Below are 115,343 nucleotides of genomic sequence, written 5' to 3'. Positions count from 1 at the left end.
CCCCTGACCGGCCTTGCCAACCGCCATCAGTTTGACGATCGTCTTTCAAGCGCGATTGAGCGCTGTGCCAGTGCCGGTCAGAATGTGGTTCTGATGTTGCTGGACCTTGATCATTTCAAGGAAGTCAATGATACCTTTGGTCATCCGGTTGGCGATGCGTTGCTGGTGGATGTGGCCCAGGGGTTGCAAACGCAGTTTCGCGGGGGCGATTTTATCGCCCGGCTTGGCGGCGATGAATTTGCGGTATTGCTGAGTGATGTTACCGACATTTCAATTGCCCAAAAGGCCGCCAGGCGCGTTATTCAGGAAATTGACCGGCCCCGGCAGATCGAAGGCAACATGGTTCATGTCGGGGTGAGCATCGGCATCAGCATCAGTGCCGGCATGGCCGATATTCCGCCAAAGGTTTTGTATCGAAATGCTGATCGTGCGTTGTATCAGGCCAAGGAAGACGGGCGGAATACGTATCGTACAATCGATGCCCTTTAAAGGAAACATGCTTTCGGGCAGGACCTGTTCGTATTGCCGTGCTTGAATTGCCCCGGTTCTCCTGTTTTGCGGTATATGCGGTGATTCTGATGTGGGTAGACTTTAGTCCTGCTCCTTTTGGTATTTTCCTTTGACGTTAGGTAATTCAGGCGTTTGCGCCATTGCGGTATTAAAATATCCCGTGTAAAAATAATTGGCATTCCAGTACCGAATAATGGTATTGCAATTTTGCGCCCGCATCCCGCGGGAAGCTGTTTTTATTCCGGCCGGGCCACAAACAAGGATCAGCCAGCATGCAGGAAATCATTACCAAACTCGAAGAAATGCGTGCCGACGCCGCGATGGGTGGCGGGCAAAAGCGCATCGACAAGCAGCACGAAAAAGGCAAACTTACCGCGCGTGAACGCCTTGATGTGCTGCTTGATGAAGACAGTTTCGAGGAATGGGACATGTTCGTCGAACATGATTGCGTTGATTTTGGCATGGCCGAAAGCCGCATTCCCGGTGATGGTGTTGTTACCGGCCACGGTACGATCAATGGCCGACTGGTGTTTGTGTTCAGTCAGGATTTTACCGTTTTTGGCGGCGCGTTGTCCGGGGCACATGCGCGCAAAATCGGCAAGATCATGGACCAGGCGATGAAAGTTGGCGCCCCGGTGATTGGCCTGAATGATTCGGGCGGGGCGCGCATTCAGGAAGGGGTCGAAAGCCTGGCAGGCTATGCCGATGTGTTTCAGCGTAATGTCGAGGCATCGGGCGTTATTCCGCAAATATCGCTCATTATGGGGCCGTGCGCCGGGGGGGCTGTCTATAGCCCCGCCATGACCGACTTTATTTTTATGGTCAAGGACAGTTCCTATATGTTCGTGACCGGGCCGGATGTGGTGAAAACCGTCACCCACGAAGAAGTCACCCACGAGGAACTGGGGGGCGCGATGACCCACACTGCCGTTTCCGGTGTCGCCGATCTGGCCTTTGAAAACGATGTTGATTTGCTGTTGCAAACCCGCCGTTTTATCGATTTCCTGCCGTTATCGAACAAGGAAAAGCCCCCGGCACGCCCCTGCGAAGACCCGGTTAATCGCGATGATTTCTCGCTTGATACCCTGGTGCCTGAAAACCCCAACATGCCTTATGACATGAAGGAATTAATCCATAAAACTGTGGATGAAGGCGATTTTTACGAAATTCAGCCCGATTACGCGAAAAACATCATTATCGGCATGGCCCGCATGGATGGCAGAAGTGTTGGTATTGTTGCCAACCAGCCCATGGTTTTGGCCGGGTGCCTCGATATTGCCAGTTCCAAAAAGGCCGCCCGTTTTGTGCGTTTTTGCGATGCCTATAACATCCCGATTGTCACCTTTGTTGATGTGCCGGGTTTTATGCCGGGCACCGCACAGGAGCTGGGCGGGATTATCAAACATGGGGCCAAGCTGCTTTATGCCTATGCCGAGGCAACGGTGCCCAAGGTGACCGTCATTACCCGCAAGGCTTATGGCGGGGCCTATGATGTGATGGCGTCCAAACATTTGCGCGGCGATGTGAATTATGCCTGGCCCAGTGCTGAAATTGCGGTGATGGGACCAAAGGGCGCGGTGGAAATCATTTTCCGGGCCGACATGAAAGACCCGGCCAAGATCGAAGCCCGGACCGAGGAATACCGCCAGAAATTTGCCAACCCGTTTGTCGCCGGGCGCAAGGGCTTTATCGATGATGTCATTATGCCGCACGGCACGCGCCGCCGGGTGTGCAAGTCGCTTGCGATGTTGCGCAACAAGGACATCAAGAATCCCGTTAAAAAACACGGCAATATCCCGCTGTAAGCCCGGAGCACCTCGACATGTTTAAGAAAATCCTGATTGCCAACCGCGGTGAAATTGCCTGCCGTGTGATTAAATCGGCACGGAAAATGGGCATTGCAACGGTTGCCGTTTATTCCGATGCCGATAAAAATGCCCTGCATGTGCAAATGGCCGATGAGGCCGTGCATATCGGTGCGGCCCCGTCAAATCAGTCCTATTTGCTGATTGATAAAATCATTGATGCCTGTAAGCAAACCGGGGCCGAAGCCGTGCATCCCGGTTACGGGTTTTTGTCGGAAAATCAAAACTTTGCCAAGGCGCTGGCCGAAGCCAATGTTGAATTCATTGGCCCGCCGATCGGGGCAATTGGCGCAATGGGCGATAAAATCACCTCGAAAAAAATTGCGGCCGATGCCGGGGTTTCGACCGTGCCGGGTTACATGGGCGTGATCACGGATACCGACGAAGCGGTTAAAATTGCCAACGAGGTTGGTTACCCGGTGATGCTTAAGGCATCGGCAGGCGGGGGCGGCAAAGGTATGCGCATTGCACGCAACGATGCCGAATGTCGCGAAGGGTTCGAACGTGCCACATCCGAAGCGGCATCCAGCTTTGGCGATGATCGCGTTTTTATCGAAAAATTTGTCGAGCAGCCGCGCCATATTGAAATTCAGGTGCTGGCCGATAAACACGGCAATGCGATTTATTTGGGCGAACGCGAATGTTCGATCCAGCGTCGCCACCAAAAGGTGGTTGAAGAAGCCCCGTCACCTTTTATCGACCCTAAAACCCGCAAGGCAATGGGGGAACAGGCGGTGGCATTGGCGCGCGCGGTTGATTATTGCTCGGCCGGGACGGTGGAGTTTATTGTCGATAAAGACAAAAATTTCTATTTCCTTGAAATGAATACCCGCCTTCAGGTCGAACATCCGGTGACCGAACTTGTGACCCGGCAGGATCTGGTGGAATGGATGATCCGCATTGCTTTTGGCGAGGAACTGACCCTGCGCCAGCAAGATGTGACCCTGACCGGCTGGGCGATGGAAACCCGTATCTACGCCGAAGATCCGTTTCGCGAATTTCTGCCATCAACCGGGCGTCTGGTCCGCTATCAGCCGCCGGTCGAAACCGACACTGTTCGGGTTGATACCGGCGTGTTTGAAGGCGGTGAAATTTCGATGTTCTATGATCCGATGGTGGCAAAGCTGGTCAGCTATGGGGCAGACCGTGCCGAAGCCATCCATCATATGCGAAGCGCGCTTGATGCCTATTTCATTCGGGGTATTGCACACAATATCCCGTTCCTGGCGGCGGTTATGGCCAATAAACGTTTTCAGGATGGCAATATTACCACCAATTTTATCGCCGAAGAATACCCTGACGGTTTTTCCGCCGATGATTTACCCAATGACGATCCGCAAATACTGATCACGGTGGCAGCCTATATCAATCAGCGTGTCGCAGAACGCAATGGCGGCATTACCGGCCAGGTCTGCGAGAACGCAGCACCGATCCATGAAAGCTGGGTTGCGGTAAATGGGGACGAGCATACCCCGTTTGACATCGAAATTGACGGTGTTAATGGCGATTACATTGTCGCGATTAAGGATCGCAGTTTCGGGATCGTGTCAAACTGGAAAATTGGCGATGACCTGTTTTTTGGTGAAATCGATGGCACAGCTTTATGTGTGCAGGTCGATGCCGAAGGCACGGGTTATCGTTTGTCGGCCAATGGTGTTCAACGCAGCATTAAGGTTTTGCGCCCGCGTGTCGCCGAACTTCAAACACTGATGCCGTTCAAGGCCCCGCCAGATATGTCAAACTTCCTGCTTTCCCCGATGCCAGGCCTTTTGGTCAAGCTCTCGGTCGAGGAAGGGCAAACTGTGCAGCCTGGACAAGAGCTGTGCATTCTTGAAGCCATGAAAATGGAAAATGTGCTGAAAGCTGAAAGCAAGGGGGTGGTTAAAACCATTCATGCCCGGCAGGGTGCCAATCTTTCGGTCGATGCGATTATTATCGAGTTCGAGAAAGACTGACGGCAGGGCTGCTTTCGCAACGCGGGGCGCGCGTTTCAGTCAGGTTTAGTGGGTAGGCGATAATGTGTCGGGGTAGTGGTTGTTTTGACCACTACCCCGTTTTCAATTCAGGGTTATGGGTGGGTTTTGGCGTGGTATGTCTGTAAGTTCGCGTTCACGGGCTAGTTCTTTAGTATAGTTTATGGCCGCGAAAACATTGGAGAAAAAATGAATGGTTGTTAGAAGACAAGTCAATTAGCCGGGGCGATGCGGTGCAACATTTTGAAAAAATTAACAATTAAACTTATTAGGGGAATGCTTTTTCAATATTAGATGAATTCCAATCTTTGCGGTTCCTTACCTTTGTTGATATGGGTCAATAAACACTTATACAAAAGTATGTATTTTCTATACCAAAGGGAATATGCATGGTGCCTGGACAGATCTGGTGCCGAAAGGGATTCAAAATGCCGTTTTTTGCTTTGTCACGTATACGATCCATTCAACTCAAGATTGCGCTGATCTCAGGTGCCTGCCTAGTGGTGACCGTCGCCGCACTGGTGGGATACAATCTGGTGTCGACCCGCTTAAGCAATACCTACATCACGACGGAAATGATGGGTATCGTCGACAAGCAGGTCAAAGACACTCTTTTGAATCGGGCTCAATTCGAAGCCCAGAAAATTCAGACTGAGCTGAATTTGGGTTTTGGGGCGGCCCGCAGTCTGGCCCATGTTTTTTCGGTTTTGGCCAGTAACGGCAAAGATGGAACGCTTATTGCGTCGCGGCGCGGGCAGTTTAATGCTGTGCTGGAAAACGTTTTGGAGGAAAACCCGTCATTTAATGGCACTTATTCCGCCTGGGAGCCAGATGCGCTTGATGGAAACGATGCGGCCTTTAAGGGTAATCGGGATATGGGGTCGGATGACACAGGCCGGTTCTTGCCCTATTGGACGCGTTCGGCGGATGGTAAAATCGCCATTCAACCGCTTGTTGAATATGACAGCAGTGAAAAGCATCCTAACGGGTTGGTGAAGGGCGGTTGGTATATTTCACCCTCCACAACCGGGAAGGAAAATATCCTCGGCCCGTTACCTTATATCGTGCAGGGGAAATCGGTGTTTCTGGCCACAATGTCGGTGCCGATCATGGTCAATGGCAAGTTTACCGGCGTTGCCGGTGCCGACTATAATCTTGATTTTGTGCAAACGCTTGCTGAAAAAGTAGACGCCTCCCTGTATGACGGGCTTGGCACTGTTGCCATCATGGGCAATGAGGGCCTGATTGTCGCCAACAGTCAAAATGCGGCTTCCATTGGCAAAAAAACGGATTCTGTGGACCCGGCGTGGCACTCGGGATTTGATCAGGTGCAGTCATCAGGTGCCGGAATGGTGCGTGACGACGCTGCTTCGCCCAATATTGATGTATATGCACCTGTAAACGTGGGTATTGGTCAACCGGCCTGGGCGATCCTGATTACGGTGCCGCGCGAGGTGGTGCAGGCAACCGTCAATGAACTGGCCGCTTCGATGCAGTCCCGGACATCAAGCAGTATTTTCTGGTCTGTTATGGTTGGGCTGGCCATCGCCGTGGTTGCCATGGTGTTGATTGTACTTGCCGCACGCAGCATTGCAAAACCCATTCGCAGTTGTGCAGATTTTGCCAATGGCATTGCGCGCAATGATTTTAATCAGACCTTGCATATCGAGCAGGAAGACGAAGTTGGCGTGTTGGCACAAGCCTTGCGCAAGATGCTGGAAGACCTGAAACAGAACATTTCCCAGCGTGCCGAAGATCAGGCGAAGGCCGAGGAAGAAAGGCGTTTGGCCCTTCATTCCATGGCGGATGAATTTGAAACGTCGGTTGGGGGTCTGGTTTCCGGGGTAACGATGGCGGCAACGGAATTGCAAGCGACGGCAAAATCGATGTCGCAAACCGCCAATACGACAAGCGAACGTTCTGTTGTGGTCGCCGCCGCATCCGAGGAGACAGCGAAAAATGTTCAGACGGTTGCCTCTGCGACCGAGGAATTATCGGCATCTTTCCTTGAGATCGGTGCGCAGATTGAAAAGTCCACCAACATCATCGGGGCTGCGGTTCATCAGGCGACGGATACCAATGCCAAATTTCGCGGCCTGAATGATGCGGCTCAAAAAATTGGCGAAGTCGTGCTGTTGATTAATGATATTGCCAGCAAAACCAACCTGTTGGCACTTAACGCAACCATCGAGGCCGCCCGTGCCGGTGACGCAGGCAAAGGCTTTGCTGTGGTTGCCTCCGAGGTCAAGACGCTGGCAACCCAGACCGCAAGAGCAACCGATGAAATTGCCAGTCAGGTGCGGGCCATTCAGGATGCAACCGGCAGTTCCGCCGTTGCCATCAAAGAGATCTCGGACACGATCCGCAGCGTTAACGAGATTTCGACAAGCATTGCCTCGGCCATTCAGGAACAAACAGCCGCAACGCAAGAAATTGCACGAAATGTTTCTCAGGCGGCTGAGGGCACGGCGGATGTATCTGCCAATATTGACGATGTAACCCGTGCCGCCGGAGAGACAGGCGGTGCTGCTGAAGAGGTTCTGAGTGCGGCTGCCGAACTTGGCAAAAACGGCACGATGCTTAGAGACCAGGTTGACAGGTTCCTTAAATCAGTGCGGCGTTAATTACAGGTGCCTCCGCTTGACGGCGGGGGCATTTTTTACGATCTGATTGTTGATGAGAAAAGCCACCGGAAAATACGCCGGTGGCTTTTCCTGCCCGGCGGTGTCAGAAGGCGCTTCTGGTTGGGCGAATGATAACTTCATTAACATCAACGTCATCGGGTTGGTCGATGGCATAACAAACACCACGGGCGATGGCATCGGGTGACAGGGCGATTTTCCGAAATGCGCTTAGTGCGCCTTTCGATGTTTCTTCGGTAATATCGTGGCCCAGTTCGGTCTCGACCACGCCGGGGCAAATGGTAGTGACCCGTATGGTTTCGGATTCCTGGCGCAGGCCTTCGGAAATGGCCCAAACGGCATATTTGGTTGCACAATAAACCGCGCCCGTCGGCACCACGACATGCGCCCCGATCGAGGCCGTATTGATGAAATGTCCAAATCCCTGCTGTTCAAAAACTGGCAATGCCGCAGCAATACCATTCAGAACCCCCCGGATATTGACATCAATCATGCGGTTCCATTCATCCACCTTTCGCGATGTCATCATGGAAAGCGGCATGACACCGGCGTTGGAATACAGAACATCCAGCTTGCCAAAGCTTGAGATGGCAAAATCGATAAAATCCTGAACACTGGCGGCGTTTGTTACATCAAGTTTGGTGAACACGGCCTTGCCACCGGCCCCGGTAATTTCGGCAGCCAGTTTTTCAAGGCGGTCGGTGCGCCTGGCGCCCAGGACAATCTGTGCGCCATTTTCGGCCAAAAGGCGGGCGGTTGCTTCGCCAATGCCGCTGCTGGCACCGGTAATGGCGACAACTTTGTTTTCAATATAGGACATTGATATGGCTCCTTGCGTCTGGATGGGGCTGTTCAAACCCGCCCCGTTCGGGTCTGACGCAAGCTAGGCGCAAAGCATGGTGGGGAATATACACAGTCAGCCGCACTTGTTGCACAAAGCTACAGGCTGATTGTTCCAGGCCCTGGATGGCATATTTGGAACCCTTCGTCGGGAGATGACGAAATTGCCGGTCGGTGCCTCTTTGCGAAGCCCTTCGCGCATATTAAATACAAAAGAGCAGGGCTTTACCGGTGCGGGGGGCTGGCTTATGGTCTGCCCCCATAAAAGCCGTGCCGTCGTCAGGCCCGTTTATAAGAAACGATACAAGAGAGTGTGAATGTTCAAGCTGATTGCTTTTGATGGCGATGATACCCTGTGGCACAACGAGCCACTGTTTCGCGATGCCCATATCCGCCTGCGCCAAATGCTGGAAAATTTCGGCGATGCAGACACGGTGAATGATCGGCTTTATCAGGCCGAGCTGGAAAACCTGTCGATCTATGGTTATGGTATTACCGGCTTTACCCTGTCGATGATCGAAACGGCGATCGAAATTTCGGATAAAAAAATCAGTGCTGCCGAAATTCATGAACTGGCTGAAATTGGCAAAGCAATGTTGCGCGCACCAACCCGGCTGATTGACGGGGCAAAAACGGTGCTGTGCCATTTTGCTGACCGGTCCGATTGCAAAATGATCCTGATTACCAAGGGCGACCTGATCGCCCAGCAGCTTAAAATCGAACGGTCCGGTTTGGAGAAGCTGTTTGCCGGGGTCGAAATTGTTTCGGAAAAAGATGATCTGACCTATCGCAACATTTTTGGTCGTTATGGGGTGGAGCCATCGGACGCCGTTATGATCGGCAATTCGATGAAATCTGATATTTTACCGGTGCTGGAATGCGGCGGGGCGGCCATTCATGTGCCTTATGAAATTACCTGGGTTCATGAAATGGTTGGTCAGATCGAAATTGACAATGACCTGTTTTGTGAAGCCGCCGACATTGCGCAGGTGCCCGAACTGATTACATCGTTAAGCACACAACGTGCGAACGAAAGGATGGAAAATGTCTGACTGTGCCGGATCGAATTTAAGTGACGAAGCCGCAACAGGCAGTGGTATTGCCGCAGATATCGATGCGCAAACCCGGTTAGAGCTTGAGGCCGCCGCGTTTCGCGGGTTGGTCGGGCATTTGCAAAATCGCAAGGATGTGCAAAATATTGATCTGATGAATTTGGCCGGTTTTTGCCGTAACTGCCTGGCAAAATGGTATTTATCAGCCGCGCGCGACCATAATATTTCCATGGATTATGACCAGGCCCGCGAAGTGGTCTATGGCATGAGTTATGACGCCTGGAAAAACAATCATCAGGTCCCGGCCAGCGATGAACAAAAACGTCTTTTCAAGGAAAACAGCCATTTGCATGCCAATATTCCCGGTGCCAAATAAGCTTGAATATTTGTGAATACCGGGCGGAGTGACCGGTTTTGTACATTTGCACAGCGAAAGGAAGGTTACCATGACCCGGACCGATCCTGATTTTGTGTCAGATTCTGCCCCGGATATAAAGAGTGGAACGGGCGATATTTCTGTGCTTGTTCGCATAGAAGGCCGGGTGCAGGGGGTGTGGTTTCGGGCATGGACGGTTGAGCAGGCCCGCAAACGCGGCCTGACCGGCTGGGTGCGGAACCGCCGTGATGGTACAGTCGAGGCGGTTTTTTGCGGTGCCCCAACTCTTGTGCAATCGATGCTGCAAGCCGCACAGCACGGCCCGGAAAATGCGCATGTGACACGGGTCCACGAAGAAGCCGTGCCGATTGGCGTGGAATTTTCCGGGTTCGAAAAACGTTCAACTCTCTAAATTAAACCCCTGTTTTGTTAGATCAGCGTGATTTGCATAATCGCGCCGACTTTGTTTTCGCACAGGTCGTGGCGAAAATGTCGCACTTGCGGGCGATTGTCGCATCTGTGACAAAAAGGGGGTTTCCAAGTTCGATCAACATGGCATCCTGCCAAAGATCCTGACCGGGCGGTCAACCGCCGGGCAGATAACAGGGAGCATGATTTGATGAACGTATTTATGAAACTGGTCGGTGCCACGGCACTTGCCACTTTGGTCTCGTTTGCGGCCCAGGCACAGGACGCAAAACCGAATGACGGGCTGAATGCCGCATTGTGGTATCAGACCTCGGTCGAATACAAAACCACAGCGAAATCTGTTTATGCCGGTGCACAGCGGTTGCTGGATGCGGCGATTGGCGATCATGGCTGGACAGCGGCCCTGGAGCAGGGCGACAATTACATGTCGAAATCGCCAGCGATTGTTTTGGATGTTGATGAAACCGTTCTCGACAATTCGGCTTATCAGTCATGGGTTGTAACTGCCGATACGTCATACAGTTCCAAAACCTGGGCGGAATTTGTTGCGACCGAAATGTCAACGCCGACCCCCGGTGCGCTGGAACTGACCAAGGCCGCTGCCGACAAGGGTGTGGCTGTTTATTACGTCACCAACCGCAAAGCCGGCGAAGAAGCCGCCACCATTGCCAACCTTAAAAAATATGGCTTCCCCTATGCCGATGCCGACCATGTGATGGTGCGGGGCGAAAAAAAGGAATGGGGTTCGGAAAAAAGCACGCGCCGCGAAGCGGTTGCCGCCGATCACCGCATCATCATGATGTTTGGCGATAACTTTGGTGATTTTGTTGATGATATGGGCGGCGATCTTAAAGGCCGTATCACCAAAATGGATGAATATGCCAATTATTGGGGCGAACGCTGGTTTATGTTGCCAAACCCGACCTATGGTTCATGGGAATCGGCGGCCTTTGGTGATAACTGGAAACTTTCGGTCGAAGAACGCCGCCAGATGAAAACCGACGCGCTGAATGCTTGGCAAGGCCCGAAATAATCGGTTTGATTGCTGATTTATATCTTTGATTTACAAAGGGGTGCGGCAGGGTCGCACCCCTTTACGATTTATTGCACCCAGGCGAACGCCCGTTTCAGTTCGGCAATGGCGTTTTTGTCATACCAGCGGCCATGCGCTATAATAACCCGTTGTGGCTGCCAGTCGATCATTTGTGAAACCGCACGGCGCAAGGCCGGTTTGTAGCCGATAAAGGTGGCCCGCATATCGCGCGGGGCTGCGCCGTGCGGGTCCATGGATCCAAATATCCTGATCAGAAAACGCCAAAGCGGGCTTTTGATTTTGTCGGCCTCAAAATTTTCGATCAGGTCGGTCAGGATCAATGTTTTGGATGCGCGGTGGAAAAACACGGCTTCGGTCAAATACCCGCCGCGCACCACCAGTTGGTCAATTTCACCCGACCAGCCTGGATCGGCAGCATTGCCCAGAAGGTGGTCAAATTTGATGTCCAGCCCATTGGCGCGGGCGCGTTTGTCAATGCCGGGCACCCCGAAACTTTGTGCATCGGGATAGGCCCTTTGCCATTGTGGGATACTGGCATAATGAATGGTGTTGGGTGCAATCAGGTAACGGACCGGGCCAAGGGCATCTATTGCAATTTGCAGGGCCGGGGTCAGTTTGATTGGCGAATGCAGCCATATTTCGCCGCTTGACTGGCGAATAATCGTCATGCGGGTGGGAAAGGGCAGCTTTAATCCCAGATAGCGAAATCCGATGACCGGTCCATCCACCAGCCAGATGTTTTCATCAATCTGTTTTAGAACATTTAGCGGCTGATAGGTTTCTATCTTAAACATGTTGGTCCCCGCCCGTGCCGTAAAAAGACCTGTAAGGTTATTTATCAGGAATGATCTTACCTGGATTTAAGGTGTTTTTGGGGTCAATTGCCTGTTTGATCGCGGTTAAAAGCCGTATTTTTGCCGGGTCGGCATAATGGACCAGTTCTTTTACTTTTAACTGGCCAATACCGTGCTCGGCACTGATCGACCCGCCGAGATCTGCGACGATATCGTGAATGTCGCGGTTTAAATCTTCCCACTGGGCCAGAAATGTTTCGCGCGGCATGTTTTCGGGCTGGCTGAAATTGAAATGAATATTGCCATCACCGACATGGCCAAACGGACAGGGCCGAATGCCGGGAATGCGTTTGTGCGCCTGGGCAATGCCCCGTTCAATCAGGGCCGGAACCGATGATACCGGCACGGATACATCATGCTTGATGCTGCCGCCTTCGCGGGTTTGGGCCCCGGGGATGCCTTCGCGCAGTGCCCACAGATTGGCGCGTTGTGCATCTGATCGGGCAAGGGTGGCATCCGTGATGAAACCGTTTTCAAGGGCGCGTTCGAGCAACCCTTCCATCACGCTGGTCAGATCATCATGCGGGCGCGACGAGGTGATTTCGATCATCACATACCACGGGGCAACGGTTTGCAACGGGTTGACGCAATTTTGAATGTGGCGCAGGCATAAATCATGGGCAAACCGGCTCATCAGTTCAAAGGCAGCAATGGCATCGCCGGTTTCACGCCGGGCCAGAGCCAGTAAATCAAGCGCCCCATCCACACTGCCCAGCGCGACCCACGCCGTTGCCAAATGGCGCGGATGGGGAAACAGTTTCAGGGTGCAGGCCGTGATAATGCCTAACGTCCCTTCTGATCCGATAAACAGGTCGCGTAAATCATAGCCGGTATTGTCCTTGCGCAATTTCGAAAGGCCATGCCAAACCGTGCCATCGGCCAAAACCACTTCCACACCCAAAACCAGATCGCGGGTATTGCCATAGCGTATGACGTTTAATCCACCGGCATTGGTGGCAAGGTTGCCGCCAATCTGGCAACTGCCTTGGGCGCCAAGGCTTAAGGGAAATAACAGGTCGTGATCGCTCGCCGCTTGTTGAATGCGGTGCAGGATGGTTCCGGCCTGTACCGTCATGGTGAAATCGCGGGCATCAATATCGATAATCTGGTTCATGCGGGCCAGATTGATCAGGATTTGCCCACATTTTGCCACTGCACCGCCGCAGCGCCCGGTATTGCCACCTTGCGGCACCAGGGCAATGCCCGCTATGTGGCAAAGTCTTACACAGGTGGCGACCTCGTCCGTGCTGGCAGGGAACAGTACAATCTTTGCCGCCCCGGCAAATTTGCCCCGGGCTTCGCGGTTATGGTCTTCCAGCACGCCAGCATCCATGCTCCAGCCTTTGGGGCCAAGGGTGGCTTGCAAGGTTGCCACAAGGTCGGCTGGCAGGGGCAGGGGGGGCGTGGCTGTTGTGTCAGTCGAAACCGGTGCGGACATGAAGGGTTCCATCGTAACGATGTTAACTTTGTGCTTTTGGCTTGGGCTTAGGCCTGGCTGCGCGGGGCGGCGGCCCGTTTCATTCGGTCATTAATGGCAATGCCCAGTCCGTCATCGGGGATCGGGCAAATGGCAATTCCCTTGACCCGGCATTGGTCGGCCTGATGCAACATGGCAAACAGGTTTGCAGCTGCCTCGCGGTCATCGCCGGATTTTGACAGCCATAAAACCTTGGCAAACCCGTGTGTGATGCAATCAGGGCCAAAGGCCAGCAAGACTTCGTCGCCAACTGTGTCATCGGGGGCTGTGGCATTAAGCCGCACGGGCAGGCCCGGTGCGTAATGGCTGCTGAGCATCCCGGGCGATTTTGGGGCCGCATCATCGGTTTGTGCCATGACAACATCGCTGCCGACAACCGCGCTGATTTGGGCTGCCGTGATGCCACCGGGGCGCAAGATCACCACCCGGTCGGTGGTTAAATCGACCACGGTGCTTTCAAGGCCAACACCACAGGGGCCACCATCAAGGATCATGGAAACCGCATTGCCCAGTGACGCTGCCACATGGCCCGCTGTGGTCGGGCTGATGCGGCCTGACCGGTTGGCTGACGGGGCGGCGATGGGCCGGTCGGCGGCGCGCAAAAGTGCACGGGCCAAATCATGGGCGGGTACGCGTAGGGCGATGCTGGGTAAACCTGCTGTGGTCAATTCGCAAATGGGGCTGTCGTCGCGTTTGGGCAAGACCAGTGACAGGGCACCAGGCCAAAAGGCAGCAGCCAGTTTATCGGCGCGCGCATCAAACACCGCATGGCGCGCGGCGGCGTCGCGGTCGGGGAAATGGCTGATTAGCGGGTTAAAGGACGGGCGTTGTTTGGCGGCAAAAATAGCCGCAACCGCATCTTTGTTGGTCGCATCGGCCCCCAGCCCGTAAACCGTTTCGGTCGGGAACGCGACCAGTTCACCGGCGCGCAATTTACCTGCGGCCTGGGCAAGGGCACCTTCGGAATAGGGTCGGATGGTCAGGGCGGGGGACATGGCACCACCATTGATAAAATTTCAGTCTATAGAAAGACCTAGCGATACTGGGCGCTAAAGGCAAGGCAGATTGGCAGGCGATGTTGCAGTGCAGTGGGATGCCCCGTCGGGTTTCAACAAATTCTGGCACTATGAATCTGCAATATTGAATTGTAGCGTCTGACAGCATAGGGTCAAGAACTGGCATTCTGAACAGCCTGTTCGTGCGTGGTGCGTGCAAATGTTTGCCAGCGGCTTTGTCCGGCCTGCCGGTAAACACCCACGTCAGGCCCCCCACGGTGTTTTCACCGCACGGAGGGCTGTTTATGTCTTTGCTCAGGCTGTCTGTCACCCTTCTTCCTGCGCATATCGCCATCCCGCTGGCACGGGTCAATCTGGCATCCTTTGTCTCGCAGATCATCCAGATCGGGGTGATCGACACGCTGTTGCCCCTCGCGCTGACCAATGCCGGATTGGGCGAGCGGCATGGCGGCATGATGTTGTCGCTTTACTGGGTTGCAGATTTGATCGGCGGGTTCTTTGTTGCGGCGATTTTGCGCAAGGTCCATCCCTTCATCCCGCTTTTGATCAGCGGGCTATCGTTTTGCGTCCTGATCATGGTTGTGATGTATGCGCCGCAATCGGTTTTTGTTCTTCCGGCAACCCTGTTTGCCGGGGTCGGGTTGATTTTGCGCTGGGTGGTATGTGACGGGCTGATCGTGCAGTTGGCCCCGCACGACAAAATGGGGCGTGCGGTTGGATTTCACGAAACGCTGATGGGGCTTGGCATTGTTCTGGGGCCGATCCTGATTGGCTGGTGTGGCGATGACGCTATGGCCATGTCGGGCATTGCGTTTGTTGCCGCAATTATTGCGCTGGTTTGTGGCTTTGCCCTGCCGCGTATTGAAATGACATCGATGCAAAAGGGGGCCGGGGCCGCCCTGCGTCGCTGGATCGATCATTGGGATCTGGTGTTGATTGCTTTTGTTGCGGGATTTGTTGAAATCTGTTTTTTGTCGGTTCTGCCCTTGCAGGCCCAACGCGATACCGGCCTTGCCGATGCCGGGTTGTGGCTGGCCGCCATCTTTGTGTTTGGCGGCACGATTTGCCAGCCGCTTATTGGTTATATGTCCGATAAAGGCGGCCCAATCAGGCTGTCCTGGTTATGTTTTGCTTTGCTGCTGGCGGGGGCTGTGCCGTTGGCGTTTGCCGACTATGGTTTTTTCGCTGCGATCATTCAGTTTGTATTGGGTGTTGCGGTGGCGGGGCTTTATACCGCTGCCGTCCTGATCGCGGCCTGTGGCCGGGGGCAGGGATATCAGGTTGGGGTTTTGGTGCTGGTTTCGCAAAGCTATACTTTGGGGGCTATTGTCGGTCCGTCGGCAGGAACGTCGCTTCTGGTGATGGTGGGAAGCTGGGCCTTGCCTGTACTGGTCTTGCTCTCGGCCGGGGGGGCTGTGTTGCTGCTGATGATGCGCCGGAATGTGCAACAACCCGAAATTTAACGCCAAACACCGCAGAGCCGCCAATAAATGGCGGCTCTTTTACGCTATAGTTCGGTATCGCTCCGCGGTAGTGATCCGAACCGCGTCGCCGTTTGTCCGGCGGCTATTTACGTCACCTACACGTTGTGTGGCGATGAATACATGTTGCGCCAATTTTGCATAAAAGTCAAGTTTTCTGCGGTTTTTATGCTGTTTTTTCGTGGTAGGGCGATGGTGCATCGCCAACGTGATATGTTGCTGATTATGGTGCTAAACCTTGATGCTTCGTGGCGGTGCAGCATTGTTGCGCAGGCTGTGATGGTGGTGAAATGCGTCGGGGCTGGCTGGTTAATTGTGTTACGACCAACCCCAGTATGATCATGGCAACGCCGGAAATGCGGATTAAATTTACGGGCTGTATCGGCAATCCAACCAGCCCGAAATGATCAATCAGCAGCGATGCAATCATTTGACCGGCAATAACGGCGACGATGAAGTTGGTTGCGCCGAGTTTGGGGGCAAGCAGTAATGCTGCGGTGATGTAAATAACGCCCGCAGCACCGCCCATCCATATCCACCAGGGATTTTTAGCGGTTTCTGAAAAGGTGGGGATTGAAACTTTAAAGGCCATCATCACAGGAATAATGATAGCAATGCTGATCGCCAGAGAAACCAGCGTTGCCCATAACGGATGGCCCAGCAAGCGTCCGAGCGTGGCGTTTGCCCCTGCCTGAAAGGGCACAGCGGCGCCGGCTAACATGGCAAAAACCAAAAGAAGGAAGGAACCCATATTTTGCATGATTGTATTTCCCAAAAGTGAAATGCGTATGCGTCATGGTATCTATCATTCAAATTATGAATGGAAATTCGTATTTAGAACCTTCAATATATGAATTATGAATAATTTATCGGCGATTGATCTGAACCTTCTGGTGGTGCTAGATGCGCTTTTGGCGGAGCAACATGTTTCGCGCGCGGCATTGCGCCTTAACAAAAGCCAACCGGCTGTTAGTCATGCTTTGGGTCGGTTGCGGATCCTGCTTGATGATCCTCTGCTGGTGCGCCGGGCTGGACAGTTGGAGGTAACGCCGTTTGCGCGTAATCTGGCGCCAGAACTGGCCGATATATTACGTCAACTTCAGGATTTGCTGATAACACCCGGGTTTGATCCCGCGACAGCACGCCGAACCTTCCGGCTTGCCATGTCCGATTACGGGGCCGCACTTTTGTTGCCACGCCTCATTAAAGTGCTACGCAAAGAATCCCCCCATAGTGACCTGGTTGTCAGTCAGGCGGGACGTGATGTTATGCAGTCACAAGTCATCGAAGGTGAAATTGATCTGGCTTTGGGTGTGTTTCCCGAACGTCGGCTCGATGTGTGTGATCATTTTTTGTTTTCTGAAGACTTTATCTGCGTGGCAGATAAGACCCGTTTTCCAGATATGGCAGCATGTAACCTAAGCCAGTATCTGGCAAGTCCGCATATTCTGGTGGCATTGCGCGCCGATAGTACCAGTGAAATTGATGTCGCCCTGACCCGCGTAAGGGAACACCGCCGGAACGCGGTCATTGTGCCGCATTGGCGCATTGCGGTTGATCTTGTGCGGGGAACGGATTTGATTTTGACGGTGGCGCGGCGCATCGTAGCGGGTCAAGATAAATTTGAAGGGCTTTTTATGTTTGAACCGCCAATTGATATTCCGAAATTTGCGTTCCGGCAAATATGGCATCGCAGGCGCGACGGTGATCCGGCACATATTTGGTTGCGTCAAATCGTAGCCCGCCTTCTGGAGGCTTCGTAACACCGACGTTGAAATTCTGTTTCGGTATTCGGCAAGACGTGCAATGCCCGGCCCGCCGAATACACGACAAGGGCGCGTTTTATCCTTGATACTTAACCGGCACCGACGGGCTGCGCGCGATGAAATACGGGTTGGCGAAATCACCTTTGCCATACACAAACGGGCGACCATCCATGTTTTCAACCGTGCCGCCCGCCGCGGCCAGAACGGCATGGCCCGCGCCAATATCCCATTCCATGGTGCGGCCCAGGCGCGGGTAAAGGTCGGCTTCGCCCTGCGCGATCAGGCACAGTTTCAGCGAGCTTCCCGCCGGGCGCATTTCGCGGACTTTCAAATCACCCAGAAATGCTTTCATGGCGTCGGGATCCCCGTGGGATCGCGATCCCACCACCACAATGCCATCCTCGGGCATGGGGCGCACGGTGATGGTGGTGGTTTTGGGGTCGGTATTGTTTTCAATCAGCTTGGCGCCATCGGGGCCACCAAAATACAGTTTTTCCAGTGCCGGGGCATAAACAACCCCCATAATCGGCACGCCTTTGGCAATCAGCGCAATATTTACGGTAAATTCGCCATTGCGCTTGATAAATTCCTTAGTGCCGTCCAGCGGGTCGACCAGCCAGAAAAAATCGGTTTCGTCGGAAACATCGGGCACATTGCCTGCGCCCGCACTTTCCTCGGAGACGATTTTAACATCGGGTGTCAGGGCGCGCAGGCCGGGCAGGATGATGGCCTCGGCGGCTTCGTCGGCTTCGGTGACCGGCGATGCGTCATCTTTCGTGCGCACTTCAAAATCGGTTTTATAGATTTCCATGATCGCCGCCCCCGCCTTGCGGGCAATTTCGATCAGGCCGTTTTCAAGGGCATGGGCATTTGCAGGCAAGCCGTTGGTCATGGGAAATCCTTTGTCTGGGAGAATATGTTCATAGGAATGACCTAGGCAATTTTATATCAAAGGTCCAGTCCGTATCTTAACCGGTGCTCTGGATTAGCCGGGATGCGCACGCCACAAGACGCCTTTGGCAAAGGCTTCGCGGCTTTCAATCGCGCGGGTGACAAAGCGTTGCGCTTTTATGGTGTTTGACCAGTAATCCATCGGCAACCCTGCCTTGCGTTTCAGGTGACGGACAAAATCTGTCGGGTCGGGCAGTTGATCCCAGACTTGTGGCAAAAAAAGGCCGCGTTTGTTGCCATCAGATAAAATAATACCGTCCTCAAACGGGGTCAGCCTGTCGATAAAATCGGCTTCGCTTTCAAAGGGAAACGGCTGTGGTTTTGATAATACCGAAATCGACATTTCCAGATCATCCGTCAGGTCTGCCGCCGTAATTTTGGCAAAGCGCGGGTCGCCAAAGGCCGCCTTGAAAGCGTTTTCACACACATCTTGCGCCAGAGCGCGATGTGCGATGATGGAACCAATGCACCCGCGTAAATCGCCATTTAACTTCAAGGTCACAAAACAGGCACCGGGTTGTTTCAGCTCATCTGGCAACGTGTCGATGTTCGCTTGCAGGGGGGCATCCTGCGCCAGCCCATGGCGGATGGACTGGCTGGCCAGGCTCAGCAAATCCTTGCCATGCCGGTTCAAAATATTTTGGGTGGTATCGACAAAATCTGTCTCATCGTTGATGTCGTCATTTTGCGGATCAGACGCCAGGCCATCGTAAAATGCCCACGCGCCATAGCCGACCACCCGGGATGTATCGCCGCTGGTGGCACTGGAATTTTGCAGTGAAAGCGTTTTCACTGTCATCCCACGCTTGCGTGCTACGCGCAGCAAACCGACAATCGGCAGGCACCCACAGGCATCGTCAAACCCCAGTTCCTCGGCACGGAAATTTTCAATCAGCTGGCGGGTGCGGTCATCCATTTGGCGCGCCGTGGCATCATCGTGAAAATGCGACAGGTCGGACGAAATCACGATCAGGGTTTCCGGCCCGCCCCACAGTTTTTCAACCACTTCTTCAATCTGGTGGGCGGCACAGCGGCTTACCAGCAGTGGCACAATTTGCACATCGGGCTGGCCCGCAAAAAGATGCTGAATAAACGGCAGTTCAATTTCCAGCCCGTGTTCCTGCACATGTGCTTCATTAAGCCGCTGCACCTGCGGCAGGGCCAGAGCGCTGTTAATAGCGGCCCCATCTACCGGTACGGTGCCCAAAGGGGTGGCAAAAGCGGTGGCATCGGCTGCGGCAATGCCCTGAAACGCCATGCGATGCGCCGGGCCGATAATCACCACGCGCTTGATTGTATGGATCGCTGGTACAACGGTGGCAAAGCCATCGGCGGCGATGGCACCGGAAAACACCAGCCCGGCATGAGGCACGATAATGGCCTTTGGTGCGCTTTCACGGGGGGCGTGTGTGGTGGCTGATGCCATCAGCTTTGTTATGGTTGTGCGCAATTCTTCGGCATCGGCGGGATAAAATGTTCCGGCAACGGCGGCAGGGCGAATAATAGTCATGACGCATCCCTTTTGATCTGCGATCCTTTGCAAAACATAGCGCGCAAGACCAGATTTTCAAAGGATGCTACATTTTATTAAACAGGCGGACCCCGATCATGATGACCACGCCCCCGGCCAATACCAGTGCGCAAACACCCCCAACCGACACCGTGCCAGGTCGCTATTGGCACCAGTTGGACGATGGCCGCATTCAATGTGATGTCTGCCCGCGTTATTGCAAGCTGGCAGAAGGGCAACGCGGATTGTGTTTTGTGCGTGCGCGGCAAAATGACCAGATGGTACTGACCACCTGGGGCCGGTCATCGGGGTTTTGCATTGATCCGGTTGAGAAAAAGCCGCTGAACCATTTTTTGCCCGGCAGTCCGGTTTTGTCCTTTGGCACGGCGGGCTGCAATCTGACCTGCAAATTTTGCCAGAATCACGAGATATCCAAGGCGCGGCAAATGGATGCAGTGGGCCGCCTGGCGACCCCGGATATGATCGTGCAGGCCGCCCGGCAATGGGGCTGTTCGGCGGTGGCCTTTACCTATAACGACCCGGTGATTTTTCTGGAATATGCGGTGGATGTGGCCAAGGCGTGCCGGGCGGCGGGGATTAAAACCATTGCCGTAACAGCGGGCTATATTGGCAAGGATGCGCGCGCCGAGTTTTTCCGCCATATGGATGCCGCCAATGTTGATCTGAAAGGCTTTACCGAGGCGTTTTATCATAAATTGTGTTCGGCCCATTTGAACGATGTTCTGGAAACATTGGTTTACCTGAAACGGGAAACCGGGGTGTGGTTTGAACTGACCAATCTGGTGATACCGGGCGAAAATGACAGCGAGGGCGAGTTCGATGAAATGACCCGCTGGATCATGGCCAACCTTGGCCCCGATGTGCCCCTTCATTTCAGCGCCTTTCACCCGGACTGGAAAATGATGGAGACGCCTGCCACCCCGGCAGAAACACTGATCCGGGCGCGGGACATCGCCATGCAAAACGGGCTGCGCTATGTGTATGTCGGCAATGTGCATGATCACGCGGCATCAAGCACTTATTGCCATCAGTGCAAGACAAGGCTGATTGGCCGGGACTGGTATGAATTATCGGACTGGAAGCTCGACGCACAGGGCCATTGTACCGAATGCGGCACCGCCTGTGCCGGTGTGTTTCGCCCGCAACCGGGTAACTGGGGCCGTAAACGCCAGCCGGTGCGGTTAAGTGTGGTGCAGACGAGGCCGTAACGATGATATGATCCGTGTTTTGTTATTTGCGCCGGCGTGGTGCTGCGATAAAAGGGGGGCAGGGTGGTTTGCAAGGGGCGAACCCTTGCCCTTGCATGGGACCAACTGATTTGAACATACGACCTGCCATTGCCCGCGATGTGGATGCTGTTTTTGCCATTCGTTTGAAGGTGAAAGAAAACCGCCTGACGATGGCGGAACTGGCGGCGCGCGGCATTACCAAAACGGCGTGGCATGACTGGCTTAATAACGGTACCGGGATGTGGGTGGCGGAAACAGGCGGGGCAATAACCGGCTTTGCCATTGCCCTGCCCAGGGAAGCGACCTTGTGGGCCTTGTTTATTGACCCGGAATATGATGGGCAGGGCATTGGCAGTACCCTGTTAAAAACCGCCGAGGACTGGCTGTTTGCACAGGGCTGCACTGAAATATCACTGACCACCGATAGCGACCCGAAAATTCGGGCGCATGGTTTTTACGACCGTCACGGCTGGGTTTTAACCGGTGATGCCGATGACGGGCAGGTGGAATATGTCAAGGGGGCTAATCCGGGCCTGTGGCCGGACGATTTGCTTGATATGCCGGTGTAACGGTGGGTGGCCCTATGATTTTTTCATAGGGCCACAGACCAGTATCGGGGCATAGCGCAGGATGAAGAACAGCCAGCCGCCGATCCAGCACAAGGTTGCGGTTGCCAGTATCGTCAAATAATGGCTGCCTGCAACGGGCGCGATCAGGCGCAGTGCTGTTGCCAGCCAGATTAACGAAAACCCGATGGTGAACAATTTTCCGGCAACAAGGCTTCGCCCGGTATGGCCCAGGGCCGCCCGTCCGCCAACTGCCATGATCATGCAGGCCATTGCCCCGGCTCCGCCAGCATGAACAGCGTCATTGATGGCGTAGAAATCGGGGCGCAGCAGGGCAATGCCAACCAGCATCAGACATATGGGAAGCCACAAATAGGCGATATGAAGCATCCAGATCAGCGGATCGGTTAGGGTGTGGATGCCGCGCCAGCGCGACAAGCGGGTAAAATGCAAAATCGCCGTTATCATCAGGACAATCCCGGCAACCTGCTGCCACGGGGTAAAGGCCAGAATAGCTGAAACGAGCAATGCCACCATGCATAGCGCGTCAAAACGGTTAAACGAAACAGGTTCGGCAATGTCGGGTAATTTTCCGTTCCGCATCAGCCAGTTGCGGGTGAAGCCGGGGATAATGCGCCCGCCAATCAATGCGATCAGAACCAGAAAAATGAAAATGCCCACGCGGGGGAAAATTTCGGCATCAAGGGCGATGGTATCGCGGGCCGCAAGAATAAACAGCGCATCGGTGATGGCAAGGGCGGCAATTACCGCCAGCAGTTTCAAATTGCGACGGTTTTTCGCTTCTATCAGTTCGCGGGCGGCGAACGCGATTAACACGGCAAAATAGGTCAGTTCGGCGACCAGCAAAACCACGACATTGATGTCGGCGGCAAATATCATTGCCACCCGGCCCGCCAGCCAGCAGGCGGTTAACAGCATGATAACAGGGCCGTGAAGGGCCGGTCGCCCGGTCCAGTTGGCAATGGCGGTGAGCAAAAAGCCGCCCAATGCCGCCCCGCCAAAGGCAAAAACCATTTCATGGCCATGCCAAAGTGCTGACGTGCCCAGTTGCGGTGCCCAAACGCCATGAATCAAGGACGCCATCCACCACACCACGCCAATAATGGCCTGCAAACCGGCCAGCAAAAATAACGGGCGAAAGGCCCCGCGCCAAATCGGCAGGGTATTTTTGCCTGGTGCTGAACGCGGTGCGGGATCGGTGATCAGAATGGGAATGGGGCGCGAAACCATGATGTGACCTTGCTGCTTGGATAGGATGAACCACCATGGTGCATTGCTGTGAAATCGTTGCCTTGATTTTTAGCAATTTTAGAGTGGCGATGACCGGCTAAATGAATGATTTTTTTGTTTCTATACGGGATAACCCTTTCTTTCGGCGGGCATCACGTTAAATTGGGAAGATTGGGTTTTTGACCCAGACAGGATAAGTTCAGGATATGCCCGCAGTTGGGTGGCGGGCCAAGACCCTTTAAACAGACCCAGAAAATTTCAGGAGTCCTTTCCGATATGAAGATCACTTTTTCCGATCTCGCAGTTCCGGCTTCCGGCGCGGTTGTGGCCTTTGCCACCGAGGGCGGCGATCTGATGCCCAGTGCCGTTGCGCTTGATGAAGCAACCAAAGGCGTTGTGACCCGTGCAATCAAAGCCTCAACCTTTAAGGGCAAGTTCGGCCAGAATCTGCAAATTCTTTCACCTGCAAATGTGGAACTGTCGCGCATTGTTATTTTCGGTATCGGCAGCGAAGCCGAATTTGACGTGATTGCCGCGCAAAAACTGGGCGGCCAGGTAACCCTTGCCGCACAGGCAACCGGCGAAAAAGAAGTTGTCGTCCTGTTTGACATGGATGATCTTGCGTGTGATTTTGCCACCGGCTGCGCCCTTCGCGATTACCGGTTTGATAAATATCGCACCACCGAAACCAAGGACGACAAACCGGCGCTGAAATCGGTTTCGATTGCACTCAAAGAACCGAAAGAAGCCAAAAAACAGTTCGAGAGCGCCAAAAAAGTGATCGACGGTGTGTTTTTTACCCGCGATCTGGTGTCTGAACCGGCAAACGTACTTCATCCCGAAAGCTTTGTTGCCGAAGTGCGTGCTTTGGAAAAGCTGGGTGTCGAGATTGACGTTCTTGACGAAAAGGAAATGAAAAAGCTGGGCATGGGTGCGCTTTTGGGCGTGGCACAGGGGTCGGCACAAAAGCCTTATCTGGTGGTGATGCGCTGGAACGGTGGCAAGAAAAAAGAAGCCCCGATTGCCTTTGTTGGCAAAGGGGTGACCTTTGATACCGGCGGGATTTCGATCAAACCGGCGGCGGGCATGGAAGACATGAAGTTTGACATGGGCGGTGCCGGTGTTGTGTCGGGCCTGATGAAGGCACTGGCGGGCCGTAATGCCAAATCAAACGTCATTGGTGTGATTGGCCTGGTTGAAAACATGCCGTCATCGACCGCACAGCGCCCGGGCGATGTGGTGACATCGATGTCGGGTCAGACGATTGAAGTGATCAATACCGATGCCGAAGGCCGTCTGGTTTTGTGTGATGCTCTGACCTATGTGCAGGAAAAATACGATCCGAGCCTGATTGTCGATCTGGCAACATTGACCGGGGCGATCATTATTGCACTTGGCCATGAAAATGGCGGGCTGTTTTCCAATAATGACGACCTTTCCACCCAGATCACCAATGCGGGCCTTGCGGTGAACGAGCCGGTCTGGCGGTTGCCGCTGGGCAAGGCTTATGACGATCAATTGAAATCCGACATTGCCGATATGAAAAATGTTGGCGGTCGTCCGGCAGGGTCGATCACGGCGGCACAGTTCCTTAAACGCTTTATCACCAAGGATCGCCCGTGGGCGCATCTTGATATTGCGGCTATGGCCTGGGCCGTCAAAGACAGCGACGTGGCCCCGAAAGGCGCGACCGGCTATGGTGTGCGCCTGCTCGATCGTTTCGTTGCCGATAATCACGAAGCCTGATTTTTGCTTTTCCCATATCGGGGCAGGGACAATCCTTGCCCCGATACGGGTTTGCATCGTATGACACATCTATGAGCGATATCTGGTTTTATCATTTAACCAATACCCCGTTAGATCGGGCCTTGCCGACGCTTTTGTTAAAAACACTGGAGCGCGAAAAGCGTGCTGTTGTGATGACACAGGGCGACGCCCGGCTTGATGCGCTTAATACCCTGCTTTGGACCTATGACAAGGCCAGTTGGCTGCCGCATGGCAGCGCACAGGATGGCGATGCCGACTTGCAGCCGGTCTGGCTGACCATCGTTGATGAAAACCCCAACAATGCCCAGTTTTTGTTCCTGACCGACCGTGCGGACAGCGAAAAAGTCGCCGATTATGAACGCGTGATCATGCTGTTTGACGACCGCGATTTTGATGCGGTGGCCGAAGCGCGCACGCGCTGGAAAAACTGGAAAGATGCCGGACATAAATTGTCCTACTGGCAACAAACACCCGGCGGATCGTGGGAAAAGAAAGCGGAAAGCTGACCCGCGCGGTGTGATGTGACGCCCGCCCCTTATCTTCCATCGCCTTTAAACATCTTCTGTCCGATTTTGTGGTTTGGCCGTGTTTGTCCACAGGTCGTTGTTTCGATTCTGTTTTTTTAGCCCTCTGGAAGTATGGGCTAACTATCCCCACGTATATAAAATGCTGTGTGTATTTCACGCAGAATTTAATGTCGTTTTTCGATGATACCGGACGTTTGTCGCTGCGCGTGCAGGGTTGGCCATGGTGATGCGGGGAGAGTCGCGGGAATGTTTAGTTTGAATTCGGTGAAAATTGGCAAGCGGTTGTTGCTGATTGTCGGAGGCGCCGTGCTCGCCGCGATTTTGGTCGGGGCATTTGGCCTGTCTGAATTGCGAACCCAGATGATGGATGATCGCAAGGACAAGACGCGGGCGCTGGTTAATTCGACCGTATCACTGATCGATTATTATTATCAGCAGGTGCAATCGGGTGTGCTGAGCGAAGAACAGGCAAAGGACGCTGCTGGCAAGGCCGTCGGGGCTTTGCGCTATGATGAAACCAATTATTTCTTTGTCTTTGACCAGCAGCCGGTGGTGCTGTTTCATACGGTCAAACCCGAACTGGTTGGGCGCAATATGTCGGCGTCGGTTGACGGGGCGGGAAAGCGTCATTATCAGGCCTTTGTCGACATGGTGACGGAAAACGGCCAGGGTTTTGTCGATTATACCTATCTTACGCCGGACAAATCAAAAACGCGGCCAAAGATTTCCTTTGTAAAAATGTTCAAGCCGTGGGGCTGGATCGTTGCGACGGGCATTTATGTCGATGATGTTGATGCCATTTTTCAAAAAAACCTGCTGACGATGATGACTGTGGTCATTGTGATTGCCGGGTTGGTGGTGTTTGTTTCGCTGTTGATCGGGCGCGGCATTACCAAGCCGTTACAAAATATTTCCGACAATATGTTGCGTTTGGCTGAGGGGGATCATGGTATTGACGTTGCCTATACTGATCATCGCAGCGAAATTGGCGATCTGGCGCGGGCAATGGATGTGTTTAAATCCAAGACCATTGAAATGGAAAATCTGCGTCGCCAGCGTGAAGAAGATGAAAAACTGGCCGAACGCGAAAAACGGGCGGTCCTGTTAGAAATGGCGAACAACTTCGAGGTCAATGTTGGTCATGTTGTTGAATATGTGACCAATGCCGCGACCAAGATGCAGCGCTCGGCGCGGTCGATGAATATTACGGCACACACGGCGGGCGAAAAGTCGGTGATTGTATCGTCGGCATCCCAGGAAATGTCGACAAATATCGATACTGTTGCTGCCGCCGCCGAGGAGCTTTCGGCCTCAATCAGAGAAATCAGTACACAGGTGTCGCAATCGTCGCGGGTGGCCAGTGGTGCTGTCAGCAAATCTGAAGATACCCATAAAAAAATCGAACTTCTTGCCGATGCCGCGACCCGGATCGGCGAGGTCATATCCCTGATTTCCGACATTGCCGAGCAAACCAACCTTCTGGCGCTTAATGCCACCATCGAGGCCGCGCGCGCCGGGGATGCGGGCAAGGGCTTTGCCGTGGTGGCCAACGAGGTCAAGGTTCTGGCCAGTCAGACAGCCAGAGCGACCGAGGATATCCGTTCGCAAGTGGGCGGTATTCAGAGTGCTACCGGCATAGCGGTTACCGCGATTGGTGAAATTGCCGAAACCATTCGCCAGCTTGATGGATCAACCGGTGCCATTGCCGCAGCGGTCGAAGAACAAGGGGCAGCCACCCAGGAAATTGCCCGGAATGTGGAAGAAGCGGCACATGGTGCACGCGATGTTTCGCAAAATATTAGTGATGTATCATCTTCGGTCAGTCAGACAGAAACGGTGGCGGGCGAGGTGCAGACATTGTCAGATGAACTTGAGCATCAGGCCCGTGAGTTAAAGGGCGCTGTTTCAACATTCCTTGCCGAGATCAGAGACAAGTAGTCGTTTTACAAGCACGGCTGCGAGGTGTGATGAGGCATATTGCCAGGAGGCATATGGTTTCAGGCCCCTTGCAGTCGGTTGCATGTTTGACGACCGGGGTGTAAAAATACTAAAGCATATTTCCTTTAATATGACCCATTTTGTTTGTTTTTGGCGTGTCGTTTGGCAAGGCACAGCGCGCTGCGCGATGCGGCGCATCGGGCGAGCGGTGTAACGCTGCCAAACACCGCCAAAATCAAACCCTGTGGGCCAGCGCAGTCTGCCGCCTGGCCGCGTCGAAATCCTTGTCCGTAAACCCATTACGCCCTGCGGACTTCTCCTTACCAGGCGGCAGAATGAGCTGGCAAAATGGGTCATATTAAAGGAAAAATGCTTTAGGTTAAACATTATTTTTATGTATTTAATCGGTGCTACATACAAGATATGCGTAAAATGCATGGTATGGAGCGTTGAAATACGTATTCAGGCATGTTTATATAATTGTCATCTAAAGCGCCGATTTGCTTCTCAGCTTGCGGGCGCGTAATAAATACGGCTAAAGCGAGTTGGGCGTGCGCCTTTTGCAACGACCGTCTCGGTGACGCCGCAGACGGTTTTTTTATGTTGAAAAGGAGGGCGCCATGATCCGGCTGACCGACCTGCACAAAACATATCCTGCCCGGCGGGGCAGCCCCGAACATGTCGCTTTGCGCGGTATCGACCTTGATATTGCAGCGGGCGAAATTGTCGGCGTGATTGGCCGTTCCGGGGCCGGGAAATCTACCCTTATTCGCTGCATCAATTTACTGGAAATGCCGACATCGGGCAGTGTCATAGTGGATGGCACCGATGTGACCAAATTGTCGAAACGCGATTTGCCGCTGTTTCGTCGCCAGTTGGGCATGGTGTTTCAGCATTTTAATCTGCTATCCTCGCGCACGGTTTACGACAATATCGCCTTACCCCTTGAACTGGCCGGGGCCAGCAAGGCCGAAATTGCCGCCGCGATTGACCCGTTATTGCCGCTGGTGGGCCTTGAAGACAAACGCGATCGGTATCCGGCTGAATTGTCCGGCGGGCAAAAACAGCGCGTGGGTATTGCGCGCGCATTGTCGAGCAACCCGAAAGTTGTTTTGTGCGACGAGGTAACATCGGCACTGGACCCGGAAACCACCCGGCAGATATTGGCGTTGTTGCGCGATATTAACAAACGCCTGGGCCTGACCATGGTGGTGATTACCCACGAGATGGCTGTGGTCAAACAGCTATGCGACAAGGTTGCGGTGATGGATGCGGGGGTGATTGTTGAACAGGGGGCGGTTGATGGCATTTTTGCCAACCCGCAACAGCCGACAACACAGTCGCTGCTGGCCGATGAGTTTCTTGATTTTCAGCCTGCATTCCCTCAAGCCGATGCATCGCGTGATGTCCCTTCTCTTCGAAAGGAGGGCTAATCCATGTGGTCCACCATTCTTCCCATCCTGGCGCAGGCAACGTTGCAAACCCTGTATATGGTGTTTGCCTCTTTGGCGATTGGCACGGCGATTGGCCTGCCTTTGGGGGTGTTGCTGGCAACGTCGGGCCGGGGCGAACTGTTTGAGGCACCGGTCTTTCAAAAGACCTTTGGGCCGATTGTGAATGCCACGCGCTCGGTGCCGTTTATCATTTTGGCCGTTGCCATCATTCCGTTTACCCGCTTTCTGGTTGGCACATCGATTGGCACATCGGCGGCCATTGTGCCGTTAACGGTGGCGGCGATCCCGTTTATTGCCCGCATTATCGAAGGGGCCGTGCGCGAAGTTGACAGCGGCCTGATCGAGGCCGCCCACGCCATGGGCGCGCGCCCGATGCAGGTGGTGACCAAGGTTCTGTTGCCCGAAGCCCTGCCAGCCATCATTCATGGCCTGACCTTGACCGCCGTTACCCTGATTGGCTATTCGGCCATGGTGGGGGCGGTTGGGGCCGGTGGCCTGGGCGACCTTGGTATTCGCTATGGTTATCAGCGCTTTCGCCCCGATGTGATGGGCGCGGTTGTTGTGACCCTGATTGTGGTGGTTCAGGCGATACAAATGCTGGGCGACCATCTGGCGCGCAAGGCCGACAAACGCAATATCTGACGATTTCACATATTCCCGCATTTTTACATTCAAATGCAGCTTAAAAGGAGCCTTCCCATGCGGTTTTTCAAAACCCTGAGTGCGGCTGTCATTCTGACGGCCAGCCTTGCCATCCCGGCATTTGCCCAGGATGAAATCAAAATTGGCGTCACCGCTGGCGAACATGAACAAATCATGGAACAGGTCGCCAAGGTTGCGGCACAAAAGGGCCTGAAGCTCGACATCATCACTTTCAGCGATTATGTGTTGCCCAATCAGGCGCTTGACGATGGCGATCTTGATGCCAACAGCTTCCAGCATGTGCCGTATCTTGATAACCAGATCAAGGACCGTGGCTATCATTTGTCGGTGGTTGGCTATAACTTTGTGACCCCGATGGGCATTTATTCCGACAAATACAAAAGCCTGGATAACCTGCCGGACGGGGCGAAAATTGCCATCCCCAACGATCCGACCAATGGCGGCCGTGCGCTTTTGCTGTTGCAGTCCAAGGGCCTGATCAAGGTTGACCCGGCTGCTGGCCTGGTCGTAAGCCCGCTTGACGTGACAGATAACCCCAAAGGGTTTGATTTCATCGAGCTTGATGCTGCACAGTTGCCGCGTTCGCTGGCCGATGTTGATGCCGCAGCAATCAACACCAACTATGCCAGCCAGGCCAATTTGAACCCGACCCGGGATTCGATTGCGATTGAAAGCAAGGATAGCCCCTATGCCAACGTCATCGTTACCCGCACCGTTGACAAGGACAAGCCTTGGGTGAAAATCCTGGTTGAATCCTATAATTCCGACACCATTCGCGACTTCATTAATAAAAAATATGATGGCGCTGTGGTTCCGGTATTTTAAGATACCGACCTGATATGTTTGATTAAACAAGCGGCCCCGGCAACATATGCCGGGGCCGTTTTGTTTGGTGGCGGATGGCGTGGGCTTTTACAACGCGGTGTCGGGGTGCGGCGCTTGATCTGGTGTTGGCGATGCCGGTTCCGATGCCGGTGAGCAGGCCGCTTTACGGGGGTGAAACGGCGTTTCATTAACGGTCAGCGAAAAAACATCGGGGCGGGCATAATGGCCTGCGACATCAAGGTCATATTTGCCACGAATGGCCTGGTCGGTATCAATGTCGGCCCAGATAACCGCTTCACGGTCATAAACCGGTTCAGTCAGGCAGGTGCCCATCGGGTCGATGATCACGCTGCCACCCCGGATCAGGGTGGTTTTCGGGTCGTTTCCTTGCGGGCAAGTGTAATCTTCGGGGGCATCGGCGCGGGTCAGATACTGACAGGCACTTAGGACAAAGGTACGGCCTTCATAGGCAATGTGGCGCATCGAAGTTTGCCATATTTCACGTTCATCAACAGTGGGCGCACACCAGATATTGATGCCTTTATTGTAATAGGTCTGGCGCAACGGCGGCAGATAGTTTTCCCAGCAAATGGCGGCACCAATTTTACCAATATCGGTGTTAAAAACTGGCAGGGTAGAACCATCGCCCTGACCCCAGATCAGCCTTTCGCTGGCGGTGGGCATCAATTTGCGCCGTTTGCCCAAAAGGCTTCCATCGGGTGCAAAAAACAGAACCGCGCAATAAAGTGATCCACCATCGCGTTCAATGATGCCGGTCACCAGATGCGCCTTCATTTTCGCGGCGAACGACCCAATGGTGCGGCATTCGGGGCCGGGAACCTCGATGGCGGCTTTCCAGTAACGCAAATAATCATCACGGCCTGCTTCGTTGCGCGTGCCAACACGCGCGCCAAAATCAAGGCCCTTGGGATAGCCGCCAATATAGGCCTCGGGGAAAACAGCCAGTTCAACGTTGTTGTGCCGGGCTTCTTCGCACAGGGCCGCCATGCGTTCTAACGTGTGCGGCGTATCAAAAAGGGTTGTGCCAGCCTGGATAACGGCAACGCGATGCTGGGGCATTTGGGGGCTCCTGTTGTGGGGGTTACGCGAAATGTGTGTCCTTGTTTGTGATCTTGACGACGGCTGTATCATCAGTCAAATTGCTGTTTATGGTTCAAAACATTAATTTAAATGATATTGCGCGATTTGATTTTAATCTTGTCATCGCCTTTATGGCGATATGGCAGGAAAGAAGTGTGTCAAAGGCAGCGGATCGTTTGTCGTTAAGCCAATCAGCATTGAGTGCGGCGCTGGCCCGTTTGCGTGAGGCCGCCGGGGACCCGTTATTTGTCCGCACACGCGGCGGAATGCAGCCAACCCCGCGCGCCATCGACATGGCGAAAAACATTGAACACGGTGCGCTTTTGATCCGCGGAGCCTTTCGCGCCGGGCAGGATTTTAACCCGGGGCATGATGCACATCATTTTGCGCTGGGCATGTCGGACGATTTTCAACTGGCCGTCGGCCCCGCCGTTTCGCAGCGTTTGTTGCATGACGCGCCAAATGTGTCGGTGTCATTCCATCAAAGCAACCGGCATACGGTGGAAAAAATGCTGGAAACCGGGGAACTTGACCTGGCCGTGATCGCCCGGCCACCGGAACGGTCGTGGCTGGCGCAGGAGCAGATCGCGCAATCGGGTTATGCCTGTATTTTTGATCCGGTGGCGTGCGGATGGGCCATGCCGTTATCGCTTGAGGAGTATCTGACCCTACCGCATATCCTGGTTTCCTATTCCGGGCGCGAAGGCATTGTTGACGAAAAACTCAGGCATTTGGGGCGACACCGTAAAATTCAGACCGGCTTGACCCATTTTGCCGCTGTGCCCGCATTTTTACGCGGTATCGCCGCTGTTTCGACGATTCCAACCCATGCGGCAACGGCCTTGGCCCGCATCAGTGGCTTGCAGGTGTGCGATGCGCCGCTGGATTTGGGGCGCTATCCGGTTTCGCTGGTCTGGCGCCGCGAAATGCAGGATGACCCGGCCGCGTCATGGATGCGAATGCTGGTGCGTGATGCCGTATGTAACCATGTGGGCAGTGATGTTGGGGCTGAGGTGGAGATGATCTTTTAAAACACAAATACCCGCCATATGGCGGGTATTTGACACGGTTCGTCGTGTTGGGCAACAGGCGCTTTACGCGACCATGGTTTCATATTCTTCCTGTTTTTCCAGCCACAGGCTTTCGGTCCTGGCAAGGTCAGATTTAACCTTGGCCATGTCCATTTGCAGCTTGTTCAGGCGGTCAGCATTGCCTGCATTATAAAGCGACTGGTCGGTCAGTTCGGCTTCAATCGCGGCAATTTGGGTGGTGCATTGCGCCATCTGCTTTTCGAGTTTTTCAACTTCCTTGCGCAGCGGGGCGGCAATTTTGCGTTTTTCGGCTGCGGCCTGGCGTTCTGCCTTGCGGTCGCGTTTTTGTTCCGGCGTTGCCGCAACCGAATTTTTGCCTGCCCGGCGGTCGGCGCGTGCGCGGTCCAACAAATATTGGCGATATTCGTTTACGTCGCCATCAAAATTGCTGACGGTGCCATCGGCCACCAGCAACAGGCGGTCGGCACAGGCCTCGATCAAATAGGGATCGTGGCTGATGATGATCACGGCACCTTCGTAATTGTTCAGCGCGTGGTTCAGGGCATCGCGGGCATCAATGTCTAGATGGTTGGTCGGTTCGTCAAGGATCAGCATGTGCGGGGCATCAAGCGTCATCAAGGCAAACAGCAAACGGGCCTTTTCACCCCCCGACAGGTTTTTGACCTTGGTGTTGCCCTTGTCGCCTTCAAAGGCAAAGCGGCCCAACTGGGCGCGAACCTTGCTTTCGATCACGTTGGGCATCAAGGCGGCCAAATGCTGATAGGGGGTGTTTTCCATCACCAGTTCGTCGGTCTGATGCTGGGCAAAATAGCCAATCCGCAGTTTGTTGGAAGAAACCTTTTCGCCGTTCATCAATTCAAGTTTGTCAGATAACAGCTTTGCCAGGGTTGATTTACCATTGCCGTTGGCACCGAGCAGGGCAATGCGGTCATCCATATCGATGCGCAGGTTCAGATTGCGCAAAACAGGTTTGCCGTTATAGCCGACATCGCCATTATCAATCGTGATCAGGGGCGGCGGCAGTTCCTGCGGGCTGGGGAAATCGAATGTGATGCTGCGGTCTTCGACCACGGCAATCGCCGGGCCCATTTTTTCCAGCATCTTAACCCGGCTTTGCGCCTGTTTGGCCTTGCTGGCCTTGGCGCGAAAGCGGTCGATAAAGGATTGCAGGTGTTTTTGCTGGGCAATCTGCTTTTCGTAATGCTTCGATGCCAGTTCCATCTGTTCGCGGCGGGTTTTGGCAAATTTATCGTAATTGCCGCCATACAGGGTTAGCTGCGAATTGTGCAAATGAACAATATGTTTGACCGCCCGGTTCAGCAAATCGCGGTCATGACTAACCAGAATGATCGTGCCAGGATAGTTGATCAGATATTGTTCCAGCCAGATGGTGGCTTCAAGGTCAAGGTGGTTGGTCGGTTCGTCAAGCAGCAACAGGTCGGGCTGTAAAAACAGGGTGGCTGCCAAAGCCACACGCATTCGCCAACCGCCGGAAAAATCGTCGCAGGCGCGCAATTGCGCTTCGCCATCAAAACCCAGGCCGGACAGAATGGATGCCGCGCGTGCTTCGGCGGTGTGGGCGTCAATATCGGCCAGTCGGGTATGAATTTCGGCAATGCGGTGGCCGTCGGTGGCGGTTTCGGCCTCGGCCAGCAGGTTGGCGCGCTCGGTATCGGCGGCAAGCACCGTATCAAGCAGGGAGCGCGACCCGGCGGGGGCTTCCTGGGATACCATGCCCATACGGACCCGCGCGTTGAGGGTAATCTCGCCACCATCGAGCATTAACTGCCCGGCGATCAGTTTCAGCAGCGTAGATTTCCCCGCGCCATTACTGCCAATCAGGCCGATTTTGTGTCCGGCGGGAATGGTAAGACTGGTCTGGTCAAAGATCACCCGACCGCCAATGCGGTAGATGATGTTGGAAATATTCAGCATACTGGCGCCTGTGTTAGGGAATCTGGTATTTCTCTAGCCCTTCAATAGGGCAGGGGCGCGCGTTAAGCAAGGATTCTTGAAAATGTCATCAAGGGCGTTGGGCGGGTATATAAAACAGGGCAAGGTGCTGGAACTGCCCGTTTTTTGCGGCTTTGATAACGCCATAGTGGTGAATTTGTGACGATGCGCGAAACGCAGGGCTGAAATGCAAATGGTTAACTATGTGTTGCTTTGAGCCAAAAGGCCGTTTATACAGCGCCAACCTGTTTTAGGGGTACTGAAATTTTACAAGTAGCTAGGTGAAACCAATGGCTATCGAACGTACTTTGTCCATCATTAAGCCTGACGCAACCCGTCGTAATCTGACCGGCAAGATCAATTCCGTGATCGAAGAAGCTGGTCTGCGCGTCGTTGCTCAGAAACGTGCTCGTCTCACCCGTGAACAGGCTGAAGGTTTTTATGCCGTTCACAAGGAACGTTCGTTCTTCGGCGAACTGGTGGACTTCATGGTTTCCGGGCCCGTCGTCATCCAGGTTCTGGAAGGCGAAAATGCCGTTGTGAAATACCGCGAAGTCATGGGTGCAACCAACCCGGCAAACGCCGATGAGGGCACCATTCGCAAGCTGTTTGCTGAATCGATCGAAGCAAATTCGGTCCATGGTTCAGACTCGCTTGAAAACGCCGCAATCGAAATTGCCTATTTCTTCGCCCAGACCGACATTGTTGGTTAATTAAGGCGGGCTGCGGTTTCGCAGTTGGAAATACCGAAAAACGCCCCGTGCCATTGTTGCGCGGGGCGTTTTTTGTTGGTGCGCCCGATCAGGCGTCCGTTCCGGGCAGGAGCCCCGTCCTGTCGGTCAGTTCCGCACTTTGCCTAAGAAACCGTCCACCGATGCGCGCAAGGACTGCGCATTTGCCGTAAGCTGATGGGCGGCTGCGGCCAGTTCGGTGGCAGTTTGCTGGTTTTCCGATGCTGCCGCCTGGATCGTACCGGCCTTTTGGGCCGCCTGATGGGTGCCGTCTGATGCGTTTTGCACATTCTGGGCAATATCGCGGGTGGCATCCGCCTGTTGGGTCATGGCGGTGGCGATTGCGGATGATATTTCATCCATGTTAAAAATGATCTGCGAAATTTCCTTGATTGCGATAACCGATTCGCGGGTGGCAGTTTGAATATCGCCGATCTGGCTGCTGATTTCACTGGTGGCGCGCGCAGTCTGGGTGGCCAGGTTTTTAACCTCGGAGGCCACCACGGCAAAACCCTTGCCCGCATCGCCCGCGCGGGCGGCTTCGATGGTCGCATTCAGGGCCAAAAGGTTGGTCTGGTTGGCGATATCGGAAATAAGCCCCAGAACTTCACCAATATGGGTTGCCGAATTTGCCAGCCCTGCCACCAGTTCGTTGGTATGATCGGCCTGTGATACAGCCTGACGGGCAATTTCCGATGATGTATTGGCCTGCTGGGTAATGTTGTGAATGGACTGCGTCAGTTCTTCGGCGGCGGCGGCCACGGTTTGAACGCTGCCATTGGCATTTGACGACGCATGGTTGACTTCTTGCGCCATTGCAAGGTTGGTTTTGCCGGTTTGGGTCAGTACGGTCGATGTCTGATCAATCTTGCTGGCTGCGGCTGACACGTCGCTAACCACCGAGGCGATCTCGTGGTCAAACCGGGTGATGGCATCGTTTCGTTTTTCGTTGTCGCGATTAAGCTGGTCCTGATTTTTTGTCTTTTCAATCGCAAGCTGTTCGGTTTGCACCATGTTGCGTTGAAACACCTGAACCGAACGTGCCATATCGCCGATTTCATCAATATCGTCCGTATAGGGGACGCGGGTATCGGTTTGGCCGGCGGCCAGGGTTTGCATATCGGTGGAAAGCTGTTTGATCCGCTGTGAAATATTGGTCCGGGCATAAATGGAAAACAGGGTCGCCATGATGAAGCCGACAACAATGATGACGGTCATGGTCAGAATTGATGTCTGAACACGGCGATGCATGTCCGCTATTCCGGCCTCCATGTCATCGTGGATCAGGCCCTCGGCGTCGTCGGCCAGGTTGATGAACCGCTCGAAGGATTCGTCAAATTGTTCGTCGGTATTGCTGCCCGCGCTTGAATCGCTGCCGTCATCTTGTTTTTGCCGGGCATCGTAGCGTTGACGGGCGGTCGCGGTAAATTCGGCGACAGAGGATTTTACCTGTGCCATCTTGTTTTGCACGCTGGCATTTTGACTGGCAATAAAGGTGCCTTCATCATTTTGGCCTCCCGACAGGATGGCATCGACATACCATGCGCATTCTGCCAGAAGGTCCCAGACCTCGTTGATATCTTCGCCGTCATCTCCTGCCATGATTTCTACAAAAACAAGATGGGCGCGGGTGGCTGACAGTTTGATTTCTATTGCCGCATCGCCCAACGGTGCCAGTTCCACCGCCACTTTGTCGGCTTCTTTACCCATGCCAAGGGTGAAAAACAGCCCCGAAATGCCGGTAACGGCGGTAATCATAGCCATGATAACAAAGGCGAATAGCAGGCGCTGGCTGATGTTTTTATTAAATGGCATTGTTATTGTCCCCGAATGCGATTGTCTTTAACTAGATTGGGCGGACAAATCTGCGTTCAATGACCAATAGGTGATTATTACCTGTTCCGATGATTTTTTCCGTTAAATCATCGGCTTTGCTTGTCGATGCCAGACGACAGACGATGCAGGACCCGTTCTCTGTGAACCTTGTTTTGTTAATAAACAAATACGGGCCCGGATGGTGGCGGAACTCGCCGCTTCTGTCCGGACCCGCAGGGAAATTTTGCGTCAGGCTGTTTTTATAGGAAAAAAATCATTAGCAACAGCAGGGTCGCTGCGGCGGCCAGCAGGTTGGTAAACAGAAACCAGACAAAGTTATGCCAGCCTTTTTCGCATTCTCTGACCATGTTGGTGTCGTATTCGCTGCTTTGCATGTCATCCTCCGTAAAGAATGGTGTGGCTTTCGGTCGCCTTTGATGTGACCTGTTTTTGATGGTTTTATGAAGCATCACCAGAAAGGTGAATTTGCGCCGGGAATGTAACTATTTAGTGGCGAGGAATGCGGCAAAACTAATACAAATATTGCGGTTTTGTGGCAATATGGGCAGGTGTTAATGCCGACAAAATCGGGCGCGGGAATGCGCGAAAGCACAAAAAAACCGCCCGTTGGAAAAGGGCGGTTTTGTCTTGATCAGGTATCAATTGATAGGCGATATTGATCTATACAATGGGATATATTGCTGAAATTACAGCAAAAAAAGTGCCATTAAAACCACAAGGGCAATCACGCTGCCGGTGGAATATTTAACAAAACGGGTATAGCCAGCGTAAATGTTTTTATGGGTGCTCGTCAGTTCGTAATCGTTTCCCTGCACAGGGGCCTCCATTTATCAAAAGGTTACGGCCAGAACAATGTGGCACCAAACGGCCATGGTTGGATGTAACTTTACGCCGAAACCACCAAAAGAAACGTTGGTTCGGTGGCAGATTGTTCTGGAGTCATTTCTGTTATAAACGGGCACATCATCGCGTGCAAGACGGGTTTTTGATGTCCAATTCAACCATTTGCATAAAACGTAAGGGTTGAATTGGTTTTTCTCTGCCTTTGGAAGTCAAAGCTGGCGCCACCAACGGCGCCAGCGGTGCTTTCATCCCTGCGGGTTGACAGGGTTTATTTGGGCAAAGTCCGGGCTTTGAGAACCGCGCACGGCAACCCGGCCATCGTTCCCGACAACAACACGATCTTCGGCAATCCAGCGAATGACTTGCGGATAAATCTGGTGTTCCTGGCGTAAAATGCGCTGACCAAGGCTGTGGGCATCATCATCGGCCAATACAGGCACCACGGCCTGGGCAATGATGGGGCCTGCATCCATTTCGGGCACCACAAAATGAACCGTGCAGCCGGAATATTTAACCCCGGCGGCAATGGTTTGTTCATGGGCGTGCAAGCCTTTGAAGGACGGTAACAGGGACGGATGAATATTGATCAGCCGCCCTTGCCAGCGTTTGACGAAACTTTCGCTGACCAACCGCAAATAGCCCGCCAGCACCACCAGATCGGCACCACTTTGGGCGATCAGCTCGCTGACCGCATGGTCATAGGCTTCGCGTCCGCCGGGATAGCCCTTATGGGCCAGGCTTTTGGCCTCAATCCCGGCATTGCCTGCACGCTCCAGCCCTTTGGCGTCGGGTTGGTTGGAAAAAACCAGCACGATTTCGGCGGGGTAGTCCGCACCTGCGCAGGCATCAATAATCGCCTGAAGGTTGCTGCCGCTGCCCGAAACCAGAACAGCAAGTTTTAGCCGGTTTATTTTTCCCATGCCCGGCCCATGTTTTTAATGATCACCTGCGGGCCATCGCCAGCACGCGGGCCGATCATGCCAATCTGGCTGACGGTTTCGCCATGTTCACGCAGCAGGGCTTCGGCGGCATCGGCCTTATCGGCCGCAACAACAACGCACATGCCAATGCCGCAGTTAAACGTACGCGCCATTTCAACAGATGGAATGCCGCCTTCCGCTGCCAGCCATTTGAAAATGGGCAGGAAATCCCAGCAATCGGCATCAAAAACGGCAGTGGCGTTTTCGGGCAGAACCCGCGGGACATTTTCGGTAAGGCCACCACCGGTAATGTGGGCAAAGGCTTTTACATAACCGGCCTTATGCGCGGCAAGGCAGCTTTTGACGTAAATTCTGGTGGGTTCCAGCAGGGCTTCGCCAAGTTTTTGGCCCGGGGCAAACGGGGCGGCATCGTCATAGGAAAGGCCCGCTTTTTCAACAACCTTGCGCACCAGCGAATATCCGTTGGAATGCACACCGCTAGATGCCAGACCCAAAATAACATCACCTTCGGCAACGGTGCTGCCATCAAGCAGGTTGCCGCGTTCGGCGGCACCAACGGCAAAACCGGCAAGATCATATTCGCCATCGGCATACATGCCGGGCATTTCAGCGGTTTCACCACCGATCAATGCACAACCGGCCTGTTTGCAGCCATCGGCAATACCGGCAACCACGTCGGTTGCTTTATCGACGGCCAGTTTGCCGGTGGCAAAATAATCAAGAAACAATAACGGTTCAGCACCCTGGACAACCAGATCGTTCACGCTCATGGCGACAAGGTCGATGCCGACGGTGTCGTGTTTGTCGGCCAGAAAGGCAACTTTCAGTTTGGTGCCAACGCCATCGGTGCACGAAACCAGTACCGGGTCGTTATATCCGGCGGCTTTCAAGTCGAACAGTGCGCCGAATCCACCCAGCCCGCCGGAAACACCGGAACGGCTGGTGGCCTTGGCCAAGGGTTTAATAGCATCGACAAGGGCGTTGCCAGCATCAATATCAACGCCGGAGTCCTTATAGGTGAGGCCGTTGCGGGCGGTCATGGGCGATCCTCGCACTCACTGAATTTAAAAGGGAAAGCGGGGAAGCCCGCGTTTATCATCGTCACCCCGGTCATGATAACATGGTAGCGATGATAAACGCGGACTTGATAAATTCCGCTGGCCCGAAAATACTCAAACCCGTGATGAATGCAATGATCTGCTGTGCATGGGAGACTTTTCTTTCCGTCATGCGTTACCTATGCAACAAGGTCCTTGTGAAGCCGCGCTGGTAAAAGGCACAGGCAAACCAATTTCAGGGGCCTGAACCATGACAAAACGGGCAAAGAGGCAAACGTGCTGGATCGATTAAAACCAACTCATCTGCTGGCAGGAATGATCGCCGGAATTTTTGTGCTGGCGACGGGGGCTGCGATGCCCGCCGTTGCGCAGGATTTGTATACGGTTAGTGGCGTTCATGTTGATCAACGCGCCGATAGTGCGACCCAGGCGCGGGAAGTGGCCCTGGCCAGCGGCCAGCGGGCTGCGTTTTCGCACCTGATGGATCGCCTGACGGTTTCGAATGCGGGGGCGGGGGTTGCCGTGCCCGATCAACGCACAATTACCAACATGGTGCGTGATTTTGGCGTTTCGAACGAAAAAACATCGTCGGTCCGCTATATCGCCGACATGACGGTGCGGTTCAAACCCGACCAGGTTCGGGCGTTTTTGCGCGCCCGCAATGTGCCCTTTGCCGAAACGACCGCGCGCAAAGTGCTGATTTTGCCGGTTTATTCTGATCAGGGATATACCAGCCTGTGGGATGATCCCAATCCGTGGCGCGATGCCTGGAGCACGGTTGCCAACCAAAGCGGGCTGGTGCCGGTGACACTGGCCGTGGGGGATCTGGCCGATATCGGCACTGTTTCGGTCGATCAGGCCCAAAGCGGTGACCTGGCCGCGATTGATAAAATCGGTCAGCGTTACGGCGCGAATGTTGCGGTTGTTGATGCTACCCTTACCGGAACCGGTGACGGGCAGGCTGTTGATGTATCGGTTACACGGTATGACGCGACAGGGGCGCCGCAGGTGTTTGGTGTTCATGAAAACCTTGCCGCGGGCGAGTCGGTTGCAGAGATGTTGCAACATGCCGCGCAGGATGTTCGTTCGCGACTGGAAAGTGACTGGAAACAGGCCAGCATGATTGATTATGGTGCCAGTGGCGAATTGATGGTGTTTGTGCCGATTACGAGCATGGATGACTGGGCTGGTATTGAGAATCGCCTTGAAAACCTGCCGATGATCAAGCTGATGCGGGTTGTGGCAATGTCACGGCGCGAAGTGCAGGTTTATGTTGAATTTGCCGGGACTCCGGACCAGTTTCGTGTTGCCCTGGCTCAACAGAACCTTGATTTGCAGCAAATCGATCAATTGTGGTTTATTGAACCGCTGGGAAGTGATCGTTTGACGAAATTGACGGGCAATCCCTGATTGGGGGCAAATTGCCTTTGTTGTTGATGCCGCAGGGATATGCAGTGATATAAGGCGGCATTAACCATCCGGGCCAGGCCCGGAGGCCGCTTGGAAAAATGACACGGGCGCACGACCTTATGGCGTGTGCCCGTCTGTTTGCGTTGCATCATTATGGTATGGTGAAGGTGCAAAATATCTATCGCCGCCGTCATTTTGGGGGCATTCGGGGTGGCTAACCGCCATTGAACGTCACAGGGAAGACAGGGAACTGATATGACGATCCGCGATCAGGTGCGTTTCTGGCTTATCGCCTTTGGGGTGTTCTTTTTTCTGGTGTGGCTGTTTTCCGGCATTTTATTGCCGTTTGTGGCGGGCATGGCGATTGCCTATTTTCTTGACCCGCTGGCCGATAAACTTGAGGTCCGTGGCCTCAGCCGCACGGTGGCAACGGCGATTATTACCGCGCTGTTCTTTTTGATTTTCATCTTTGTCCTGCTGTTGATCGTGCCGCTTATTGGCAGTCAACTGGCTGGTTTTCTCGAACGTCTGCCGGGTTATATTTCCGATTTGCGCACCCAGGCAGGCCCCTATATTCAGCATATTACCGATAAAATTGCCCCTGAAACGCTAAATAGTGTCGGGGAATCGATCAAGGGGCAAACTGCCACGGCCATTAAATGGGCTGGCAATATTCTGGGTAATTTGCTGACCGGAAGTCTGGCCTTGCTGAATTTTTTAAGTTTGGTTTTCATTACCCCGGTGGTGTCGTTTTATTTGCTGCGCGACTGGGACAAGATCGTTGCCAAGGTTGATAGCTGGTTGCCGCGTCGCCAGGCAGAGGATATTCGCCGGTGCGCGCACGATATTGACGTCACCCTTGCCGGGTTCGTCCGCGGGCAATCGACGGTTTGTTTGTTGCTGGGCATGTTTTATGGCCTTGGCCTGACATTGGTGGGGCTGGAATTCGGGTTTTTGATTGGCCTTATGACCGGCATTTTATCGTTCGTGCCCTATTTCGGGATGCTGGTAGGCTTTGCCGTGGGCGTGGGCGTGGCAATTGCGCAGTTTGGCATTGGCCTGGATGTGGTGTTTGTCGTCGGCGTGTTTTTGCTGGGCCAGTTAATGGAAGGCAATTTCCTGACGCCAAAGCTGGTCGGTGACAAGGTGGGATTGCATGCGGTGTGGGTGATGTTTGCCCTGTTGGCCGGGGGGGCCGTGTTTGGCCTGCTCGGCGTGATGCTGGCCGTGCCGGTGGCCGCCGCGATTGGCGTGCTGGTGCGATACGGACTGGCCCGGTATCTTGACAGCCGCCTGTATGATCCGGCCGCACACCCGTTTGCAACAAGTGCCAATGCCGGGGCTGACGGGGCGCGGGATGTCAATATTGTTGCGGCCCCTCATCGTGCGCAACAGGCATCTGGCGTGAATGACCGTGTGGAACCGTCGAAACCGGCGGGCACAGAAATGAAAAAATCCAGCGGAACGAATGATCCGCAGGTATGATGAAATTGAAACACAAACAATGACTGCAATGATGATGGAACCCCTGATGCCGCAGCAATTGCCCCTGGCGCTGGAAATGCGCCCGGCTTTGGCGCGTGCGGATTTCATGGTGACCCATTGTAACCGCGAAGCCGTTGCCTGGATTGACCGCTGGCCCGCATGGCCGGTACCGGCATTGTGCCTGTATGGTCCGGCAGGGTCGGGCAAAAGCCATCTGGCTGAAGTGTGGCGGGCGCGGTCAGGTGCCTCAAGTGTGGCCGGGGCCGACCTTATCGGGGCCGATGCCGATATATTGTTGGGCGAAGATACCGGCCTTGTTATCGAAGATGCCGATCTGGCCCTTGATGAAACGGTGTGTTTTCATCTTTACAATATGCTGAAAGAACGTAACGGGCATTTGTTGCTGACCGCCCAGCAGCCCCCATCGCGCTGGAATGTCGGGCTGGCCGATTTGCGGTCGCGTCTGGGGGCGGCGTTGGTTTGTGAAATTTCGCCGCCCGATGATGATTTGCTGGTGGGTCTTTTGATCAAACTGTTTGCCGATCGCCAAATTGCCCCATCGCCGCAAATTGTTGCCTATATTGTTCCGCGTATTGAACGGTCCTTTGCGGCCTTGACCCATCTTGTTGCCGCGATTGACCGTCGCGCGCTGGCCGAAAAACGGGCCGTGACCCTGCCGCTGGTGCGTGCCGTGATGGAAGACAGCCATTAGGGGGTGTTTTGTCGCCACCTTTTTTGGGGCAGGGCAGGGCTGCATTTTACCAAAATATGTTTTCGTTGGCGGGGTAAGCATTTCAGGCGGTGCTTGCATTAGACTGTTATCGTGCCAAAGTGAAAATGCTCTGTCTTTTGCAATAGGTGGCTGAAACTGTTGGCGTTATACAGAGAGTTCCATTAAAGCATATTTCCTTGAATATGATCCATTTTGCCCGTGCAGTCTGCCGCCTGGCAAGGAGAAGTCCGCAGAGCGTAATGGATTTACGGACAAGGATTTCGACGCGGCCAGGCGGCAGACTGCACGGGCCCGCAGGGTTCGATTTTGGCGGCGTTTGACGGCGTTACACCGCTCGACCGATGCGCCGCATCGCTCAGCGCGCTGTGCCTTGCCAAACGGCACGCCAAAGTCGAACAAAATGGGTCATATTCAAGGAAACATGCTTTAACAGGCGGGAACAGGTGTGTGATCGAAAAACGCAATGCAAGCAGGCTGTCCCTTAAAGCGCAAACCGATGCCATGGTGGCAAGCGGGCATGTGTTGGGATGGCGGGAATGGGTCGGGTTGCCTGATTTTGGCGGCCCCTTGATCAAAGCAAAGGTTGATACCGGCGCGCGGACGTCGTCGATCCATGCGACCCATATCGAGCTGATTGAAATTGATCATAAAAAGTTCGTCAAATTTGTCTTGCCCCATTATCGCGGCGACGGGCATGGTCGAATACAGTGTCAGGCCCCTTTGCTTGCCATTCGGCATATTCGCAGTTCCAACGGCAAGCAGGATGAACGCTATATTGTGGCCAGTCATATTGCCGTCGGTCGCCACCGGCTGAAGGTAGAATTATCGCTTGCCAATCGCTCCTTGATGGGATTTCCCATGTTGCTGGGACGCACGGCGATCAAAGCCGGAAGATTTTTGGTGCAACCGGCAAAATCTTATCTGGCGGGAAAGCCGGAACACGTTTATATGGCCGAACAGCCGGTCAGTGAATAGGACCAGCCTTTCAGGCCAGATCCGCCGCTTTTCCACTTAGTCATGCTCTAACGGGAGTCCATTTTATGAAAATCGCGATGCTTGCACGCAACGCCAATCTGTACTCCCACAAGCGGCTGGTGGAAGCCGCTGAGGCGCGTGGTCATCAGATCGATGTCATCAATACCTTGCGGGTGACGATGAACATCACTTCGATGAAGCCGGAAATCTATTATGGCGGTGAAAAGCTGAGCGGGTATGACGCTGTTATTCCGAGGATCGGGGTATCGATCACGTTTTTTGGTCTGGCTGTTTTGCGCCAGTTTGAAATGATGGGCGTTTATCCGCTCAATGAATCGGTCGCTATTGGCCGGTCGCGCGATAAGTTGCGCTCGTTGCAAATTCTGGCACGGCGCGGCATTGGCCTGCCGGTTACCGCCTTTGCCCATGATCCGCGTAAAACCGACGAAGTCTTGTCGATTGTTGGTGGCGCGCCCGTGGTGATCAAACTGCTGGAAGGAACCCAGGGCATTGGTGTTGTTTTGGGGGAAACCGAAAAATCTGCCAAATCCGTGATCGAGGCCTTTCGCGGTGCGAATGTTGACATTATGGTGCAGGAATTCATCAAGGAAGCAGGGAATTCCGACATTCGCTGTTTTGTGGTTGGCGGTAAAGTGGTTGCCAGCATGGAACGCACCGGCGCACCGGGTGATTTCCGCTCCAACATTCATCGCGGCGGGTCTGCTCGCCCGGTACGTATTACCCCGCAGGAACGTGCAACAGCCGTTGAAGCGGCCAAGGCAATGGGGCTTAATGTTTGTGGTGTGGATATTTTGCGTTCCAACCATGGCCCCGTTGTGATGGAGGTTAATTCCTCGCCGGGGCTGGAAGGCATTGAAGGGGCGACGGGCAAGGATATTGCCACCATGATTATCGAATTCATGGAACGCGATTATGGGCCCGGCAAGGTAAAGACCAAAGGCAAAGGATAACAAATTGCTGGAATACGACGAAACGACGGCGCAACAGCGCAGGAAAACCGCGGACTTTGAACTTGGAAACAAGAAGGTCGCGCCTGGCACCCGTCAGCTTGTCGATATTCCGATTTCGCTTTTATCCAACCATACTCCGGTTAATTTGACGGTAAATGTTGTGCATGGCAAACGGCCGGGGCCAACCCTGTTTGTCAGTGCTGCTGTGCATGGTGATGAAATTGTCGGCGTGGAAGTTATTCGCCGGATTTTGAAATCGCCGGTTTTGCGGCACTTGCGCGGCACATTGCTAGCGGTGCCGGTGGTGAATGCCTTTGGCTTTTTAAATCATACCCGCTATCTGCCCGACCGGCGCGACCTTAACCGCTGCTTTCCGGGCAGTGCGCATGGGTCGCTTGCCGGGCAGTTGGCAAATTTGTTTTTGAAAGAAATTGTCGAGCGGTCCGATTTCGGCATTGATTTGCACACAGCGGCGGCGAACCGGGTTAATTTACCCCAGGTGCGGGTGAATGAGGGCGATGACCATATCATGTCTTATGCCGAATCGTTTGGCGCCCCGATTATCCTGACATCGCCTTTGCGCGAAGGGTCCTTGCGCCAGGCGGGTAAGGATGTTGGTGTGCCGATCCTGCTTTATGAAGCGGGCGAGGGGTTGCGCTTTGATGAAATGGCCATACGGGCCGGGGTTTCGGGCGTCTTGCGTGTGATGCGCGAATTGGGCATGGTTGCGGCACGCTCTGTGCGTGCGCCGCGCCTGCCATCGTTTAAATCATCGGGCAGCCAGTGGTTGCGCGCGCCGGTCGGCGGGCTGTTGCGGACATTTAAGCTGGCGGGCGATTTTGTGCGCGAAGGTGATGTTGTTGCCGCTGTGTCCGATCCGTTTGGCCAGACCGATACCGAGGTGCTGGCCCGCCAGGACGGGTTGATCATCGGGCGGACCAATCTGCCGATTGTCAATCAGGGGGATGCGTTGTTTCATGTGGCGTCGATCAAGCGCCCGGCAGAATTGCAGGAACGCCTGGACGCCATTGAAACACATCTTCAGTCTGATCCGTTGCTGGATGAAGACGAAATTATCTAGGTCCAATGACCATTTTCCGTATGATAACGGGCAAGCCACTGGCGAACTGCGTCGGGCAATGTTATAGCAGGGTTCATGGAAACGATTACAAAAACAGAAGACCTTCGCGTGCTGTGCGACAGGTTGCGGCAATTTGATTATGTCACGGTCGATACCGAATTTATGCGTGATTCGACCTATTGGCCGCAATTGTGCCTGGTGCAGGTTTGCAGCCCCGAGTTTTCCGACACCGGTGCAGCGATTGATCCGCTGGCCGAAGGCATTGATCTAACCCCCCTTTTCGATCTGATGGGGGACGAAAGCGTGATCAAGGTTTTTCACGCTGCCCGGCAGGATATTGAAATATTTGTGCATCTGAACGGCAAGGTGCCGCATCCGGTGTTTGATACCCAGGTTGCTGCCATGGTTTTGGGCTATGGCGATCAGGTTGGCTATGAAACGCTGGTCAACAAGGTCGCGCGTAAAAACATCGATAAATCGATGCGCTTTACCGATTGGTCGCGCCGCCCGTTATCGACCAAACAGGTAAGCTATGCGATTTCGGATGTGACGCATTTGCGTACCATTTACGAAAATTTCCACGAACGTCTGGCGGCCAATGACCGCGCACCATGGCTGTTTGAAGAAATGGAACGCCTGACCGATCCCGGTATTTATACTGTGGACCCGGCACAGGCATGGCTGCGGTTAAAAACCCGGTCCAACAGCCCTAAATTTCTGGCGGTGGCCCGCGCGCTGTGCGAATGGCGCGAAATTGAGGCCCAGCGTAAAAACCTGCCGCGGAACCGGGTTTTACGCGACGATACCTTGCTTGATATAGCAGCGCGTCATCCGCTTAACGAAAACGATCTTGATAAAACCCGGGGTGTGGGGCGCAATTTTGGCGCCAGCAAACAGGGGCAGGCGATTATCGGTGCGATTAATGCGGCCCTTGCCGAACCGCAGGAAAACTGGCCCGTCCCCAAGGTTCGCACTGAACTGCCTGCGGGTATTGGCCCGACGGTGGAATTGCTTAAGGTTTTACTTAAACTGTGTAGCGAAGAAAAGGGTGTGGCCCAGCGTTTGGTGGCATCAAGTGATGATTTACAAAACATCGCTGCTGACGACAATGCCGATGTTGCTGCCCTGCATGGCTGGCGGCGCGAGCTTTTTGGTCAATATGCCTTGCGCCTCAAGCACGGGCAGATTGGTCTGAAACTTGAAAATGGCGAAGTCGCACTGGTTGAACTTGAAATGGCATTTGATGCGGAACCCAAAGCCGATGCCGAATTAGAGGCCGCGGCCAAAGAAGAAATTAAAGCAGACGCCGAAGTCTGAGCCGGTTTGTTTTACGCTAAAACATTTAAAACCCCGCCAGTTCAAGTTTGAACGGCGGGGTTTTGGTCTTTTACTGTTGACCGGCGCGGTGTGTGCCAATCGCTGTATCGATTATAAAGCACTTTTCCTGTTATCAAACAGTTGGCACGGTGCCGCCATCAATTGTGTATTCGGCCCCGTGAATGGACATCGCCCGGTCTGACACCAGGAACGCGGCAAGCTCGGCAACTTCGTCGGGGCGGCCCGGGCGGCCAATGGGAATGCCACCCAGTGACTGCATCAGGCCGTCGCGGGCGGCGTCAATTGTGATGTTTTGCTGTTTGGCAAGCCGTTCGATCAGGGCGCTGGCCGCAGTGGTTTCGATAAAGCCGGGCGACAGTGTGTTGATGCGAATGCCTTTGGGACCCATTTCTTTCGCCAGTCCTTTGCTATAGGTGCTAAGGGCGGCCTTGGCGGCGGCATAGGCCAATGTGGCTTCAAACAGGGGCATACGCCGCTGTATAGAGGATATATGCAGTATGACACCGCTTTTGCGCGCGATCATGCCGGGTAAAAAACCGCGATCCAGGCGCACGGCGGTCATTAAATTGGTGTTAAGGGTGTTCGTCCAATCCTCGTCGGACAGGCCAAGCGCCCCGCCACCTGGTGCTGTCGAGCCACCGACATTATTGATCAGAATATCCAAGCCGCCCCAGTCAGCCATAAGGGTGTCGATCACCTGACGGGTGCCTGAAACGGTTGAAACATCGGCACTGATAAACAGGCCAGGGTGATTTTCAGGTGCGCTGCGCGCCGTGCTGGCAACGGTTGCCCCGGCGTGATGCAGGCGATGCAACATGGCGTTTCCCATGCCTTTGGTGCCGCCGGTTACCAGAACCCGTTTGCCGACAAACTCTGTCGGGTCGATTTGATATGGGAGGTTGCGCATCAGCCGATCTCCAGCGCTGTAATTTTGCCATCTTGCAACGTAAACAGATAGCTCAGACTTGCGGGCGAGCCTGTGAAATTTCCCGACACATCGGCGGTGACGCGTAGCTGGCCCGTGCTGATTTCTGCCAAAGATTGCGGGTCGGTGGCCGGGTGATCGGGCAGGGCCGATGCCGAGGTTACAGCGTGAACGGCGTCGGTGCTGCTAATGGCATGTGAAATCCATTTTTCGATGGCAGCATGGCCGTCGATATTTTGTTTTTCGTCGTAAACATGGGCATCAGGGCTGAAACAGGCGCTAACACCGGCAAAGTTGCGTGCGGTGCAGTGATCAAAAAAATCGACAACGGCAGTCGGGAGGGAGATAGACATGAGGTGGCCTTTTTGTCTGTGATGCGCGGGGGCGTCCCACGCGGTTATTGTGATGCCAGCAAGCTGGCGCTAAGCTGGAAAAATCACAAGAACCGACAAAAAAGTAAGGGACTTACCTGTGAGTAAGAAATGGGGTTTTGGGGCCGAAACACCGGCTGGCGGTGTTGAAGAAATTTTGAAAATGCTCGACGGTCGCTGGAAACTGGTGATTTTGTTTCATCTTTTTGGTGGGCAGATAAAGCGATTCTCGGAGCTGGAGCGTGCCATTGACGGCATTTCGCAAAAGATGCTGATCCAGCAACTGCGCCAGATGGAAGCCGACGGCATTGTAAAACGCATTGTTTACCATCAGGTGCCGCCCAAGGTGGAATATTGCCTGACCGATTGGGGGCAGCGCCTGTGCCCGGTCCTTGATGCCTTTTTAAAATGGGCAGACTTGCGCCCGTCAGATACGGCATCAGACCAAAATGACATGGTGCGCGAAACAAATGTCGTGAAGATAGCATTGCCGCAAAAAGGCGAATGATCCGTTTGGGGACCATTCGCCTGCAGGTTTTTAACGGGTGTTCTGAACGCGGATTTATCCTTTGTTCAGGGCCTGTTTTAAAAAGTCTTCTACTGATTGGGGCGCGCGGCCAAGGATTGTTGCCGCGTCGTCAAATACATCATCATAGTCGCCATTTTTGGCCGCCAGATAGAGGCCGGAAATGGCGATGACGGCATGTTCAGGCAGACCAAAACTGCGTAAAATGCCTTCATAAACATCGTTGGGCAGGTCGGCAAAGGTAATGTCCTTGCCGGTCGCACTGGCGATGATGGCGGCAATTTCATCATGGGTGATGGCTTTGGTGCCGGTCAGGTTATAGATTTTGTTGGCGTGTGCTGCCGGGTTGGCAAGGATAATGGCGGCAATTTCGGCCAGGTCGGTGCGGGGAATGTAGGTGATGCCCGCTGTGCCGGCAGGGGCGGCATATTGGCTGGTTTCCAGGGCATGGGGAACGCCACCTAACAACAGGTCGGCATAAAAGCTGTTGCGCAGGATGGTGTAGGTTAATCCGCTTTGTTTGATGACGTTTTCGGTATCAGCATGAATGGCGGAATAGCTAAAGGCGCTATCGGAACGCGGGTCGATGACGCTGGTATAAACAACATGTTTTACACCGGCATTTTTCGCCGCCGTAATCGCCGTGCGATGCTGGCGGATGCGGGTTTCGTTATCGGCCTCGGCTGACACGATCAGGGCAATGTCAATTCCGGCAAAGGCCTGTTCCATCAAGGCCTGGTCATCAAAATCGCCTTTACGGACTTCAATCCCTTTTGCCGCAATTTCGGTGGCCTTGTCGGGGGTGCGGGCGCTGGCAACAATGTCGCTTGCCGGGATACGGCTGCTTAAATGGGTCAGGGCAAGGGTGCCAAAATTGCCGGTAGCGCCGGTGATCAGTTTTTTCATTATCTATCTCCATGTCATTGCGGTTAACCGCTTTATTGACACTGATTCTGCCTTGAATTTGGCATATGATCAATTCGATGAAATGAATGGAAACCATGCATGAATAACGATGAATTGGATCTGGATTTTCGTTTGCTGCGTCTGTTTCTGACGATTTACGATCAGGGATCGGTTACGGTAGCCGCAGTAACGCTGGGTGTTGGACAGCCTACGGTCAGTCACGGGTTAGAACGATTGCGCCAAATCGTGGGGGATCCGTTATTTGTTCGCGCCGGGCGGGGCATTACGCCCACGGCCCATGCCCACGACATGGCCCCGCGCATTCGCCGTTTGATGGAGGATATGCGCAGCCTGACGCGAATTGGTCAATTTGACCCGCACAACCCGCAACACAGTCTTCATTGCACCATCGGCGCGAATGATTATGAGGCGGCGGTGGTGCTTTCGGCGTTGTTTGCCAGGGCGCAGTCGCTGGCGGCGGATATTACTTTTAAAATCCGCCCGGTGCGCAGCAAGCAGGACATGATCGGCAAATTGCGCGACGGCAAAATGGATATGGCCATTACGGTTGATTTTGGGGGGGATGCCAGCGACATCGTGCAGCGTTCGTTATTTGACGAAAACGTGCAATGTTATTTCGACCCGCGCTTTCACCCCGAACCGCCTGATACATTGGACCGCTATTGTGCCGCATCCCATGCCCGGGTGGTATTTGATGAAGACGAAGGATCGGCGATTGATGCCGAACTGGAAAAACAGGGCCGATCGCGCCGCACGGTGTTGCAGGTGGCCACATTTGACAATTTGCCGCGCCTGATTGCCGGAACGCGCGTGATTGCGACCTTGCCAATCCGTCTGGCCGATAGCGTGATGGCGGGGTATGCTGTTTGCCACTGCCCGGTCGCGTTGCCGTCTTACCGGTTTTGTCAAAGCTGGCATGTTCGCAATGCGGCGTCCCATTCGCATCAATGGTTGCGTGACGAAATATTTCGTATTTCCCGCGCCATTGATGGGGCTAAACACAAAGTTTGACACAGGTTTCGCCGCGAATGAAGGCGTAGCGATCACTCCGGCAGGATTAAAGGAAACATACGTTAAACAACGGCCTTGCGGGCAATGTCCCAATGCGGGCAGGTGGGGGTGGCACTGATTTTTACGCCGCCAACCCAGCGTGTGCCGGTATAGGTTTCAAAAAACCGCTTGGTGCCACGCATGATCCGGGTGCCGGTTTCGGTCAGGGTCAGGGTGCGCTCGGCCCAGGGCAGGGTGGCATCGTCAATGCGAAAGGGGGGCTCGGCCCCCTCTGCCACCGTTGTCATATCGGCCAGAACATGCCAAAGCATGATGTCGCCTAAAAACGGCAAGGGTTCCTTGTCGCGCATCAGGCGGCCAAAGACGCGACCGGCACTTAGCGGACCGGCTTCTGCAAGAATTTCCAGAACCAGTTGCTGGGTCAGCGACAAATCATTGTGGCTGGCGGGAAGTTCGGCCAAATGGCGTTGCAGGGCCTTTGCCATCAAGCCAATCGGGCGGGTCGCCGAGGCCGACTTTGCAAAGACAGCCAGATCGGCCGGGGCATCAGCACGGACCGCTTTCCAAACCTTGCGGCCCAAATCGTAATGCGAATCGCCAATCGGGGCCCGGGTATTTTCCCATGCCCAGCGCAGTTGATCGGGGGTGAGTTGGCCCAGACCGGTAAATTTTTCAACATCGGGTACGGAATTTATGCAAATCAGTTCGACCTTGGCAGGTAAACGCAGGGCACCGAAAAAGTCGAGCAGGAAGGCCAGAATAAGCTGGTCGTAGCTGTCATGTTCAAACCATAAAACGATGTGGCGATAATCGCCTGCCACCATTAGTGCGCTATATTCTGCATGCTGGCGGTCCAGGGTTCGGGTCGGGTCCAGATCATAGGCACTGGCGATAAAATCGGCCCGCCGCTGCATTAAGACAGGCAAGGGGGCATCTGGCACCGGGCCCTGGCAAAACGGATCGGAAAATTCCTGAAAGTGCCCTTTGAACCCGGCCAGTTCCAGAGTGTTGCGAATGTCCGATCCGCAACGGATATGCAACGTGCCCGGGGTGTCGGGAACCGTCATCCAGCCGGTCGCAATCTGCTGCTCGGTCAGCACCATCTGGTCGACATGGGTTTTCATTTCCGGCCAACTGATAAAGCCGTTTTCGCGCGCCAGAATTTGCTGCGCATCCGATACTTTTATCTCGGCGGCCTTGCGGTTTGCGGCTTTGGGGTGGTGTTCCTGCAGGCGCTTGCGGGCATCGGCATCGTTCGCGCGCAGGGATTTTAACAAATTGCGCGATTGCGTTTTTAACGCATCGATATCGAGGACACCTCGGGAAATATTGCCATTTACCGTTTTTGTGCCAGCCATTTCGTTGCGTTCCCTTTGTGCGCCATATTCACATGCTAAATATCACCAGCCCCTGTCGGGCCGTGCGGTGGTGCTTTACCGGGTATAACACTGGGCCGATCAGGACAAGTGATGCTTTCACATATCAGCTTGCATCAACAATTTCTATTTTGCTGTCGCATTCCATCAGTTTTGCCAGTTTGGACAGCCGCTGGTCAACGACTTCGCCATTCAGATCACCGATGGAACGTTCCAGCCGCAAGATCAGGGTTTTGTCATCATGGATTAATTCGCAATGGGGCAAAATGCCTTCGACCCCGCCAGACAGCGTATGGCCGAGGCGAATGGCATGGCCAAACAGGCGACCGGTTTTGCGGGTATCTTCGTCAAGCAATCGGTCGCTGGCGGCATCACCGCGGAAATTGCCGGTATAGCGCGAACCGATGGTATAGGCTAAAAACACCCGGTCGACATGGCTAAGATCCAGATAGGGATGGCGGACAACGCGGTTATAGCTTTGTTCTGCCCGGTAATCGGGGTGGTCGTTCCAGCCGATATCGCCAATGATGCAGGCAGCCAGCCGCAAACGCCGCAAATTCGAGGGCTGTTCGCGGAAAATGGGGTCGGTCCAGCGATAAAGTTCTTCGCCGTGCTGATGAAAGCGTTCGCTGTCTTCGGCAAAACCGAGGCAGGTTTCAAGCAGCGGATCGCGATCCCGAACTTCTTGCGCCAGGGCTTCGAACATCCAGCCTTCGCGCAGGCCATGCCCGGAAAAAACCACTTCGCTGGCTTTCATGCGGGCCATTAAATGGTGCATCACAAGGGCGGCATGAGGCAGGCTGTCGGTGCGGCGTTTTGAAACACCGCCGATTTTTTCAAGCGATGCCCGGCTTTGCTGGGAGATGATGCGGGTCAGATCTGAAATTTCGCTGTTGGGCATGGTCATGTTATGGACCACGGAAATCGGGTAGTCTTCCTGGGCAATATAGAGTTTGGCAATCGAACGCCACGACCCGCCAACGGCATAAAGCGGTAGTTTTTCGTGCTGGGCCAGCCACGGAACACTGTCAAGGTGGGTTTTGACCTCGGCTTCCAGTGCCTCGCGTTTATTGCCAAACACGGCTTGAAGGCGCATGGCCCCCAGCGGCAGGCTGACGCGTTCGTGAATTTGCCCCTGATCAAGTAAAACAAGTTCGAGAGATCCGCCACCGATATCGCCCATGATACCGGTGGCGTGCGGGTCGCCTGAAATAATCCCGAGCCCCGAAAGGCGGGCTTCTTCAAGGCCATCAATGACTTTAACCTTCAGACCGGCTTCCTTAAAGACGCGTTGGCAAAAAACATCGCCGTCACTGGCAGCACGAACGGCTGCAGTTGCCAGCACATCGACGCGCGATATTTTCATGGCACGCAAAAGGGTGGCAAACCGGCGCAGGGCACCGATGGCCATTTCCACCCCTTCAGCATTCAGCTTGCCCGAACCATCGGGGTCTCGTCCAAGGCCGCACATGACTTTTTCATTGAAAATCGGGGCCGGTGCGCGGGTTTGACCGTCAAACACAACCAGTCGGACCGAGTTCGACCCGACGTCGATAATGGCAATGCGTTTGGACACCCTGTGATCGGTAAGCATATGTCTGAATGTACCTGGTTTTTCTATTCGTCGAGGACCAGAACCGGCACCGAAGACACGCTGTCTTCGTCAAGGGCACTGCCCCGCCCGGACAGGGACGGGTTGGTCATGAAATAATCGTTGGCTGAAAACGCATCCTTGCCCGCTTCACAGCGTTCATAAGAGCCGTCAGGTTGGAGATACCAGCTTTGGGCGGTGTCTTTCAAATTCGCAATCATGATTTGTTCGATGATTTGGCGATGGCAAGTGGGGTTTTCAATTGGTACCAGGCATTCGACCCGGCGATTAAGGTTGCGCGGCATCCAGTCGGCCGAGGAAATAAACGCCTTGGCTTTGCGTGAGGGCAGTTTTGCGCCATTGGCAAAAACCACAATGCGCGAATGTTCCAGGAACCGGCCAACGATGGATTTAACGCGAATATTTTCCGACAGGCCCGGCACCCCCGGACGCAAGCAGCAAATACCACGCACAACCAGATCAATCTGTACACCGGCCTGGGATGCACGGTAAAGCGCATCAATCACAACCGGGTCCACCAGGCTGTTCATTTTGGTCCAGATGCCCGACGGCTTGCCAGCCTGCGCATTTTCGATTTCTTTTTCGATATTGGCAAGAATGCTGGGGCGCATGGTGTGCGGGGCAATGGCAATTTTTTCCAGTGACCGGGGGGTGGCATAGCCGGTCATGAAGTTGAAAATGCTGCCCGCATCGCGGCCAAGGGCCGGATCACATGAAAAGAACGAAATGTCGGTATAGAATTTTGCCGTGATCGGATGATAGTTGCCGGTGCCAAAATGGCAATAGGTGCGAAGCCCGTGGGTTTCGCGGCGCACAACAAGCGATATTTTGGCGTGGGTTTTCCATTCAAGGAAACCATACACCACCTGGCAGCCTGCACGTTCAAGGTCGGCCGCCCAGCGCAGGTTGGCTTCTTCATCGAAACGGGCTTTAAGTTCGACCATCGCCGTAACCGATTTGCCGGCTTCGGCGGCGGCAATCAGGGCTTTGACGATCGGGCTGTTCTCGGAGGTGCGATACAGGGTTTGTTTGATGGCAACCACATCGGGGTCGCGCGCGGCCTGTAACAGGAACTGCACCACCACGTCGAAATCTTCAAACGGGTGATGAACCACCAGGTCTTTTTTGCCAATGGCGGCAAAACAGTCGCCGCCAAAATCGCGGACCCGTTCCGGGTACCGTGCGGCATAGGGCGGGAACAGCAAATCGTGATGCAGGTCGGAATCAATAAGCTGTTTAACGTCAACCACGCCCAAAAGCCCGTCAACCTTGACGACCTCTTCCGGGGCGACATGCAGTTCGTCGATGACGAAATTCAGAAGGTCTTCGGGGATCGATGCATTGACCTTAAGGCGGATGATGCTGCCGCGGCGGCGGCGCTTCAGCGCGGTTTTAAACACGCGCACCAGATCTTCGGCTTCTTCCTCGATTTCGACATCCGAATCGCGGATGACGCGGAACAGGCCATGTTCGATCAGATCAAAACCGGGAAACAATTTGCCCAGATACATCAAGACAGCTTGTTCCAGCGGCAGATAACGTTCGGTTTTGCCCGGCAGGCGCAAGAAACGCCCTATTTTGGGCGGCATGGGGATAAGCCCGCGCATATTGTGCCCGTCAGACGGGTCAAACAATTGCATAACGATGGCAAAGCCCAGATTGGGAATAAACGGAAACGGGTGTGACGGGTCAATCGCCAGCGGCGTCAGGGTCGGGAATATTTCGCGCATGAAATACCCGTCCAGCCATTTACGGTCCGTCTGGGTCAGGTCATCGGGCTCGATCACGGAAATGCCAAGCTGATGCATATCACCGCGCAATTTTTGCCAGATGCGTTGCTGGTCTTGCAAAACCTGGTTGGCATCATAGGTGATCGCGCGCAGCTGTTCAGACGGGCTTAAACCGTCCTGGCTGATATTGGTCATGCCAGCCCGAACCTGACCGACCAGACCGGCGACACGCACCATGTAAAATTCGTCCAGATTGCTGGCCGAAATTGACAAAAAGCGCAACCGTTCGAGTAACGGATGGTTCTGATTCTGTGCTTCTTCCAGAACGCGACCATTAAAGGCCAGCCAGGAAAGTTCGCGATTGATAAAGCGCTTTTCCGAATCAGTGGTAATTGCACTTGATTGAATTGCCGCAGCGTGTGTCACGCAATGCCTCCTGCCATGAGCCTTATGGTACTGGAATTAAGACGCCACCATGTCTTTCGATTGCGAGTATACGATAACTGTTTGTTAAACTGCAATTTTTAACCCGAAAAAAGAATATGCCCAGGGTGGCGTAATATGTGATTCGACGCGGCAGAATAGCCAATATCGCGTGCAGAAAATCCTACAGTTATATGTCAATTTTTTACGTGGAACCGACGGGTCTGTTATGGCATCTCTGTGGCAGATAACATTGACCCATCACAAACGAGCCAGTTGTTTATGAAGACCCTGTTGTTATTGCGTCATGCCAAATCAAGCTGGGCCGACCCGGCGCGCGCGGATCATGACCGCGAACTGAACCATCGTGGTGAAAAAGCGGCACCGGTTATGGGGCGATTTTTGCACAAACAAGACCTGATACCCGACCTGGTGTGGTGTTCGACCGCGGCCCGTGCGGTGCAAACTGTTGGCTTGCTGGGGCGCGATTTTGCCGATGATGCCAAGGTGATTTACGCCCGCGATCTGTATATGGCTGGCGAAACCACGTTGTTAAAATGCCTGCATCAAACCCATGATGACGCCGACCGGGTTTTAATGGTGGGGCATAATCCGGGGCTGGAAAGTTTTGCCCTGCAGCTTGTCGGTACCGATGACAACCGGTTTTGCGACGATATGGCGGTGAAGTATCCGACCTGTGCGCTGTGCCAGTTTGAATTTGATGTTGATGACTGGGCGCAGATTGGCTGGGGGCAGGGGCGATTGATCCGGTTTGTAAAAGTACGCGATTTACACGTCGATCAGGCTGTTGCACCGGATAATATTTCGTCCGAGAATGCACGCGGTTCTGCCAATACTTGACGCGGGCAGGCGAGAAGCGTTTTATACGTTCAAATTCGTAAACTGGCGGTGGTGTCAGACAAGTATCGTGCAGGGATCAACCCCGTTTTGGCACCGTTTTGGCGGTGACGGGTTTGATTTTGAGCGTTTTTTGTTTGACAGCGCCGGTCAGCCATGCACCTTTGCGGCCAAATCGCGGCCCAAAATATAACGAAACCTGGAAAGACCATGCATCCTTATCGCTCACATAATTGCAATGCGCTTCGCGTTTCCGACGCCGATGCCCAAGTCCGCCTTTCCGGCTGGATTCACCGCAAACGCGACCACGGCAACCTTCTGTTTGTCGATTTGCGCGATCATTATGGTATCACCCAGGTCGTGATCGACATTTCCAGCCCGCTTTTTGCGGTTCTGGAAAAATCACGCGCCGAAAGCGTGATTACGGTTGATGGCAAGGTTGTTAAACGGACCGCCGAAACCATTAACCCGAACTTGCCAACCGGCGAGATTGAGGTTTATGCATCGGAAATCACCGTTCAGTCTTCGGCCGAAGTTTTGCCGATGCCGGTATTTGGCGATGTGGAATATGGCGAAGAAGTTCGCCTGCGTCACCGTTACCTCGACCTGCGCCGCGAAAGTGTTCATAACAACATCGTGCTGCGATCCCGGGTGATTTCGGCGATGCGTCAGAAAATGACCGCGCAGGGTTTCCTTGAAATTCAAACGCCGATCCTGACCGCTTCCTCGCCGGAAGGGGCGCGCGACTTTCTGGTGCCCTCACGCACCCATCCGGGCAAGTTCTATGCCCTGCCACAGGCACCTCAGCAGTTTAAACAGCTGTTGATGGTGTCGGGCTTTGACCGTTACTTTCAGATTGCACCGTGCTTTCGCGATGAAGATGCCCGTGCCGACCGTTCGCCGGGCGAGTTTTATCAGCTTGACTTCGAGATGGCATTTGCCACCCAGGAAGATGTCTTTGCCGCGATTGAACCGGTTCTGCACGAGATTTTCGTTGAGTTTGGCGGTGGTCGCACCGTTACCGATTATCCGTTCCCGCGCATTCCATTCGATGAATCGATGGCCAAATATGGCTCGGACAAGCCCGACCTGCGCAACCCGCTGGTTATTTCCGATGTTACCGAAGCCTTCCGGGGATCGAATTTTGGCATTTTTGCCAAAAACATCGAAACCGGTTCGGTGGTTCGTGCCATTCCGGCAACGGGTGCAGCCGGTCGCCCGCGCAGCTTTTTTGACAAGCTGAATGCCTGGGCGCGTGACGAAGGGGCCGCTGGCCTTGGCTATATCGTTTATGATGAAAACGGCGACGCCAAAGGCCCGATTGCCAAAAACCTTGATGCGGAACGTATTACCCTGATCAAGGAAACCACCGGTGTTGCCAATGGCGATGCCGTGTTCTTTGCCTGTGACAAGCCGCTGGCCGCTGCCAAGTTTGCCGGTAAATCGCGCGAAAAGATTTGCGACGATCTTGGCCTGCGTGAAGAAGGCATGTTCAAGTTTTGCTGGATTGTTGATTTCCCGATGTTCGAGGAAGACGACGACGGCAAGATCGAGTTCAGCCACAACCCGTTCTCGATGCCGCAGGGTGGGCTTGACGCGCTTGAAAACATGAACCCGCTTGATATCAAGGCATGGCAGTATGACATCGTTTGTAATGGTATCGAGCTGTCATCGGGTGCCATTCGTAACCATCGCCCGGACATCATGTACAAGGCCTTTGACATTGCCGGTTACGGCAAGGACGTGGTCGAAGACCGCTTTGGCGGCATGTTGAACGCGTTTAAATTTGGCGCCCCGCCGCACGGTGGTTCGGCACCGGGTGTTGACCGTATTGTGATGTTGCTGGCCGACGAGCCGAACATTCGCGAAGTCATTGCCTTCCCGCTGAACCAGCAGGCACAGGACCTGATGATGAACGCCCCGTCTGTGGTCGATGATCGTCAGCTTAAAGAACTGCATTTGCGGGTTCAGTTACCGCCGAAGGCTAAAAAAGACTGATTTTAGCGCGGGCTGATGCACGAAACCTTTAAAAAGAGCGATTGGCTGGGCTGATCGCTCTTTTTTTGGTGCGAATTTGCAACTGGTGTTACTCATATATTAAGGTGCTGTGCGTCAAGATTGGACAAGACGGTTTTATTCGATGGGAGACGGGCCGTGAAAAGGTTCCTGATAGCAGCAGTCGCCCCCCTGGTCCTGAGCGCATGTGGCGGATCGGGGGATGATACGACATTGTCGAAAATGGCGGATGATCTGATCAGCTATGTGACGACGGGTCATACCGTTGCCGAAAACCAGCGTGCCCTTGTTGCCGGGCAAGGATGCAACACAGATGCATCCGTGCTTGGCAATGGTGATTGCAAGGTCGAGGCCAGTGTGGATTCAGGTTTTGTTGCGCGCGACAGCCAGTCGGTTGCCAGCCAGCTATCGGGGGCGCGTTCGACAATTTATGCCGTCAATTCCCCGCCAAAGGACTGGAGCCGCCCCGGTGGTTCTGCAAATCTTCATCCCTATCAAAAATCAGCCGATATCATGGTTGTTGCGGTTCCCCCGGCAGCTCATCAGCTTGATCAGCCGCTTAGTGCGACAGATGTGATGGTGGGCGCCGGGACCGGGAATGGTCAAAATCCGGTGAAAAGCGGGGAAATACGGTCGGATGTCGCACCGTCGGATGTGCCCCCTTCCGATGATGTATCTTCTGGCGATACAACGACGATAACGGATGATGCGGTGCGCGCGACTGTCCTGGAAAATGATAATACAATCCCCCCGGATGCAGATAACCGTGCTGTGAAAATGGCCCCGGCATCGGGCGACAGGCCACTTGCCCCGGCCAAAGTGAAAAATGGCGATGTAAAACACAAGTCAATGTTGCCCCCGGCACCGGTTTCGGTGTCGGCGAAAACACCGGCCAAAAATGCGGCGGTCAAAGGCAAGGATGCTGGCCAGGATAATCAATCTTCGGTATCGGGCAGGGATGATGTCGATGTGTCACCGGTATCAGACCGTGTGATGGCGCCAGCAAATGGCAAATATGTGGTGCTGGGCAGTTTTGCCAGTCACAGACGGGCACAAATCGCCCTTCATCAATATGCGCAATATCATCCGCAATTGATTCCTGCGACAGTAGCGGGTACGCCTTATCTTCGAATTGCAGTAGGTCCAATGAATATGTCGCGTGCAAATGATCTGCGCCTTGTTACTGCCAAAAATGGCATCAAGGATTCGTGGATTATCAGTATCGTGGACAGCGGAGAATAGATTTGCCAGAAAAATTGCGAAATGCAGCAGGCCGTCGTGCGGCGATTACGCTGACGGTGATATCGGGTGCTGTGTTGGGCGGATGCAGCGCACAGGCAGGTCCGTCTTCGGCGGCAAACGGCTTGGTCTCGCATGTGGCCGAATATCGTTTACGCCTGGTGTCAACCAGTGCGAACAGTTCGGTGATTGCCGCACGCGGGGCGTTTGGTTTCCGGTTTGAAAAGGTTTGTGACGGCTGGATTTCGGAATTGCGCAACTCGCTGATTTTGCAGGGCCCGCAGGGCGGCGCGATCAATTCATCCTATAGCATGACCCAGTGGGAAGATTTCGCCGCCAAACATTACCGGTTTCGGGTGCGGGATTTTCAGGACGGTTATCTGACCGATGAAGTTAACGGCAATGCCGAACGCCAGGATGACAAGGTGGTTGTGCATTACGAAAAACCCGTTGAAGTAACCGAGGAATTACCGGTTGAAACCCTGTTTCCAACCCAGCATTCGATCAGGTTGCTGCAACATGCGCTTGACGGCAAGGCCTTTGCCAGCGACCGGGTGTTTGATGGCGGGGGCGATACACCGACCTATCAGATCGCAGCGGTGGTTTCCACAGCGATGCAGGCTGATAACAAGGCCAAGGACGAAAACCACATTGCCGATCAGCCCTTTCACCGTGTCAGCATGGCGTTTTTCCCGGTTGATAGCGACGATGATCGCCCGGCCTATGAAATGTCGGTGGATTATGGCGAGAACGGTGTCGCCCAGGGTTTGGTGCAAAATTACGGTGATTTCAAATTAAAGGGTGATCTGATCCGGGTGCGTGAATTGCCAGCACCGCAATGTGACTGATAGAGCATCCAGGTTCTTGTGAATTACAATATCCGTATATCACCGGTGCTATTTTCTGACCCGAATCTGAAAAACAAAATGGCCTGCGGAAGCGATGCTTCGGCAGGCCATTTTGATGAGAATGCGAATTTTGCTGATGGTCAGGCCACGATACTACTTTGTTCTTCGCGGCAATAAAGGTCATACAGTGTCTTGATGACACGGACAGCCTCTTCTCCATGCAGGGAATAGAAGATGGTTTGCGCTTCGCGGCGTGTTTTGACCAGATGGTCGCGCCGCAATCTGGCAAGATGCTGGGACAGGGCGGACTGACTAAGTCCGATAATCCGTTCCAGTTCGCCAACCGATCTCTCGCCAGTATGCAATTGGCATAATATCATCAACCTGCTTTGGTTGCTCATCGCTTTAAGCAGGCCGCTCGCACGTTCAGCTTGTTGTTCTAGTTCTTTTATTTCCATTTGCCTCACTTCATCCCGGATTTACTCCCGGTTGCAAAAGTGTGATATTTTACCCCGTTATCACAGATGAGACTATGCTCATTTTTTCACAACACCGGTTTTTTATAGCCTTACGGAAGACATGGCAATCCCATACGCGTCTAAGTAGCTGTTCGAAAGTATTGTGTTTCGCCTTTTCGGACAGGGTTTATCGTTGAAATTTTAATATTCACAGCGTTTTACGGTAATTTTGCGAAAACAATTAAAATTGAACTATGGTCGAGCTTATTTTGGATCGCATAATGATCTATGCCAAGGCAGGTTTCGTCTGACGACGCAATGATCAATAAATTAGCAACCGATTCTTCACGGCGTCAACCGGTGTGTTACGAATAGGCTACCCCAATATTTTGTCTCTTGGCTTTGCTATTGGTTCGGGTGTCCTTTTGATGCAACGGGTGTCATTAATGCCATGTCGGTCCGTGACAGGCTGAACAATAAAATTTGGGAGGGAGCAAACAGGTATGGCAACATTGTTTGTGACACATCGCGCCTGCATCGACCATGATCCGGGCCCCGGACACCCGGAGCAACCAGACCGGCTACGTGTGATCCAGCGCGTTCTTGAGGCCGAGGAATTTATGTTTCTTCATCGTGAAGAAGCCACGCGTGCCGATATCGATCTGATTAAACGGGTGCATGACCCTGCCTATGTCGACCGGATATTTTCCCGTCTCCCCGAAAGTGGGCAGGTATCGATTGATGGCGATACCTATGTATCGTCTGCCTCGGGGGAGGCGGCTTTGCGTGCGGTTGGCGGGTGCTGTGTCGGGGTTGATGCGGTGATGGAAGGCCATGAACGCAACGCCTTTGTCGGTGTGCGTCCACCTGGCCATCATGCTGAATATGACCGTGCAATGGGGTTTTGTCTGTTTAACAATGCTGCAATTGCCGCGCGTTATGCGCGTGATAGATATGGCATTAAACGGGTCGCGGTGATGGATTTTGACGTTCATCATGGTAATGGAACCCAGGACTTGTTTTGTCATGATCCTGACCTGTTTTATTGTTCGACCCATCAATGGCCTTTATACCCTGGCACCGGCGACCCCGCAGATCGGGGCTGTGCGAATAATATTTTGAATGTGCCATTAAATTCGGGTGCGGCCACGACCGAGTTGCAGGCCGCGTTTCAGAATTATGTGATCCCGGGCCTGACCGGGTTTAACCCGGAATTGTTGATTATTTCGGCTGGTTTTGATGCCCATCGCAATGATCCGCTTGCGGGACTTTGCCTGGTGGAAAGCGATTTTTTCTGGATAACCGAGCAATTGCTGACGGTAGCCAGGCAATGTTGCGAGAACCGGGTGGTGTCGATTCTGGAAGGTGGCTATGACTTGCCATCGCTGGCATCGTCGGTTGTTGCCCATGTGCGCGCCCTGATGATCGGGTGATTTTTGCCCGGTTTGGGGGCTGAGCGGTTTTTTTTCGGTAAACGGGGCGTTAATCGCCGGGGCTTTGTATTGCCCTGTTGTATCCTTGCGCGTAAACTTCGCGTCAGACCAATAAAAAGGAGCAAACATGTCTGACGCAAATCCTGTAATTCCCAAAGATATCGCCAAACTGAGTTTCGAAGAGGCATTAGGCCAGCTTGAAACACTGGTTCGGCAGCTTGAACAGGGGCAGGTTGGCCTGGATGATGCGATTGCTTCGTATGAACGTGGTGCCGCGTTAAAGCGCCATTGCGCCGAAAAATTGCGCGCCGCCGAGGAACGTATCGAAAAAATCACGCTGGGTGCCGATGGCCGCCCGAGCGCAACAGCCACCGAAATCGAATAATTCACATTCAAGGCGGAGTCCCAGGTGAGCTATGACCTGATTTCTGCGCTGGGAGAGGCTTCTGCCGATCTTGGCGACATGCTTGACAAGATTTTGCCGCGTCCGAACGGGCAGGTCGAACAGCGCCTGTTCGAAGCCATGCGTTATTCGACCATGGGGGATGGTAAACGGTTGCGGCCTTTTCTGGTGATGGCGTCATCCGGTCTTTTTCGGGTGTCGCGCACGTCTGCGCTGCGCGTGGCGGCGGCCATTGAAATGGTGCATACCTATTCGCTGATCCATGACGATTTACCCGCCATGGATAACGATGATTTGCGCCGGGGCAAACCCAGCTGCCACAAACAGTTCGACGAAGCGACCGCCATTTTGGCTGGCGATGCGCTGTTAACCCAGGCATTTGAAGTGCTGGTGGATGAAGAAACCCACCCGGACCCGCGGGTGTGCACCCAGCTTGTGCGTGCGATGGCCAGTGCGGCGGGGCCGCATGGCATGGTTGGCGGGCAAATGATAGACCTGGCGGGCGAAGGACAAAGCTTAAGCGAAGCGCAGGTCACCCATTTGCATTTGTTAAAAACCGGCCGGATGTTTGCCTTTGCCTGTGAAGCCGGGGCGATTTTGGGCAAGGCACCAACCAGTATGCGCATGGGCCTGCGTGCCTATGCCCACGATATGGGGCTGGCGTTTCAGATCAAGGACGACCTTCTGGATGTTGAAGCCAGCAGTGCCGACCTTGGCAAAACAGCGGGCAAGGATGTTGAGCAGGAAAAATCGACTTTTGTGAAATTGCTGGGGCTGGAGCAAGCCCGCGCGCAGGCGCAAATGTTGTGTGACCAGGCGATAGACCATCTTGATGTTTTTGATGACGAGGCTGAATCGCTACGTGCCGTGGCGCGTTTTGTGATTGATCGTCAGCGTTAACATTAACATCTGACGTCATGATACGCATGTCGCATTCCTCTGAAATTCCGCCTTATACAGCCGGGTTCCGGGATCGGGTCTTTGACAAGGACCCGTTCTTGCTGGCTTTGTGGTATCCGGCAACGGCTGATGAAACAGCGGTGCGCCATATGGGCGTTTCCAGCATGGCGGCCCGCAACGCCCCTTTTGCATCAAATGGCCCTTTTCCGCTGGTGATGATGTCGCATGGGTCTGAAGGGCACAGGTTTGTGCATTTCTGGCTGGCGGAATATCTGGCGCGCCGGGGCTATATTGTTGCCGTGCCGCAACATACCGGTGACAATTACATTGATGCCAGCGATGCCCGGTCCCTGACCATCATTGAACGCAGGCCGCACGAAATGCGCCAGGCGCTTGATTTATTGCTGGCCCATGTTGATATCGCGCCACATATCGATCCGGCGCGTATTTCCGCGTTGGGGCATTCCGCTGGCGGGGCAACTGTTTTGAAACTGGCGGGTTGGCACTTTGATGCCTGCGCATGGATGCATTATTGCAATCTTAACAGCGATGATGATGGTGTGATTTGCGAATTTGTGCCCAATGATGCCGCCCTTGATACGCTGACACAGCAGCACGGCGCGCCTGTTGTGCGGGCCCGCGATGACCGCATTTGCGCCGCCATCATGATTACACCGGCCTTTGGTGTTGCCGCGACCCCAAAAAGCGTTGCCGACATTGACGTGCCGATGCTGTTTATCGAAGCCGATACCGACGAAGTTTTACGGCACAATGTTAATGCGGCGCGTTTTCGCGACCTTTTGCAGGGGCGGGCAAAGTTTGTTCGGGTGAAGGGGGCCGGGCATTATTCGTTCTTGCCGCTTTGCACGGATTATATTGCGCAAAATTTTCCGCATTTATGCCAGGATTTTGGCCGCGAACGTCGCCATATTCATGATAGCGTCACCCAACTGGTGCATCACTTTTTAAACCGTGTTCACACGGGTTGAATTTGGCCTAAATTCAGGGTCGCTAATTTTGCATAACCTCGCTATTTTACGGCCCTTGCAATGGGGCCTGTGAAGCGTCACCCTGTTGGAATGATATTCAACGCTGAGAGAACACAAAAATCGAGTTCGGCATGACCCCCTCCAAGACCCCGCTGCTTGACACTGTCACGATCCCGTCAGACCTGCGCAAGTTGCAGCCCGCACAATTGCGTCAGCTGGCCGATGAATTGCGACAGGAAACCATTGATGCCGTTTCGGTTACCGGCGGCCATCTGGGGGCCGGTCTGGGTGTGGTGGAACTGACTGTTGCCATTCATTACCTGTTTGACACCCCGCATGACCGTCTGATCTGGGACGTGGGCCATCAGTGTTATCCCCATAAAATCCTGACCGGGCGGCGCGACCGTATTCGCACTCTGCGCCAGGGCGGCGGGCTGTCTGGTTTTACCAAACGGTCTGAATCCGAATATGACCCGTTCGGGGCCGGGCACAGCTCGACCTCGATTTCAGCCGGGCTGGGTATGGCGGTTGCCAACAAGCTGTCGGATGATGGCCGCAAAAATGTTATTGCCGTGATTGGTGATGGCGCGATGAGTGCTGGCATGGCCTATGAGGCGATGAATAATGCCGCGGCGACCGACCAGCGTTTGATTGTCATTTTAAACGATAACGATATGTCGATTGCCCCGCCGGTTGGGTCGATGTCGGGGTATTTGTCGCGCCTGATTTCGGGCAAAAGTTATCAGGGGTTGCGCAACGCGGCCAAGGGCCTGACCAAACATTTGCCCCGCCAGATCGAGGACGCTGCCCGCAAGATCGAAGAATACACCCGGGGCATGGTCACGGGCGGGACCCTGTTTGAAGAAATGGGTTTCTTTTATGTCGGGCCGATTGACGGGCATAATCTGGATCATTTGTTGCCGGTTCTTAGAAACGTGCGCGATGCCGATCTGGATGGCCCGGTTCTGATCCATGCGGTAACGCAAAAAGGCAAAGGCTATGCCCCGGCGGAACATGCGGCGGATAAATATCATGGTGTTGCCAGGTTTGACGTGGTGACCGGCAAGCAGGCCAAGCCAACGCCCAATGCGCCATCCTACACCAAGGTATATGGCGAAACGCTGGTAAAGCTGGGCCAGAAAGACGAAAAAGTAACCGCGATTACAGCCGCCATGCCGTCGGGCACAGGGGTTAACCTGTTTGCCGATGCGTTTCCGGACCGTTCGTTTGATGTCGGCATTGCCGAACAGCATGCAGTCACCTTTGCCGCCGGTATGGCGTGTGAAGGCTACAAACCGTTTTGCACCATTTATTCGACCTTCCTGCAACGGGGTTATGACCAGCTGGTGCATGATGTTGTGGTGCAAAACCTGCCGGTGCGTTTTGCGCTGGACCGTGCCGGTCTGGTTGGGGCCGATGGTGCGACCCATGCCGGGGTCTATGACCTGGCGTATCTGGGGTGTTTGCCCAATATCGTGTTGATGGCAGCGGCCGACGAAGCCGAACTGGTGCATATGACGACGACGGCATGGTCGATCAATGATCGTCCCTGTGCGTTTCGTTATCCGCGCGGCGAAGGCGTTGGCGTTGAAATACCCGCCGAGGGACAGGTGCTGGAAATTGGCAAAGGCCGCATTCTGCGCGAAGGCAGCAAGATTGCGATTTTGTCTTATGGAACACGCCTTGCAGAATCGTTGCTGGCCGCAGAAGACCTGGCCGCACGGGGCCTTTCGGCAACGGTTGCGGATGCCCGCTTTGCCAAACCGTTAGATGCAGAGCTGATTGCTGATCTGGCACGCAACCACGAAGTGCTGATCACGATCGAGGAAGGATCAATCGGTGGCTTTGGGGCGATGGTGTTACAGCATATGGCCGGGCAGGGCTTGCTTGACCATGGTTTGAAAGTGCGGACCATGGCCTTGCCGGATCGTTTGCTGGACCACGATAAACCCGAAAAACAATATGCCGACGCCGGGCTGGATGCACGTGCCATTGTGCGCACGGCACGCGATGCGCTGGGGCTTTCGGAAAGCAAGGCGCGGGCTTAAAGCACTTTTCCTTTAATATGACCCATTTTTTGCCTGATCCGTGTTCTGAAACGCCGCCAAATCGTATTTGGTGGCGTTTTTCTTTGCCTGTTACGTCGGGGCTGTTGCTTCGCTGTCAGAGCCAAGGTTGCGTTGATTTTGTTTTTCTTTAGTTTTTACTTCATAAAATAAAATAAATTTTTGATTTATGTTTTAAGTATGTCCTTTTGTTTTGAGTTTTCGTAGTATTTTCAGGTGTTTTATTTACAGTTTCATTGACTTTTTTCTTAATTCAGTGCAGTATTCATTTCTTAAGTCAGATTCCTGGCTTTCAAAATGGAGGATGCATGATGAGTTTCCAGAAATTCTCTGCCTCTCAGGACAAAACTTCCACATCTGCTGATGCTGAAAAGGCAAAAGCTGCTCATCCGGTTGACTCGGCAGTGCCGAAGGCAAAACCTGAAGCAAAATCATCCAAAAAAAGCTAGCACGCATTCAACCGGCGAAAGGGGGATTGTCCCCTTTTGCCGCTGTTTGTTCGATATTTCCAAGGTGAAGAAAATGTCAATCACGCGCGTAAGTCACAAGCAGGTTGAGTTTTCCGGGCCCTTTAAATTGAAGGGGCACGACGAAACCTTTCCCCGTGGCGATTATGATGTCGAAACCGAAGAAGAATTGATCGAAGGTGTTTCCTTCCTTGCTTATCGCCGCACGGCGACGTTGTTGCATGTGCTTGGCAAGGCCGGGGCTCGCACATTGCCGATTGATCCCCGAGAACTGGACCGGGCCATTCTCATGGACCGGGGGCAGTGTGATGTTATTGCACCTGTCGCATTGCCGAAACGTGATGCGAAACCTGACGATGCCATTTCCCGGGCCGAAGGCGAAGGAATGCCTGTTTAGGGAGGGTTGCAACGGCCTTTGAACCGCACCTTGTCGATGCGGTGCGTGTGCCGTGGCTAATTCTTGCGGCCAAGGTCGTGTTTGTGTCGATGATAAGGATCGTCACTCTGTCATCCGTTTTCGGAACCGGAACTGTCATTTTATAGGTCGTGAGGGTGTTTGCCCCGACCACAGTGCGGATTTGCAGGCCGTATCCCTTCGTTTACGTTGGGGCGGCCATTGGCGATAAACGGGTGCGTCCTGTTTTTTGCCCGCAAACAGCCCCTGGCACATGAATGCCACTCTTAAAATTTATCCATCATTTCAGACATCCGTTTTTCGGTGGTCGGCATAAATGCCGGTTTTCGCCGTTAAAGCATAGCCGCGCCTGATGGCAAAAGACAAACGCCACCCGGGCAAAACAGGTGGCGTTTGTCTGTGTCGGCCAGGTGCAGGCTGATCAGAAATCAGCGGTCAGTGAAAATTTTGCCGTTAATGGTGCGCCCATCGTCAGATAGCCACCATTTGCCGATGCCCAATAATCGTTGCCGGTAACGTTTTCAACATTGGCCCGCAGGGTTACAGGGTAGTCATACATGTTGGTTTTATAGCGGGCGCCAACATCCAGACGCGTCCATGACGGGATTTCCTGAGTGTTGGTTACGTTGATATATTGTGATGCCGTATGAATGACGCGGGCGTTAAGCGTCGCCCCTTGCATAAAGGGCAGGTCATATTCAACGCCCAGCTTGGCAACATAGTCTGGTACGCCGATAGGGGTATTGCCATTGTTGGTGCCGTTTTGGGTGTCGGTCAGTTCTGCATTTAGTATGGTAAAGCCGCCAAGGATACGTGTGCCTTGAACAGGTTCACCAAACAGCTGAAATTCCAGGCCGCGGTTGCGTTGTTCGCCGTCGGCGGCAAAAGTATTGTTGGCATTTTTATAGGCGGATGGCTTTTCAATCTGGAACAGGGCGACACTGCCGCCGAAACTGCCAAAATCGGCCTTTGCACCAACTTCATATTGTTTGGAGGTGTAGGGGGCAAGTTGTTCGCCGGGATTGGTCAGGGTTGCATCGCTGGCGGCGGAAGCGGCCGTTTCGCCCGGTGAAAGTGATTCCATATAGTTGGCATAGACCGAAACCTGATCGGTCACATTGCCAACAATGCCAACCATCGGGGTATATTCATCGGCATCGTAATTGGTGGTCCGGGCACCACTGGTCAGGTCGAACTGCCGGGTGGTGACGGATTGGCGACGCACACCGCCCGTAACGTGAACGCGATCATCCAGGAAACTGACGGTGTCAGCCAGAAAATAACTGGTCAGATCATTGGTGTTGCGCAGGCCCGGATCGTTCAGATTGCCAGTTGCCGCCCCGATACCAGGATAGCTTGACGGGGTGTCACCATAGATGTTGCTATTAAAGGAAGCAGAGCCAAATGCCCATGCCTGATGGCTTTTGGTTCGCATGGCTGAAGCGCCGATATTCAGTTCGTGCCCGACCGGACCTGTCTCAAATTTGACCCGAGCCCCGGTGATGGCGCTGTTGGTGGTGTCTTCGCGGACGATATTGGAACTGCTATAGGTCGTGCTGCCATCCGTGCCATTGATGGTGGGCGTTGAATAAATGCCGGATTCTTCCATATGGCGCGTGCCGGCTGCCACATAGCCCATGACATATTCGTTAAAGTCATGCTCAACCCGGCCTTGCAGGAAGTCGTCCTGAAGATCGGCCCAAGTGCCATCGGCATTATAATTATGGCGCGCATCCGGTGCGCCGGGGATGCTGGTAAGTGCACTGTTGACGTTGATCGATGTCCGACCGTGGTCAATGTTTTTCTCATTATGCCCGGCATCAACGGTAATCCGGGTATTGTCACCACGATAGTCGAATGAAAGCGCACCGACCTGGCTGTTGCGATTTTCGTCGTCAATGCCGGTTTCGCCGTCGCTATACTTCAAATTGGCGCGAATACCAAACTGGTTGTCTTTACCAAAACGTCGGCCAATATCGATATGACCGCCTGCTTCGCTATCCATGCCATAAGTTGTGGTCAGGCGAGTGACAGGTGCGTCGGTAGCCCGTTTTGGCACAAGGTTGATCATGCCACCAATGCCGCTGCCGCCGGGCGACATGCCATTGATAAAGGCCGACGCACCTTTGGTGACTTCAACACGTTCATACATTGACATGTCGATTAATTGGCGTGGGGCCGTGCCATACAGGCCATCAAGGGCAACGTCGTCGCCGTCCAGAATGAACCCGCGAATCATGTAGCGGTCACCTGATCCGCCATAGCTGTATGATGTTAAAACACCGGGGTCATTGTCAACCACATCGGCCAGGGTGTCGGCTTGCTGGTCATTGATCAGCTGTTCGGTATAAGCGGTGGTGTTGATAGGGGTATCTAAAACATCCTGATTGCCAAGAACCCCGGTGCGTCCGCCGGTTGCGACCTGACCGCCAGCATAGACGGGTGGGGTTGGGTCGCCCGCTTCCTGCTGTGCCTGGCCTTCGACTGTGATGGGATCAAGCTGGATGGTGTCGTCTTTTGTTTTGGTCGTGGATGCTTCCTGTGCCAAAACAGTGCCGCCAGATAGCGCAAGCAGGCTTGCAGATGCGAGAAGGGCCAATCCTAACGGGCCATAGCATTTTGCAGAAAGTGACATATTGGTTCCCCAAGAATTTTGCGCAGGCCTTCGGGCCTGCAAAACGATCCTTCCGATAACATTATTAATAATCAATCGCAATGATAATGATCATGATTATCAGTAGCGATATAAAAGTTCAGTTTTCAATCTTGCGGTTTGTGGAATGTCCCCTTTTACGTGTGGAGAATAGAAGGGTTACGGGGGATTCACGCTTTTTGCATGTGGTCTGGCGTGGAAACAAATAACAGCCCCTGTCGATATTGCCGACGGGGGCTGTTATTTGGTGTTGTTATCTAACAATGCGAACGAGTCGCATATGCGGGGAGGGATAGCCCTGGCGTTAATCCTGATAGATCATTTTATGGGTCATACCGCCATCAATGCGCAGGGTTTCACCGGTGATGAAGCCGGACTTTTCACCATCCAGCAAAAAAGCCACAGCATGGGCGATATCATTGGGGGTGCCAACGCGCCCGGCGGGATGTTGCTTTTTATCACTTTCGCTATGTGCGGGCTGTGTTTTGGTTGCGGCTTTTTTCCAGTCGCCAACCTCGATCCAGCCCGGTGCAATGGCATTAACGCGGACATCACCCGAAAGGCTAACAGCCATGGCATGGGTTAGCGATACAAGCCCGCCCTTGGTCGCGGCATAGGCTTCGCTATTGGCTTCGGACTGAAAGGCGCGGGTCGATGAAATATTGACGATGGCGCCGTTATGTTTGCGCAAATGCTGGGTGGCATGTTTTGCCACCAAAAAGGCCCCGCCCACATTAACATCGATCACGTGACGCCAGGCCTGCCAATCGAGATGTTCAAACGATCCGTTATCGGGGTTGGCAATTCCGGCATTGTTAACCAGTCCGTCAATGCGGCCAAACCGGTCAATCGTACGTTGCACGGCAATGGCAACATCCTGTTCATCGGTCACGTCCCCGGCAAAAAACAGGCAGCGGGTTCGGCTTTTTTCGTCCAGGGCATCCATGGCTTCGCGCCCGGCTTCTTCATCAAGGTCAAACATCATGACTTTCCAGCCATTATTTAACAAATGCTGGCTGATGCCCAACCCCAGCCCTTGTGCGCCGCCGGTAACGAAGGCAACCTGTGCGTGGTTTTTCTCGTTCATAAATGCTTCCTTGTGGGGTTTGGGTGGGGTTTTTGCCATATGGTGTTAAGATGTTTAAAACTGCAAAACCGGTTTTTCGGCCCGGCCTGGCTGGTTGAAATAGTTAATTGCTGCGCGCCAGTCGGCAAAATCGTAAATCGCCAGCGGCGGCAGAGATGTTTCGCGTAATAGCGGCCAAAGCTGATTAAACCAGCCCTGCCATTTTGCCGCAGACACCGTTTCAAGCCGGTCACGGATATGAAAGCGGTGGATTTTGGCCTGGGCATTTTCGGGCAGGGCAAACAGTTTACCCGAAAGCAGCCCGTAAGATACCAGCGACGACCCCCGGGGCATATGGCCCAGCAGCAGCCGGGCAAGATCACCCCCCACGGCATCAAAAACAATGTCGGTCCAGGCGGCAAGGGTTTCGATGGACGATGCGTCTGTCATGTCGATGGGGGTGGCACCAAGGGCTTTTGTTTCCACCTTGCGCGACGGGCTGCGATATATGCCATGTACTGATGCGGCCCCGTGTTTTTGCGCCCATTGCATTAATAACCCGGCACAGGATGACCCCGCAGCGGTGATGACAACGTGTTTGTTCTTTACCGGCCAAAGATCAAGCATCAGCCACGCGGCCAGCGGGTTGATATAACCGCGCAGGGCGATATCATCGGTGATATCGTCGGGGACGGCAACCATCCATGTTGGGTCGGCATCGACATTGGTTTGCCATGTGCCGTTGGCGCGCAGCGGTAAAACACGCTGCCCCACCCCAAACGGGCAGGCACTACCTGCTGATTTTTCGGCAATGATCCCCAGTCCTTCGTATCCGGCAATTTGCGGCGGGCTGATCCGGTGACGATAGGCACCTGTGACCGGAATCAGATCAGACGGGTTGATGGGGGCTGCGAGCATGTGCACGCGGACAAGGCCCGCAGGCAATGCCGCCACCGGGGCCGTTTCAAGGGTTAGAACATCAATCGGGTCGCCAAATTGGCGATACCATAGGGCCGAACGGGTCATTCACATGCTGCCTGTTGCCAAAATTCCGGGTGCCAGCCTAACGGGTTTGCAAGCCAACAGCCAGTATGATCCCCGATGCTGAAATCGACAGACATCGGGGAATGGAGATCAGGCAGGAAAAGTGCCGATAGAGTGTGATCACGGGATCAGCAAAATGGCCCCGGCGCTGGCCCGGCTTTCGGCCATTTCATGGGCATCGGCAGCGTTTTCAAGGGAAAACCGTGCCCCAATGGCGACTTTGACATAGCCCCGGCCAATGGCATCAAACAAATCGGCGGCATTGGCGCGAAAGCGGTCTTGTGCCGCATTATGCGGAAAAACCGATGGCCGGGTTAAAAACAGACAGCCTTTTTTATTGAGTATTTCCGGCGCAATATCGGGGGCGGGGCCAGATGCCGCCCCGTAAAGCACAACCATGCCAAATGGCTGCGCCAGGTCGAGCGAGTGCAGGAATGTATGTTTGCCGACCGCGTCATACACCACACGGGCCTTGCGCCCGTTTGTCGCACTCAGCAAGGCTTCTGCCCAGTTTTCAGTACGGTAATTAATGGCAATGTCGCACCCGGCATCTCGTGCGATGGCGCATTTTTCATCCGACCCGGCGGTGCCAACCACAAATGCCCCCAATGCCTTGGCCCAGCGCGACAGGATTTGCCCAACACCCCCTGCGGCAGCATGAACCACCACCATGTCACCAGCCTGAACCGGGCAGGTGTGTTTTAGCAAATATTGCGCTGTCATCCCTTTAAAAATCAGGGCGGCGGCGTCTTCGTCCGAAATATTATCGGGCAGGGGAACAACCTTGTTCGCACTGACATTCCGCATATCGGCATAGGCGCCCGGCCCGGCATTCATATAGGCAACCCGGTCGCCGACGCCAAAATCGGTGACGGTACTGCCAATCGCATCAATAACCCCGGCAGCTTCATGGCCCAGCGGGCTGGGCAAGGGCAGAGCATAGGCCCCGCTGCGCTGATAGACATCGATATAATTAAAACCAATGGCCGTATGGCGAATACGCACTTCATCCGGTCCGGGTTCAGCCAAAGGCACGGTTTTTAACCGCATGTTCCGGGCGGGGCCCGGGGTGTCGATCTGGATCTGGCGGGCGTGCAAAGCGGTCATGATCTGTGTCTCCGCGAATGAAAGGGCCATAAAGGAAAAGTGCTTTAATGCGACGATCAATGCACGCTTTGCCGGTAACTCGACGATAAATCACCTGGAAGTCAGTTTTTGCCCCCGGCAAAGGTATCGGCATACTGGGCGCGCAACTGGGCCTTTTGCACTTTGCCCATGGTGTTGCGCGGCAACTCATCAATCGTCCAGATCCGCTTTGGCACCTTGAATTTTGCCAGTTTGTCCTGGGTGCGTTTGATAATTTCCTGTTCGTCAAAGCCGTTGGTGCTGGCCGGGACGATGACGGCGGCAACCGCTTCGCCAAAGTCGGGATGGGGCAGGCCAAATACCGCCACTTCGCCGACTTCGTCATAGTCGCCAATAATTTCTTCGACTTCCTTGGGATAGACGTTAAACCCGCCCGAAATGATCAGATCCTTGTCGCGACCTACAATGGTGACATAGCCGTCATCGCCCAGTGTTGCCAGATCGCCGGTAATAAAGAAGCCATCGGCGCGAAATTCCGACGCGGTTTTTTCCGGCATTTGCCAATAACCCTTAAACACGTTCGGGCCACGCACTTCGAGCACACCAATTTCGCCATGCGGCAAAATATTGCCATCCTTGTCGCAAACGCGGGCTTCGATGCCGGGCAGGGTTGGGCCAACGGCACCGGGGCGGCGTTCGCCGTCTAACGGGTTGGATGTGTTCATACAGGTTTCGGTCATGCCATAACGTTCAAGAATTTTATGGCCGGTGCGTTCAAAAAACTGATCGTGGGTTTCCGCCAGAAGCGGGGCCGAACCCGATACAAACAGCCGCATGTTTGACGTCACATCGCGGTTAAAATCGGGATGGGCCAAAAGGCGGGTATAAAAGGTGGGAACCCCCATCAGCACAGTTGATTTTGGCAGGCGTTCAAGAACATCGTCCGCGTCGAATTTTGACAGCAAGATAATTTTGCCGCCATTGAGCAGCATGATATTGACCGCCACAAACAGCCCATGGGTATGAAACAGCGGCAGGGCATGCAGCAAAACATCATCGGGTTTGAAACCCCATGCCGTGTGCAGCGTCATGGCGTTTGATGTCAAATTACCGTGGCTGAGCATTGCGCCTTTGGACCGGCCGGTGGTGCCTGATGTGTACAATATGGCGGCAATATCATCGCTGGCGACATCGGCAATTTCGCTAAGCGCATCGGCACTGGCGGCTTCGTCATTCAGGGTGCCATCGCCCATTGTGCCAAGTGTGAGCACAGCCGCCACATCATTTTGCCCGGCCAGGGTTTGCGATGTTTCAAGCCGGTCGGGGCGGCAAACAAAAACGCGCGGCGCAGCATCGCCAAGGAAATAGGCAATTTCATCGCCGGTATAGGCAGTGTTTAGCGGCAAATGAATGGCGCCAAGTTGCAGGCAAGCCAGATACAGCGCAATCACATCGGATGATTTATCGACCTGAACGGCAACGCGGTCGCCTTTGATCACACCATGGCGGGCCAATACCGTGGCATAGCGCCCGGTGCGGTCTAAAAGGTCGGCAAAGCTGACGTTTGATCCGTCATATTCGGTCAGGAAAGGGGCTGAGCGATCGGCCGGGAACCGTTTGATGAATTCTAAAAGCAGGTTTTCTGACATGGGAGGCTATCCTTGGTTACCGGCAAGCTGCGACACGGCACGCGATACGGCGATTTTGCCGTCATTAACAAGTGATTCGTGGTTTCGTTCAATATTATCAAGATGGTAGGCGTAATTCACCATTAAACCGCCCGCCTGGCGCAGGCCTTTGGTTGAAATGTCGCCCATCCAGTTCAGGCGTTCGAGGCGTGCGCCGTTGCCCAGATGAAAGCGGGCCGTTGGGTCCAGCGGTGATTTGCCACGTTTGGCATGGGCCAGATACCGTGCACAAAGCTGCATGGCGGGTTTCTTCAGGGCATCGGCCCGGGCCGGGTCGGAAACCCAGCTGTCATCTTCCATGGCGACCAAGATGTCGGCGGCCTGTTTGGCGTCGTCACTATCGGATTTTTGCCGGGTACGCAGCCAGCCCATAAAGCCGGGGATCGGCGAGAGGGTGGCGAACTGGTCGAGCTTGGGAAATTCGCGTTTGAGTTCCTCGACCACCTGTTTGATCAGGAAATTACCAAACGAAATGCCGCGCAACCCGGACTGGCAGTTGCTGATGGAATAGAAAATGGCGGTATTGGCTTTGGATTGGGCCGTTTCATCAATTTCAGGGGCCAGCAGGGCCTGCACACTGTCGGCCAGCCCATGCACCAGGGCCACTTCAACAAATATCAGCGGGTCGTCGGGCATGGCAGGGTGGAAAAAGGCAAAACATTTGCGATCATCGGCAAGGCGGCGGCGCAAATCGTCCCAGCCCTGAATTTCGTGAACCGCTTCATAGCGGATCAGTTTTTCCAGGATCGATGCCGATGTTTCCCAATCGATATGACGCAATTCCAAAAAGCCACGGTTAAACCAGCTGGTCAGCAAATGCTGCATATCGGCATTTAACGGTTCAAGGTGGCGGTTGGTTTTGATCAGGTTGAGCAACGCATCACGCATATCGACAATGGCGCGCGTGCCGCCTGGTGCCATGTTGATCCGGCGCAGCAATTCCTGACGGGCCGGTTCCGATGCCCGGGTTAACGCGGCGAGGTTTTCTTCGTTCGGATCGGCTTTGAAGGCATCGGATGCGGCAATGACGCTATCCTTGTTCGCGGAAAATTGGTTTTGCATCATTTCGAAGAAACGCAAATGGTCTTCTTGCGCCAGATTTTCCCAGCCGCGCACAACCTCGCGGGCAAGGGCGGTGCCACGCGCCTCGCCCTTTTGCGACACCAGATCATGGCACAAGGTCGCAAGGCGCAGGAACGGGTCCTGTGGTGTGCTTAAGGGTAAATCAAGCAGTTCTCGCCCGCGATCGGCAATGGATGAAATCCAGTTACGGACAGAAATTCCAGACATTAGCGGCCTCCTCCGATCATGGCATTGGGCAACCAAGTGGCAATTTCAGGGAAGATGCACAAAATGACGATGGCAACAATCATGCAGCCCACATAGGGCATCGCCCCTTTAAGGATGGTTTGCAGGCGAATGTCAGGCGCAATGCCGTTAATCACATACAGGTTCAACCCAACCGGCGGCGTGATCAGGCCGATTTCCATGTTGATCGTCAAGATGACGGCAAACCAGTAGGGATCAAAACCGGCACTGATGATAACAGGCAAAAGGATGGGCGCAGACATCAAAATTACGGCAACCGGCGGCAGGAAAAAGCCGCTGATCAGCAGGAATATATTGATAAACGCCATCAAAACCCAGCGATTAACATCAAGATCGGAAATCCAGAGGGCAATTGACTGGGTGATGAACAGGCTCGATAACATATAGCTAAATAAACCTGCCGCGCCAATGATCAGAAGGATCATGACCGATTCACGGGTGGTATCGCGCAGGATGTGCCACAGTTTGGTCGGCTGCCACATCCGGTACACCACAACCGCTGTTAAAAGGCAGAACAGCGCGCCCACACCAGCCGTTTCCGACGGTGTGGCAACACCGCCATAAAGGGCAAACAGAACGGCGGCAATAATCACCAGAAACGGCAGGATACGCGGCAGGATTTCAAACTTTTCTTTCCAGCTATAGGAAACAGATGCCAGTGCTGTGCCCGCATGGCCCTGATGCCAGGTGGAATAAAGCGACCAGATCATGAACATAGCGGTAAGCATTAACCCCGGCATCAAACCGGCCAGAAACAGCCGCCCGATCGAGGTTTCGGTCGAAATGCCGTAAATGATCATGGTGACGCTGGGCGGAATCAGAATGCCCAATGTGCCGCCTGCGGCAATGGAGCCTGCGGCAACCGTATCGGGGAAACCGCGCTCGCGCATGGCGGGAATGCCCATTTTGCCAATGGCCGCACAGGTGGCTGGCGACGAGCCCGACAGGGCCGAAAAAATGGCACAAGCGCCAAGGTTGGAAATCACCAGTCCGCCGGGCACACGGGTTAACCAGCGATCAAGGGCTGAATAAAGGTCGCCCCCGGCGCGTGACGAGGCCACAACCGCGCCCATTAGAATAAACATGGGAATGGCCAGAACTTCGAAGCTGTCGAGTTTGCCAAAGAGAATTTCGGGCAAAAGCGGCAGCGAACCGACGCCGTCAAAAATCATGATAAAGCCGACACTGATCACCAGAAGGCCGATGCCCACGGGAATGCCTGAAAACAGAACCAGTGTGGTTGAAATGCCGACAAGGGCAGCAAGAAGCAAGGGGTCCATCAGGTGCTCTCCTTATACGGCGTCTTCGGGAATATCAAACGGGGTGGTGCGATTGGTTATCAGGCCGGCAAGATCGGCGGCAAATTGCAAAAACAGCAGGCAAAAGCCGATGGGAAGCGCGCTATAGGGTTTCCACAGGGCAACACCCCATACTGTTTCCGAACGCCAGCCGCCACTATGGGCATCGATAACCAGTTCGATACCGTAAAAGCCGAACAAACCGCTGATCGCCAGGCCCAAAAGCAAAATGACAACCGCCAGGATTTTGCGATTGCTGCGTTTCAGATACATCGGCAGCAAATCGACATTCACATGGCCGCGGATCATTTGCACATAGGGCAGGCCGATCAGGGTGGCACCGATCATAAGGAAAATGACGGCTTCGGTTTGCCAGACGGTGGAGGCATTAAGCACGTAGCGCATAAAAACCAGTTGGCAAATGATCAGCATGGCGATGGTGAACATGCCCGCTGATGCCGCGCCACAAATTTTTGACAGCAGATGAACGCCGTGGATGAACGCCCCGACCGGGCCGCCTGTGGGGGGTGTTACCTGATCAGAACGCGCTGTTGAATTTTGCGATGTCGGCGATTTTTCCGGCAGCGGTTCAATATCGGGCGGAGGCGGAAAGGGGGAATTTGAAGATTTGGTCTGCACAATCCGGGTACTCCCGTGCGGGTCGGGCATGTCAATCGGAAGCGACGGGGAATGAAGGGCTGCGTTGCTCACGCGTGGCCTCCTTATGCAAGATCGCTTGTCGGGAAATCCGGCGCCGCACCCTGTGCGACGCCGGAAAAACATCATTTTACCGACAGGGCGAGATCAAGAAGTTCCTGACCACCCGGGGTTTCCTTGACGAATTCGGTATAAGAGGTTTTCTTTGCCAGATCCTGCCATTTCTGGAAGTCTTCGTCGGTCAGATCGGCAATTTCAACGCCGTTTTCCTTAAAGACATTTACGCTGGTTGCATCTTCAGCACGGCCTTCAGCGTCATAATAGGCTTCGGCTTTTTTCGCTGCCGCCGCCAGGGCATCTTTCTGCGCATCGTTTAGCGCATCATAGCTTTTCTTCGACATCAAAACCGGCTGATACATGAACCACAGGGCATTGGCACCCGCCGGGGTATAGCATTTGACCTGTTCGTAAATGCGATAGGAAACGAAGCTCGATGAACTGGTGTTGGTGGCATCAAGAACGCCGGTCTGCATTGCCGGATAAATTTCCGAGCTGGGCATGGCCGCGATCGAGGCACCAGCACCTTGCAACATCTGTTCAAACGATTTACCCGCAGCACGAATTTGCAGGCCCTTTACATCGTCAGGGGTGCGAATGCAGCCCTTGGTCGAAGCAAAACCGCCCGCCAGCCAGCCATGCGCAACTGTAACAACGCCGCTGTCATTAAGGATTTTTTCCAGACGCGCCATAAATTCGGATTTGTTCATCCGGTTGGCGTGGTCGTGGTTTTTGATCAGGGCGGGCATCAGGGTCAGATTGAATTCAGGATGACGGCCACCGGCATAGGCCAGCGGGTAGACAATCATGTCAAGCTGGCCGCGTTCCATCGGGGTCCATTGTTCTTTGGCCTTGAACAGCGAACCGGACGGGAAAATCTGGATTTCCAGATCAACATTGGCCGCTTTAACTTCGTTGGCAATGATTTCGGCAACCTTGTTGCGAACATCGCTGGTGGACCATTGGTGTGACAGTTTAAGCGTGGTGGCCGAGGCAATGCCCGACAGGCCAAAGGCGGTGGCGGCCAGGGCAATAGCGGCCACAGATGCTTTCAGAGATGCATTAAAAATCTTCATCAATTCCTCCCGGATGAAGTTGCGTTTCATAAAATCGCAATGCGCGTTAGGCGCTTTTTTGTTGTGACGTTTTCGCCATAAAAGAAAGCGTTACAGATTTCTGGCATGCTGTCTATCTGTTTTTGTATACCAGATTGGCCTTTTGCAATGCCACATTGGAAATGCAGGCTGAATTGCTGGAAAAGGCTGTTTAAAAAGAACGTTCATTTTGCATCGCAGCGCAAATGACGGCATTTCAGGGGCTGAATTTCTTTGAAACGCACAGAAATATGTGTTCTGGTATACCACGCTGCGGCTTTTATGGAGGATGCCTGATGGCGCGAAATGGCAAACTGGCAGAAGATCTGGTGCAGGCACTGGAGCGTGATATCGTTACCGGTATGTTGCAGCCGGGCGACCGTCTGGATGAACGCGGCCTAAGCGAACGGTTCAATGTGTCGCGAACCCCGGTGCGTGAAGCCCTGCAATCGCTGGCGCGCAGCGGGCTGGTGGCAACATTGCCCCGCCGTGGCACTGTTGTGGCATCTATTACGGTGGGTGAACTGATCGAAATGTTTGAGGTGATGGCTGAACTTGAAGCCATGTGCGCCAGGCTGGCCGCACGGCGCATGGCCCGGGTGGATATTGACCGGCTTAATGAACTTTCGGCTGAATGCGATGCCCTGCGCGAACAGGTGGATGTCGATGCCTATTACGCGGCCAATGTGCGTTTTCACGAGGCGATCTATGCCGGGTGCCGCAATTCGTATCTGGAACGCCAGACCAAAATTGTGCGCAACCGGTTATCGCCTTATCGGCGCTTGCAATTGCATCGCCCGGGGCGGGTTGAAAAATCCAACAACGAACATGCCGAAATTCTCGACGCGATTGCTCGTGGCAAGGCCGACCTGGCCGCCGATTTGATGCGCGCCCATTTGGCCGTACAGGGCGAGGCGCTGAACGATTTGCTGGCAATGGTGCCGCGCGCCTATCTTGAACCCCTGGCAAGTTAAGGGGAAAAGGCGGCACAGTCCTGGCCGCCATTATTTAGCAATTGAAAATCAGGTTTGATAAAAATCACGCAATCCGGGGCGTGATTTTTCCGCGCAGGTGCGCTACAAACCGGCATGGCAAAAAAACGTTTGGATCAGATGCTTGTCGACCGCGGTATGGTCGAAAGCCTTGGTAAAGCCCAGGCCCATATTATGGCCGGGGATGTTTTTACCCGCGAGCAGCGCCTGGATAAACCGGGCATGCAGGTGCGCGATGACATATCGCTGACCCTGCGCGGGCAGCCCCATCCGTGGGTGTCGCGCGGTGGGCTGAAACTGGAAAAAGGACTGGCCGAATTTGCCATCGATGTCACCGGGTTTACCGCCATTGATGTGGGCTGTTCGACGGGCGGTTTTACCGATGTGTTGCTGCAAAACGGGGCGGCAAAGGTTTATGCCATTGATGTCGGGCAGGGCCAGCTGGACTGGAAACTGCGCAATGACGACCGCGTTGTGGTGATGGAAAAAACCAATGCCCGCCATATCACCGCAGAACATATTACCGACCCGGTTGATATTGTCGTGTGCGATGCCAGCTTTATTGGCTTGCGCACCGTTTTACCCGCCAGCCTCGATTTTGTGAAACCGGGCGGTTATCTGGTGGCGCTGATCAAGCCGCAATTCGAGGTCGGCAAGGACCGGGTTGGTAAAAAAGGCGTGGTACGTGAACCTGAACTGCATCAGGAAGTGTGCGATATGATATCGAACTGGCTGGCCAATGTGCCGGGCTGGCGGGTGCTGGGCATTGCGACCAGCCCGATCACCGGCCCCGAAGGCAATGTTGAATTTTTAATTGGCGGGTGCAAGGATTTGCCGGTCAGGTGAAACCGGCCTTCATGCAGAATTTGCACGAAGGCCGGGTTTTTTGTTTATGTCTGGCTGCCTGCCAGTTTATCGATCTATTGGTTTACCATTCAAAACGGCCACCAAGGACAAAGCTGTGTTCGGTCTGTTTGGCACCGAAAGACGGATTGTAGCTGGCGAAAGCCTGTAAGGATTCACCAAATTTCATTGCTGTGCCGATTTTGGCGGTCAGCATATTCCGGTCTTTCGGCGTGCCGTTAACGGCAAAGTCGCTGCCGCCGCTGGTGAAATGCAGGGTGCTGGTGTTGTCGGTCGCGCCGATATGATGTTTAAGGGCCAGTCCCAGTTGCGGCAGCAATTGTTTATTGTTGCCAATATCGTATTGGCTTGAAAATCGCACGCCGACTATGGATGTTCCCACAAGATCGGTGTCGTCATCGCGCCCCAGATTGGCACCTGGCGCGCCGGTTTCGGTAAATTCCCCCAGATATTGTTGCAGAACCGAGGCAGAGACATAAGGCTCGAACCACATGTTCTGTTCAACCTGAAAAGTCCGGGCCAGTTCGGCATCCACCGACAGGCTCTGGTCGGTATAATCAGCCTTTGCGGTCTGGTCAAAGCCGCCAATTTTGAGGTCGCGGCGACTGTCAGAGGCAACCTGGCTCCAGGCAAGCTGGGCGCTGGCACGCCAGTCATTTTTGCGATATTCGCCATACATTCCGGCAGTAAAGGTGTCTGTATCAATACGCGAGCGAATCGCGGTCTGTTCGCTGTTGCCGTTGATATAGCCAAAGAACGCGCCAAGCGTAATTTCCGGGGTTATCGCAGTGTCATAGCCGCCAATGATGCCAAGCCAGTCATAATTTGTTTTCACCGATTCACCATCGGCATCGATAATGCCTTTCCCGCCAACTGTTTGCGACCACAAACCGTTCGGGGCCCTGTCGGACGAGGATGTTATTGACGTATTGGACAATCCCAGCGAGGCGCCAAGGGGTTGGGTAATATCAATCAAGCCCTGGGGTTGGGCAAAACCCGCCATTTGCGCCGTCGAAAAGGACAACCCGGCCTGGCCGCCGGAATTTGCCGATGTGCGCAAGGCGGTCAGACGGGTGCCGACCTGCTGGCCGACCTGCTGGTTCAGATTGACACTGGCCTGTCGGGTGATCGGATAGATATTGCCGGTAAGCTGGGTATAGGCTTCCTGCACCGCGGCTTCGGACAGGGACAGAATATTATTGAGCAAATTGTCTGCACCCTTGAGGGAGCTCAGAACAACGGCGACTGATTTCTGGTTGGGGGTTTTTGCAATATCGGCATAGCCCGACGTGTTGCGCTTGAGTGTCAGCGAAACATCGTTGCCGGTACCCGCCGCATAATCGACACTGGCATCGTAAAAGGCCAGATCATCTGTTACGGACGCAAAAGTGCCGGTAATCGCAGATGAACCCTGATTTTCGATGATCACCTGGGCATATTCGTTTTGTGCAAAGTCGCCTTGCAAACCGGCAATCGAAAGGTTTGCGTTACCGATATTGACCGTGCCGCTATTTTGAACAATGACCTTGTCCATACTTCCCGTATCATTCACCTCGATCTTGAGGGTCCCCCCACTGCTGAGCGTGTAATTGCCATTTACAGTTTGGGTGCCGACGGTGTTGTTGCCCGGCGAGTGAACGCCGCCAGACATCACCGCTAGCGCACCAATCGTACCGCTGCCGCCAAATGTGCCGGCATTGTTTACCAGAACCGAGGACGCCGCATTGGTGCCATTGGCCCAAAGGGCCCCCTGGTTGATTGTTGTGGCGCCGGAATAGGTATTGTTTCCACTCAGGTACAATTGACCGGTTCCTGTTTTGGTCAAAGAGCCTGTGCCTGAAATAATCCCTGAAAGGGTCAGCGCGGTATCGACAGCCGTGTTAACGGTACTTTCCGTGCTCGCATTAAGGGTCGCATTTTGTGAAGTTGTAAAGGTGGCGGTACTTGCGAGCGTACCGCCATCCAGAACAAGGCTTCCGCCGCCAAGGTTGGTCTGGGAAGCTGCCGACAGCGTGCCGCCAGAAACGGTCATTGTGCCGGTAAAATTGGTGTTGTTGCCTGACAGGGTTGTGTCACCGGCAAGAATCCTGATTGCCCCGGCACCGGAAATGTTGGAAGTAAAATCGTAATCCTCTGTCGTGTGCTTGAACACAAGGGTGCCTGTACCGCTGCCAAAAACGACATTGGTTGCTTCGACAATACCGGCGGCCGCTGCCGGATCACTGCCATCTGCGGCACCGATATTCAAAGTACCCGCTGAGCCACTGGCATAAGCGATATGGATATTGCCCGACGAGCCGGTAACCTTGACTTTACCGCCGTTGGACAGCGTGGCCGTTCCCGCCCCCTGATAACCAATCATGGTATAGACGCTTGATTCAACGTTCGATCCGGCTCCGTCGATAACAAGGGTCCCGGCGGAATTCGTTATAAAGCCTGCAATAACCTTTTGTACGCCGGTTATTGACCCGCCTTCCGTCACGGAGGTGATGGCATCGGTGCCATAGGTGCCGATGCTCAGATAATAATATTCGGTGCCATATTTGGTGCCATCGTTGGTCATTTTCAATGTCGTGTTGGTACCAGATACGTTCAGCCTGCCGGTTGACCCAACGCCGGACCCAACCTCGATACGCTGACCCGTTTCAAAGATGGCACCACCAGAAATATTGAGCGTACCGTTGCCATTTGCGCCGATAACCAGGGCCGCATCGACCAAATCAACAAAGGTTCCGCTATCCGAGACGTCGAGTTTTGCTGTTGTGCCACTGTCCTGTCCAATGGTAATGCCTTCGGCGATTGTGGATGTGGCGGATTCCTTGATATAAAGTTCTCCGTTTCCTCCTTGCGCACCAATGACGATACCGCTGTCGGTGCTCAGTTGGCTGCCCGATCCCGACACCGTCACAATACCAGTTTTGCCTTCCTTGGGCAGGCCGATAAGTAAAGACTGATCAGCATGGAAATGGGCGCCGTTCAGAATTTTCAAGGAGCCATTATCAACCCGAACAGAGTTGGTTGTGTTTAGTCTGGTCCCCTGGCCTGTTAATGTGAGGTTGCCAGTTACGGATGCGGGTGCATCAACTGTCGGGTCGAAGCTTCCAACAATCAGATTGTCGATATTTAAAACTGCTCCGTTCCGTGCGGTAACTGAGGGTCCGTCCTGACTTTCCCCCCCAATGAACAACCCGACGGCAGTTGTGGTGGTGTTGTCTAATGTCAGGCCGCCATTTCCAACTTTGATGTAATTATAGGTTTGGTTCTGGCTTAAGGTCAGATTTCCTGATCCCTTTTTTTCCATGTGAACAGGGGTTGCAGTATTGGTAATCGTACCTGAAAGTTCTGCATTTCCGCTCAGCACTTCTATTGAAAATGTTGCATCTGTCAGATCAATGGCATTGCTGATATTGACGCCATCGGCAAGGCCCAGTGTGCCGCCGCTTACGGTCAGTTTGGATGTTCCGATGGCTGTGCTTGTGCCCAGTGTCAGGGTGCCGCCTTCAAGGGCAACATTGCCGCTAAAGCTGCTGCTGTTTCCGGTCAGGCGGGTTGTTCCGGCTATGTTGCGGATCGTGCCTTTGCCGGATTCCTTCGACGTCAGGGCGTTTTCGAATTCAAAATCCGTATCAGTGTGGTTGAAAATGATTGTACTGGTGCCCGCGTAGAACTCGATGCCGTTGGTGGCCGTAACCGTGCCTGCAGCAACGGCGGTACTGTTGGCATCGGCGCCAATATTCAGGGTGCCGTTTGCATCTGCGGTAAAGCCCATCCGCAAAACATCGGCCATAGAGAATGTGGCACCGTTTTGAACCGTGATGGTGCCGGTACCGTCTACGCCGATATAGCCCTTGCCAGAAAAGGTGTCCGATATGGACGACAGTTTGGTGTCGCTTCCAGTCACAAGAATGCTGCCGGTAGAACCAAGATCATTGCCGACCCCGACGGTGGATGCCCAAACCTGCGCACCGCCCGAAATGGTCAGTTCACCGGTGTTATTGCTGGGACCATTGCCGTTGCCGCCAACATACAGGGCCAAGTGGGCGTTCCAGGTGGTGTTTTCACCCGTCACGGTCATCGAAGCCGTGTTTCCGACACCATCACCATTGACGTAACCTGCATCTGATTCCAGGGTTGCACCGTCCGAGATTGTTGCCGTGCCGGACTCCACACTGAAAAATCCGTCGGCACTTTCAAAACTCGCCGGTGTTTCGCTATGTGCCGTGCCGATTTTGATATTTGTGCCGCTATCTGAAGCGGTAAAGGTGGCGCTGTTAAGGTAAATTCCGCCAGCGACTGTTTCAAGTCCGCTGCCATCCTTGACTTCAAATGTTCCCTTTTTGAAGGAGATATGCGATTGCGACGTCAGTTTCGAGCCGGTACCTGTAATGTAAATGGATCCTGTTCCGCTGTCGGTGGCGGTTTTGACCTGAACGGCGGATACGGCACCGCCCTGGGATATATTCAGGGTTCCCGTTCCCTTGTATCCGATCAGCAATGCCGTACCACTGTCATTCCAGACCGCGTTGGGGCCAGTCACATTGGCTGTTCCGATCGCGCCTCTATCGGTTCCGATGAAAGTTTCTTTTGCCGTTGAACCTGTATTGGTGCCGCTATTCAGGGTTGTTCCCGTGCCGATATTCAGGACGGCCGCGCCGGAATTAAGGGCGGAACCTACTTCCAGATAATCGTAGTTTTCCGTGCCCGAGACAGTATGTGTACCGGCATTGATAACGAGATCGGCAGCCTGTGCCGTTCCGTGCAAAAAGAGAAGATCCGTTGCGGCGGATGCCAGTAAAACAAGTGTTATTCTCTTGCATGATGAATTGAACATGTTTTCCCCCCATAAACCATGATCTCGGCATCGTCATAATGGTAATCTGTAAGTAAATGGTCTTCCGAATATGCCGTTGTTCACAGAGCGTAAAATTTCATATGCAATGGCGCAGAATTTCGTGGTCATTTTGATATGACCCCAATTCCACGGCAGAAACGATAATTACAGATCCCAGGTGTGACAATTTTGATGGTGACGATGCAAAAACGGACCCCTATCCGTTATTTGCATTATCTATACTATAGCGACTTCTTTTTAAGCAGAAGTGCAAATTTAAACATACTTAAGGGTAGGTTTGGGGTTAAAGCATGATAGAGACTTAAAAAACCGCAAAAGTCGCCTTAATCTGTATGATGAGAAAGCGGGTATGTATCTGGACATAGAAAACCCCCGAAGTTGATGTCCAACTTTCGGGGGTCAGTTCAAAGTTTTGTACGGGTCTTTTTTTTGGTTTGCGATGGGGCGTTGATATTGCTGTTAATGCCCGTAAACCAGATTGGGCAGCCAGGTGACAATGCCAGGCAAAAGAATGCACATTGCCAAACCGAGGGCTTGCAGGGCAAGAAAGACCAGGGATGATTTAAAGATGGTCGCCATTGATATTTCCGGTGGGCAGACCCCGCGAATGTAAAACAGGGCATAGCCAAAAGGCGGGCTTAGGAATGACATTTGCATATTGACCAGATACAGCACACCAAACCACAGCACGACATCATCGCCCGCGACAGCAGGCAGGCCAAACAGGCCATCAAAGGTCAGCGCCTTGACGATGGGCACAAAAATGGGCACAGCAAGCAGCAATATGCCGACCCAGTCGAGAAACATGCCCAAAATAACCAGCAGCACCATTAGCAAAAACAAAATGCCGTAGGATGACATGCCGGTGCCAAGGATGGCTTCGGTGATGAAAGTCTGCCCCCCTTGCAGAATGTAAAACCCGACAAAGATTGACGCGCCAAACATGATCCACAACACCATCGCTGATGCCTTGAGCGTGCCGATCGAGGCTTCGCGAAGGGCGGTTAGCGAAAAGCGTTTATGCATCATGGCAACGATGACGGCCCCAAACGAGCCGATGCCTGCTGCTTCCACAGGTGTGGCAACACCGGCAAATAACAGGCCTAAAACCAGAAACACCAAAATAAGCGGCGCAATCAGGTCGCGCAGCAATCGTAACTTGTCGGCAAAGCTGATGCGTTCGGACACCGGTACGGGCGGCCCCAGTTTGGGGTTTTTAATGCTGCGGATCACAACATAGGCAATATACATGCCCGAAAGCAAAAGCCCCGGAATGACCGAGCCCAGATAAAGTTCCCCCACCGATTGCTGGGCGACCACGGCATAGAGAATGGCCAGAATGGACGGTGGAATAAGAATGCCAAGGGTGCCACCCGCCATGATCGATCCGATGGCGATTTGCGGGTCGTAATTGCGTTTTAGCATCGCAGGCAGGGCAATGATGCCCATGGTGACAACAGCAGCCCCGATCACCCCGACCATGGCGGCCAGAATGGTCGAGGCCAGAATGGTGGCGGCAGCCAACCCCCCACTTAGCCCGCCCAGCCATTTATATACCACGTTGAACATTTCTTCGATCAGGCCCGCGCGTTCCAGCATGGAGGCCATGAAAATGAACAGGGGAATGGCCGCAAGGTCTGAATTGGTCATCATGGGGAAAATGCGGCCGGGAATAATGTTTAACATGGTGGAATCCCCCACCAGATAGATAAACACCACGCCAAGCCCGCCAGTGACAAAGGCCAGCGGCAGGCCCATCATCAGAACCACCACCAATGACCCGAACATGATCCAGGTCAGCGAACTGATATCAACATTGGCAAGAATGCCCGCCGTGCGAAACAGGAAAACCTCGTCGCTCCAGGGATCGTAAAGCAGAATATTGATGACTTCGACAGTTACGACGAAAGCCGCCACAACCGACGCAATAATCAGAAGCCAGGTTCCGAATTTGCCCATGGCGCTGTTGTGGCGCGGGGTGCGGGGGACCGTTGGCGATGTTGCAGGTGAATTCATCGTGCGCCCTCCTTGCCCATTTCAACAAACAGCATGATGTCCTTGATCAATTTCGACAGCCCCGCCAGCAGCAGCAAAATCGCCCCTAACAGCATCATGCCTTTGACCGGCCAGTATTGAATGCCCCAGGTTTCAACCGTGGTTTCGCCCATATCAAAGGAATCGGTGAAAAACCGCAACGATGTACCGGCCAGTGCCAGCGCAAAGATAAAGAAGAAAACCGATGTAAAAATATCCATGCCAACACGGCCCCGGTCGGGCAGCAGGTTATAAACAATATCAACCCGGACATGCGCGCCGTGCAGCATGGCATAGGCCCCCGCCAGCAGATATTGCATGCCAAATAACAGGAACGATGCTTCATGCACCCAGATGGTGGGCATGTTAAACAGATAGCGCATCACCACTTCGAAAAAATAGAAAATCACGGTGTTGATCGTCCAGAACGCGATAAACAGGCCAGATTTTTCACTGGTGCAATCAATGATGCGGGTAACGATGTTGCCCTTGATGCCATAACGGATCAGCGGGTCTTCTTCGGCCAGCAGTTCTGCCGCCGGATCCTGGTGGTCCGGTTGCGGGCGCGTTTTTTTCGATTGCCGGTTTTCCCATGCAATCATGATCAGGGGCATGACGGCCAGCCACCCCCAATACAACCAATGCGGCATGACAAAGCCGAAACCTTCTTCAAGGCCAGACATGAATTCCTCCCACGCAAAAAGACGCCGGGGGCAGGGCAAACGGGGTGTTCCCGCCAAGCTGCCCCCGGTTTGACCAGATCAGAGCGATTGGCCTTTGATGTCATCGGGCGTGATATAACCGACGATGTCGTTCATCATGAATTCAAGCTGGAGTTTGAAAATCTCCTTGGCGTCGTCATTTTTATTGGCCCAGCGATACCAGACCGGGATGGCGGCACGGCGGAATTCCTGCATGTCCTGTGCGCTCAGGCGTGAAACTGTCGAGCCCGCCTGTTTGAATTTTTCCAGGGCTTCAACATTGCGTTTCTGGATGGTGACATAGTGATGCAGCGAATAGGCATGAACCTGATCTTCGACCAGTTGTTTCATCGGATCGGGAAGCTGGGTCCAGGCCCGCATGTTTACCGTCAGGTCCATCAGGTCAACCGGCTGGTAAACCGACATCACACCCGGGGGGCCAAACAGAATGTAATTGGTCACCTGGGCAAAGCCCAGATCCCAGTTCACGGCTGGTCCGACATAGTCGGCGGCATCAATGGTGCCTTTTTCAAGGGCGGGGAAAATATCCGATCCCGGCAGGCTGACAGTGGAAACGCCGAATTGCTCAAACACTTCGGCCACCATGCCGCCGGGCAGGCGAATTTTCATGCCTTTAAGATCGGCCAGGCTGTTGACCGGTTTTTTGGAATGGATGACGTTGGCATCGTGGTGGATTGGCCCGACATAAAACAGGCCATATTTTTTATAAATTTCGCGGGTTTTTTCCAGCATACCCAGGCCATAAAACATGGTGTCCCACTGGGCGGGCTGGTCTGGCCCGGCGGGGTAGGATGACAAAAACACCGATGCCGGTATTTTACCCGACCAATACAGGGTGAACGGGTTCATGGCCTGCAAAACGCCGGTTCTGACGGAATCAAAAAGGGCGTTGTTATCGGCGGCAACGGCCTTGGCCGGAAAGGGTTTAAAGATCAGCTCGCCGTTGCTTTTGTTGACCATATTGTTACACCATTCTTCAAACAAGGTGTAACCGACTGTGCCCGCATCCCAAACGGACTGGATTTTCCAGGTGGTGCCTGCGGCACGGGCCGGGTTGGACAGGAACGGCGCACTTACCGCCGCCCCCGCAGCGGCCAGTGTGGTGGTACGCAGAAAATTCCGGCGATCCATGCCGGTTTTGGTTACGTCACTCATCAGTTCTTCCTCCCTTTGAGGTAAAGGACGCATGCCGTGATTTTTTTGATCGGTCAGCGTCCGGGGTGAAATGGCGCAGTACGCGCCATTTCGTATTCTTCGATGGGCAGTCTCCCATTCCTTTATCGGGTGCCGCGCAGGGCTTTCGGTGCTGCGGCGTTATGTGTTTTGTGCGGCGTGTTTAAAGCTGGGCCAGAAAATGATCGATCCCGGCTTGCGCGCATTCCATATCCTGTTGCGGGGTGCCCGAACTTAGGCCGATACCGCCAACAACCTCGCCATCGACCGATACCGGCATGCCACCGCCCACAATGGACAGGCGCCCGCCGACCTCGGTATGGATACCAAAGGCAAGGCTGCCCGGCTGGGCCGATGCGTTGTAATCGTGGGTGGCCTTGCGGGCGGCGGCGGCGGTAAAGGCTTTGTCCTGGGCGATTACGGTGCTGGTTACCTTGCCGCCATCCATGCGTTCAAAGGCAATCAGCGTGCCCGATTCATCAACAATGGCGATGCACATTGGTACGCCAATTTCTGTGGCTTTCGCCCGTGCGCCATCGATCAGTATTTTTGCATCATCAATTGAAAGGCGTTTGATCGTTAGCATGGAGTCTCCGATATCGTCATAAATATGTGGTGCAAGGTAAAGCGGGTTTTGCACCTTGCGTTCAAGGGATCGACACAGACGAAACCGTCACACCAAAATATTGGTGCGACTGCTTTTTGCCGGTTGGCTCTGTGCCGGGCTTTTGCCTCGCTGTGATGGTTGTCTGTCAGGAACGTAACATTCAGATCGATCATCTCAACTTTGACGCAACTATTTTGTTTATCAAATTCTATTTGAAGGTCTTTCATTGACGCAAATGTTTTAAATTTGCTTTTCACATCGTGGAAAGATTTCAGGGTGCATTCAGGAGCATTGCCAGGTTTTCATTTTGATGAAAACCGATTAAGGCATTGGTTATAAATTGAATTATGGGCATGTTCCGGCGTGTGTTGGCGCACAGGTCAGGCCGCGTGATTTTCGCGGCCCAGGGCGGAAATGGCACTAAGTGCCAGGTCGCGCAGGGCGGGGCTGGCCTGATCGCGTATTTTTAACGCAATATCGATGTGGGGCAATTGCGGCAGGTCGGCATTTTTGACCACAAAAAGGCCCTCATGGCGGGCCGTGCAGGCGGGCATCACGCCAATGGCATGGCCGCCCCGAACGGCAGTGACCAGCATGGAATTGGCGTTGCTGCTGTGGCTGATGCGATGTGCGATGTCATCGCGGCGCAGGGCGGCAAGGCCATAGCGGCGAACCGAACACGCATCATGGTAAACCGCAACCGGCAGGGGGCGCTGGTGGACGGCAAATTCCGGCTGCGCGACCCATACCAGCGGTTCGGAAATAACATGAAGGCTGGTGCCGTCGGGGTCGGCTGTCATGATGGCAAGGTCCAGTTCGCCCTGTGCCACCCGTTTGCCAAGATCGATGCTATAGCCGGAATGACAGCTGATTTCGGTTTGCGGCAGGCGCCGGGCCGCAGAGCGTAAAATTTCGGGCAGGAAAATTGCGGCATAATCATCGGGCAGGCCAATGCGTAACAGGGGCGGGGCGCCGTCAAGCAGGTCGGCGACCATACGGTCATTCAGGCCGATAATGCCTTCGGCATAGGATTTCACCACAAGGCCGGTTGCGGTCGGCATGATTTGGTTACGGTGGCGCGATATCAGGGCTGTGCCAACCGTTTCTTCCAGGCGTTTGATTTGCTGGCTGATGGCGGGTTGGGTACGCAATAAAATTTCGGCGGTGCGGGTGAAACTTTGTGTCTCCAGCACCGTCAAAAAGGTTCTTAGCCAGTCAATATCGACATTTAATAACGCCATAAGGGATTGTTATTTCCGCTATAAGCCAAACCGATTTCCCTTTTGCCGGTCGTACTGGCACTGTGCCATCACGCCCGCAAGGATATTCTATCAATCTGGCGGGTGTCGCGCATTATGACAATGTTTTTCATCGTGAAGGTCCCGCTCAATGCATCATCCTGTCTGTATCCCTGCGTCGCAGCACGGCGATGAAGCCCCCTTAACCGCAAGCACAACCGAGGCAGCCAGTATTAAGGAACAGGGTGGGGCAAGACCGGCCCAATCCCAAGCCCAAGCGCCTGAGGCATCGCATGGCCCCGACCAAGGGCAAATGCAGGTCGCCATGATCTGGCCGGTTTTGGGGCTGTTGCTGGCGGCCAGCCTGATGGGGCTGGGGCCAGTTTTTGTCCGTCTATCGGGTGTTTCGGCCGAAGCATCGGCCTTTTGGCGGGCGATGCTTGCTGCCCCGGTTTTCCTGATCGCAAGCCAGATACTGGCTTTGCCGCTGGTAGGAGGCGACAAGGATCGCCAGGTAAGGACCGGTATGGCTGCGGGCCATAAAGCCGCACCCCGCACACCGCGCAAGACCGGGCTTTTGATTGTCGCCGGGGTACTGTTTGCCGCCGATTTGATGTTTGCCCATCTTGCCATTGGTCTGACAACGGTTGCCAACGCAATTTTGCTAAATAATCTCGCCCCGCTTTTTGTCGGTTGTTTTGGTTTGCTGGGGTTGGCGCGGCGTCCCAGCCGCCGTTTCTGGCAAGGCTTGCCGATTGCCATGGTCGGCGCGCTGTGCCTGTTTTTTGCCAGTTCGCGGGGCAGTGGGTCGGTTTACGGTGATGCGTTGGCCCTTGTTGCGGCTGGCTTTTACGGTGCGTATTTCGTCGTGATCGCCCGTTTGCGCCAGGATCATTCCGCCTTGCAGATCATGCTCTGGAGCACAGTTGTCACCGCGATTGTATTGGCAGCCTATATGATGGTGTTTGATGGCACCATTGGTATGCCGTTAATGGCCGGGGGCTGGCTGGCATTATGCGGGTTGGCATTTTTAACCCATATTGGCGGCCAGGGCATGGTGTCGGTCTGTTTTAAACGGGTGGATGAAGCGACCGGGTCGATCATTTTGCTGTGGCAGCCTTTTATGTCGGCATTGCTGGGCGCGCTGGTTCTGGGCGAGGTTTTAAACCCCTGGCATGGTTTGGGGGCGGTGTTTGTGATGGCGGCGGTGGCTTATATTACGGTCTTTCGTCGGCGTCGGGCGGTTTGATGCACAAAGCCTTCCCTAACATAGCGGACAGGGAAGGCTTTGTTGGTTTTCAGGTTGGTACGGTAGGTACTTACGGATTAAGCATCAACCATAATGTAATGATCGGCAAAATAACGGCGATGGCACCCAGAAAATTCCAAAGTCGGGTGGCACGATAATAGGTATCGGGCAATGTTGGTTCGTTATGTTTGGCCGCCATGTGCGAAAGGTGCGCCATGCGGCGTTGCAGCGGGATCAACCCCAAAAGCCAGATCACAGCGGCAATCATGAACAGGAAAATGCCGCTTTGCAGGTTAAAGCGTGCGGCAAGGTCAATGCGTGCGGCGTGATACATGCCAAGCCCGCCGATCGCAATTAACAGCACCCCGCTGGCGGTAAAGGCCAGGTCGGTGATTTTGATCATGCGGCAGGAAAACGCGATGATGGCAGGGGTGCGGGTGCGGTCGGCGGCATTTTTCCATACCGCACTGATAATGATATTGCCCAGAAATAGCACCACGCCGAGAAGATGAATGAATTTTACGAAAACGAAATCCATGAGGATGCCTTTGATTGCGCGAAAATGGTGCGGTATGGCGTTGCTTTGTGTGCTTTGGGCGCGATACCAGCGGGCAGAATGCCAGAACCATGACCAAAACGGGAAACGGTTCTTATCGGATGGCGGCTTGCAGGCTGGCAGGAATGCCCAAATCTTCGGCCAGAAGGCCAAAAATGAATTGGTGTAACGGCTGATCCAGCGGTGGCGATATCATGCCATCAATTACCAGGGTGGCAATGCCATGCGCCCGGCTCCAGGCGGCAAGGGCGCGGTTATAGGCATTGGCAGCATCGGCCAGGGTCATATCGCCGCGCTGGTCCAGATTGGTAACGGATCGTTGCAAAATATCAAATACATTGTCGGCGGCATCGCGCAGTTCGGGATATTGGTCCAGCGGCGGGCGCTCGCGGCCAAAAATCAGGCGAAAATGCTGCGGATGTTCGATGGCAAATTCGACATAGGCCACGCCTAGCGCCATGATGCGTTCTTCGTGCGGCAGGGCAAGTTTGGCGGTTTCTTCCAGCCGGTCGGCAAAGCTATTCAGGGCGGCAATCGCCACTGCCGCCAAAATGCCATCCTTACCATCAAAATGGCGATAGGGTGCGGCTTCGGAAACGCCGGTCAAACGCGCAAGACGACGCAAAGACAATCCGCCCGGGCCTTCCTCGCGCAGGATGGTTTCGGCTTCGCGCAGCAATACATTGCGCACGTCGCCGTGATGATATTTGCTCATATGCTCGTGTCATTTTTATATATGTTAATAATGTTAACATATTCAATGTAGCCGCGATGGTCAAGCAGAAATACCGCAGAAATCAGCCTTTTCTTGCCAGGTGAAAAACCAGAATACGCGAAAATGATGGCGCTTTTACACGGGCATCTTACCGCTGGTTCAGGTCGTTGTTTGCAGGGCTTTTTTTGATGCGATGGTGCGGGGAAAGATGTTTTAGCGGGCAGTAAAGGCATGTGGAAGGGCAAAATTTTCTGCCCGGTTAAAGGAAATATGCTCTAATCCCGGCATCGCGATACAAAAAAGGCAGGGCGTTTGCGGCCCTGCCAAATGATGTGTGTGCGATCCCTGCCTGTTTGATCCGGGGCGAATTTGCGATCAGGCCCTGTTCCAGCCTTCACACTGCGCGCGGTGACGCAAAAGGTGGTCGGCCAGCACGATGGCGGCCATGGCTTCGCCAACCGGTACGGCGCGAATGCCTACACAGGGGTCGTGGCGGCCTTTGGTCACCACATCCACATCCTTGCCTGCGGTATCGACGCTGTGACGCGGTTGCAGGATGGAACTGGTGGGTTTAACGGCAAAGCGAATAACAACGTCTTCGCCCGACGAAATACCGCCCAGAATGCCCCCGGCATGATTGGACATGAAAACAGGCTTGCCATCTTCCATGCGCATTTCATCGGCATTTTGAATGCCGGTCAGTTCGGCGGCTTCAAAGCCATTACCAATTTCAACACCTTTGACGGCATTGATCGTCATCATGGCTTTGGCCAGGTCGGCATCAAGTTTGTCATAAATCGGGTCACCCAACCCAACCGGCACACCAGAGCACACAATTTCAATCACCGCCCCAACCGATGATCCATCCTTGCGCAGGCCATCGAGATATTCTTCAAAAACCGGCACGGCCTTGGCATCGGGGGTAAAGAACGGGTTGTTGTCAATTTCGTCCCAGTTCCAGTTGGCGCGATCAATTTCCTTGGTGCCCATTTTAACCAGGGCACCGCGAATTTTGATATTGTCGCCCAGAATTTTGCGGGCAACGGCACCGGCAGCTACCCGCATGGCGGTTTCACGCGCCGATGAACGGCCGCCACCACGATAATCGCGAATGCCGTATTTTTCCCAATAGGTGTAATCGGCATGACCCGGGCGGAACTGGTTTTTAATTTCGCCATAATCCTTGGACCGCTGATCGACATTTTCAATTAACAGGCCAATCGGGGTGCCGGTGGTTTTGCCTTCAAACACACCTGAGAGGATTTTAACTTCGTCAGGTTCGCGGCGCTGGGTGGTGAAGCGCGACTGGCCGGGTTTGCGTTTTTCAAGATATTTCTGAATATCGGCTTCGCACAGGTCAAGACGCGGCGGAACCCCGTCTACCACACAGCCAATCGCCGGGCCGTGGCTTTCGCCAAAGGTGGTAAAGCGAAACAGGGAACCAAAACTGTTGCCAGCCATCAGAGATATCCAGACTTTAAGGGGTTAACGATGGGGGGCAGACAAAACGGGTCGCCCGTTGGCGACCCGGTCGTGCCCGGGAGATGAAATGCAACCGCAATCAGGGTTTGTTGATTGTAATATCGGGGGCATCAGGCTGTTTCATGCCAACGGTGTGATAACCGCAATCGACATGATGGGTTTCACCCGTGACACCCGATGACAGATCCGAGAGGAAATAAAGCCCCGCGCGACCGACATCATCAATCGTCACATTGCGCCGCATCGGTGAATTATATTCGTTCCATTTCAGAATATAGCGGAAATCGCCAATCCCCGAAGCTGCCAGGGTTTTGATCGGCCCGGCGGAAATGGCGTTAACACGGATATTATCCGGGCCAAGGTCGTTGGCCATATATTTAACGCTGGCTTCAAGGGCAGCTTTGGCAACACCCATGACATTGTAATGCGGCATAACCTTTTCTGCCCCGTAATAGGACAGGGTCAGCATCGCGCCACCACTGGTCATCATTTTTTCGGCGCGCTGGGCAACCGCTGTAAATGAATAAACCGAAATATTCATCGACATGGCGAAATTTTCGGGGGAGGTGTCAAGATAACGCCCCCGCAGTTCGTTTTTGTCGGAATAGCCAATGGCATGAACGATGAAGTCAATTGTGTCCCATTTTTCCTTCAGGACATCAAAAGCCGCATCAATGCTGGCGGGATCACTGACATCGCAGGGCAGAACAATGTTACTGCCAATGCTTTCTGCCAGTGGGCGAACACGCTTCCCCAAGGCATCGCCCTGATAGGTGAATGCAACTTCACCCCCCGCAGCGGCTACGGCACGGGCAATGCCCCATGCAATCGATTTATCGTTGGCGACGCCCATAATCAGGCCTCGCTTACCGGCCATCAGGCCTGAAAAATTATCGGCGGACAGGCTCATTTTTCCTCTCGTTCAGGCGCTCTCTCTCCGTATCTGCTGGCGTGCCCGGTCAAGGCGGCAACCGATACTGGAAATATTCAATATTATTCGTATCCTACACAAAGCCCGGCTAAAATCAATCTGGCCTGTTTTATCTTTGCGGGGCACGTTATTCTATGTCGCTTATCTCACTATAGCCGGAAATTGCACAGGATTAAGCGTTTAATGGTGAATTGGCGAAAATTGCTGGATGATCGAACCGGGTTTTGGCGCTATGCGTTCATTCGGTTCTTGCATGATAAATCGCCGCAACGCGCCAGTGCCCTGTCTTATACGACATTGCTGGCAATGGTGCCTTTTTTGGCAATCGCCTTAACGGTGCTATCGGCTTTCCCTGTGTTTGACCAGTGGAAAGACCAGATAATGGGGCTGGTTTTCAGCAATTTTTTACCGCAAACCGGGTCCGAAGTTGCCAATTATCTAAGCGGGTTTCTGAAAAATACCGGTCAGATGACGGCAATTGGCACGGTCGTGCTGGGATTTACCGCGGTAATGCTGCTCGGTTCGATTGAAACCGTGATGAATGATGTGTTTCGGGTCAATACCCCGCGCAAGCTGTTATCGCGGATGGTGGTGTTTTGGACTTTGATTACGGTGGGGCCGCTATTGCTGGGGTTAAGCCTGTCGATAGCATCCTATATTTTTGCCATGCGCCATATCATTGGTGGCGACGCCCTTGATGCGCAAATTGGCCAGTTGGGGTTTCTTGCCCCGTTCTTTTTATCGTCTGTTGCTTTTACATTGCTGTTTTTGGGGATGCCTAACCGGTCTGTCGTCATTCTGGACGGGATGGCAGGCGGGGTTGTTGCCGCTGTGTTATTTGAGGCCCTGAAAAAGGGGTTTGGCCTGTATGTCAGCACCTTTCCCACCTATCAGACCCTTTATGGTGCGGTCGCCGTGGTGCCGATTTTCCTGATCTGGATGTATTTGACCTGGATGGTGATTTTGCTGGGCGCGCAGGTGGCTGCTGCCCGGTCGGAATGGCGGGCTGCACGGGCCGCAGGCCTGGTGCCTGATCCGCGTGGCGTCGTGCCGGGCCATACTGAACGGTTGATTGCGGTTTTGAAATTGCTGGAATATTTGCAATTGCGGTTTCAAAACGCCGAATCACCCCCCAGCTATCGCCGTTTATTGGCGGATTTGAAAATGGGGGGCCGGGACCTTAACTGGGCACTGGCCGCCTTGCGCCGCGAAAATCTGATAGACCGCAGCGAGCAACATCGCTGGCTGCTATCGGGGGATTTATCCCGGTTAAAGCTGGGACAGTTAATGACCAGGCTGGGCCTGTTTCTTGATCATGACCGTTTGTTGCTGGTGGATGTGCAAAGCGGCTGGCCCGGACTGGTGCGCGATAAATTGCTGGCGCTGGAAGATGCCCGCAAGGGGATGCTGGATGTGTCGGTCAGTGAGTTGTTCCAAAGCCCGCGCCCGCAAGACAAGGTGCCCAAAGTCCTCGAAAACAGCGAAAACAGCGAAAATAGTGATGATAGCGACAAGAGTGCACCATCGCCTGATATCGAACCAGCCGAAATGAACCGTCCGTCTGATTAGCGATGGATCGACAACGTGCTGGCGGGGCAACGCCCGCTTGTAGCTGGTTTTTTTGCCTGGTTGGTCGGGTGTTTGTAAAATGCCAAAATGCCGGTTGCATGTGCGACCGGCATTTGTCTTTGAGGGCTGATGCAAGACCCGTACGGGTCTTTACAATTATGCCGGGGTTTCCGGTGTTGGTGCGATGGCAATCAGGATGCTGCATTTGGCATTTGCCAACAGGGATGCCCCGGTTGATCCGCTCCACCAGCGCGACAGCGTACCTTGTTCGCGGTGGCCCACCACAACCAGGTCGGCCTTGATCGCATCTGCGACGCGGCTAATTTCACCTGCAGGAATGCCGTTTTCCAGCCGCGTTTCAACGGCCAGTCCCATGTCTTGCAACTTGGCCTTGCCTTCGTTCAGGCTTTCCTGAATATCGGCCAGCATCCGGTCTGGCAGGTCAGACGGAACGGCGGCTTCGGCATAAATAACCCCGATGTCAGGTGCCAGAACCGCAAGAAGACAGACTTCGGCCTGGCACATAATAGCCAGCTCAGCCCCTTGTTTCAGCGCGGCCCGGCCTTCTTGGCTGCCGTCATATGCAAGCAGGATTTTTTTGTACATTTTAAGCATTCCGTTCTGAAAGGCTGGTGGGAACAACATGTTAACGCAAGTGTGCTGTCCTGCCAATATCAACCGCCAGATACCGGGGTAATATCGACGGTTCCAAGCCGAACGGCCTGTCTGTATTTGGCGCAAAGCCGGTTCCGGGCGGTTCACCAGCAAGGAGGATGCCGCCCGGAAATTCAGATCGGAAAGTTGCGGTGTCTAGTTGGCAAGTGCTTTGTCAATTTCGGCAAGTGCCTGTTTGATTTCCTGACGGCGGCCGGCATCCGCATCGGGACGTTCGGGGCGATCAGGGGCGGCAAGGGCATGTTGAAAATAGGTGCGCGCTTCTTTGTAGCGTTTGTCTTGCAACAGAAAATCGCCATAAAAGTAGTTCGGGTCAATACCGTCCGGGTTAATGGCCAGCGCCTTTTTTAGAAATTCTTCGGCCTTGGTGTTGCTGCCAAAGGCAAGCGGCCAGCCCGGAACCTGATAATAAAGCGATCCAAGTGATGTATAGGCCGAACCGTTCAAGGCATCCGGGTTGATCTTGATGGCCTGTTCAAACAAAGCGCGGGCATCGCGGACTTTGCCAAGGGCGGACAGGCCTTGATCAAGCCCGGCATCGGTCGAAAGAATGATGCCTTTCCAGATCATGGCTTCGGGGCTGTCGGCATATTGCAGCGCCAGGGCATCGGCTGTGGTTTCAAGCTGATGAATGGCACCAAGTTGCTGATCTTTGTCCGGGGTTTGATATTTGATACGCGCCCAGTCGTGCTGAATCTGTGAAATGCTGTCCATCAGGGGGCTGTTGGCGGGCGCTGCGTGGGCGATTTGCGCCCCCAGTGTCACAAGACATGCGCAGGCCAGGCTGGCAAAACGGATTTTCATGCCTGTTTTCTTTCTTCTGGAAGGTTTGATGTGCTTGATGGCAACGCAAAGGCGGGCTGTTGTGCCTCGCGCTCAAGGGCAAGAATGTCTTCGCCCAGCATAAGGTTTTTGTGCAGGCCCTTGTCGATCAGGGCGGGAAATAGCGCATTAAGAATGGCAAAGGCACGTTCGGGCCAGCCAATGCGGACGTCCGTTTCGCGCCGTTCAATGGCCCTGACAATGCGCTGAGCCACTTTTTGCGGGTCATCTTCGCGGGTTTTTGTCCGCTGGTTCAGCAAACCTGCATTGCCCTTGTTCATGGCCGTTTTAACGGCACGCGGGGCAATGTGGGTAATGGCAATACCATCATGGATGACCTCGCGGCGTAACGCATCGCTAAAGCCTTTCAGCCCCGATTTTGCCGCAACATAGCCCGAAAAATGCGGCAAGGGGATCAGCCCGGTCATAGAACCGACATTGACGATCTGCCCGCTTCCGCGCCAGCGCATGGCGGGCAGGGCAGCTTGTGACAAGCGCATGGGGACCAGCAGGTTTAACGTCAGCAACAGGGTGTAGTCCTGATCTTCGGCCCGGTTAAAATCGTTAAGACCTGCCATATTGATCAGGATGTCGGGGGTGTGCTCATGCAGCATCTGGCAGGTGGCATCCAGCGTTTCATGCAGGTTGCCAAGGCGTGCCCTGTCATACACAACAACAATGGCCCCCTGCGCACGCAGCAGTTCCACAAGGGGGACGCCGATGCCGCCGGTGCCGCCGGTGATAAAAACCGTTTTGTCCTTAAGCGACATCAAGCACCTCCTGGTTATGGGGAATGGCGCGAAACAGGTTTGCAAACAGGCGGAAGGTGTTTGTTGCGACCTCGATAATGGCGGCCTGATCGTCGGGGTTGGTAACCTGGTTGACGGTTTTTTCGAAGAATTTCATGTGTTCGATATCAAGCGCCCCATGCGAAAACAGATAGGTGAAGGCTGATTTTGGCAGGTCAAGGCCGTTCATCACCGCATCGGCACCCATGCTGGCGATCTGGGTGGATGTGCTTTCAAGCATGAAGACCATGCCAAGAAACCCGACCGGGTTTTTGCGGGTGATGTAATCGTAATTATAGGCAACCATCACCTGGGTTTCGAGGTTGGGTGTCGCCTTGCGCGCGGCATTGCGGTCGCCCCCGGCGGCATCAATATCATTGAGGATCCATTCTTCATGGCCTTCTTCCTCGTCGAGATATTCAATGATTGCCTTGTGCAACCAGCGTTTTTCGTCGGGCAGGTGGCTGCCCATACTCATCAGGAAGGGAACGGTATGTTTGACGTGGTGAAAGGCCTCGGTCAGATAGGCGATATAGGTGGTGCGTGAAATGCGCCCTTGCAGCCCGTCGACAAGCTGGGGAACACGATAGAGGTCTGCGCGGGCCGGGGCGGTTTGTGCAACCAGGTGGTCGTAAAAATTCATCGGGGACTCCTTGGCGGACAGGAAAGATGCATAATGCTGAAGAATATTTTTCCGGCGCGGGCGGCCTGTTCCGGTCAGACAGCCATTTGCAACCGTAAACGGGTTGACGATGCGGATATGTTTGATCCGGGCGTAATCTGGAAGGGTGGTGTTGGCCGTGGCGACACTTGCTGTAACATCGGCATGGGGGCCGGACGGCACGATCAGTGCACTTAGATGCGGGGCGCCGTCGCCATAAACAATGGCCTGATAAATAGCGGGTTGTGCCAGCAAAACAGATTCCGGCCATTCAGGCGAAATATTGCGCCCCATCGAGGTAATCAGCACGTTTTTTCGTCGCCCGGTAACATGGACAAAGCCGTCCTCGTCAATGTGGCCAAGGTCGCCTGTCGCATGGCTTTGTGGGGCGGTTTCGCCCAGATACCCAAGAAACCCGGGATCGCGAATAACAATTTCGCCGTTAATGATGTGGGCCTGCACATGCGGCAGAAGGCCGCCGGTTGTGCCAATGCTGTCATGGCCAGGGAAATTCATTGAAACCACCGATGCACATTCCGACAGACCGTACCCTTCATAGACCGGCAGGCCCAGGCTGCGGGCTTTTCGCACCAGTTGCGGGTCCACCCGCGATCCGCCAACGGCCAGAAATTCAAGGCTTGGCAGCGGCCCCTGTTTGATGACCTGAAACATCAAGGCGCGCAAAAGTTCCGGGACCAGAATGGCCGATGTGGCCGCACTTTTCTTAAGCTGGTGGTGCAGGTTTGAATAGTTTTCGCCAAAGTCGCCAAGCGGGGTGAGGACAATGGTGCATCCTGCCATTAAGCCGCTATAGACCCCGGCAACATTTTCAAGCAGCACGGCAAGCGGTAGCACACAGGCATGGGTGCCGACAAAATCGTTGCCCAGCATCGTCTGGATGGACTGCGCAACATTTTCCATCGCCGATACCGGCAGGCAGACGCCCTTGGGGGTGCCGGTAGTGCCCGATGTAAAGGTTATTTTGGCTGTTCCAGTGGGAATGGCCGCAGACGGGGATTGCCCGGTTGCCGATAGGCCCGCCGGACTGATCATATGGGTGATGCCTGCCTGGGCAATTGTGTGGCTGATTTGTTCCGGGGTAAAAAACGGCGGGATCGGCACGCAGACGGTTCCAGATTTAAGGGCTGCCAGATCCCACAACAGCCAGTCAATCGTGTTATCGAGTGCCAGTCCGAGAACGGCGACATGCGATAGTTGCGTGCTGTAATCCTCGATCTGATCGATCAGGTCGCCATAGGTGAGTTCGCGCTTGGCACAACGCAAGGCAACGGTGCTTGGGGTGTGGGTATGAATGTGGGAAAACAGCATGATCAGCCTTCACCATTATGTTTAAGTTGAAGATGGAGGCGGGGGCGAATATGGGTGTATTCGGCGCCCAGCAGTTTTTGCAGGCGTTGATAGCCGTCGGCGATGGAGCCAGACAGCACATGGGGCTGTGTGGTGTAATAACAGCCCCATCCTGTGTCGGTATCTTGCAGGCGAGAGGGATCGGCCGACGCATGTTGGCGGGGGTTTAACCCCATTTTATGAAGCCTTTTTTCAAGGCTGCCAGTGCCGGTGACAATCGCGTGGGTAAAGCCGTTATGATGCAGATAGGCTGACAGGGCCGCGAATAAAAACGCCGATGCCCCGCTGCCAGATGCGGCAAGGTTGCCGATTTCAACAATTTGATGACGCGGCACAGCCAGGATGTTTTCAACCGGGGCCGGAAGGTATTGTTCAAGAAACAGCGGCCCGTGCCCGGCCGAGCGAAATCCGAGGGCGGCCACAATACGTCCTGTATTGTCACGCACACTCATCAGGTTGCCATACTGAATCTTGAGTGCGGCGTCATAGGCATCGGCATAGATATTGGCGATGAATGTTTCCACTTCCGGCCGTTCCGCTGCAAGAACGGTCAAGACGGAAATGGCACAGGCGTGCATTTGCAAATGATCCAGAAAGCCGCGCTTTTTGATTTTCATCCTGGCAGCGAGAAGGCCATTTTCATGATAGGTCAGGTTGAGCATGCGAAAAGCGCCCCTGCATTGTGACAGGGGCATTCTGCGGGGCGCTGCTGACAGTAACCTGAAAGAATTGTGTCAGCAGGGGGAAAAGATGCGGGCCGTGCCGGGGGACGTTTCAGGTTTTGTCTGAAACGGATGTTTTCAAGGGCAAATTGACATCGCTGCTGCGCAGATGCAGGTCGCGCTGCGGGAACGGAATTTCGATATTGTTATCCTTGAAGGCATCCCACACATTTAGCAGCACTTCGCTGATAATGTTGCCGCGCCCGTTTTGCGGGTCGTTGATCCAGAACCGTATTTCCAGATCGATCGAATTATCGCCAAAACCGCGTAAAAGTGTGTTGGGGCCGGGCGTTTCCAATACCCGTTTGCATTTGGCCGCCGCCGCATTGCAAAGCGCAATCGCCTGGCGCGGGTCGTTGTTATAGGAAATGCCAACCTGCACTTTCAGGCGAAGCTGAACGTCGGAATGGCGCCAGTTTTCGACCTGGTTGGTAATCAGGTCTTCGTTGGGGATCAGAAATTCGGTGCCGTCCCGGGTGCGAACGGCGGTGTAACGTGCGCCAAGCGACTGAATCCAGCCAAAGGTATCGCCAATGGCAATCACGTCGCCCGGTTTGATCGATCGGTCCAAAAGCAGGATCAACATGATTGGCCCCGCAACCAAAAAGGACGCCCGGTTTGGAGCGCCCTTTGCATGGTCAAATGTTATATTCCCGAGGTGGTGCCAGTCTCAGGCATCGGGTTTCATGGTGCCATGCTGGCGAAAGTTGCTGTGCCAGGAAAAGGCTTCTTCGATCAGGTGCGGGGTGTGGCCGCCCCGTTCTGCGGCCCGACGATAATAATCGGCCAGCTCATCGCGGTAGGACGGATGGGCGCAATTGGCGATGATGGTTTGGGCGCGTTCACGCGGGGCCAGACCGCGCAAATCGGCCAGGCCGATTTCCGTGATCAGAATATCCACATCGTGTTCGGTATGGTCAACATGGCTGACCATGGGGACGACGCTGGATATTTTGCCATCCTTGGCAATCGATTTGGTGACGAAAACCGACATATGGCCGTTGCGGGCAAAATCGCCCGATCCGCCAATGCCATTCATCATGTGCGTGCCGCCGACATGGGTGGAATTGACATTGCCGTAAATATCAAATTCCAGGGCCGTATTGATGCAGATAAGCCCCAGGCGCCGGATCACTTCGGGGTGGTTGCTGATTTCTTGCGGGCGCAAAATAAGTTTGTGCTTATAGTGCGCCATATCGGTAATGACCTGCTGGTATTTGGCCTGTGACAGGGTGATTGATGACCCGGAGGCGAAATCGAGTTTTCCGGCATCAAACAGATCGAAGGTCGAGTCCTGTAAAACCTCGGAATACATTTTCAAACTGTGAAACGGCGTGTCGATAAAACCATGCATGACAGCGTTGGCAATGGTGCCAATACCCGCCTGCAAGGGCTGTAATTCGTTGGTCAGGCGGCCCAGGCGAACCTCGTTGCCCAGAAATTCGGCCAGATGCCCGGCAATATTACGGGTGCCATCATCGGGCGGCAGAATGGTCGAGGAACTGTCGCGTTTTTCGGTAACGACGATGGCGGCAATTTTGTCGGGATCAATCGGAATAAACGGGAAACCGACCCGGCTTTCGGGGGACACAACCGGGATTGGCTGGCGGCTGGGGCGGCGCGACGGAATATAGATATCGTGCAGACCTTCCAGCGTGTCGGACTGCGACAGGTTAATTTCGACAATCACTTTGTCGGCCAAAATGGCAAAGCTGGCCGAATTGCCCACCGAGGTTGTTGGAATAATGCCGCCCTGTTCGGTAATCGCAACCGCTTCGATCACGGCAATATCGATCGCGGGGATTTGATGCGTGCGCAACTGTTCGACGGTTTCAGACAGATGCTGGTCAATAAACATCACTTCGCCCGCGTTAATCGCCTTGCGCAGGCCAGGATCTGCCTGAAACGGAATACGACGCGACAGCACATGGGCCTCGGCCAGGGTTTTGTCGAGGTCATTGCCCAGTGACGCACCGGTCATCAGCGTGATTTTAAAGGGGTTGATCCTGGCCCGTTCGGCAAGCGCCATCGGAACGGCTTTGGCTTCGCCCGCGCGGGTAAAGCCGCTCATGCCCACTGTCATGCCATCCGTGATCAGACTGGCGGCTTCTTCGGCACTAACGACACGATCCCAAAACCGCAGATGACGAATTCGCTTACGATGCATAGAGACTTCCTTTGCGCGCAGATCAATGACGTTTGTTCAACAATTAAATGACCAAAGGTCATAAAAGGTGTGAAAAAATTGCGGAGCTGCCACTATTTTTCGCATTGCTAATATAAAAGCAAGGCCGATAGCAGATTGATTGTGAACGATCAGGTGCGTGACAGGGCGGGGTTTTGTAAAAAAGCATGAATGGCAAGGCCGCAATCAAGCAGGTTCTGTGCCGTATTGCGGCCTGATGCTTTGCGTGGGGTAAAATCGTGATTGCCGTCTTCGACCCAGTGCATTGAAATGGCAGGGGAAAGGGCATATGTGGCAATTTCATCGGGTGAGCCAAACGGATCACGGGTGCCATGGCACATAAGGGCTGGTGTCTTTAATGTTTGCAAATGCGCGACCCGCAATTTTTCGGGTTTGCCCGTGGGATGAAACGGATAACCCAGACACAGCAAGGCTTTTACATTTTCATCATCGGCAATCATGCTGGCGATGCGTCCGCCCATGGATTTACCACCGATCACCAGTTTTTCCGGCGTGCCGATGTGTTGGATCACGGCGCGGTAAGTGTCAATCAGAACCGGGGCGCGGTCCGGGGGGCGTTTTTTGCCATCAATGCGGCGTTTTGCCATATAGGGAAATTCAAAACGCGCGATGCGATGGCCATGTTTCGTCAACCGTTCCGCCATATCATTCATAAAAGGGCTGTCCATCGGCGCCCCTGCGCCGTGGGCGAGAACGATTGTCAGCGCCGCTGTTGGCGGGCCATTCCATAAAATATCATTGGTCATGGAGGCTCCGTTTTTAAGGCCAACCTGGTGCCTGTCATTGTCGGGGGAAGGGGCCGAGCCGCGTGAAATGGCAACGGGCCGTTACAAATGCCTGTTTGTAACGGCCCGGTTTTTAGCAGGGTGTTTTACGTGACCTGGCGAACTGAATAGGGGTGGTCGCGGGACCATTTTTCAATGAAATCGATCAGTTCCCGGTCGCGTTTCTCTGGCAGTTTGACGGTCAGGTGAACATATTGGTCGCCACGGCTTTTGCCGCGATCAAAGGGTGCCCCCTTGCCGCGCAGGCGCATGGTGGTGCCGCTATTGGCATTGGCCGGTATCTTCATCGACACCTTGCCATCAATTGTTGGCACCTCGATTGATCCGCCGACAATGGCCTCGGGCAATGAAATTGCCAGTTCACAATGCAGGTCGTTGCCTTCACGGCGAAACTGCGCGTCGGTATGCACATGCAGCTTGATCAGGGCATCGCCCGCATCGCCGCCATGCATTCCTGCCATTCCCTGATTTTTCAGGCGCAGGGTCTGTCCGTCCTCGCTGCCTGGTGGAATGCGAACTTCCAACTGTTTGCCGCTGGCAAGGTTGATGCGTTTGATCGTGCCCATCAGGGCTTCTTTTAAATCAAGGCTCAGTTCGTAGGAAATATTGGGGCCTTTAACGCGGGTGTCGCGATTGCCGCCAAATCCGCCGCGTGCGCCGCCGCGATTACCAAAAATTTCTTCAAAAATATCTTCGGCATTGCCGCCGCCAAACCCGAACGGGTCGCGACCGGCACCGGCACTGCTGCGATAAGTACCGCCACCGCCGCCCGCACCCGCATGGCCAAACGGCCCGGTATCGCGTCCATCGGCGTCTATTTCGCCATTATCATATTTTTTTCGGCGTTCGGCATCGCCCAGCAAATGGTATGCGGCGGAAACTTTTTTGAATCTTTCTTCAATTTTGCTGTCATCCGGATGAAGGTCCGGGTGAAGTTCGCGCGCAAGTTTGCGATAGACTTTTTTAATCTCGTCCTGCGAGGCCGTTTTGGTTACGCCAAGGATCTTGTATGGGTCCTGCATTGCCAGCCTGGTTGGAAAAGGTGAAACACTGGGCCGAAAACGGATTTATCGGCACCGGCCTATTATTAACGGGTCTTTGCTGTGATCGTAAGTGTTTTTGCAATTTTTACCCAACATATACAAAAACGGCGCAGGGCAAATGCGCTGCGCCGTTTTGCCTGAATGTCGGGTCGTTAATTGACGACTTTCCATGTGCCATCGGGCTGGCGACACGCCGTGCCATAGGCTTGTTGTTTTTCGCCAGCAACGACAACAGTTTGCTGGTATTCGCGGCAATACTGATCGGTTGCCGGTTTTTGATAGGTCCGGGTCGGGGTAATGGTCCCTGAATTGCCGCTATCAGGGTTGGCCCAGGAACTGGTCTGGCCGACCGGCGCGGTTTCAAGGGTGTGCTGGGTGGTGTTTTTCATCATTGCCCGGTCGGCATTGTCTAGCGACTTGCCGATTTCGCTGCCAATCATGGCACCGGCAAGTGTCCCCAATGCCACGCCAACCAGCTGGCCTTTACCTTTGCCGAACTGTGCGCCTGCAACAGCACCGCCAACGGCACCCAAAAGGCCGCCTGCGGTTTGTTTGTTACCCTGGCCTTCGGCACAGCCCGCCATTAAAAATGTGCCAAGCATCACGGGGATGATAAAAAAACGTGCTTTCATTATATTCATGCCTACCTTGTCTTTACTGTCCCAACCGATATGTATGTAAGATGGCGGACTGGTCTTGTACTACGTTCCTGTCTGTCGCAAGATCACAACCAGTTGAACCTGATACCTTGTCAAAGGACCGTTTAGTGTAATGGACGAGAAAATTACGACAAAAATTGGGCATGTTGCCCATAATGATCCGTTCGACTTGTTTGATGTGTGGTTCCGCGAGGCGAAAAACAAGGAAGATACATATCCTGATGCCATGACTTTGGCGACAGCAGATGCGCAGGGGCGGCCTTCTGCGCGGGTTGTGTTGCTTAAGGGGTTCGATCCCGAAGGGTTTGTATTTTATACCAATTATGAAAGCCGCAAGGGAAGCCAACTGAGTGAAAATGCCTATGCGGCATTGTGCTTTCATTGGAAAAAACTGGAACGTTGCGTCAGAATCGAAGGGCCAACCGCCAAAGTCGGTGATGCCGAGTCGGATGCCTATTTTCAGTCGCGCGCGCGCGGCAGCCAGATTGGGGCCTGGGCATCGGTTCAGTCGCGTCCGATGTCTGGCCGGTTCGATCTGGAAAAACGGGTGGCAGAATTTACGGCCAAATTCGGCTTTGGCAAGGTGCCGCGCCCGGAACATTGGGGTGGTTTTCGCCTGGTGCCCGACCGGATCGAATTCTGGTCCGAAGGAACGTTTCGCCTGCATGATCGCCAGCTTTATACCCGTGATGCCCAAGGGGCTGGCTGGCTGGTGGAAAAGTTGTTTCCCTAAAGTATATTAAAGGAAATATGCTTTAAACAACCCGGCTGCACCGCAGGTTGCGCGTTTGCGGTGCAGCGCGGCTTTTCTTTCAGCTGAAAATGCGTGGAAATTTTCAGGAATGCGCAGTTTTTTGGGGTGGTCAGGTTTTTTCCGATGAACAGAAGGCTTCTTGCAAAACAAGGATCACCTTCATCACATTCGGGTCTTTGATGGAATAATAGATGGTTTGTGCATCGCGCCGCGTTTTCACCAGCCCGTCGCGGCGCAACCGGGCCAGATGCTGTGACAGGGCGGATTGCTTAAGCTGCAATTCGCCTTCCAGCGTGCCAACCGACTTTTCGGTCGAGCCCAGCGAGCACAAAATCATTAATCGCCACTGATTGCCCAGTGATTTGAGAAATTCTGATGCCTCAAGTGCGTTGTTGTACAATTCGGTATAGTTCATGAGTTTCGATCTTGGCCTGTAGGCTTGTAAATGTGCAAAGTGGTTTTGGGTGCTCTATCGAAAGCAACGATAATTTTCGATAAAATGTCATGCTTTTCGCCGGTTAGCACATTTAATGTTATCGTTTTGGTACGTTGGCTAAAATTAAAGCGGAAATTGTGCCGTTGGAGTTGCTTTTTATGCTGACAGGGTACGCAAAACCATCATTTATTCAGATTGTGTCTCGCAGGCCAAATGACAACGTGGCGCTCAATAATTTGCATTTTTTCGGCTTGGGGCGCAGATTTGACAAATTCGAAAGTTTTGATTTCTAACAAAGACGACACAGAGAATTGGCGTGATACTGTATTTTTCAAGGATGCTTGCGCCTCTGTTTTGAAAATTTTGCTCGACAGGGCTGCTTATGTATCAGGTTCAACGCGAATGTGGAGTATTTAACCATGGCTGTACGTACGATTTTGGCTCCGGTCGCTGGATCGGATATGGACCGGCGGGTTCTTTCGCTGGCATTTAGTGTCGCCCGGCGCTTTGATGCCCATCTGGAAGTTTTGTTTGTTGCCCCCGAACCACAGGATGTTATTCCGATTGTGGGTGAGGGAATGTCTGGCCTGATCATTGAAGAAATGATGGGGGCGGCTGAAAAGGAAACCAAAAAACGCCTGGCAAATGCCGAATCCGCCTATTTGGTTGCACGAGAGGCTGCCGGTATTGCGCAAGCCGATGCCCCGCAGGCGACATTGCAGCCAACCTGTGCCTGGCGGCGCGATGATGGCCGCGAGGATGAAACCGTTGCCCGGCGCGGGCGTTTGTTTGACCTTGTGGTGATTGGGCGCGACCCGCGTGAAGCCGCCGCGTCGCTGACCTTTGATGCCTGCCTGATGGAAACCGGGCGACCATTGCTGGTCACCCCCGAAGTTATTCCGGCTGATGTTGGTGCCAAGGTGATGATTGCCTGGAATGGCGGGGTCGAGTCTGCCCGGGCGGTAACATCGTCCATGCCGCTATTGCGCCAGGCCAGCGAGATTACCATCGTTAGTGTCGGCGAGGTGCCCCATGGGCGGGCAACCGCACAAGCCCTTGCAGATCAGTTTGTTTGGCATGGGGTGAAGGCTAATGTTGATTTGCGGCCAGATCAGTCCAACGTTGCCGCGGCCTTGATGGATGCGGCTGAAAAATGTGGTGCCGATAGCATTGTATTGGGGGCTTACAGCCATTCCCGGTTCAAGGAAATGATTTTGGGCGGTGTGACCCAGGATATGCTGGCAAAGTGTTCCTTGCCGCTGTGGATAATGCATTGACGTAAACGTCACCCATGTTGTTGAAATTTAATCATAAAACCGGATCTCGGGTGTGATGATGAAAAAAAGGCGCAGTTTTCGGCGCCTTTTTTGTTGCGCCTGCGAACAAAAAGGATCAGGGTTTGGGTAATTATTACAAAAAAATGTCCTAGGGATTGCGGGTGAACCGCGTCCCGGAGAAATGTCTGGCGAGGGGGTTATCCCAATGTTGTCTTTGCGCGATGTTATCGATTTCGCTGTAATGTCCGAAGAACTGGCGTCTGAAATTGCCGAAACCGCACAATTACCCGATCTGGGTGCTGTTTTTGCACGGTCGTCACACAAGGTTGTCGAGGCTGTTGCCCCTTGTGGTGCGAGCGATATCGACACCGAATAATCCGGCACATTGCACGTAATACCAGTTTTCGATGAGAACAACTCATTGAGAACCAGTCAGGCGCGACGGCACCGCGCGGCCTGTGCATGTTGAAATGGCGATTTAAAACAGATCAAACTGGTTGGTAGAAACAAAATTCGCGCCGGGTGGGGGTGGGTTTTGTGTCGTGGCCTTGTTTCAGGCCAGAAGATGGTCGGGATTTGTGCCGGGGCCGGAGATGTGCCGGGATGGCGATAGATCAGATCGGCCATGTCCAGTGCCAGTCTGGTCTGAAAAGCCCGGATATCGGTGCTTAAATTAAATCGGCTGCACATGTATTTTTCGGCTTCCGTGACGGGGCAGGTGGCGCTGGTGGATAAATCCGCCTATATCAGCAAGACAGATCAATGCCTTGCACGCGATATTGTTTTACAAACCGTATGGATGGCCCCTGACAGAGTATCATTGCGAATTGATGAGCAAAGATGGCAGGGCCAAATGCAGATTGCAGGTCTTCATTCCGGCGGGGGCCAGTGATATAAACGGCGTTCATCGTCGCTACCAGCAAGGAAACCATTTATGAGCAACGCCGTTGCCCCGAAAACCGTTGTTCTGACCGGTGCCAGCCGTGGCATTGGCCATGTTACTGTTGGATATTTTGCCAGTCGTGGTTGGCGGGTGATTTGTTGTTCGCGCGAAGCGCCGCCGCCCAGTTGTCCGCGCGACCCGTCCCAGGGCATTCACATTCGCGCCGATCTTTCCAAACCCGAAGAGGTCGAAAGTTTTATTGCCCAGGCGAATGATATTTTAGGTGATGACCCGTTACATGCCTTGGTTAATAATGCCGGTGTATCGCCCAAAACACCTTATAAAGAGCGCCTTGGCTGCCTGAATGGCGATATTGACGGTTGGCGCGATGTGTTTGAACTCAACTTTTTTACCCCGTTAACCTTGTCGCGCGGCTTTGCCGCTGCCCTTCATCGCGGCAAGGGGGCCATTTGCAATATTACCTCGATTGCGGGGCATTATGTGCATCCGTTTGCCGGTTCGGCCTATTCAACCTCGAAAGCGGCGTTGTCGGGTCTGACCCGCGAAATGGCGGTGGAATTTGCCGAACTTGGGGTGCGGGTGAATGCCGTGGCACCGGGTGAAATTAAAACGGCAATGATTTCGCCGGAATATGAAGCCCTGGTGCCGCGTATTCCCATGAACCGGATGGGCACCCCTGAAGATGTTGCCGCGGCCGTGCATTATCTGGTCGGGGATGAATCAAGTTATGTGACCGGCACGGAAATATTCGTGACCGGCGGGCAGCATTTATACTGATCCTAAAAGCGGTAGGAACCATCTCAAATCGCAATAAAGAACCCCCGATCTGACTATCAGCCGGGGGTGTTTTTTGCGATGCCCGATGGTTTGGCGATGTCTGATACAGGGTAGGGCGGATCAGGTTGCAACGGGGCGTGTGACAACCTGCATGACGTCACCCGTTTTGAGACTGATTACGAAGCTGTTCGGCTTCGGCATAGAATTTCTTTTCCCATTCCTTGTGATTATCGAGCCCCTCTTTGAGGAACGGCGTGAAAATCGCAAGGTTCATCAAGATGGTATGAACAAGACGGGCCGGAAATTTAAGCGGTTTTTCGAAATCAACAAACAGCACCACACGGGTTTTATCGGTGTGGTTCCAGGCTTCATGATCATAGGCATCATCAAAAATCAGAACCTTGCCTTCCTGCCAGTGGCAAACCTGTTTATCAACGCGAATGGCAAGTTTGTCGGCAGGTTCGGGCACAATAAGCCCCAAATGCATGCGCAAAACACCGTTATACGGTCCGCGGTGTGCGGGTAAATGTTTGCCCGGTTCGAAAATGGAAAACATTGCGGTTTTAAGGCCGGGAATTTTATTTACGATCCGCCATGTTTCCGGGCAGGTCTGAATGGCTTTTTCCGACTTAACGCCAAAACCTAATAGAAAAAAGGTTTTCCAATGAGTGTCGGTCGATATGGTTTTCACATCGGTTGAAATATCCTGAAACGAGGGCAGGTCGCTTTGGCGTTTTAAAACCTCGTCCAGTTCCTTCCGAATGGCAGGCCATTCTTTTTCAATTTCCGCCGCCCACGGAAAGGTCGCATTGTCGTAAACTGGTGGGTTTCCCAATTTGGCGTATTTGTAATTAAGACGTTCGGCCCATGAAACGATGCCCATGAAAAAGCGGGTAATTCGGCTGGGGCGGCCCATGGGGTCGATACCGTCAGTGCCAAAACTTTGTTTTGGGTCAGAATTGATTTTTGGCGCTATCGACATATCATAATCAGACATCTTTATGCACTTTCATAATCAGGCACTTAAGCAGTTCGATTGTCATTGGCCAACAGAACCAGGCGACGTGTTGGCCGATTTTTGTGCGCTTATAAAGTCTTTATAAGCACATCGCATTTTTGTTCTTGCCAAATTTGTCCAGAAGAACCCGTTGGTCAAGTTTAAATCCGGCCTTATTAAAGGAAACATGCTCTAAGTATTAATAAAAGACAATATGTTGCCATGGTTGGGACGATGCCATGGCGAAGCGACCGCCAACGTGGATTGTCGCTGCATTTTTTGCCAGGGCATGTGGCAACACAATAACCTTCGTCGGTGTAAAATCGAATATGTGATCACCATCGGGGGGGCGGAAAGATGTATTCGTTGGCATTTTATCTGGTAGGGGATGGGGTGACGTTCCCTGTTTCTGTTTCCACAGAAACACAAGGCCTGTCAGGCAGGCGGAACTTTCGAAAAATCAGGGCGAGTTGCCATCGGTATGGATTTGATTGTGAAGGCCTCAACGGGTTTTGGGGGCTGCGGCGCGCGGTATCGGTCAGGACGAAGACGCATTTTCCGGCACCATAAGGGTGGTTAGCCAGGCGTGCTTTTGCCGCAGGCGGGAAATTTCCATGTCGATCCAGCCGACAAAGGCACCAACATCATTAATATGCTGTTCGCGCAGGGCCAGCATCCGGTCAAGTTCCAGTTCGCACACATCTTGCAGGATTTCAATCTGATCCTGGCGGGTTTCGGCATCCAGTAAATGCAGGAACCGCATTTTAAGGGCCATCACCAGACGGGAAAGCTCGCCCGAGGTATCGCGCAATGTGCCTTGCATCAATTCATCAAACTTGCGTCGTCCGGCATCGGTCAGGGAAAGTTCGCCCTCACCCTTGCCACCGGTGCCGCATGTTTCGCGCACCAACCCTTCGAGTTTCAAAAGCTGTAACGATGACCCCATCATGTCAAGCGACGGCCCCATGATATGGG

General features: G+C 53.8%; 102 protein-coding genes (2 of these 102 cut by a window edge). 48 read left to right on the top strand and 54 right to left on the bottom strand.

The window, feature by feature from the left end:
• The 4 genes from AAC086_RS13905 to AAC086_RS13890 all read left to right on the top strand — a co-directional run.
• Positions 1-489, top strand: the final stretch of a protein-coding gene (locus AAC086_RS13905; RefSeq protein WP_339779435.1) for a diguanylate cyclase. 1,659 nt of this gene lie to the left of the window's left edge; 489 of the gene's 2,148 nt are visible here — the last part of the coding sequence; the start codon falls outside the window, past its left edge; its stop codon occupies positions 487-489.
• A gap of 293 nt (positions 490-782) precedes the next feature.
• A complete protein-coding gene (locus tag AAC086_RS13900) occupies positions 783-2,315 on the top strand; it encodes an acyl-CoA carboxylase subunit beta (RefSeq protein WP_339779433.1) in 1,533 nt (510 codons plus the stop codon).
• 17 nt (positions 2,316-2,332) lie between these two features.
• Positions 2,333-4,330 (top strand): acetyl/propionyl/methylcrotonyl-CoA carboxylase subunit alpha, encoded by a 1,998-nt coding sequence (locus tag AAC086_RS13895; protein WP_339779432.1) that lies wholly within the window; start codon positions 2,333-2,335, stop codon positions 4,328-4,330.
• Between the two features lie 446 nt (positions 4,331-4,776).
• Positions 4,777-6,972, top strand: a complete 2,196-nt coding sequence (locus AAC086_RS13890) for a methyl-accepting chemotaxis protein (RefSeq protein ID WP_339779431.1) — start codon at positions 4,777-4,779, stop codon at positions 6,970-6,972.
• 103 nt (positions 6,973-7,075) lie between these two features.
• Here the strand turns inward: AAC086_RS13890 and AAC086_RS13885 are convergent, their stop codons facing one another.
• Entirely contained in the window at positions 7,076-7,810 is a 735-nt protein-coding gene (locus AAC086_RS13885) for an SDR family oxidoreductase (RefSeq protein WP_339779430.1), read from the bottom strand.
• A gap of 337 nt (positions 7,811-8,147) precedes the next feature.
• Between AAC086_RS13885 and AAC086_RS13880 the strand changes: the two genes are divergently transcribed.
• The 4 genes from AAC086_RS13880 to AAC086_RS13865 all read left to right on the top strand — a co-directional run bounded on the left by AAC086_RS13880 (position 8,148) and on the right by AAC086_RS13865 (position 10,720).
• Positions 8,148-8,882, top strand: a complete 735-nt coding sequence (locus tag AAC086_RS13880; protein ID WP_339779429.1) for an HAD family hydrolase — start codon at positions 8,148-8,150, stop codon at positions 8,880-8,882.
• Complete coding sequence (locus AAC086_RS13875; protein ID WP_339779428.1) at positions 8,875-9,258, top strand: DUF1244 domain-containing protein; 384 nt, start codon at positions 8,875-8,877, stop codon at positions 9,256-9,258. The genes AAC086_RS13880 and AAC086_RS13875 overlap by 8 nt, the downstream gene beginning before the upstream one ends.
• A gap of 70 nt (positions 9,259-9,328) precedes the next feature.
• On the top strand, positions 9,329-9,670 hold the full coding sequence (locus tag AAC086_RS13870; protein WP_339779426.1) for an acylphosphatase: 342 nt from the start codon (positions 9,329-9,331) through the stop codon (positions 9,668-9,670).
• Positions 9,671-9,877: 207 nt separating this feature from the next.
• The gene (locus AAC086_RS13865; RefSeq protein ID WP_339779424.1) at positions 9,878-10,720 is read left to right on the top strand and encodes an HAD family acid phosphatase; all 843 of its coding nucleotides are present in this window, start codon (positions 9,878-9,880) and stop codon (positions 10,718-10,720) included.
• A 68-nt stretch (positions 10,721-10,788) separates the two neighbouring features.
• Here AAC086_RS13865 and AAC086_RS13860 read toward each other — a convergent pair whose 3' ends face one another.
• The 3 genes from AAC086_RS13860 to AAC086_RS13850 are packed head-to-tail and all read right to left on the bottom strand — an operon-like array spanning position 10,789 to position 14,067.
• The gene (locus AAC086_RS13860; RefSeq protein WP_339779422.1) at positions 10,789-11,535 is read right to left on the bottom strand and encodes a DUF4336 domain-containing protein; all 747 of its coding nucleotides are present in this window, start codon (positions 11,533-11,535) and stop codon (positions 10,789-10,791) included.
• Between the two features lie 37 nt (positions 11,536-11,572).
• Positions 11,573-13,033 (bottom strand): FAD-binding oxidoreductase, encoded by a 1,461-nt coding sequence (locus AAC086_RS13855; protein ID WP_339779421.1) that lies wholly within the window; start codon positions 13,031-13,033, stop codon positions 11,573-11,575.
• A 47-nt stretch (positions 13,034-13,080) separates the two neighbouring features.
• Positions 13,081-14,067: an L-threonylcarbamoyladenylate synthase gene (locus AAC086_RS13850; protein WP_339779420.1), complete on the bottom strand. Its 987-nt coding sequence runs from the start codon at positions 14,065-14,067 to the stop codon at positions 13,081-13,083.
• A 305-nt stretch (positions 14,068-14,372) separates the two neighbouring features.
• Here AAC086_RS13850 and AAC086_RS13845 point away from each other — a divergent pair, with 305 nt between their 5' ends.
• Complete coding sequence (locus tag AAC086_RS13845) at positions 14,373-15,551, top strand: MFS transporter (protein ID WP_339779419.1); 1,179 nt, start codon at positions 14,373-14,375, stop codon at positions 15,549-15,551.
• 241 nt (positions 15,552-15,792) lie between these two features.
• Here AAC086_RS13845 and AAC086_RS13840 read toward each other — a convergent pair whose 3' ends face one another.
• A complete protein-coding gene (locus AAC086_RS13840) occupies positions 15,793-16,329 on the bottom strand; it encodes a DMT family transporter (protein WP_339779418.1) in 537 nt (178 codons plus the stop codon).
• 97 nt (positions 16,330-16,426) lie between these two features.
• Here AAC086_RS13840 and AAC086_RS13835 point away from each other — a divergent pair, with 97 nt between their 5' ends.
• The gene (locus AAC086_RS13835) at positions 16,427-17,332 is read left to right on the top strand and encodes a LysR family transcriptional regulator (protein ID WP_339779417.1); all 906 of its coding nucleotides are present in this window, start codon (positions 16,427-16,429) and stop codon (positions 17,330-17,332) included.
• Between the two features lie 79 nt (positions 17,333-17,411).
• Here AAC086_RS13835 and cysQ read toward each other — a convergent pair whose 3' ends face one another.
• The gene (gene cysQ, locus AAC086_RS13830; RefSeq protein WP_339779416.1) at positions 17,412-18,227 is read right to left on the bottom strand and encodes a 3'(2'),5'-bisphosphate nucleotidase CysQ; all 816 of its coding nucleotides are present in this window, start codon (positions 18,225-18,227) and stop codon (positions 17,412-17,414) included.
• Between the two features lie 93 nt (positions 18,228-18,320).
• Positions 18,321-19,796, bottom strand: a complete 1,476-nt coding sequence (amrB, locus tag AAC086_RS13825; RefSeq protein ID WP_339779415.1) for an AmmeMemoRadiSam system protein B — start codon at positions 19,794-19,796, stop codon at positions 18,321-18,323.
• 98 nt (positions 19,797-19,894) lie between these two features.
• Between amrB and amrS the strand changes: the two genes are divergently transcribed.
• Complete coding sequence (gene amrS / locus AAC086_RS13820; RefSeq protein ID WP_339779414.1) at positions 19,895-21,025, top strand: AmmeMemoRadiSam system radical SAM enzyme; 1,131 nt, start codon at positions 19,895-19,897, stop codon at positions 21,023-21,025.
• Between the two features lie 110 nt (positions 21,026-21,135).
• Positions 21,136-21,615 carry a GNAT family N-acetyltransferase gene (locus AAC086_RS13815; RefSeq protein WP_339779413.1) on the top strand — a complete coding sequence of 160 codons (480 nt, stop codon included), beginning with the start codon at positions 21,136-21,138 and terminating at the stop codon, positions 21,613-21,615.
• Positions 21,616-21,627: 12 nt separating this feature from the next.
• On the opposite strand, the gene AAC086_RS13810 is transcribed toward AAC086_RS13815, so the two are convergent.
• Positions 21,628-22,863, bottom strand: a complete 1,236-nt coding sequence (locus AAC086_RS13810) for an NnrS family protein (RefSeq protein ID WP_339779412.1) — start codon at positions 22,861-22,863, stop codon at positions 21,628-21,630.
• Positions 22,864-23,139: 276 nt separating this feature from the next.
• Here AAC086_RS13810 and AAC086_RS13805 point away from each other — a divergent pair, with 276 nt between their 5' ends.
• The 6 genes from AAC086_RS13805 (at position 23,140) to AAC086_RS13780 (ending at position 30,037) form a co-directional block, all read left to right on the top strand.
• A complete protein-coding gene (locus tag AAC086_RS13805; protein ID WP_339779411.1) occupies positions 23,140-24,609 on the top strand; it encodes a leucyl aminopeptidase in 1,470 nt (489 codons plus the stop codon).
• A 71-nt stretch (positions 24,610-24,680) separates the two neighbouring features.
• Positions 24,681-25,136, top strand: a complete 456-nt coding sequence (locus AAC086_RS13800) for a DNA polymerase III subunit chi (protein ID WP_339779410.1) — start codon at positions 24,681-24,683, stop codon at positions 25,134-25,136.
• 267 nt (positions 25,137-25,403) lie between these two features.
• A complete protein-coding gene (locus AAC086_RS13795; protein ID WP_339779409.1) occupies positions 25,404-27,095 on the top strand; it encodes a cache domain-containing protein in 1,692 nt (563 codons plus the stop codon).
• A gap of 620 nt (positions 27,096-27,715) precedes the next feature.
• Entirely contained in the window at positions 27,716-28,528 is an 813-nt protein-coding gene (locus tag AAC086_RS13790; RefSeq protein ID WP_339779408.1) for an ATP-binding cassette domain-containing protein, read from the top strand.
• 3 nt (positions 28,529-28,531) lie between these two features.
• A complete protein-coding gene (locus AAC086_RS13785; RefSeq protein WP_339779407.1) occupies positions 28,532-29,191 on the top strand; it encodes a methionine ABC transporter permease in 660 nt (219 codons plus the stop codon).
• A 57-nt stretch (positions 29,192-29,248) separates the two neighbouring features.
• Complete coding sequence (locus AAC086_RS13780) at positions 29,249-30,037, top strand: MetQ/NlpA family ABC transporter substrate-binding protein (RefSeq protein ID WP_339779406.1); 789 nt, start codon at positions 29,249-29,251, stop codon at positions 30,035-30,037.
• 87 nt (positions 30,038-30,124) lie between these two features.
• Here AAC086_RS13780 and AAC086_RS13775 read toward each other — a convergent pair whose 3' ends face one another.
• Positions 30,125-31,117 (bottom strand): carbon-nitrogen hydrolase family protein, encoded by a 993-nt coding sequence (locus AAC086_RS13775; protein WP_339779403.1) that lies wholly within the window; start codon positions 31,115-31,117, stop codon positions 30,125-30,127.
• A gap of 89 nt (positions 31,118-31,206) precedes the next feature.
• Between AAC086_RS13775 and AAC086_RS13770 the strand changes: the two genes are divergently transcribed.
• Positions 31,207-32,169: a LysR family transcriptional regulator gene (locus tag AAC086_RS13770; protein WP_339779494.1), complete on the top strand. Its 963-nt coding sequence runs from the start codon at positions 31,207-31,209 to the stop codon at positions 32,167-32,169.
• A gap of 63 nt (positions 32,170-32,232) precedes the next feature.
• Here AAC086_RS13770 and AAC086_RS13765 read toward each other — a convergent pair whose 3' ends face one another.
• Positions 32,233-34,125 (bottom strand): ABC-F family ATP-binding cassette domain-containing protein, encoded by a 1,893-nt coding sequence (locus AAC086_RS13765; protein ID WP_339779401.1) that lies wholly within the window; start codon positions 34,123-34,125, stop codon positions 32,233-32,235.
• Positions 34,126-34,433: 308 nt separating this feature from the next.
• Here AAC086_RS13765 and ndk point away from each other — a divergent pair, with 308 nt between their 5' ends.
• Positions 34,434-34,856 carry a nucleoside-diphosphate kinase gene (gene ndk / locus AAC086_RS13760; protein ID WP_339779399.1) on the top strand — a complete coding sequence of 141 codons (423 nt, stop codon included), beginning with the start codon at positions 34,434-34,436 and terminating at the stop codon, positions 34,854-34,856.
• Positions 34,857-34,982: 126 nt separating this feature from the next.
• On the opposite strand, the gene AAC086_RS13755 is transcribed toward ndk, so the two are convergent.
• The 5 genes from AAC086_RS13755 to purM form a co-directional block, all read right to left on the bottom strand.
• On the bottom strand, positions 34,983-36,689 hold the full coding sequence (locus AAC086_RS13755) for a methyl-accepting chemotaxis protein (protein ID WP_339779398.1): 1,707 nt from the start codon (positions 36,687-36,689) through the stop codon (positions 34,983-34,985).
• Positions 36,690-36,949: 260 nt separating this feature from the next.
• Positions 36,950-37,084 carry a hypothetical protein gene (locus AAC086_RS13750; RefSeq protein WP_339779397.1) on the bottom strand — a complete coding sequence of 45 codons (135 nt, stop codon included), beginning with the start codon at positions 37,082-37,084 and terminating at the stop codon, positions 36,950-36,952.
• 312 nt (positions 37,085-37,396) lie between these two features.
• Positions 37,397-37,525: an aa3-type cytochrome c oxidase subunit IV gene (locus AAC086_RS13745; RefSeq protein ID WP_339779395.1), complete on the bottom strand. Its 129-nt coding sequence runs from the start codon at positions 37,523-37,525 to the stop codon at positions 37,397-37,399.
• Between the two features lie 273 nt (positions 37,526-37,798).
• A complete protein-coding gene (gene purN, locus AAC086_RS13740) occupies positions 37,799-38,473 on the bottom strand; it encodes a phosphoribosylglycinamide formyltransferase (RefSeq protein WP_339779392.1) in 675 nt (224 codons plus the stop codon).
• Positions 38,461-39,534, bottom strand: a complete 1,074-nt coding sequence (gene purM, locus AAC086_RS13735; RefSeq protein WP_339779390.1) for a phosphoribosylformylglycinamidine cyclo-ligase — start codon at positions 39,532-39,534, stop codon at positions 38,461-38,463. Before purM ends, purN begins: the two co-directional genes overlap by 13 nt.
• Positions 39,535-39,867: 333 nt before the next feature.
• Here purM and AAC086_RS13730 point away from each other — a divergent pair, with 333 nt between their 5' ends.
• From AAC086_RS13730 to rnd, 7 genes are all read left to right on the top strand, one after another.
• On the top strand, positions 39,868-40,962 hold the full coding sequence (locus AAC086_RS13730) for a DUF2066 domain-containing protein (RefSeq protein WP_339779388.1): 1,095 nt from the start codon (positions 39,868-39,870) through the stop codon (positions 40,960-40,962).
• Between the two features lie 255 nt (positions 40,963-41,217).
• Positions 41,218-42,447, top strand: coding sequence for an AI-2E family transporter (locus tag AAC086_RS13725; RefSeq protein WP_339779386.1), 1,230 nt, complete (start codon positions 41,218-41,220; stop codon positions 42,445-42,447).
• A 19-nt stretch (positions 42,448-42,466) separates the two neighbouring features.
• The gene (locus AAC086_RS13720) at positions 42,467-43,159 is read left to right on the top strand and encodes a DnaA/Hda family protein (RefSeq protein WP_339779384.1); all 693 of its coding nucleotides are present in this window, start codon (positions 42,467-42,469) and stop codon (positions 43,157-43,159) included.
• A 468-nt stretch (positions 43,160-43,627) separates the two neighbouring features.
• Positions 43,628-44,155, top strand: coding sequence for a RimK/LysX family protein (locus AAC086_RS13715; protein WP_339779382.1), 528 nt, complete (start codon positions 43,628-43,630; stop codon positions 44,153-44,155).
• A 65-nt stretch (positions 44,156-44,220) separates the two neighbouring features.
• Positions 44,221-45,126, top strand: a complete 906-nt coding sequence (gene rimK / locus AAC086_RS13710) for a 30S ribosomal protein S6--L-glutamate ligase (protein WP_339779380.1) — start codon at positions 44,221-44,223, stop codon at positions 45,124-45,126.
• A 4-nt stretch (positions 45,127-45,130) separates the two neighbouring features.
• Positions 45,131-46,207, top strand: coding sequence for a succinylglutamate desuccinylase/aspartoacylase family protein (locus AAC086_RS13705; RefSeq protein ID WP_339779378.1), 1,077 nt, complete (start codon positions 45,131-45,133; stop codon positions 46,205-46,207).
• A gap of 75 nt (positions 46,208-46,282) precedes the next feature.
• Positions 46,283-47,524 carry a ribonuclease D gene (gene rnd / locus AAC086_RS13700; RefSeq protein WP_339779377.1) on the top strand — a complete coding sequence of 414 codons (1,242 nt, stop codon included), beginning with the start codon at positions 46,283-46,285 and terminating at the stop codon, positions 47,522-47,524.
• A gap of 133 nt (positions 47,525-47,657) precedes the next feature.
• On the opposite strand, the gene AAC086_RS13695 is transcribed toward rnd, so the two are convergent.
• Both AAC086_RS13695 and AAC086_RS13690 read right to left on the bottom strand, forming a co-directional pair.
• Positions 47,658-48,452: an SDR family oxidoreductase gene (locus AAC086_RS13695; RefSeq protein ID WP_339779376.1), complete on the bottom strand. Its 795-nt coding sequence runs from the start codon at positions 48,450-48,452 to the stop codon at positions 47,658-47,660.
• Complete coding sequence (locus AAC086_RS13690; RefSeq protein WP_339779375.1) at positions 48,452-48,823, bottom strand: nuclear transport factor 2 family protein; 372 nt, start codon at positions 48,821-48,823, stop codon at positions 48,452-48,454. Before AAC086_RS13690 ends, AAC086_RS13695 begins: the two co-directional genes overlap by 1 nt.
• A 118-nt stretch (positions 48,824-48,941) precedes the next feature.
• On the opposite strand from AAC086_RS13690, the gene AAC086_RS13685 reads away from it, so the two are divergent.
• Positions 48,942-49,349 carry a winged helix-turn-helix transcriptional regulator gene (locus AAC086_RS13685; protein ID WP_339779374.1) on the top strand — a complete coding sequence of 136 codons (408 nt, stop codon included), beginning with the start codon at positions 48,942-48,944 and terminating at the stop codon, positions 49,347-49,349.
• A 54-nt stretch (positions 49,350-49,403) separates the two neighbouring features.
• Here AAC086_RS13685 and AAC086_RS13680 read toward each other — a convergent pair whose 3' ends face one another.
• Positions 49,404-50,273, bottom strand: a complete 870-nt coding sequence (locus AAC086_RS13680; protein WP_339779373.1) for an SDR family oxidoreductase — start codon at positions 50,271-50,273, stop codon at positions 49,404-49,406.
• Positions 50,274-50,372: 99 nt separating this feature from the next.
• On the opposite strand from AAC086_RS13680, the gene AAC086_RS13675 reads away from it, so the two are divergent.
• Positions 50,373-51,305 (top strand): LysR family transcriptional regulator, encoded by a 933-nt coding sequence (locus tag AAC086_RS13675; protein ID WP_339779371.1) that lies wholly within the window; start codon positions 50,373-50,375, stop codon positions 51,303-51,305.
• Between the two features lie 62 nt (positions 51,306-51,367).
• On the opposite strand, the gene AAC086_RS13670 is transcribed toward AAC086_RS13675, so the two are convergent.
• From AAC086_RS13670 to AAC086_RS13660, 3 genes are all read right to left on the bottom strand, one after another.
• The gene (locus AAC086_RS13670; protein ID WP_339779369.1) at positions 51,368-52,663 is read right to left on the bottom strand and encodes a DUF1835 domain-containing protein; all 1,296 of its coding nucleotides are present in this window, start codon (positions 52,661-52,663) and stop codon (positions 51,368-51,370) included.
• Between the two features lie 124 nt (positions 52,664-52,787).
• Entirely contained in the window at positions 52,788-54,275 is a 1,488-nt protein-coding gene (locus AAC086_RS13665; protein WP_339779368.1) for a Ppx/GppA family phosphatase, read from the bottom strand.
• A gap of 23 nt (positions 54,276-54,298) precedes the next feature.
• On the bottom strand, positions 54,299-56,449 hold the full coding sequence (locus AAC086_RS13660; RefSeq protein WP_339779366.1) for an RNA degradosome polyphosphate kinase: 2,151 nt from the start codon (positions 56,447-56,449) through the stop codon (positions 54,299-54,301).
• 279 nt (positions 56,450-56,728) lie between these two features.
• On the opposite strand from AAC086_RS13660, the gene AAC086_RS13655 reads away from it, so the two are divergent.
• The 4 genes from AAC086_RS13655 to AAC086_RS13640 all read left to right on the top strand — a co-directional run bounded on the left by AAC086_RS13655 (position 56,729) and on the right by AAC086_RS13640 (position 61,407).
• The gene (locus AAC086_RS13655) at positions 56,729-57,307 is read left to right on the top strand and encodes a histidine phosphatase family protein (RefSeq protein ID WP_339779364.1); all 579 of its coding nucleotides are present in this window, start codon (positions 56,729-56,731) and stop codon (positions 57,305-57,307) included.
• A gap of 207 nt (positions 57,308-57,514) precedes the next feature.
• Positions 57,515-59,302 (top strand): aspartate--tRNA ligase, encoded by a 1,788-nt coding sequence (gene aspS, locus AAC086_RS13650; RefSeq protein ID WP_339779362.1) that lies wholly within the window; start codon positions 57,515-57,517, stop codon positions 59,300-59,302.
• Between the two features lie 156 nt (positions 59,303-59,458).
• The gene (locus AAC086_RS13645) at positions 59,459-60,562 is read left to right on the top strand and encodes a hypothetical protein (RefSeq protein ID WP_339779361.1); all 1,104 of its coding nucleotides are present in this window, start codon (positions 59,459-59,461) and stop codon (positions 60,560-60,562) included.
• Between the two features lie 2 nt (positions 60,563-60,564).
• On the top strand, positions 60,565-61,407 hold the full coding sequence (locus AAC086_RS13640; RefSeq protein WP_339779360.1) for a DUF1849 family protein: 843 nt from the start codon (positions 60,565-60,567) through the stop codon (positions 61,405-61,407).
• A gap of 140 nt (positions 61,408-61,547) precedes the next feature.
• Here AAC086_RS13640 and AAC086_RS13635 read toward each other — a convergent pair whose 3' ends face one another.
• A complete protein-coding gene (locus AAC086_RS13635; protein ID WP_339779358.1) occupies positions 61,548-61,865 on the bottom strand; it encodes a metalloregulator ArsR/SmtB family transcription factor in 318 nt (105 codons plus the stop codon).
• Positions 61,866-62,368: 503 nt separating this feature from the next.
• Here AAC086_RS13635 and AAC086_RS13630 point away from each other — a divergent pair.
• The 7 genes from AAC086_RS13630 (at position 62,369) to AAC086_RS13600 (ending at position 68,520) form a co-directional block, all read left to right on the top strand.
• A complete protein-coding gene (locus AAC086_RS13630) occupies positions 62,369-63,298 on the top strand; it encodes a histone deacetylase family protein (protein ID WP_339779357.1) in 930 nt (309 codons plus the stop codon).
• A 127-nt stretch (positions 63,299-63,425) separates the two neighbouring features.
• A complete protein-coding gene (locus tag AAC086_RS13625; RefSeq protein ID WP_085593708.1) occupies positions 63,426-63,683 on the top strand; it encodes an exodeoxyribonuclease VII small subunit in 258 nt (85 codons plus the stop codon).
• Between the two features lie 78 nt (positions 63,684-63,761).
• Complete coding sequence (locus tag AAC086_RS13620; protein ID WP_339779492.1) at positions 63,762-64,601, top strand: polyprenyl synthetase family protein; 840 nt, start codon at positions 63,762-63,764, stop codon at positions 64,599-64,601.
• 26 nt (positions 64,602-64,627) lie between these two features.
• Positions 64,628-65,590: a hypothetical protein gene (locus tag AAC086_RS13615; RefSeq protein ID WP_339779353.1), complete on the top strand. Its 963-nt coding sequence runs from the start codon at positions 64,628-64,630 to the stop codon at positions 65,588-65,590.
• A 131-nt stretch (positions 65,591-65,721) separates the two neighbouring features.
• On the top strand, positions 65,722-67,638 hold the full coding sequence (gene dxs / locus AAC086_RS13610; RefSeq protein WP_339779352.1) for a 1-deoxy-D-xylulose-5-phosphate synthase: 1,917 nt from the start codon (positions 65,722-65,724) through the stop codon (positions 67,636-67,638).
• A 326-nt stretch (positions 67,639-67,964) separates the two neighbouring features.
• The gene (locus tag AAC086_RS13605; RefSeq protein WP_339779350.1) at positions 67,965-68,105 is read left to right on the top strand and encodes a hypothetical protein; all 141 of its coding nucleotides are present in this window, start codon (positions 67,965-67,967) and stop codon (positions 68,103-68,105) included.
• Positions 68,106-68,178: 73 nt separating this feature from the next.
• On the top strand, positions 68,179-68,520 hold the full coding sequence (locus AAC086_RS13600) for a hypothetical protein (RefSeq protein WP_339779349.1): 342 nt from the start codon (positions 68,179-68,181) through the stop codon (positions 68,518-68,520).
• A 439-nt stretch (positions 68,521-68,959) separates the two neighbouring features.
• Here AAC086_RS13600 and AAC086_RS13595 read toward each other — a convergent pair whose 3' ends face one another.
• The 9 genes from AAC086_RS13595 to dctP (AAC086_RS13555) form a co-directional block, all read right to left on the bottom strand.
• Positions 68,960-71,173, bottom strand: a complete 2,214-nt coding sequence (locus AAC086_RS13595) for a TonB-dependent receptor (RefSeq protein WP_339779347.1) — start codon at positions 71,171-71,173, stop codon at positions 68,960-68,962.
• A gap of 322 nt (positions 71,174-71,495) precedes the next feature.
• The gene (locus AAC086_RS13590; RefSeq protein WP_339779346.1) at positions 71,496-72,278 is read right to left on the bottom strand and encodes a glucose 1-dehydrogenase; all 783 of its coding nucleotides are present in this window, start codon (positions 72,276-72,278) and stop codon (positions 71,496-71,498) included.
• 54 nt (positions 72,279-72,332) lie between these two features.
• Positions 72,333-73,283: a zinc-dependent alcohol dehydrogenase family protein gene (locus tag AAC086_RS13585; protein WP_339779344.1), complete on the bottom strand. Its 951-nt coding sequence runs from the start codon at positions 73,281-73,283 to the stop codon at positions 72,333-72,335.
• A gap of 138 nt (positions 73,284-73,421) precedes the next feature.
• Positions 73,422-74,408 carry a quinone oxidoreductase gene (locus AAC086_RS13580; RefSeq protein ID WP_339779343.1) on the bottom strand — a complete coding sequence of 329 codons (987 nt, stop codon included), beginning with the start codon at positions 74,406-74,408 and terminating at the stop codon, positions 73,422-73,424.
• A 101-nt stretch (positions 74,409-74,509) separates the two neighbouring features.
• Positions 74,510-76,036: a malonyl-CoA synthase gene (locus AAC086_RS13575; RefSeq protein ID WP_339779341.1), complete on the bottom strand. Its 1,527-nt coding sequence runs from the start codon at positions 76,034-76,036 to the stop codon at positions 74,510-74,512.
• Between the two features lie 6 nt (positions 76,037-76,042).
• Positions 76,043-77,365 (bottom strand): malonyl-CoA decarboxylase, encoded by a 1,323-nt coding sequence (locus tag AAC086_RS13570; RefSeq protein ID WP_339779340.1) that lies wholly within the window; start codon positions 77,363-77,365, stop codon positions 76,043-76,045.
• Positions 77,365-78,684: a TRAP transporter large permease gene (locus AAC086_RS13565; protein WP_339779338.1), complete on the bottom strand. Its 1,320-nt coding sequence runs from the start codon at positions 78,682-78,684 to the stop codon at positions 77,365-77,367. Before AAC086_RS13565 ends, AAC086_RS13570 begins: the two co-directional genes overlap by 1 nt.
• Before the next feature lie 12 nt (positions 78,685-78,696).
• Positions 78,697-79,413 carry a TRAP transporter small permease gene (locus AAC086_RS13560; protein ID WP_339779336.1) on the bottom strand — a complete coding sequence of 239 codons (717 nt, stop codon included), beginning with the start codon at positions 79,411-79,413 and terminating at the stop codon, positions 78,697-78,699.
• A 71-nt stretch (positions 79,414-79,484) separates the two neighbouring features.
• Complete coding sequence (gene dctP / locus AAC086_RS13555) at positions 79,485-80,492, bottom strand: TRAP transporter substrate-binding protein DctP (protein WP_339779334.1); 1,008 nt, start codon at positions 80,490-80,492, stop codon at positions 79,485-79,487.
• Between the two features lie 314 nt (positions 80,493-80,806).
• Here dctP (AAC086_RS13555) and AAC086_RS13550 point away from each other — a divergent pair, with 314 nt between their 5' ends.
• Together AAC086_RS13550 and AAC086_RS13545 are read left to right on the top strand one after the other, a co-directional pair.
• A complete protein-coding gene (locus AAC086_RS13550; protein WP_339779333.1) occupies positions 80,807-81,484 on the top strand; it encodes a GntR family transcriptional regulator in 678 nt (225 codons plus the stop codon).
• Between the two features lie 114 nt (positions 81,485-81,598).
• Positions 81,599-82,348: a TlyA family RNA methyltransferase gene (locus tag AAC086_RS13545; RefSeq protein WP_339779332.1), complete on the top strand. Its 750-nt coding sequence runs from the start codon at positions 81,599-81,601 to the stop codon at positions 82,346-82,348.
• A gap of 82 nt (positions 82,349-82,430) precedes the next feature.
• Here the strand turns inward: AAC086_RS13545 and AAC086_RS13540 are convergent, their stop codons facing one another.
• From AAC086_RS13540 to AAC086_RS13515, 6 genes are all read right to left on the bottom strand, one after another.
• Entirely contained in the window at positions 82,431-87,197 is a 4,767-nt protein-coding gene (locus AAC086_RS13540; protein WP_339779331.1) for an autotransporter domain-containing protein, read from the bottom strand.
• A gap of 480 nt (positions 87,198-87,677) precedes the next feature.
• Entirely contained in the window at positions 87,678-89,234 is a 1,557-nt protein-coding gene (locus AAC086_RS13535) for a TRAP transporter large permease subunit (protein ID WP_339779329.1), read from the bottom strand.
• Positions 89,231-89,935 (bottom strand): TRAP transporter small permease subunit, encoded by a 705-nt coding sequence (locus AAC086_RS13530; protein WP_339779327.1) that lies wholly within the window; start codon positions 89,933-89,935, stop codon positions 89,231-89,233. The genes AAC086_RS13535 and AAC086_RS13530 overlap by 4 nt, the downstream gene beginning before the upstream one ends.
• Positions 89,936-90,013: 78 nt before the next feature.
• A complete protein-coding gene (dctP, locus tag AAC086_RS13525; protein ID WP_339779325.1) occupies positions 90,014-91,129 on the bottom strand; it encodes a TRAP transporter substrate-binding protein DctP in 1,116 nt (371 codons plus the stop codon).
• A gap of 181 nt (positions 91,130-91,310) precedes the next feature.
• On the bottom strand, positions 91,311-91,733 hold the full coding sequence (locus AAC086_RS13520; protein ID WP_339779324.1) for a heme-binding protein: 423 nt from the start codon (positions 91,731-91,733) through the stop codon (positions 91,311-91,313).
• A gap of 401 nt (positions 91,734-92,134) precedes the next feature.
• Complete coding sequence (locus tag AAC086_RS13515) at positions 92,135-92,995, bottom strand: LysR family transcriptional regulator (protein ID WP_339779322.1); 861 nt, start codon at positions 92,993-92,995, stop codon at positions 92,135-92,137.
• A gap of 148 nt (positions 92,996-93,143) precedes the next feature.
• On the opposite strand from AAC086_RS13515, the gene AAC086_RS13510 reads away from it, so the two are divergent.
• Positions 93,144-94,241, top strand: a complete 1,098-nt coding sequence (locus AAC086_RS13510) for a DMT family transporter (protein ID WP_339779320.1) — start codon at positions 93,144-93,146, stop codon at positions 94,239-94,241.
• 70 nt (positions 94,242-94,311) lie between these two features.
• On the opposite strand, the gene AAC086_RS13505 is transcribed toward AAC086_RS13510, so the two are convergent.
• The 4 genes from AAC086_RS13505 to fabI form a co-directional block, all read right to left on the bottom strand.
• Positions 94,312-94,779: a DUF2269 family protein gene (locus tag AAC086_RS13505; RefSeq protein ID WP_339779318.1), complete on the bottom strand. Its 468-nt coding sequence runs from the start codon at positions 94,777-94,779 to the stop codon at positions 94,312-94,314.
• 112 nt (positions 94,780-94,891) lie between these two features.
• A complete protein-coding gene (locus AAC086_RS13500; protein ID WP_339779317.1) occupies positions 94,892-95,512 on the bottom strand; it encodes a TetR/AcrR family transcriptional regulator in 621 nt (206 codons plus the stop codon).
• 375 nt (positions 95,513-95,887) lie between these two features.
• A complete protein-coding gene (aroC, locus tag AAC086_RS13495; RefSeq protein WP_339779316.1) occupies positions 95,888-96,973 on the bottom strand; it encodes a chorismate synthase in 1,086 nt (361 codons plus the stop codon).
• A 100-nt stretch (positions 96,974-97,073) separates the two neighbouring features.
• Entirely contained in the window at positions 97,074-97,904 is an 831-nt protein-coding gene (gene fabI / locus AAC086_RS13490) for an enoyl-ACP reductase FabI (RefSeq protein ID WP_339779315.1), read from the bottom strand.
• A gap of 204 nt (positions 97,905-98,108) precedes the next feature.
• Between fabI and AAC086_RS13485 the strand changes: the two genes are divergently transcribed.
• Positions 98,109-99,494, top strand: coding sequence for a YihY family inner membrane protein (locus AAC086_RS13485; protein WP_339779314.1), 1,386 nt, complete (start codon positions 98,109-98,111; stop codon positions 99,492-99,494).
• Between the two features lie 156 nt (positions 99,495-99,650).
• Here AAC086_RS13485 and AAC086_RS13480 read toward each other — a convergent pair whose 3' ends face one another.
• The 10 genes from AAC086_RS13480 to AAC086_RS13435 all read right to left on the bottom strand — a co-directional run bounded on the left by AAC086_RS13480 (position 99,651) and on the right by AAC086_RS13435 (position 109,196).
• The gene (locus tag AAC086_RS13480; RefSeq protein ID WP_339779313.1) at positions 99,651-100,100 is read right to left on the bottom strand and encodes a universal stress protein; all 450 of its coding nucleotides are present in this window, start codon (positions 100,098-100,100) and stop codon (positions 99,651-99,653) included.
• A gap of 204 nt (positions 100,101-100,304) precedes the next feature.
• Positions 100,305-100,973 (bottom strand): tetratricopeptide repeat protein, encoded by a 669-nt coding sequence (locus AAC086_RS13475; protein WP_339779311.1) that lies wholly within the window; start codon positions 100,971-100,973, stop codon positions 100,305-100,307.
• Positions 100,970-101,761: an SDR family NAD(P)-dependent oxidoreductase gene (locus AAC086_RS13470; RefSeq protein ID WP_339779309.1), complete on the bottom strand. Its 792-nt coding sequence runs from the start codon at positions 101,759-101,761 to the stop codon at positions 100,970-100,972. The genes AAC086_RS13475 and AAC086_RS13470 overlap by 4 nt, the downstream gene beginning before the upstream one ends.
• A complete protein-coding gene (locus AAC086_RS13465) occupies positions 101,751-103,769 on the bottom strand; it encodes an AMP-binding protein (protein ID WP_339779307.1) in 2,019 nt (672 codons plus the stop codon). The genes AAC086_RS13470 and AAC086_RS13465 overlap by 11 nt, the downstream gene beginning before the upstream one ends.
• Positions 103,770-103,771: 2 nt before the next feature.
• A complete protein-coding gene (locus AAC086_RS13460; protein WP_339779305.1) occupies positions 103,772-104,470 on the bottom strand; it encodes a thermostable hemolysin in 699 nt (232 codons plus the stop codon).
• A gap of 112 nt (positions 104,471-104,582) precedes the next feature.
• On the bottom strand, positions 104,583-105,116 hold the full coding sequence (locus AAC086_RS13455; RefSeq protein WP_339779303.1) for a mechanosensitive ion channel domain-containing protein: 534 nt from the start codon (positions 105,114-105,116) through the stop codon (positions 104,583-104,585).
• Positions 105,117-105,200: 84 nt separating this feature from the next.
• A complete protein-coding gene (locus tag AAC086_RS13450) occupies positions 105,201-106,697 on the bottom strand; it encodes an acetyl-CoA hydrolase/transferase family protein (protein ID WP_339779301.1) in 1,497 nt (498 codons plus the stop codon).
• Between the two features lie 149 nt (positions 106,698-106,846).
• Positions 106,847-107,482 (bottom strand): alpha/beta family hydrolase, encoded by a 636-nt coding sequence (locus AAC086_RS13445; RefSeq protein WP_339779299.1) that lies wholly within the window; start codon positions 107,480-107,482, stop codon positions 106,847-106,849.
• Positions 107,483-107,607: 125 nt separating this feature from the next.
• Positions 107,608-108,543 carry a J domain-containing protein gene (locus AAC086_RS13440; protein ID WP_339779297.1) on the bottom strand — a complete coding sequence of 312 codons (936 nt, stop codon included), beginning with the start codon at positions 108,541-108,543 and terminating at the stop codon, positions 107,608-107,610.
• A gap of 173 nt (positions 108,544-108,716) precedes the next feature.
• Complete coding sequence (locus tag AAC086_RS13435; RefSeq protein WP_339779295.1) at positions 108,717-109,196, bottom strand: RT0821/Lpp0805 family surface protein; 480 nt, start codon at positions 109,194-109,196, stop codon at positions 108,717-108,719.
• A 139-nt stretch (positions 109,197-109,335) separates the two neighbouring features.
• Between AAC086_RS13435 and pdxH the strand changes: the two genes are divergently transcribed.
• Positions 109,336-109,956 (top strand): pyridoxamine 5'-phosphate oxidase, encoded by a 621-nt coding sequence (gene pdxH / locus AAC086_RS13430; RefSeq protein WP_339779293.1) that lies wholly within the window; start codon positions 109,336-109,338, stop codon positions 109,954-109,956.
• A 130-nt stretch (positions 109,957-110,086) separates the two neighbouring features.
• On the opposite strand, the gene AAC086_RS13425 is transcribed toward pdxH, so the two are convergent.
• The gene (locus AAC086_RS13425) at positions 110,087-110,392 is read right to left on the bottom strand and encodes a metalloregulator ArsR/SmtB family transcription factor (RefSeq protein WP_339779291.1); all 306 of its coding nucleotides are present in this window, start codon (positions 110,390-110,392) and stop codon (positions 110,087-110,089) included.
• Positions 110,393-110,832: 440 nt separating this feature from the next.
• On the opposite strand from AAC086_RS13425, the gene AAC086_RS13420 reads away from it, so the two are divergent.
• The 3 genes from AAC086_RS13420 to AAC086_RS13410 all read left to right on the top strand — a co-directional run bounded on the left by AAC086_RS13420 (position 110,833) and on the right by AAC086_RS13410 (position 113,371).
• The gene (locus tag AAC086_RS13420) at positions 110,833-111,690 is read left to right on the top strand and encodes a universal stress protein (protein WP_339779289.1); all 858 of its coding nucleotides are present in this window, start codon (positions 110,833-110,835) and stop codon (positions 111,688-111,690) included.
• 205 nt (positions 111,691-111,895) lie between these two features.
• Positions 111,896-112,066, top strand: coding sequence for a hypothetical protein (locus tag AAC086_RS13415; RefSeq protein ID WP_339779288.1), 171 nt, complete (start codon positions 111,896-111,898; stop codon positions 112,064-112,066).
• Positions 112,067-112,624: 558 nt separating this feature from the next.
• On the top strand, positions 112,625-113,371 hold the full coding sequence (locus tag AAC086_RS13410) for an SDR family oxidoreductase (protein WP_339779286.1): 747 nt from the start codon (positions 112,625-112,627) through the stop codon (positions 113,369-113,371).
• Positions 113,372-113,528: 157 nt separating this feature from the next.
• Here AAC086_RS13410 and AAC086_RS13405 read toward each other — a convergent pair whose 3' ends face one another.
• Positions 113,529-114,368, bottom strand: a complete 840-nt coding sequence (locus AAC086_RS13405; RefSeq protein WP_339779284.1) for an aspartyl/asparaginyl beta-hydroxylase domain-containing protein — start codon at positions 114,366-114,368, stop codon at positions 113,529-113,531.
• Between the two features lie 538 nt (positions 114,369-114,906).
• Positions 114,907-115,343: the 3' portion of a hypothetical protein gene (locus AAC086_RS13400; RefSeq protein ID WP_339779283.1), read on the bottom strand. 124 nt of this gene lie beyond the right edge of the window; only the last 437 of its 561 coding nucleotides appear in the window; its start codon lies off the right edge, out of view — the gene reads right to left on this strand; the stop codon is at positions 114,907-114,909.

Origin of the sequence: uncultured Thalassospira sp. (assembly GCF_963976115.1) — a bacterium.
Classification (GTDB): Bacteria; Pseudomonadota; Alphaproteobacteria; order Rhodospirillales; family Thalassospiraceae; genus Thalassospira.
The sequence above is the reverse complement of the archived record's forward strand: the minus strand, read 5'-3'. Positions and strand labels throughout refer to the sequence as shown.

What these genes read in the sequence shown, in the direction of transcription:
- AAC086_RS13615 (WP_339779353.1), top strand. Translation starts at nt 64,628, where the DNA reads ATGTCGCATTCCTCTGAAATTCCGCCTTATACAGCCGGGTTCCGGGAT.
- amrB (WP_339779415.1), bottom strand. Translation starts at nt 19,796, where the DNA reads ATGACTATTATTCGCCCTGCCGCCGTTGCCGGAACATTTTATCCCGCC.
- AAC086_RS13765 (WP_339779401.1), bottom strand. Translation starts at nt 34,125, where the DNA reads ATGCTGAATATTTCCAACATCATCTACCGCATTGGCGGTCGGGTGATC.
- AAC086_RS13515 (WP_339779322.1), bottom strand. Translation starts at nt 92,995, where the DNA reads ATGGCGTTATTAAATGTCGATATTGACTGGCTAAGAACCTTTTTGACG.
- AAC086_RS13545 (WP_339779332.1), top strand. Translation starts at nt 81,599, where the DNA reads ATGGCAAAAAAACGTTTGGATCAGATGCTTGTCGACCGCGGTATGGTC.
- AAC086_RS13605 (WP_339779350.1), top strand. Translation starts at nt 67,965, where the DNA reads ATGATGAGTTTCCAGAAATTCTCTGCCTCTCAGGACAAAACTTCCACA.
- AAC086_RS13720 (WP_339779384.1), top strand. Translation starts at nt 42,467, where the DNA reads ATGACTGCAATGATGATGGAACCCCTGATGCCGCAGCAATTGCCCCTG.
- AAC086_RS13870 (WP_339779426.1), top strand. Translation starts at nt 9,329, where the DNA reads ATGACCCGGACCGATCCTGATTTTGTGTCAGATTCTGCCCCGGATATA.
- AAC086_RS13445 (WP_339779299.1), bottom strand. Translation starts at nt 107,482, where the DNA reads ATGACCAATGATATTTTATGGAATGGCCCGCCAACAGCGGCGCTGACA.
- AAC086_RS13880 (WP_339779429.1), top strand. Translation starts at nt 8,148, where the DNA reads ATGTTCAAGCTGATTGCTTTTGATGGCGATGATACCCTGTGGCACAAC.
- AAC086_RS13795 (WP_339779409.1), top strand. Translation starts at nt 25,404, where the DNA reads ATGTTTAGTTTGAATTCGGTGAAAATTGGCAAGCGGTTGTTGCTGATT.
- AAC086_RS13565 (WP_339779338.1), bottom strand. Translation starts at nt 78,684, where the DNA reads ATGGACCCCTTGCTTCTTGCTGCCCTTGTCGGCATTTCAACCACACTG.
- AAC086_RS13840 (WP_339779418.1), bottom strand. Translation starts at nt 16,329, where the DNA reads ATGCAAAATATGGGTTCCTTCCTTCTTTTGGTTTTTGCCATGTTAGCC.
- AAC086_RS13885 (WP_339779430.1), bottom strand. Translation starts at nt 7,810, where the DNA reads ATGTCCTATATTGAAAACAAAGTTGTCGCCATTACCGGTGCCAGCAGC.
- AAC086_RS13790 (WP_339779408.1), top strand. Translation starts at nt 27,716, where the DNA reads ATGATCCGGCTGACCGACCTGCACAAAACATATCCTGCCCGGCGGGGC.
- AAC086_RS13570 (WP_339779340.1), bottom strand. Translation starts at nt 77,365, where the DNA reads ATGTCTGGAATTTCTGTCCGTAACTGGATTTCATCCATTGCCGATCGC.
- AAC086_RS13530 (WP_339779327.1), bottom strand. Translation starts at nt 89,935, where the DNA reads ATGTCTGGCCTTGAAGAAGGTTTCGGCTTTGTCATGCCGCATTGGTTG.
- AAC086_RS13485 (WP_339779314.1), top strand. Translation starts at nt 98,109, where the DNA reads ATGGTGAATTGGCGAAAATTGCTGGATGATCGAACCGGGTTTTGGCGC.
- AAC086_RS13665 (WP_339779368.1), bottom strand. Translation starts at nt 54,275, where the DNA reads ATGCTTACCGATCACAGGGTGTCCAAACGCATTGCCATTATCGACGTC.
- AAC086_RS13780 (WP_339779406.1), top strand. Translation starts at nt 29,249, where the DNA reads ATGCGGTTTTTCAAAACCCTGAGTGCGGCTGTCATTCTGACGGCCAGC.
- rimK (WP_339779380.1), top strand. Translation starts at nt 44,221, where the DNA reads ATGAAAATCGCGATGCTTGCACGCAACGCCAATCTGTACTCCCACAAG.
- AAC086_RS13580 (WP_339779343.1), bottom strand. Translation starts at nt 74,408, where the DNA reads ATGACCGCTTTGCACGCCCGCCAGATCCAGATCGACACCCCGGGCCCC.
- AAC086_RS13480 (WP_339779313.1), bottom strand. Translation starts at nt 100,100, where the DNA reads ATGTACAAAAAAATCCTGCTTGCATATGACGGCAGCCAAGAAGGCCGG.
- AAC086_RS13585 (WP_339779344.1), bottom strand. Translation starts at nt 73,283, where the DNA reads ATGACCCGTTCGGCCCTATGGTATCGCCAATTTGGCGACCCGATTGAT.
- AAC086_RS13670 (WP_339779369.1), bottom strand. Translation starts at nt 52,663, where the DNA reads ATGGCTGGCACAAAAACGGTAAATGGCAATATTTCCCGAGGTGTCCTC.
- AAC086_RS13875 (WP_339779428.1), top strand. Translation starts at nt 8,875, where the DNA reads ATGTCTGACTGTGCCGGATCGAATTTAAGTGACGAAGCCGCAACAGGC.
- AAC086_RS13785 (WP_339779407.1), top strand. Translation starts at nt 28,532, where the DNA reads ATGTGGTCCACCATTCTTCCCATCCTGGCGCAGGCAACGTTGCAAACC.
- AAC086_RS13590 (WP_339779346.1), bottom strand. Translation starts at nt 72,278, where the DNA reads ATGAACGAGAAAAACCACGCACAGGTTGCCTTCGTTACCGGCGGCGCA.
- amrS (WP_339779414.1), top strand. Translation starts at nt 19,895, where the DNA reads ATGATGACCACGCCCCCGGCCAATACCAGTGCGCAAACACCCCCAACC.
- AAC086_RS13575 (WP_339779341.1), bottom strand. Translation starts at nt 76,036, where the DNA reads ATGTCAGAAAACCTGCTTTTAGAATTCATCAAACGGTTCCCGGCCGAT.
- AAC086_RS13440 (WP_339779297.1), bottom strand. Translation starts at nt 108,543, where the DNA reads ATGCAGGACCCATACAAGATCCTTGGCGTAACCAAAACGGCCTCGCAG.
- AAC086_RS13635 (WP_339779358.1), bottom strand. Translation starts at nt 61,865, where the DNA reads ATGGAAATAAAAGAACTAGAACAACAAGCTGAACGTGCGAGCGGCCTG.
- AAC086_RS13755 (WP_339779398.1), bottom strand. Translation starts at nt 36,689, where the DNA reads ATGCCATTTAATAAAAACATCAGCCAGCGCCTGCTATTCGCCTTTGTT.
- AAC086_RS13425 (WP_339779291.1), bottom strand. Translation starts at nt 110,392, where the DNA reads ATGAACTATACCGAATTGTACAACAACGCACTTGAGGCATCAGAATTT.
- AAC086_RS13805 (WP_339779411.1), top strand. Translation starts at nt 23,140, where the DNA reads ATGAAGATCACTTTTTCCGATCTCGCAGTTCCGGCTTCCGGCGCGGTT.
- AAC086_RS13865 (WP_339779424.1), top strand. Translation starts at nt 9,878, where the DNA reads ATGAACGTATTTATGAAACTGGTCGGTGCCACGGCACTTGCCACTTTG.
- AAC086_RS13500 (WP_339779317.1), bottom strand. Translation starts at nt 95,512, where the DNA reads ATGAGCAAATATCATCACGGCGACGTGCGCAATGTATTGCTGCGCGAA.
- AAC086_RS13435 (WP_339779295.1), bottom strand. Translation starts at nt 109,196, where the DNA reads ATGAAAGCACGTTTTTTTATCATCCCCGTGATGCTTGGCACATTTTTA.
- AAC086_RS13725 (WP_339779386.1), top strand. Translation starts at nt 41,218, where the DNA reads ATGACGATCCGCGATCAGGTGCGTTTCTGGCTTATCGCCTTTGGGGTG.
- purN (WP_339779392.1), bottom strand. Translation starts at nt 38,473, where the DNA reads ATGGGAAAAATAAACCGGCTAAAACTTGCTGTTCTGGTTTCGGGCAGC.
- ndk (WP_339779399.1), top strand. Translation starts at nt 34,434, where the DNA reads ATGGCTATCGAACGTACTTTGTCCATCATTAAGCCTGACGCAACCCGT.
- AAC086_RS13620 (WP_339779492.1), top strand. Translation starts at nt 63,762, where the DNA reads ATGCTTGACAAGATTTTGCCGCGTCCGAACGGGCAGGTCGAACAGCGC.
- AAC086_RS13775 (WP_339779403.1), bottom strand. Translation starts at nt 31,117, where the DNA reads ATGCCCCAGCATCGCGTTGCCGTTATCCAGGCTGGCACAACCCTTTTT.
- AAC086_RS13675 (WP_339779371.1), top strand. Translation starts at nt 50,373, where the DNA reads ATGAATAACGATGAATTGGATCTGGATTTTCGTTTGCTGCGTCTGTTT.
- aroC (WP_339779316.1), bottom strand. Translation starts at nt 96,973, where the DNA reads ATGGCTGGCAACAGTTTTGGTTCCCTGTTTCGCTTTACCACCTTTGGC.
- AAC086_RS13535 (WP_339779329.1), bottom strand. Translation starts at nt 89,234, where the DNA reads ATGAATTCACCTGCAACATCGCCAACGGTCCCCCGCACCCCGCGCCAC.
- AAC086_RS13800 (WP_339779410.1), top strand. Translation starts at nt 24,681, where the DNA reads ATGAGCGATATCTGGTTTTATCATTTAACCAATACCCCGTTAGATCGG.
- AAC086_RS13835 (WP_339779417.1), top strand. Translation starts at nt 16,427, where the DNA reads ATGAATAATTTATCGGCGATTGATCTGAACCTTCTGGTGGTGCTAGAT.
- AAC086_RS13450 (WP_339779301.1), bottom strand. Translation starts at nt 106,697, where the DNA reads ATGCATCGTAAGCGAATTCGTCATCTGCGGTTTTGGGATCGTGTCGTT.
- dxs (WP_339779352.1), top strand. Translation starts at nt 65,722, where the DNA reads ATGACCCCCTCCAAGACCCCGCTGCTTGACACTGTCACGATCCCGTCA.
- dctP (WP_339779325.1), bottom strand. Translation starts at nt 91,129, where the DNA reads ATGAGTGACGTAACCAAAACCGGCATGGATCGCCGGAATTTTCTGCGT.
- AAC086_RS13595 (WP_339779347.1), bottom strand. Translation starts at nt 71,173, where the DNA reads ATGTCACTTTCTGCAAAATGCTATGGCCCGTTAGGATTGGCCCTTCTC.
- AAC086_RS13540 (WP_339779331.1), bottom strand. Translation starts at nt 87,197, where the DNA reads ATGTTCAATTCATCATGCAAGAGAATAACACTTGTTTTACTGGCATCC.
- AAC086_RS13520 (WP_339779324.1), bottom strand. Translation starts at nt 91,733, where the DNA reads ATGCTAACGATCAAACGCCTTTCAATTGATGATGCAAAAATACTGATC.
- AAC086_RS13505 (WP_339779318.1), bottom strand. Translation starts at nt 94,779, where the DNA reads ATGGATTTCGTTTTCGTAAAATTCATTCATCTTCTCGGCGTGGTGCTA.
- cysQ (WP_339779416.1), bottom strand. Translation starts at nt 18,227, where the DNA reads ATGACCAACGGCTTGCCTGCAAATGCCCATGCCCTTGAAAACGGCCTG.
- purM (WP_339779390.1), bottom strand. Translation starts at nt 39,534, where the DNA reads ATGACCGCCCGCAACGGCCTCACCTATAAGGACTCCGGCGTTGATATT.
- AAC086_RS13475 (WP_339779311.1), bottom strand. Translation starts at nt 100,973, where the DNA reads ATGAAAATCCGTTTTGCCAGCCTGGCCTGCGCATGTCTTGTGACACTG.
- rnd (WP_339779377.1), top strand. Translation starts at nt 46,283, where the DNA reads ATGGAAACGATTACAAAAACAGAAGACCTTCGCGTGCTGTGCGACAGG.
- AAC086_RS13410 (WP_339779286.1), top strand. Translation starts at nt 112,625, where the DNA reads ATGAGCAACGCCGTTGCCCCGAAAACCGTTGTTCTGACCGGTGCCAGC.
- AAC086_RS13465 (WP_339779307.1), bottom strand. Translation starts at nt 103,769, where the DNA reads ATGCTGTTTTCCCACATTCATACCCACACCCCAAGCACCGTTGCCTTG.
- AAC086_RS13625 (WP_085593708.1), top strand. Translation starts at nt 63,426, where the DNA reads ATGTCTGACGCAAATCCTGTAATTCCCAAAGATATCGCCAAACTGAGT.
- AAC086_RS13690 (WP_339779375.1), bottom strand. Translation starts at nt 48,823, where the DNA reads ATGTCTATCTCCCTCCCGACTGCCGTTGTCGATTTTTTTGATCACTGC.
- AAC086_RS13415 (WP_339779288.1), top strand. Translation starts at nt 111,896, where the DNA reads ATGTTGTCTTTGCGCGATGTTATCGATTTCGCTGTAATGTCCGAAGAA.
- AAC086_RS13845 (WP_339779419.1), top strand. Translation starts at nt 14,373, where the DNA reads ATGTCTTTGCTCAGGCTGTCTGTCACCCTTCTTCCTGCGCATATCGCC.
- AAC086_RS13890 (WP_339779431.1), top strand. Translation starts at nt 4,777, where the DNA reads ATGCCGTTTTTTGCTTTGTCACGTATACGATCCATTCAACTCAAGATT.
- AAC086_RS13460 (WP_339779305.1), bottom strand. Translation starts at nt 104,470, where the DNA reads ATGCTCAACCTGACCTATCATGAAAATGGCCTTCTCGCTGCCAGGATG.
- AAC086_RS13630 (WP_339779357.1), top strand. Translation starts at nt 62,369, where the DNA reads ATGGCAACATTGTTTGTGACACATCGCGCCTGCATCGACCATGATCCG.
- AAC086_RS13860 (WP_339779422.1), bottom strand. Translation starts at nt 11,535, where the DNA reads ATGTTTAAGATAGAAACCTATCAGCCGCTAAATGTTCTAAAACAGATT.
- aspS (WP_339779362.1), top strand. Translation starts at nt 57,515, where the DNA reads ATGCATCCTTATCGCTCACATAATTGCAATGCGCTTCGCGTTTCCGAC.
- AAC086_RS13600 (WP_339779349.1), top strand. Translation starts at nt 68,179, where the DNA reads ATGTCAATCACGCGCGTAAGTCACAAGCAGGTTGAGTTTTCCGGGCCC.
- AAC086_RS13900 (WP_339779433.1), top strand. Translation starts at nt 783, where the DNA reads ATGCAGGAAATCATTACCAAACTCGAAGAAATGCGTGCCGACGCCGCG.
- AAC086_RS13770 (WP_339779494.1), top strand. Translation starts at nt 31,207, where the DNA reads ATGGTTCAAAACATTAATTTAAATGATATTGCGCGATTTGATTTTAAT.
- AAC086_RS13420 (WP_339779289.1), top strand. Translation starts at nt 110,833, where the DNA reads ATGGCTGTACGTACGATTTTGGCTCCGGTCGCTGGATCGGATATGGAC.
- AAC086_RS13850 (WP_339779420.1), bottom strand. Translation starts at nt 14,067, where the DNA reads ATGTCCCCCGCCCTGACCATCCGACCCTATTCCGAAGGTGCCCTTGCC.
- AAC086_RS13695 (WP_339779376.1), bottom strand. Translation starts at nt 48,452, where the DNA reads ATGCGCAACCTCCCATATCAAATCGACCCGACAGAGTTTGTCGGCAAA.
- AAC086_RS13730 (WP_339779388.1), top strand. Translation starts at nt 39,868, where the DNA reads ATGATCGCCGGAATTTTTGTGCTGGCGACGGGGGCTGCGATGCCCGCC.
- fabI (WP_339779315.1), bottom strand. Translation starts at nt 97,904, where the DNA reads ATGAGCCTGTCCGCCGATAATTTTTCAGGCCTGATGGCCGGTAAGCGA.
- AAC086_RS13855 (WP_339779421.1), bottom strand. Translation starts at nt 13,033, where the DNA reads ATGTCCGCACCGGTTTCGACTGACACAACAGCCACGCCCCCCCTGCCC.
- AAC086_RS13895 (WP_339779432.1), top strand. Translation starts at nt 2,333, where the DNA reads ATGTTTAAGAAAATCCTGATTGCCAACCGCGGTGAAATTGCCTGCCGT.
- AAC086_RS13470 (WP_339779309.1), bottom strand. Translation starts at nt 101,761, where the DNA reads ATGTCGCTTAAGGACAAAACGGTTTTTATCACCGGCGGCACCGGCGGC.
- AAC086_RS13750 (WP_339779397.1), bottom strand. Translation starts at nt 37,084, where the DNA reads ATGCAAAGCAGCGAATACGACACCAACATGGTCAGAGAATGCGAAAAA.
- AAC086_RS13550 (WP_339779333.1), top strand. Translation starts at nt 80,807, where the DNA reads ATGGCGCGAAATGGCAAACTGGCAGAAGATCTGGTGCAGGCACTGGAG.
- AAC086_RS13455 (WP_339779303.1), bottom strand. Translation starts at nt 105,116, where the DNA reads ATGTTGATCCTGCTTTTGGACCGATCGATCAAACCGGGCGACGTGATT.
- pdxH (WP_339779293.1), top strand. Translation starts at nt 109,336, where the DNA reads ATGGACGAGAAAATTACGACAAAAATTGGGCATGTTGCCCATAATGAT.
- AAC086_RS13680 (WP_339779373.1), bottom strand. Translation starts at nt 50,273, where the DNA reads ATGAAAAAACTGATCACCGGCGCTACCGGCAATTTTGGCACCCTTGCC.
- AAC086_RS13810 (WP_339779412.1), bottom strand. Translation starts at nt 22,863, where the DNA reads ATGGTTTCGCGCCCCATTCCCATTCTGATCACCGATCCCGCACCGCGT.
- AAC086_RS13510 (WP_339779320.1), top strand. Translation starts at nt 93,144, where the DNA reads ATGCATCATCCTGTCTGTATCCCTGCGTCGCAGCACGGCGATGAAGCC.
- AAC086_RS13655 (WP_339779364.1), top strand. Translation starts at nt 56,729, where the DNA reads ATGAAGACCCTGTTGTTATTGCGTCATGCCAAATCAAGCTGGGCCGAC.
- dctP (WP_339779334.1), bottom strand. Translation starts at nt 80,492, where the DNA reads ATGAAGATTTTTAATGCATCTCTGAAAGCATCTGTGGCCGCTATTGCC.
- AAC086_RS13405 (WP_339779284.1), bottom strand. Translation starts at nt 114,368, where the DNA reads ATGTCTGATTATGATATGTCGATAGCGCCAAAAATCAATTCTGACCCA.